General features: G+C 31.0%; 83 protein-coding genes, 3 riboswitches and 1 other annotated feature. Of the genes, 73 read left to right on the top strand and 10 right to left on the bottom strand.

Annotated features, from left to right (window positions below; all coding sequences use genetic code 11):
• Positions 1-162 precede the first annotated feature (162 nt).
• The 26 genes from CCE28_RS11140 to CCE28_RS11020 all read left to right on the top strand — a co-directional run bounded on the left by CCE28_RS11140 (position 163) and on the right by CCE28_RS11020 (position 32,533).
• On the top strand, positions 163-1,296 hold the full coding sequence (locus tag CCE28_RS11140) for a hypothetical protein (protein ID WP_095133782.1): 1,134 nt from the start codon (positions 163-165) through the stop codon (positions 1,294-1,296).
• Complete coding sequence (locus CCE28_RS11135; protein ID WP_095133781.1) at positions 1,297-2,151, top strand: DMT family transporter; 855 nt, start codon at positions 1,297-1,299, stop codon at positions 2,149-2,151. It abuts the gene before it with no gap.
• A gap of 190 nt (positions 2,152-2,341) precedes the next feature.
• On the top strand, positions 2,342-3,067 hold the full coding sequence (locus tag CCE28_RS11130) for a YveK family protein (protein WP_207652890.1): 726 nt from the start codon (positions 2,342-2,344) through the stop codon (positions 3,065-3,067).
• Positions 3,045-3,728, top strand: a complete 684-nt coding sequence (locus CCE28_RS11125; RefSeq protein WP_095133779.1) for a CpsD/CapB family tyrosine-protein kinase — start codon at positions 3,045-3,047, stop codon at positions 3,726-3,728. The genes CCE28_RS11130 and CCE28_RS11125 overlap by 23 nt, the downstream gene beginning before the upstream one ends.
• A gap of 14 nt (positions 3,729-3,742) precedes the next feature.
• The gene (locus CCE28_RS11120) at positions 3,743-4,534 is read left to right on the top strand and encodes a tyrosine-protein phosphatase (RefSeq protein ID WP_095133778.1); all 792 of its coding nucleotides are present in this window, start codon (positions 3,743-3,745) and stop codon (positions 4,532-4,534) included.
• 25 nt (positions 4,535-4,559) lie between these two features.
• Positions 4,560-5,618 carry an S-layer homology domain-containing protein gene (locus CCE28_RS11115; protein WP_095133777.1) on the top strand — a complete coding sequence of 353 codons (1,059 nt, stop codon included), beginning with the start codon at positions 4,560-4,562 and terminating at the stop codon, positions 5,616-5,618.
• 2 nt (positions 5,619-5,620) lie between these two features.
• A complete protein-coding gene (locus CCE28_RS11110; protein ID WP_095133776.1) occupies positions 5,621-8,665 on the top strand; it encodes an S-layer homology domain-containing protein in 3,045 nt (1,014 codons plus the stop codon).
• Positions 8,666-8,893: 228 nt separating this feature from the next.
• Positions 8,894-10,762, top strand: coding sequence for a polysaccharide biosynthesis protein (locus tag CCE28_RS11105; protein WP_330396848.1), 1,869 nt, complete (start codon positions 8,894-8,896; stop codon positions 10,760-10,762).
• A 204-nt stretch (positions 10,763-10,966) separates the two neighbouring features.
• A complete protein-coding gene (locus CCE28_RS11100) occupies positions 10,967-12,343 on the top strand; it encodes a nucleotide sugar dehydrogenase (RefSeq protein ID WP_095133775.1) in 1,377 nt (458 codons plus the stop codon).
• Positions 12,344-12,381: 38 nt separating this feature from the next.
• On the top strand, positions 12,382-12,987 hold the full coding sequence (locus CCE28_RS11095) for a sugar transferase (protein ID WP_207652889.1): 606 nt from the start codon (positions 12,382-12,384) through the stop codon (positions 12,985-12,987).
• Positions 12,988-13,002: 15 nt separating this feature from the next.
• Entirely contained in the window at positions 13,003-13,875 is an 873-nt protein-coding gene (locus tag CCE28_RS11090) for an NAD-dependent epimerase/dehydratase family protein (RefSeq protein ID WP_207652888.1), read from the top strand.
• A gap of 16 nt (positions 13,876-13,891) precedes the next feature.
• Positions 13,892-15,037 (top strand): glycosyltransferase family 4 protein, encoded by a 1,146-nt coding sequence (locus CCE28_RS11085; RefSeq protein ID WP_095133774.1) that lies wholly within the window; start codon positions 13,892-13,894, stop codon positions 15,035-15,037.
• Positions 15,038-15,529: 492 nt separating this feature from the next.
• Complete coding sequence (locus tag CCE28_RS11080) at positions 15,530-16,741, top strand: glycosyltransferase (protein ID WP_095133773.1); 1,212 nt, start codon at positions 15,530-15,532, stop codon at positions 16,739-16,741.
• A 32-nt stretch (positions 16,742-16,773) separates the two neighbouring features.
• Positions 16,774-18,231, top strand: coding sequence for an O-antigen polymerase (locus tag CCE28_RS11075; protein WP_095133772.1), 1,458 nt, complete (start codon positions 16,774-16,776; stop codon positions 18,229-18,231).
• Positions 18,232-18,261: 30 nt separating this feature from the next.
• Positions 18,262-18,801: an acyltransferase gene (locus CCE28_RS11070; RefSeq protein ID WP_095133771.1), complete on the top strand. Its 540-nt coding sequence runs from the start codon at positions 18,262-18,264 to the stop codon at positions 18,799-18,801.
• A 19-nt stretch (positions 18,802-18,820) separates the two neighbouring features.
• Complete coding sequence (locus CCE28_RS11065) at positions 18,821-20,074, top strand: oligosaccharide flippase family protein (RefSeq protein ID WP_176461777.1); 1,254 nt, start codon at positions 18,821-18,823, stop codon at positions 20,072-20,074.
• Between the two features lie 535 nt (positions 20,075-20,609).
• On the top strand, positions 20,610-21,596 hold the full coding sequence (galE, locus tag CCE28_RS11060; protein WP_095133769.1) for a UDP-glucose 4-epimerase GalE: 987 nt from the start codon (positions 20,610-20,612) through the stop codon (positions 21,594-21,596).
• 26 nt (positions 21,597-21,622) lie between these two features.
• Positions 21,623-22,537: a UTP--glucose-1-phosphate uridylyltransferase GalU gene (gene galU / locus CCE28_RS11055; RefSeq protein ID WP_095133768.1), complete on the top strand. Its 915-nt coding sequence runs from the start codon at positions 21,623-21,625 to the stop codon at positions 22,535-22,537.
• A 5-nt stretch (positions 22,538-22,542) separates the two neighbouring features.
• Positions 22,543-23,013: a VanZ family protein gene (locus CCE28_RS11050; protein WP_176461776.1), complete on the top strand. Its 471-nt coding sequence runs from the start codon at positions 22,543-22,545 to the stop codon at positions 23,011-23,013.
• Positions 23,010-23,756, top strand: a complete 747-nt coding sequence (locus tag CCE28_RS11045; RefSeq protein WP_095133766.1) for a hypothetical protein — start codon at positions 23,010-23,012, stop codon at positions 23,754-23,756. The genes CCE28_RS11050 and CCE28_RS11045 overlap by 4 nt, the downstream gene beginning before the upstream one ends.
• Positions 23,757-23,854: 98 nt before the next feature.
• Entirely contained in the window at positions 23,855-24,025 is a 171-nt protein-coding gene (locus CCE28_RS22245; RefSeq protein WP_176461775.1) for a hypothetical protein, read from the top strand.
• Between the two features lie 188 nt (positions 24,026-24,213).
• Entirely contained in the window at positions 24,214-26,208 is a 1,995-nt protein-coding gene (locus tag CCE28_RS11040; protein ID WP_095133765.1) for a methyl-accepting chemotaxis protein, read from the top strand.
• Positions 26,209-26,323: 115 nt separating this feature from the next.
• Entirely contained in the window at positions 26,324-26,788 is a 465-nt protein-coding gene (locus CCE28_RS11035; protein WP_095133764.1) for a VanZ family protein, read from the top strand.
• A gap of 141 nt (positions 26,789-26,929) precedes the next feature.
• Positions 26,930-27,376, top strand: a complete 447-nt coding sequence (locus CCE28_RS11030) for a hypothetical protein (protein ID WP_095133763.1) — start codon at positions 26,930-26,932, stop codon at positions 27,374-27,376.
• Positions 27,377-27,632: 256 nt separating this feature from the next.
• Complete coding sequence (locus CCE28_RS11025; protein WP_176461774.1) at positions 27,633-30,035, top strand: S-layer homology domain-containing protein; 2,403 nt, start codon at positions 27,633-27,635, stop codon at positions 30,033-30,035.
• A gap of 101 nt (positions 30,036-30,136) precedes the next feature.
• On the top strand, positions 30,137-32,533 hold the full coding sequence (locus CCE28_RS11020; protein WP_176461773.1) for an S-layer homology domain-containing protein: 2,397 nt from the start codon (positions 30,137-30,139) through the stop codon (positions 32,531-32,533).
• A gap of 24 nt (positions 32,534-32,557) precedes the next feature.
• On the opposite strand, the gene yyaC is transcribed toward CCE28_RS11020, so the two are convergent.
• Together yyaC and CCE28_RS11010 are read right to left on the bottom strand one after the other, a co-directional pair.
• Entirely contained in the window at positions 32,558-33,100 is a 543-nt protein-coding gene (yyaC, locus tag CCE28_RS11015; protein ID WP_242972965.1) for a spore protease YyaC, read from the bottom strand.
• Positions 33,101-33,149: 49 nt separating this feature from the next.
• Entirely contained in the window at positions 33,150-33,866 is a 717-nt protein-coding gene (locus CCE28_RS11010; protein ID WP_095133760.1) for a tRNA 2-thiocytidine biosynthesis TtcA family protein, read from the bottom strand.
• 244 nt (positions 33,867-34,110) lie between these two features.
• Here CCE28_RS11010 and CCE28_RS11005 point away from each other — a divergent pair, with 244 nt between their 5' ends.
• From CCE28_RS11005 to CCE28_RS10990, 4 genes are all read left to right on the top strand, one after another.
• On the top strand, positions 34,111-34,578 hold the full coding sequence (locus CCE28_RS11005; protein ID WP_095133759.1) for a COG2426 family protein: 468 nt from the start codon (positions 34,111-34,113) through the stop codon (positions 34,576-34,578).
• A 132-nt stretch (positions 34,579-34,710) separates the two neighbouring features.
• A riboswitch (SAM riboswitch) is annotated at positions 34,711-34,818 on the top strand.
• 200 nt (positions 34,819-35,018) lie between these two features.
• Positions 35,019-36,203 carry a methionine adenosyltransferase gene (metK, locus tag CCE28_RS11000; RefSeq protein ID WP_095133758.1) on the top strand — a complete coding sequence of 395 codons (1,185 nt, stop codon included), beginning with the start codon at positions 35,019-35,021 and terminating at the stop codon, positions 36,201-36,203.
• 225 nt (positions 36,204-36,428) lie between these two features.
• Positions 36,429-36,989 carry a sigma-70 family RNA polymerase sigma factor gene (locus tag CCE28_RS10995; RefSeq protein WP_095133757.1) on the top strand — a complete coding sequence of 187 codons (561 nt, stop codon included), beginning with the start codon at positions 36,429-36,431 and terminating at the stop codon, positions 36,987-36,989.
• Positions 36,990-37,087: 98 nt separating this feature from the next.
• A complete protein-coding gene (locus tag CCE28_RS10990) occupies positions 37,088-37,648 on the top strand; it encodes a competence protein ComK (RefSeq protein ID WP_095133756.1) in 561 nt (186 codons plus the stop codon).
• Positions 37,649-37,654: 6 nt separating this feature from the next.
• Here the strand turns inward: CCE28_RS10990 and CCE28_RS10985 are convergent, their stop codons facing one another.
• A complete protein-coding gene (locus CCE28_RS10985) occupies positions 37,655-38,932 on the bottom strand; it encodes a stalk domain-containing protein (RefSeq protein ID WP_095133755.1) in 1,278 nt (425 codons plus the stop codon).
• Positions 38,933-39,184: 252 nt separating this feature from the next.
• On the opposite strand from CCE28_RS10985, the gene recD2 reads away from it, so the two are divergent.
• From recD2 to CCE28_RS10930, 11 genes are all read left to right on the top strand, one after another.
• Positions 39,185-41,407 carry an SF1B family DNA helicase RecD2 gene (gene recD2, locus CCE28_RS10980; protein WP_095133754.1) on the top strand — a complete coding sequence of 741 codons (2,223 nt, stop codon included), beginning with the start codon at positions 39,185-39,187 and terminating at the stop codon, positions 41,405-41,407.
• Positions 41,404-42,129: a ComF family protein gene (locus CCE28_RS10975; protein ID WP_095133753.1), complete on the top strand. Its 726-nt coding sequence runs from the start codon at positions 41,404-41,406 to the stop codon at positions 42,127-42,129. The genes recD2 and CCE28_RS10975 overlap by 4 nt, the downstream gene beginning before the upstream one ends.
• Before the next feature lie 15 nt (positions 42,130-42,144).
• Positions 42,145-42,558, top strand: a complete 414-nt coding sequence (locus CCE28_RS10970; RefSeq protein ID WP_095133752.1) for a TIGR03826 family flagellar region protein — start codon at positions 42,145-42,147, stop codon at positions 42,556-42,558.
• A gap of 72 nt (positions 42,559-42,630) precedes the next feature.
• Positions 42,631-42,894, top strand: coding sequence for a flagellar biosynthesis anti-sigma factor FlgM (gene flgM / locus CCE28_RS10965; RefSeq protein ID WP_095133751.1), 264 nt, complete (start codon positions 42,631-42,633; stop codon positions 42,892-42,894).
• A 60-nt stretch (positions 42,895-42,954) separates the two neighbouring features.
• Complete coding sequence (locus CCE28_RS10960; RefSeq protein ID WP_095133750.1) at positions 42,955-43,446, top strand: flagellar protein FlgN; 492 nt, start codon at positions 42,955-42,957, stop codon at positions 43,444-43,446.
• Positions 43,447-43,452: 6 nt separating this feature from the next.
• Positions 43,453-44,880, top strand: coding sequence for a flagellar hook-associated protein FlgK (flgK, locus tag CCE28_RS10955; RefSeq protein WP_095133749.1), 1,428 nt, complete (start codon positions 43,453-43,455; stop codon positions 44,878-44,880).
• An 84-nt stretch (positions 44,881-44,964) separates the two neighbouring features.
• Positions 44,965-46,596, top strand: coding sequence for a flagellar hook-associated protein FlgL (flgL, locus tag CCE28_RS10950; protein ID WP_095133748.1), 1,632 nt, complete (start codon positions 44,965-44,967; stop codon positions 46,594-46,596).
• A 31-nt stretch (positions 46,597-46,627) separates the two neighbouring features.
• Positions 46,628-47,176, top strand: coding sequence for a DUF6470 family protein (locus CCE28_RS10945; RefSeq protein ID WP_095133747.1), 549 nt, complete (start codon positions 46,628-46,630; stop codon positions 47,174-47,176).
• A 35-nt stretch (positions 47,177-47,211) separates the two neighbouring features.
• Positions 47,212-47,667, top strand: a complete 456-nt coding sequence (fliW, locus tag CCE28_RS10940; protein ID WP_095133746.1) for a flagellar assembly protein FliW — start codon at positions 47,212-47,214, stop codon at positions 47,665-47,667.
• Positions 47,661-47,894, top strand: a complete 234-nt coding sequence (gene csrA / locus CCE28_RS10935; protein ID WP_095133745.1) for a carbon storage regulator CsrA — start codon at positions 47,661-47,663, stop codon at positions 47,892-47,894. Before fliW ends, csrA begins: the two co-directional genes overlap by 7 nt.
• A 171-nt stretch (positions 47,895-48,065) precedes the next feature.
• Positions 48,066-49,247, top strand: a complete 1,182-nt coding sequence (locus tag CCE28_RS10930) for a flagellin N-terminal helical domain-containing protein (protein WP_095133744.1) — start codon at positions 48,066-48,068, stop codon at positions 49,245-49,247.
• A 55-nt stretch (positions 49,248-49,302) separates the two neighbouring features.
• Here CCE28_RS10930 and CCE28_RS10925 read toward each other — a convergent pair whose 3' ends face one another.
• The 3 genes from CCE28_RS10925 to CCE28_RS10915 all read right to left on the bottom strand — a co-directional run bounded on the left by CCE28_RS10925 (position 49,303) and on the right by CCE28_RS10915 (position 50,856).
• The gene (locus CCE28_RS10925; protein ID WP_141228351.1) at positions 49,303-49,668 is read right to left on the bottom strand and encodes a hypothetical protein; all 366 of its coding nucleotides are present in this window, start codon (positions 49,666-49,668) and stop codon (positions 49,303-49,305) included.
• A 62-nt stretch (positions 49,669-49,730) separates the two neighbouring features.
• Complete coding sequence (locus CCE28_RS10920) at positions 49,731-50,105, bottom strand: hypothetical protein (RefSeq protein WP_242972966.1); 375 nt, start codon at positions 50,103-50,105, stop codon at positions 49,731-49,733.
• 286 nt (positions 50,106-50,391) lie between these two features.
• Positions 50,392-50,856 carry a YaaR family protein gene (locus CCE28_RS10915; RefSeq protein ID WP_242972964.1) on the bottom strand — a complete coding sequence of 155 codons (465 nt, stop codon included), beginning with the start codon at positions 50,854-50,856 and terminating at the stop codon, positions 50,392-50,394.
• A 133-nt stretch (positions 50,857-50,989) separates the two neighbouring features.
• Between CCE28_RS10915 and CCE28_RS10910 the strand changes: the two genes are divergently transcribed.
• From CCE28_RS10910 to CCE28_RS10795, 25 genes are all read left to right on the top strand, one after another.
• On the top strand, positions 50,990-53,152 hold the full coding sequence (locus tag CCE28_RS10910; protein WP_095133741.1) for a DUF6240 domain-containing protein: 2,163 nt from the start codon (positions 50,990-50,992) through the stop codon (positions 53,150-53,152).
• 10 nt (positions 53,153-53,162) lie between these two features.
• Positions 53,163-53,321: a hypothetical protein gene (locus CCE28_RS22240; RefSeq protein WP_176461772.1), complete on the top strand. Its 159-nt coding sequence runs from the start codon at positions 53,163-53,165 to the stop codon at positions 53,319-53,321.
• Positions 53,322-53,361: 40 nt separating this feature from the next.
• Entirely contained in the window at positions 53,362-54,162 is an 801-nt protein-coding gene (locus tag CCE28_RS10905; RefSeq protein WP_095133740.1) for a flagellin N-terminal helical domain-containing protein, read from the top strand.
• 13 nt (positions 54,163-54,175) lie between these two features.
• The gene (locus CCE28_RS10900) at positions 54,176-54,601 is read left to right on the top strand and encodes a flagellar protein FliS (protein ID WP_095133739.1); all 426 of its coding nucleotides are present in this window, start codon (positions 54,176-54,178) and stop codon (positions 54,599-54,601) included.
• 11 nt (positions 54,602-54,612) lie between these two features.
• Positions 54,613-54,969, top strand: a complete 357-nt coding sequence (locus tag CCE28_RS10895) for a flagellar protein FlaG (protein WP_095133738.1) — start codon at positions 54,613-54,615, stop codon at positions 54,967-54,969.
• 16 nt (positions 54,970-54,985) lie between these two features.
• Positions 54,986-56,623, top strand: a complete 1,638-nt coding sequence (fliD, locus tag CCE28_RS10890) for a flagellar filament capping protein FliD (protein ID WP_176461771.1) — start codon at positions 54,986-54,988, stop codon at positions 56,621-56,623.
• A gap of 72 nt (positions 56,624-56,695) precedes the next feature.
• Positions 56,696-57,082 (top strand): flagellar export chaperone FliS, encoded by a 387-nt coding sequence (gene fliS / locus CCE28_RS10885; RefSeq protein ID WP_095133736.1) that lies wholly within the window; start codon positions 56,696-56,698, stop codon positions 57,080-57,082.
• Positions 57,083-57,088: 6 nt separating this feature from the next.
• Positions 57,089-57,568 (top strand): flagellar protein FlgN, encoded by a 480-nt coding sequence (locus tag CCE28_RS10880; protein WP_095133735.1) that lies wholly within the window; start codon positions 57,089-57,091, stop codon positions 57,566-57,568.
• 751 nt (positions 57,569-58,319) lie between these two features.
• Entirely contained in the window at positions 58,320-58,847 is a 528-nt protein-coding gene (gene hpf / locus CCE28_RS10875) for a ribosome hibernation-promoting factor, HPF/YfiA family (protein ID WP_095133734.1), read from the top strand.
• 235 nt (positions 58,848-59,082) lie between these two features.
• Positions 59,083-59,691 carry a DUF5317 family protein gene (locus tag CCE28_RS10870; RefSeq protein WP_095133733.1) on the top strand — a complete coding sequence of 203 codons (609 nt, stop codon included), beginning with the start codon at positions 59,083-59,085 and terminating at the stop codon, positions 59,689-59,691.
• A 355-nt stretch (positions 59,692-60,046) separates the two neighbouring features.
• Entirely contained in the window at positions 60,047-62,737 is a 2,691-nt protein-coding gene (secA, locus tag CCE28_RS10865; RefSeq protein WP_095133732.1) for a preprotein translocase subunit SecA, read from the top strand.
• Positions 62,738-62,805: 68 nt separating this feature from the next.
• A protein-coding gene (gene prfB / locus CCE28_RS10860; RefSeq protein WP_141228350.1) for a peptide chain release factor 2 occupies positions 62,806-63,916 on the top strand; the annotation gives its coding sequence in 2 pieces (ribosomal slippage) (positions 62,806-62,880 and positions 62,882-63,916; 1,110 coding nt in all).
• Positions 63,917-63,928: 12 nt separating this feature from the next.
• Entirely contained in the window at positions 63,929-66,082 is a 2,154-nt protein-coding gene (locus tag CCE28_RS10855; protein WP_095133731.1) for a Tex family protein, read from the top strand.
• A gap of 170 nt (positions 66,083-66,252) precedes the next feature.
• Complete coding sequence (locus CCE28_RS10850) at positions 66,253-66,774, top strand: hypothetical protein (protein ID WP_095133730.1); 522 nt, start codon at positions 66,253-66,255, stop codon at positions 66,772-66,774.
• Between the two features lie 55 nt (positions 66,775-66,829).
• Positions 66,830-66,953: riboswitch (FMN riboswitch) on the top strand.
• Positions 66,954-67,053: 100 nt separating this feature from the next.
• Positions 67,054-67,665: an ECF transporter S component gene (locus CCE28_RS10845; protein WP_095133729.1), complete on the top strand. Its 612-nt coding sequence runs from the start codon at positions 67,054-67,056 to the stop codon at positions 67,663-67,665.
• A 130-nt stretch (positions 67,666-67,795) separates the two neighbouring features.
• The gene (gene tsaE / locus CCE28_RS10840; protein WP_095133728.1) at positions 67,796-68,254 is read left to right on the top strand and encodes a tRNA (adenosine(37)-N6)-threonylcarbamoyltransferase complex ATPase subunit type 1 TsaE; all 459 of its coding nucleotides are present in this window, start codon (positions 67,796-67,798) and stop codon (positions 68,252-68,254) included.
• Positions 68,251-68,970 carry a tRNA (adenosine(37)-N6)-threonylcarbamoyltransferase complex dimerization subunit type 1 TsaB gene (gene tsaB / locus CCE28_RS10835; RefSeq protein WP_095133727.1) on the top strand — a complete coding sequence of 240 codons (720 nt, stop codon included), beginning with the start codon at positions 68,251-68,253 and terminating at the stop codon, positions 68,968-68,970. The genes tsaE and tsaB overlap by 4 nt, the downstream gene beginning before the upstream one ends.
• Positions 68,963-69,397, top strand: a complete 435-nt coding sequence (gene rimI / locus CCE28_RS10830) for a ribosomal protein S18-alanine N-acetyltransferase (protein ID WP_242972963.1) — start codon at positions 68,963-68,965, stop codon at positions 69,395-69,397. Before tsaB ends, rimI begins: the two co-directional genes overlap by 8 nt.
• Positions 69,398-69,746: 349 nt before the next feature.
• A complete protein-coding gene (locus tag CCE28_RS10825) occupies positions 69,747-70,862 on the top strand; it encodes a bactofilin family protein (RefSeq protein WP_095133726.1) in 1,116 nt (371 codons plus the stop codon).
• Positions 70,863-70,945: 83 nt separating this feature from the next.
• A complete protein-coding gene (locus CCE28_RS10820; RefSeq protein WP_095133725.1) occupies positions 70,946-71,143 on the top strand; it encodes a hypothetical protein in 198 nt (65 codons plus the stop codon).
• A 271-nt stretch (positions 71,144-71,414) separates the two neighbouring features.
• A riboswitch (Fluoride riboswitch) is annotated at positions 71,415-71,481 on the top strand.
• Positions 71,482-71,750: 269 nt separating this feature from the next.
• Positions 71,751-72,917 (top strand): cation:proton antiporter, encoded by a 1,167-nt coding sequence (locus CCE28_RS10815; protein ID WP_330396846.1) that lies wholly within the window; start codon positions 71,751-71,753, stop codon positions 72,915-72,917.
• 129 nt (positions 72,918-73,046) lie between these two features.
• Positions 73,047-73,278, top strand: a binding site (T-box leader).
• Between the two features lie 339 nt (positions 73,279-73,617).
• Positions 73,618-74,190, top strand: a complete 573-nt coding sequence (locus CCE28_RS10810) for a 2-oxoacid:acceptor oxidoreductase family protein (RefSeq protein ID WP_095133723.1) — start codon at positions 73,618-73,620, stop codon at positions 74,188-74,190.
• The gene (locus CCE28_RS10805) at positions 74,191-74,481 is read left to right on the top strand and encodes a 4Fe-4S binding protein (RefSeq protein ID WP_095133722.1); all 291 of its coding nucleotides are present in this window, start codon (positions 74,191-74,193) and stop codon (positions 74,479-74,481) included. It abuts the gene before it with no gap.
• A 19-nt stretch (positions 74,482-74,500) separates the two neighbouring features.
• A complete protein-coding gene (locus tag CCE28_RS10800; RefSeq protein WP_095133721.1) occupies positions 74,501-75,682 on the top strand; it encodes a pyruvate ferredoxin oxidoreductase in 1,182 nt (393 codons plus the stop codon).
• Between the two features lie 12 nt (positions 75,683-75,694).
• A complete protein-coding gene (locus tag CCE28_RS10795; protein ID WP_095133720.1) occupies positions 75,695-76,639 on the top strand; it encodes a thiamine pyrophosphate-dependent enzyme in 945 nt (314 codons plus the stop codon).
• A gap of 38 nt (positions 76,640-76,677) precedes the next feature.
• Here CCE28_RS10795 and CCE28_RS10790 read toward each other — a convergent pair whose 3' ends face one another.
• Positions 76,678-76,884 carry a hypothetical protein gene (locus tag CCE28_RS10790; RefSeq protein ID WP_095133719.1) on the bottom strand — a complete coding sequence of 69 codons (207 nt, stop codon included), beginning with the start codon at positions 76,882-76,884 and terminating at the stop codon, positions 76,678-76,680.
• 199 nt (positions 76,885-77,083) lie between these two features.
• Between CCE28_RS10790 and tsaD the strand changes: the two genes are divergently transcribed.
• The gene (gene tsaD / locus CCE28_RS10785; protein ID WP_095133718.1) at positions 77,084-78,127 is read left to right on the top strand and encodes a tRNA (adenosine(37)-N6)-threonylcarbamoyltransferase complex transferase subunit TsaD; all 1,044 of its coding nucleotides are present in this window, start codon (positions 77,084-77,086) and stop codon (positions 78,125-78,127) included.
• A gap of 479 nt (positions 78,128-78,606) precedes the next feature.
• On the opposite strand, the gene acpP is transcribed toward tsaD, so the two are convergent.
• Positions 78,607-78,837 (bottom strand): acyl carrier protein, encoded by a 231-nt coding sequence (acpP, locus tag CCE28_RS10780; RefSeq protein WP_095133717.1) that lies wholly within the window; start codon positions 78,835-78,837, stop codon positions 78,607-78,609.
• 362 nt (positions 78,838-79,199) lie between these two features.
• A complete protein-coding gene (locus tag CCE28_RS10775) occupies positions 79,200-81,110 on the bottom strand; it encodes an ABC-F family ATP-binding cassette domain-containing protein (protein ID WP_095133716.1) in 1,911 nt (636 codons plus the stop codon).
• A 230-nt stretch (positions 81,111-81,340) separates the two neighbouring features.
• Between CCE28_RS10775 and CCE28_RS10770 the strand changes: the two genes are divergently transcribed.
• From CCE28_RS10770 to CCE28_RS10750, 5 genes are all read left to right on the top strand, one after another.
• The gene (locus CCE28_RS10770; protein ID WP_095133715.1) at positions 81,341-81,988 is read left to right on the top strand and encodes a redox-sensing transcriptional repressor Rex; all 648 of its coding nucleotides are present in this window, start codon (positions 81,341-81,343) and stop codon (positions 81,986-81,988) included.
• Between the two features lie 616 nt (positions 81,989-82,604).
• Positions 82,605-83,744, top strand: a complete 1,140-nt coding sequence (locus CCE28_RS10765; RefSeq protein WP_095133714.1) for an acyl-CoA dehydrogenase — start codon at positions 82,605-82,607, stop codon at positions 83,742-83,744.
• Between the two features lie 47 nt (positions 83,745-83,791).
• The gene (gene etfB / locus CCE28_RS10760) at positions 83,792-84,580 is read left to right on the top strand and encodes an electron transfer flavoprotein subunit beta (RefSeq protein ID WP_095133713.1); all 789 of its coding nucleotides are present in this window, start codon (positions 83,792-83,794) and stop codon (positions 84,578-84,580) included.
• A gap of 23 nt (positions 84,581-84,603) precedes the next feature.
• Positions 84,604-85,659 (top strand): electron transfer flavoprotein subunit alpha/FixB family protein, encoded by a 1,056-nt coding sequence (locus CCE28_RS10755; RefSeq protein ID WP_095133712.1) that lies wholly within the window; start codon positions 84,604-84,606, stop codon positions 85,657-85,659.
• Positions 85,660-85,819: 160 nt separating this feature from the next.
• Complete coding sequence (locus CCE28_RS10750) at positions 85,820-86,275, top strand: MarR family winged helix-turn-helix transcriptional regulator (protein WP_095133711.1); 456 nt, start codon at positions 85,820-85,822, stop codon at positions 86,273-86,275.
• 52 nt (positions 86,276-86,327) lie between these two features.
• Here the strand turns inward: CCE28_RS10750 and CCE28_RS10745 are convergent, their stop codons facing one another.
• A complete protein-coding gene (locus CCE28_RS10745; RefSeq protein WP_095133710.1) occupies positions 86,328-86,498 on the bottom strand; it encodes a 4Fe-4S binding protein in 171 nt (56 codons plus the stop codon).
• Between the two features lie 314 nt (positions 86,499-86,812).
• Here CCE28_RS10745 and CCE28_RS10740 point away from each other — a divergent pair, with 314 nt between their 5' ends.
• Positions 86,813-87,628, top strand: coding sequence for an Asp23/Gls24 family envelope stress response protein (locus CCE28_RS10740; protein ID WP_095133709.1), 816 nt, complete (start codon positions 86,813-86,815; stop codon positions 87,626-87,628).
• Positions 87,629-87,671: the final 43 nt, after the last annotated feature.

The following is an 87,671-nucleotide window of genomic DNA, read 5'->3' as shown; positions in this document are numbered from 1 at the left end:
TGTCTATTATAAGGGGAGCATATCAAATCAAGGAAGGCTTTTATTTTATGAATAAAATATAATTATATATTACATATGATTACGGAAAAAGGTAAATACTTGACAATAAAATATAAAAAAACTATACTCAAAACAGCTAGTACAATACAAAAGGAGAAATTAATGAGAAATAGATTAAAAGTAATAGAAGGATATAAAGATAAAGAAATAAAAAAGGAGTATAAATTTGTAAAGGCCATGGCCACTAATACCCGCCTTATGGGAGTTGTAGGAGTATATATACAATGGAAAGACTATGAACAAAATAATTTTCATCAATTATTTCACCTAGACTATGAAGAATTCGGAATAGATAATTATAAAGAAGTAATAGAAGATGATATATTAAAAACAGAAATATTAAAAATGATGGGAGGCCTAGGAGGAGAATTAGTAGAGATAACTCTTAAGGAAGCCAAGTTTTTAATAAAAAAGGCCATAGAAAAAAATCCCTTTGAAAGTGAAGAATGGATAGAGCAAATAGATAATTTTCATATGATAGATAGGGACAATGAATTAAATGAAGAGGAAGAAATCTTATTATTAAATAAAATATGTATAGGATTGTCTAATAGCAATGAACTAATAAACTATTATATTATGAGAAGTGTGGGATTAGATAAGGATGGAATAAAATATTTATCAAGTAATGAGAATGAAATCCACTTTGTTAAAACTCCATCCATATTATTAAAGAATACTGTGGAGAAGATAGAAGAAGATAAATATATAGTAGAAAGTATTATAGATTTAAATCAAAAGTATAAACTAGTTGTGTCTGAGATGAAATTAAAAAATAATAAAATATGTAACGTTGAAATTAAGAGTGAAATGAGAATAAGTCCTCAAGAAGCAGCCTTTTCCCTAAGGAAAAGAGAATATATTATGCTGTATTTAATAAAGGATAAAAGCAAGTTTCTAGAGCTAATAGAAAAGAATAAACCCCATAGTATGATCAATGATTATGAAGGGGGAACATTAATTACTGAATTTAACTCTAATAATAACCATGTGAAAAAAGATATATATTATTTAAGTGGAGACATATGGGGCATATATTATATAACAGATTCAAATCAGCTAGTAGTAGGGGCATATGATGAAAAAAAGGCAGCTAAAATTAATGAAGAATTAGAATCAGAATACAAAGATCTATTAATAAACATTAAAAATATACATTTAGAAAATAGTATAATATATCAATTTGTACATAGTGGTGAAACTAATATATTAGACTTCATATATGAGGACAAATAAATGAAAGCAAAATATATGATGATAGTAGCAATAATTGCCATATCCTTTTCATCCATATTCATAAAAATGTCTCAAGCACCACCTTTAATAATAGCATCATATAGATTGGGAATAGCCGTATTAATCATGTCACCTATGGTACTTTTAAAGCATAGGGAAGAGTTAAAAAAAGCAAATAAGGGTACTATAAAATGGTGTATAATAAGTGGAGTTGTTTTAGGTTTACACTTTTTAACCTGGGTATCATCTTTAAAATACACATCAATAGCAAGTGCTGTAGTATTAGTAAATACGGCACCAGTATTTTCTGTAGTAGGTGGGTACATATTCTTTAAAGAAAGATTACATAAAAAGGCTATAATAGGTATAATAATAGCATTTATAGGAGCAGCCTTAATATCTGGAGGAGATTATACATTAGGTAGCAACATAATATGGGGAGACTTTTTAGCCATAAGCGCTGCATTATTTTTTACTATATATTTAGCTATAGGAAATAGGGCTAGAAAGGAACTTAGTGTAAATAGTTATACATTTATAGTTTATTCAGTGGCATTTATAACTTTAATAACTATTGCTATCGTAACAAATGTTCCCTTATATCCATATACTTTAAGGGAATGGTATATATTCTTAGCATTAGCACTAGTTTGTACATTTTTAGGTCATAGTGTGTGTAATTGGGCACTAGAGTATCTATCTGCCACCTTTGTATCTACAGTAGTATTGGCAGAACCTATATTTTCTATAGTATGGGCATACTATATATTTAAAGAAATACCATACCTTTGGCAAATGATAGGTGGACTTATTATATTATGTGGAATATATTTATATGTAGATAATGAAAAATAAATATAAATTTTTAAAGTTCGCTTTTTAGTGAACTTTTTTTATACGAAAAATTAAAACAATATAGTAATCCTACTAAAATGTAAAAAAAAAAAAGTTAACATCCTAATATATAGAAAAAATGGGGAAAAAATGTTAATATAGTAAATATGATCAAAATACAGAAGGGGATGAAAAAGATAAAATGGAAGAAATGGAAGTAATTGATATAAGAGAATTATTCTTTGTTGTAAAAAAAAGAATGGGAATCATATTCTTAATAACTATCATATCCATAATAACTAGTGCCTTAGTGAGTGTATACGTCCTTGAACCCGTATATGAAACATACACTACTATGATGGTCGGAAAAACTAAAAGTCAAGAATCATTACTTGAGTATAGTGATGTTTTATTAAGTCAAAAACTAGTTAAAACCTATGGAGAAATTGCAAAGAGTAAATCCGTATTAAAGGTAGTTAAGGATGACTTAAAGTTAGAAATAGGATTAGATGAATTAAAGGAACAGATATCTGTAAACTCAGTGAAAGACACTGAAATTATTATGATAAAGGTACAAAATACCGATCCCAAAATGGCTAGAAATATAGCTAATCACACAGCTAGAATATTCAAGAGACAAGTTATTCAAATCATGAAAGTAGATAATGTTCAAATAATAGATAAGGCAGAAATTCCGGAGGAGCCTATAAAACCAAGAAAAACAATGAATGTAGCCATAGCTGGAGTATTAGGACTTATGGTATCCTTTGGTTTAGTATTTTTACTAGAATACTTAGATAATACCATAAAGAATCCAGAGGATGTGGAGAAACATTTAGGATTACCAGTAATAGGAACAATACCTCAAATGGATAATATGAATAAAAAAAAAATAAAGAAGGAGGTAGCGTTGAATGAAAGATTTAGTAACTCTTAATAACCCTAAATCTCCCATATCAGAATCCTTTAGAGTATTAAGAACCAATATACAATTTTCTAGCTTAGACAAGGACTTGAGAAGTATATTAGTAACTAGTTCTACCCAAGGTGAAGGTAAAACTACAACCATATGTAACTTAGCCATAACCATAGCCCAATCAGGTAAAAGTGTATTATTAGTGGATTGTGATTTAAGAAGACCTAGAATACATAATAATTTTGAGTTAAACAACTATAAGGGACTTACAAACATATTAGCAGAGCAAAATAATGAGGATGATTGCATAAAAGAAAGTACAATTGTAAATCTTTCTGTACTTAGTAGTGGGCCAAAACCTCCTAATCCATCGGAAGTATTAGGATCAAAGAGTATGAAAAACTTTATTGAAAGCATGAAAGAAAAATATGATTATGTATTACTAGATGCAGCACCAGTAGGTCTAGTTACAGATGGTGCCATACTATCTACTCTAGCTGATGGTGTCTTATTAGTGGCCGCATCAGGAGAGGTGGCTATAGAGGCAGCTAAAAGATCTAAGGAATTACTAGAAAATGTAAATGCTAATATATTAGGAGTAGTATTAAATAAAGTATCTGTTGAGAAGAGTAAATATTATAAGTACTACTATAACCAATATTATTATCAAGAAGCTAAGTAGATAAGGAGCATAATATGATAGATTGTCATTGTCATATACTTCCAAACATAGACGATGGATCTAATAGTATGGAAGAAAGTATCAAAATGGCTAAGATAGCTAAGGATAAAGGCACTAAAACCATAATAAGTACATCCCACTTTTATGATACGAATATGTTTGTCACAGGAAAAAAATTAGAAGAATCTTTAGAATTATTTAGAGAAAAGCTAGAGGAACATAATATTGATTTAGAAATACTATTGGGGAATGAAGCTTACATGTCCCCGGAGTTGCCTAAGTATATAGAAGAAAGAAAAGTTTATACTTTAAATAATTCAAAATATCTTTTAGTGGAACTACCCTTATTAGAAATGCCCATGTATACCTTTGAGGTATTATATGAACTAAAGCTAATGGGGATAATTCCCATAATGGCCCATCCAGAGAGATACACCTATGTGATGGACAACCCTAATCTAGTATACGACTTTATAGATAAGGGAGCCTTAATACAATTAAACGGTGGCAGTATAAGAGGCAGATTTGGTGATGAGACTCAAAGGATAGCAAATGATTTGTTAAATCATAATATGGTACATATCATAGGTAGTGATGGACATGGCTATAATAGCAGACGACCAGTACTTGATAAAAGTTATAGTTTAGTAAAAGAAAAATTGGGAAAAGATTATGCAGAGGAACTATTTTCAATTAATCCTAAAAGAGTATTGGAAAATAAAAATATAACCATAAAGGATCCAATTAAAATAGAAGAAAAAACTACGTTTATAAAGAAGATATCTAAATTATTAAAAATTGGATAAATGATAATAATAAGGGGGAAATATTATGAAAAAACTATTTATACTAACTATAATATGTACAAGTCTATTAGTAAATCCATTATCCATATATGCAGGAGATACTACAGATGTGAGTGCATCAGTTATAACTGATTTAATAGAAAAGGCAATTAATAGTAGTGATGACAAAGAAGACACTATAGAAAAGGTAAAAGACGTATATTTCAAAGATGATAGGGGAATAAGGGATTTAAAGACAAGTGTAAGTATTGAGTTAACCGAAGATAGGGTAGAAAAACTAAATGACATGGGTGTAGAAGTTAAAGATGTAATGGATGGAATTGATTCATTAAAAGACTGGTCTTATGAAGAACGAATTAAATTAGTAGATTATGTAGCAGATGGGAAACTAGATGATGCTGCTGATTTAATAGTCAATGGTGGAGAAAATGAAACTACTATAGAAACAGGACCTAGTGGCGGCGGTGTTACTCCTGAAGAAAAGGTTGCACAAGAATCTGTAGAAGAAGCTCAAAAAGAGGAGTTAAAGCATAAATTCAATGATATAGAAGGACATTGGGCAGAAGAAAGCATTGCTTTTATGACTAATATGGGTATAGTAAGTGGATTAGATGAAGAAACTTTCAATCCAAACGGACAAGTTACGAGAGCTGAAATGGCTACTCTTATGGTAAAAATACTAGATATAGATATAAATACTCTAGCTTATATACCTTTTGAAGATGTGCAAACTAATGATTGGTACTATAAATATGTGAGAAGTGCCTATAATAATAAAATAATAAGTGGAATGAATGAAAAATCATTTAATCCAGAGGGCAATATCACTAGAGAACAAATGATTACTATGGCCATAAACACATTAAAGGATAATGATATAGATATAAGTGAAGTAGTATTAGATGAATACAAAGACTCGAGTAATATATCATCATGGGCAGTAGAGTTTATTAAAAAGGGGAAAAAATTAGGGATAATAAGAGAAAATGAGAATCTTAATCCACAAGAAATAATCTCAAGAGCAGAGGCCGTGTGGATATTAGATAAAGTTTACAAAATCAAAAATCAAAATAAGGGGGAATAAAGATGAAAGGAAAAAGAATCATATCTATGTGCATATGCCTATTAATGGTATTTTCATGTTTACCTACAAGTTATGCTAATGCAGATAGACCAAGTATATCAGATATCGTAGACAAAACAGTAAATCTAATAGGCAGTATAGCTAATAGCGAAGATGAACGCGTACAAGGCTTATATGATATTGCTATGTATTCAGCTAAAGGAGAAGTTGATCCTGTTACAGGTGACCCATGGAACACAGATGAATTAATAGGGTATTTAAAGAGAACCATGGCTAATCAACCTGCTATGACTCAAGAATACTTAGATAAGTTAAATGATAAATTATCAGCTGAAGATGAAATAACCATAGATGAAGCCATTAAATTAGTAGATGTACTTAAAATTATGGACATATTTACAGTAGCTGAAAGAGTACAAATTCTAGAGGACATGAAAGATTATAAGGTTCCAGAAATTATTAAGGGAGATGAATGTGAAGATTTAGTAGCTAAAATAAGAGAAGACCTACCAGAGCTAGAGTCAAAGCTAGAGTCACAGTCAGATGAAAACAATAGTAATTTTGACTTAGAATTATATATATATGGGTTAACAGTGATTAAAGAAAAAATAGGAGAACCGGTAGTTATAGAAGATAAATCTGGAGATATATCTATATATATACCAGATAGCATTAATGGAATAGATGTGGAAGGCATTATGGATGAGGTATTAGAAGGATTTACATTATGGGGATACCAATATGATTCATTAGACCAACTTAGCAATGACTTTGTAAAGGTTATTAATGAGAGACTTACAGATGATGAAAAATATACATTAAAAGTTATATTAGCTGAGTTCGATTTATACGAAGGGGATATGGTAAAACCAGTGATCACCCTTGAGGGGGATGAAACAGTTAAAATAAATCAGGGTGAAACTTATACAGATGAAGGAGTAACAGCTGAAGATAATGTAGATGGAGATATTACAAGTAAAGTTGAAGATACTATAGTAAAAGATGGTAAGGTTGTAGATGTTGTAGATACTAATGTACCAGGTACATACACTATAAAATACAACGTAACTGATAAAGCAGGAAATGAAGCAGATGAAGTAATAAGAACAGTTATCGTTATAAAAGTAGTAGAAATAGATGAAGAAGATATTGAAGAAGAAGAGGTAGATGGCGTAACTGAGATAACAGTAACAGTTCCTGATGTAGAAGTTGATGAAGAAGGAACAACAGAACCAGTTGTTGCACAAATACCATTAAGTGATAATGTAAAAGAGGACTTAGGACTTACTGGAGACCAAGAGATTGAAATAAATTTACCAGCATTAGATATAGGTGTAGGTGAAGAACTTACAATCGCAATTAAAAAAGCACCAGAATCAATTAGTGCTGATAAGAAAGTATTAGCAGTAGAGATTGAGGTTAAAGGACTTGATCATAACACAACTGTTACATTAGTACTACCCATTCCACAAGGAGTTAATAACCCAACTGCATTCCATAGAACAGGTAGCCGTTGGGAAATTAGAGAAGGTAGTAAAGATGGAAATGAGTTTAAATTCGATACAAACCTAAGTTCAGTAGCTATTGCGGATAAAGTAGAGGTTCCAACATTAAAATCAACATCAAAATCATCAAGTAGTGTAACACTAGAATGGACTTCAACTCTAACAGGTGCAACTTATGAAGTATATAAAAATGGAAAAAGAGTTACAACAACAAGTAGTAAAACTTATACAGCAACAAAATTAGAAGCAAAAACACAATATGATTTTAAAGTAAGAGCGTTAGACAAAGATAACTTTGAATCTGAATTCTCAAGTGAAATATCTGTTACTACTGATAAAAAATATACTTCATCAGGTGGCGGTGGAGGCGGTGGCGGTGGCTCCGCGAAAATTAAAGTAGATGGTTGTAATATTGAATCTTCAAATGGAGACATAGATGCTAAAAGTATGAATGAGGCTTTAGATAGTGCTATTGAGGATAAAAAAGGTGCTGTAAACATTAAGGTTACAACTGATTCTACGGACATGGAAGTTAATCTACCTAAAGAAGGTATGAAAAAACTATTAGAAAATAAATTAGATCTTAATATTAAATCTGAGAAATTAGAGTACAATATCCCAGCTGGAGCTATAAGTGAAAAAATTATAGACAGCTTAGGTGAAGAAGGTCAGTTACAATTTAAATCTAAAGAGTTAAGCGTATCAAAGACTTTATATAAAATACCATTAGGTAGTGAGTATGATAGAGATAATGCCTTAGTTATAGACTTTGTGTTAAATGGATTAGATAAAGAAGATAAAGTTGTGGATAATGTATCTAAATTCAATAAGTCTATAGATATTAAGATAGACTTAAAAGAAGTTAAAGGTAGTGTGGAAAAATTAAACCTATACTATGTAAATGAAAAAACAAATAAATTAGAGTATGTACCATCTAAAATTGTAGATGGAAATCTAGTAGTCAAATTAAATCACTATAGTATGTATTCTATTATGGAATACAATGTAACTTATAGTGATATTCAAAACCACTGGTCTAAAGAATTTGTAGAAACTATGGCATCTAAGTATATTGTAAAAGGTTACGAAGATGGCACATTTAAACCTGATAACAAGGTAACTAGAGCAGAGTTTGCCACATTGTTAGTAAAGACTTTAGGTTTAGAAGAAGTTAAATACGACGGTGAATTTACTGATATATCTAAAGATGATTGGTATGCAAATATGGTAGCTACTGCTGCTAAGAACAATCTTGTAGGTGGATATGAAGATGATACATATAAGCCAAACAAGACTATCACTAGAGCAGAAATGGCTGTAATGATTGCCAATGCATTAGAAGGAGAAGTAGAGTCTAGTGTGGAAGCTAAGCTAGATAAAGTATTTAATGATACATTATCTATTCCTAAGTGGGCAAGACCATATGTACTTAAGGCATATGAAGCAGACATATTAGTTGGAGCTGATGGAAGCTTTAATGCAGATAATAATGCAACTAGAGGCGAGGCTACAACTGCTGTATACAAATTATTTAAAAAGTAAATAAAATAATAAATAATGCAAAAGCAATAAGGTGTTTTTACGTAAAAGTAAAAACACCTTATTTTTACATTTTGTGAAAATATTAAAAAATATGGGAAATGTCGTAAAATGTCGGAAAAAATAGGACGAAATCCCTATAAAATGGTAAATAAATGTACTATAATAAAAGGTGTTCTAATTGTTGAAAAATCAACAATGCTAGACTAATTTTATATTGGGGATGAGAGAATGGAAGTAAAAAATAATGCAAAAAGACTAGATATTACTGATTCTTTTTACAGAAAAATGATCCTAATGGTGTTCGACATAATATGCATAAACTTATCTATAGTAATAGCTTTAGCTCTTCGATTTGATTTTATTATTCCAAGTATCTACATACAAAACTATCTCAATCATATTATTCTAACTAACATTATAGTAATACTTTGTTACTACAAGATGGGCTTATATTGTAGTATATGGAGATATGCAAGCATAGAAGAATTAGGTAGGGTAATAATTTCAGCGTTGATAGGGACCATGAGCCTATTTTTTGTCTTTGGGTACTATCATACGAATATGATGACAGGATTCTACATAATATTCTATCTTGTTAATGTATTATCTATAGGAGGTATAAGATTTACTTATAGAATAGGGAGAAGAATAAAGTCTAAGTTATATCCTAAGGGTTTAAAGAGAAATAACGTATTAGTCATTGGGGCAGGAAAAGCTGGGTCCATAATGATTAAGGAAATAAAGAATAATCCAGACATTAGCAAAAGGGCAGTGGCAATAATAGATGATGATAAAAGTAAACACAACAGAAAAATACATGGTGTACCTGTAGTTGGAGGCAGAGAGTCCATAAAAGAAACTATAAGAAAAATGCATATAGATGAAATAGTAATAGCTATTCCTTCTGCTAGTAAGCAAGTTATAAAGGAGATATTTGATATATGCAGTAGTACAAAATGTAAATTAAAAACTCTCCCTGGAATATATGAGTTGATAAATGGAGAAGTGAATGTACAAAAAATTAGGGATGTAAGAATTGAAGATTTATTAGGAAGAGAACAAATAGAAGTAGACTTGAAAGAAATTTGTGAATATATAGAAGATGAAGTAATACTAGTAACTGGTGGAGGCGGCTCCATTGGTTCTGAACTATGTAGACAGATAAGTAAATTTAAACCAAAGAAGTTACTTATATTAGACATATATGAAAACAATGCTTATGACATACAAAATGAACTTATCAGAAATAACAAAGATTTAGACTTAGAAGTTATCATTGCATCTGTGAGAGATAGAAAAAGACTAGAGAACATATTTGATGAATATAGACCAAAGGTAGTATTCCATGCAGCAGCTCACAAACATGTGCCTCTTATGGAACATAACCCTACAGAGGCTATAAAAAATAATGTGTTTGGTACAAGAAATGTGGCTGAGTTATCTGACGAATATGGAGTAAAGAGATTTGTACTCATATCTACAGATAAAGCTGTGAACCCAACTAATATTATGGGAGCCACAAAGAGGTTGGCAGAAATGATAATACAAACATTAGACAAAGAAAGTGACACAGAGTTTGTGGCAGTGAGATTTGGAAATGTACTAGGTAGTAATGGTAGTGTTATTCCATTATTTAAGAGACAAATAGCAGAAGGTGGACCTATAACTGTTACTCATAAGGATGTTATTAGATACTTTATGACCATACCAGAGGCAGTTCAGCTTGTAATACAGGCGGGTTCTATGGCAAAGGGTGGAGAAATATTTGTTCTAGATATGGGAGAACCAGTTAAGATAGTTGATTTAGCCGAGAATCTCATACGATTATCTGGATTTGAACCCTATAGGGAAGTAGACATATCATTTACAGGTTTAAGGCCAGGAGAAAAATTATATGAAGAGCTTCTTATGGAGGAAGAAGGATTACAAGCTACTAAGCATAAGAAGATATTTATAGGACAACCACTTAATATTAATAGGAGTTATTTAGATAGAGAATTAAGTGTTTTGAGTAGGATACTAACTATGGAGACTACAGAGTTAGTTAGGCCTATTATGAAGAAGGTAGTTCCTACTTATAAAGAAAATACAGCATAGTCATATGACACAGCATATTGAAATCAAGTTTTAAAGCAGTTAGGTCAATGGTTGTAAGTGTTGACATAGGAATTTAAATTGTTAAAAAATATGTTTTTTAGCTGTGAAATCATTGATATGACTTTTGTTAAATAGTATAGATAGCAATTTTGTAGCAAGATTAAATAAATCATAATTTTAGAAAGTTGGTTAAGGAGGATACATATGAACTTATATGAACAAATCATAAATAACCAAGAAAAAATATCTGTAGTGGGCTTAGGATATGTTGGAATGCCTATAGCAGTAGCATTTGCAAAACATACCAATGTAGTGGGCTTTGACATTAATAAGAAGAAGGTAGAAAGCTACATAGATGGAATAGATGTTACTAAAGAAATAGGAGATGAAGCTATAAAAGAAACAACAGTATGCTTCACATCAGATGAAAGAGAACTTAGGAACTGTAAGTTCCATATCGTAGCTGTTCCTACACCAGTATCAATAGATAAAACGCCAGACTTGACTCCTGTTATTTGCGCAAGTAAGACCATAGGTAGAAATCTTGTAAAGGGTTCTATTGTTGTTTATGAATCTACAGTATATCCTGGAGTAACTGAAGATATATGTGTACCCATTTTGGAAGAAAAATCTGGTTTGAAATGTGGAGTAGACTTTAAGGTGGGATATTCACCAGAGCGTATCAATCCAGGTGATAAGGTGAATACTCTGGAAAAAATTGTAAAAGTTGTTTCGGGTATGGATGAAGAATCTCTAGATATTATTGCTAAAACTTATGAACTAGTTATCGAAGCTGGTGTGCATAGAGCTGAAAGCATTAAAGTAGCTGAGGCTTCTAAAGTAATAGAGAACTCTCAAAGAGATATTAATATCGCATTTATGAATGAGTTGTCTATTGTTTTTAATAAAATGGGTATTGACACAAAAGCTGTTCTGGAGGCAGCAGGAACTAAGTGGAATTTCTTAAAATTCACGCCTGGACTAGTAGGTGGACACTGTATAGGAGTTGATCCTTACTACTTTATATATAAGGCTGAGGAATTAGGATACCATTCACAGATTATCCTATCTGGAAGAAGGATAAATGATGGCATGGGGAAATTTGTAGCTGAAAATACTGTGAAAAAACTTATACAAGCAGATAAACAAATTAAAGGTGCAAAAGTTGTTATAATGGGAATTACATTTAAAGAAAACTGCCCGGATTCAAGAAATACAAAAGTAATTGATATTATTAAAGAGTTGGAAGATTATGGAATTGACATAAAAGTTGTTGACCCTGTTGCAAATGAAGAAGAAGTATGGCATGAGTATAGAATTCAACTTCATAGAATGGAAGATATACAAGGTATGGATGCAGTGATCTTTGCTGTACCACATGAAGTATTTTTAAATATAAAGCTACAAGAACTTAGAAAAATGTATAGAGAAAATGATACAAATAATCTAGATATTAGTGATGAAGTTGCAGCAACAACAGAAAAGGATAGTGAAGAAAACAGTTATGTTTTAATAGATGTAAAAGGATTATTTAGTAGAGAAGAAACAGAAGATATGGGTTATTTATACTGGAGATTATAAGAAAAACTTATATTAATAAAAAAGAAAGGCTGATTTTAATGAAAATGTACCATCAAATTAAGCGTATTATAGATTTTATTCTATCTTTCACTGCAATGTTGACTTTTTGGCCAGTCTTTCTAATTTTGGCAGTTATCATAAAGTTAGACTCTAAAGGACCTATATTTTTTATGCAAAAGAGAGTTGGGAAAGATAAGAAGTATTTTAATATATTGAAGTTTAGAACTATGAGAACTGAAACTCCAAGTGATATGCCTACGCATATGCTTGAGAATCCAGATGCATTTATTACTAAGAGTGGAAAGTTTTTAAGAAAGACAAGTTTAGATGAATTACCACAGATCATTAACATTTTAAAAGGTGAGATGAGCATAATTGGCCCTAGACCTGCCTTATGGAACCAACATGATTTGATATCTGAAAGAGATCAATATGGTGCGAATGATATATCCCCAGGACTTACTGGGTGGGCACAGATCAATGGTAGAGATGAGTTGCCTATAGATGTCAAAGCGAAACTTGATGGAGAGTACGTTGAAAAAATGGGTTTTGCTTTTGATGTGAAGATATTTTTTAAGACAGTTTTTAGTATTCTGAAAAGTGATGGAGTTAGAGAAGGGAAGAGTCAGGAATTAAGTAAATAATTAGAGGTGCTTTGAATGATTAATATATTAATAACAGGTAGCAATAGCTATGTTGGGAAAAGTTTTAAAGAGTGGCTAGCTAGATGGCCAAATAAATACTCTGTCAATATGATATCTGTTAGAAATGATGATTGGAAAAAAAGTGATTTTTCTCAGTATGATGTGATAGTTCATATGGCAGCTGTTGTTCATCAGAAAGAAAAGGTAGAAATGCAAGAACTTTATTTCAAAATAAACAGGGATCTAACTTTAGAAATTGCAAATAAAGCAAAAGCTGAAGGTGTAAAGCAATTCATATTTATGAGTACAATGTCAGTTTATGGTTTGACAGGCAAGATTAGTGAGAATGTAGTCATTACAAAGGATACAATTCCTAATCCAAATACATTTTATGGTATGAGTAAGCTTGAAGCAGAGAAAGAGTTGATTAAGTTAAAAGATAATAGTTTCAATATTGCAATATTAAGGCCACCTATGATATATGGTCCAAATTGTCCTGGAAACTATAAAAAACTAAGAAAGCTTGCAATAATGACTACTGTATTTCCCGAAATATATAATCAGAGAAGCATGATTTTTATTCAGAATTTATCAGAATTTATTAGGTTAATAATAGAAAATCGAGAAATGGGACTATTCTTTCCACAAAATAAGAAATATGTCAGTACTACTAAGTTAGTTAAGTTAATTACAAAAGAACACTCTAAGAATATCTACTTATCTAGGGGTTTATTTCGGGGGATAAAGCTATTTGGAAAGAGAATAAATGTATTGAACAAAGTATTTGGCAATTTAGTTTTTGACCTAAGCTTGTCAGGTTATAGGGAATTTCAGTATTGTATTATTGATTTAGAGAAATCTGTTGAGATTTGTGAAAATAAACTATAGAAGTAGGTGATAGATTATGAAAAAAGTTTTGTTTACGGCCACTGTAGACAGTCACATATTAAATTTTCATATACCGTATCTTAATTGGTTTAAAAAAGAAGGATATGAGGTGCATGTTGCAAGTAATGGTAATTCAGATATTCCTTGTGTGGATGTAAAACATAATATTACATTTGAGAGGTCACCATTTAAATTAACAAATTTACAGGCATATAAGAAACTTGGTAAGATCATAAATGACAACAAGTATGAATTAATTCACTGCAACACACCAGTGGCGAGTGTGCTAACAAGGTTAGCAGCAAAAAAAGCTCGTAAAAAAGGAACTAAAGTGATCTATACAGCACATGGATTTCATTTTTATAAGGGGTCACCATTTAAAAATTGGTTATTATATTATAACGTTGAGAAATTGATGGCTAAATATACGGATTGTATAATAACAATTAACCAAGAGGATTATTATACAGCAAAATTGAAATTTAATACTAAGTATATTGAACATGTGCATGGTGTTGGTGTTGATTTGATCAAGTTTACTGTAATTAGCGAAGAGGAGAAACAAAGGTTAAGAGTTGAAAAGGGGTATAGTAAAGAAGATTTTATCTTGATATATCCTGCGGAGTTAAGTACCCGAAAGAATCAATCAATGTTAATAGAAGTAGTTGAAATCTTAAAGGATACGATACCTAATCTTAAATTATTATTACCAGGTGAACAAACTTTAGGGGATTTATATAAAAGAATAGCGAATAAAAGAGGTGTTAGTGAACATATTGAATTCTTAGGTTTTAGGAATGATATAAAAGAATTAGTGGCAATGAGTGATGTAAGCGTTTCTTCAAGTTTACAAGAAGGTTTAGCTGTTAATATCATGGAAGCTATGGCCAGTGGTAAGCCTGTTGTTACAACCAATTGTCGAGGTGGGGCCGATCTTATTGAAGATGATGTCAATGGTTATGTTGTAGCCATTAATGATAGTAAAGCCATGGCTCGTAGAATAATCAAACTTTATGAAGACAGGAAGTTAAGTCTTGCAATGGGATTAAAAGGAAGAGCTATGATGAACAAGTTTTCACTTGAAAATGTTAAGACTGAAATGCAGAGAGTTTATAAAAAAGTAGAAGAGAGAAATTCTGAATTTAAGTTGAAAAATTGTTAGTAAAGAAGAAGACATTTCTTAATTAGGGCTAGATTATATGGCTGTATCTATCAATATACTTTTGCTAGAAATGATATATGTTATAACTTGATAATCATGAATCTAAACTATAGCTACTACTTTTAATAAAATTAGATTCAAATAACACTAAATCTGTTATTGTAGGTTCGGTACTCAGAAATGAAAAAACTTCTAATTTGTGTTTGGCAGAGATATAGAGTGTAATTTTGCAAAATTATCAAAAATCCAATTGTAGATATGAAGCTACTGTGGATAATTGAAGATGTTTATATTTTAATATAATAAACAGAAATTCCCCTGAAATAAGGGACAGATTTTTAATTGAATATTCAACTGGACGGATTAATGCCATGATAAAGTGAATACATTAGAAACTATTATTAAAATGTTGCTAGAATTAAATAGGAAAGAAATCTATCGGCGGGTATACAAGTATTGAATATTGTAATTATAATGTAAGGAAGTGAAAAAATGGAAAGAAAAAAATTTACTGTATCTTTTTTTCATGATACAGTTTTATTATGTGATAGTAATGGTAATCACTATTCTATTCATTTCCCTTATCATTTTTGGCAAAGATATTTATCATGCTTTAAAAAAGTAATTGTATCTACAAGATGTAACAACTATGAAACTTGTGGAGTGAAAAATAAAAAAGGATATGAACAGTCAAATGGTGAGGATGTAAGACATTTATCAATAGTGAGCTATAAAAAGTTATATGATCTGTTTTTTGATTACAAAAAAATAATTGAAGAAATTAGAAATGCATTAATTAATTCTGATTGTGCAATAATTAGAATGCCTAGTATTATAGGGATATTAGCTTGTCGAGAGTCATTGAAACTAAAGAAAACTTTTGGTGTAGAAGTAGTTGCAAATGCGTTTGAAGGGTACTGGAACTATGGAAACATTGCTGGAAAATTACTTGCACCAATTATACATTTTATTAATAAATATTATATTAAAAAAGCTCCTATAGTAGCATATATAACCAGTGAATATATGCAAAAGATATATCCAAGTAATGGTATAGCTTTTGCAGATGTAGCGAATATAAGTTTAGAAGTTCCTAGTCATGATGTTTTGGCTAACAGGATAGTTAAACTAGTTAATTATACTAATGATTCTATAGTTTTGATTGGGATGATAGGTGCTTTAAATGTAAAATTTAAGGGGCATGCTACTGCAATTAGAGCAGTAAAAGCATTGATTGATAAAGGAGTCAATTGTAAACTTCAAATAGTTGGTGAAGGAGATTCAAGTAATTTAGCCGATTTATGCTATAAACTTGGAATTTCTAAAAATGTTCAATTTTTAGGCACTATACCAAGTGGTAAATGTGTATTTGATTGGATGGATAAATTGGATTTTTATGTTCAACCAAGTATTACTGAAGCACATGGTAGAGCTGTTATAGAAGCTATGAGTAGAGGATTAGCGGTTGTAGCTTCTGATATTGGGGGATTGAAAGAATCTTTATGTAAAACAGAAAGATTTCAAGTAGGTGATTACGAAGAAATGAGCAACATTATTTACGATATTATTCAAAATCAAGATAGAAGAATTGAATTGGCGTATCGCAATTATGAATATTCAAAGAAATTTCATGAAGAAAATATAGAGGAACAAAGAAAATTATTTTTAAATGAGTTGGTAATGAATGTTGAAAAGAATGGATAATTTGTATAAACCATTTGATGGAGGGGCATAAAGTGATAAATAATAAAAAAATTTTAAAACTTATATCTTTCGTTCTTATTATTTTTAGTATTTGTACTTTTTTTTATTTAACACAGGTACTTTTAGAGAATGGATATAATCAATTATATATATTACCATTTTCGTTTTTAATTTGTTTTTTATTATTTTTGAAACCTGTTTTCTTGAATAGACAAAGCATTTTTGTTAACGTTTTTATTGCATCTATCTTTGCTAGATATGTGATACTTCCTTTTTTAATGACTTTAACAAATTACTACTACTATAGTAGATCAATAAACCCACCAAATAGTGAATCTATTAGAAAAGCAATTTTTTTAATGTCATATGAATTATTCATCGTTTCAATTGCACTACTTTTTATATTTTATTTCTTTAGTGATAATCATACTAAGAGAAAAGAAAGGTACAATTTGGTTACTGATAAGATTACATATAAAGAACATAATCCTAAATTTATATTTGCTACTAATAATATAGGATATTTTGGATTCTTTATGCTGACCACAATTTTAATCATACTTTTTCCTTCTACCTTATTAAATTTTAATTTTCTAAGTACTGATGAAAGCCTAGTTTCTAGCTTTTCAGAGGGAGGGCTATTGTATTCTATTGTTGTTTATTGCATAATGACTCTGAAAAATTTGCTATTTGTTTCGCTAATTTACATATTTGGTAAGATTTACAACAATAGAAGAAATTATTTTTGGGTTTTAATGTCACTTATTTTGGTGTTTCTAAACACTTCGATTTTTTATGGAATTAGTAGAATTGATATAATAATTACAGCCATAACTTCTATGATTATTTTTAATGGAGTATTCAAAATGAAAAAAAAATTTATACCTATTATAATTATGTCTTTGATAGTTATTGGTATTTTTCAGTCAGTAACAATAGCTAGAGGTATTGTTGGAGTAAAAGAAAGTACATCAGTATTCTGGGATATTACGGACAAGTTAAGTGTTTATTTAGGTGGACCATACAATGTAGCTATGGCCATCGAGACTGCGGAAATTTTTCCTGAATCTCGCCACCTGTCTGTTTTTCTATTTGATATATTTCGACCAATGATAGGTATTAATGTATTTGTTAAAGATTTACCACTTTTTTACTCAAATATTTATTTTAATGAAAGAATATTTTATGGTATTAGAGTTACTCAAATCATACCTATGATAGGACAGGGATATTTATTTTTTGGGTTTTTTGGAGCACCAATTATTAGTATTTTATTCATTTGGATTGCTAAAAAGTTTACAGAAATTACTTTAAAACTTGAAAATATTAGGATAGAAATTTTGTATATAATTACATTGAGCTGTATTAGATTAGGATTTATGCTTGGTCAAAATACGATGAACCAGGTGAATGATATGTCAATGAATTTATTTCTATTCTTGATAGTGTATTGGATAAATAATAATTTAGTATTTAAGAAATTAAAATAATATTGTTTTTTAGATTTAGGAGGTATATTTGTGAAAAAAAGTTTAAGAACTTATAATTTTTTAAGATATAATTTTCCGATATATTTGATTAATTTATGTACTTCCTTGTTACCTAACTGTGTAGAATCTAATATAATTAGAGGTTGGTTAATGAGACCATTTTTTAAAAGATGTGGTAAAAACTTCCAAATAGCTTCAGGTGTTACTATTAATGTGAGCAGAAATATGGAAATTGGAAATGATGTATACATTGCACATAATAGTTGGATTAATGCATCAGGTGGATTAAAAATTGGAGATGGAGTTGTAATTTCACCAATGGTGGTTGTTGCAACGACTAAGCATATATATATAAATGGTAAGATATCGCCCAAATCTCAGACGGCACCAATTGTAATTGGTGATTTTTCTTGGATAGCTAGTAATTCGGTCATTACTAGTGGAACTACAATAGGAAAAGGCTGTATTGTAGGAGCATGTTCATCTGTTACTCAAACTGTTGATAACTATTGGTTTGTAGGCGGAGTACCAGCGAAACCTATAAAAAAATTGCATAATAATGATGTTTAATTTTAAAGGGGGGATATTTGTGAGATTAAATAATATATATGCAATATCAGCCATTAAAAAACTATGGTCAATTATATTCGGTTTTGGTGCAACAGTTTTGATAACTAGATATTTGGGCCCGACATTAAAAGGTGAATATTCATATATACTAAATATTGTAAGCATTGTGTTTGTAATTTTAAATTTAGGAATTGCAAATATTTATCCCAATTATAGAAGAAAACATTCAGAATTATATTTATCAACTTTTTTATCTTTGATAATTACAATATTTTTGTTTTTAATATTTATTTACTTTATTTGTTTAGTTTTTGTAGAAGATTTCACAATTCGGTCGATTTTACTGCTTTCTATAATTTGTGTGTTATCGTTTCAACTTAATTATATAAATCTAGTGGAAAATATTAAAGTTAATGCTATATCTTATATAGTGTCATCAGCGTTTAATTTTATATTATCCTTAATTGTATTTTGGGTTTTCGACAAGCATTTAATTATAGCATTGTGTATATTTGGCATTAAAGAAATAATAATAATAGTATTTAATTTAATTAGCCTTAAAGATAAATTTGATTTTAAAAAAGTAGATATAAAATTATGGTTAACATTGATTTCAAAAGGATCTATCCCCATGCTAACTACTCTATTAGTTACTTTGAATTACAGAGCAGATATTGTAATATTAAATAAATTAAACGTTGAATATTTTCTTATTGGAATTTATGCTACTGGATTAGCTGTTGCGGAATATACTTGGATAGTTCCAGATATCTTTAAGGATGTACTAATAAACAAGACAGCAAAGTCAGACTCTATAGAAAGTCTTACTTTTTCAATTAGAGCATCTACAAGTATATTATGTGTGATTTACATTGGATTTTTATTTTTAGGGAAATTTTTTATTTCTACAGTTTTTGGTATGGAGTTTATATTGTCATATCCTATTACAATGATAATATACTTTGGAACTTTTAGTATGGTTTATACTAAATTACTAGGAACCATATATATTGCTAGTGGAAAATGGTTTTTTTACTTTGTGGTTTTGTTAACAAGTGTTATAGTTAATATATTTTGCAACTTTTTAACAATTCCTTTATTTGGCATATATGGTGCAGCTTTATCATCGATAATATCCTATTTTTTAGCAGGAGTTTCTTTTTTGATTAAATTTAAAAAAGACTATAATGTTAACGTAAATCAACTTCTACTTCTAAATAAAGAAGATTTTTTGAAAATTATAAAACTCTTAAAAAAAGGTTTAGTGATTTAATTAATTTGTAAAAATATTTTATTAGGCCTGAATATAAAGGCTTTTTTAAAATTATAAAGAAATGGAGAGCCATATTTATTTGAAACATATTTTGTAGTTGATTTTTTCTAGAAAAATTAATACTACGATTTTTTATAAAGGCAGGGTGGTAAATCGGATAGCAGTGGAATATAACTATTTTTATTTATAAGTTGATTTTGTATCACTTGCTATGGATTGGAATAGTACCCCTTTCCTTAATACTAATAATTAAATTGTTTACAGCATTTTTAAACCTTAAAATTTTGAAATTGTCAGGAAGTTTTCTGTTAATAAATAAGTCTAAAGCTTCTAAATACTGTAGGTTATTTCTACTTGTATAGATAAATTAGGTATATAATATTTTGAGGTTTTTAGTAAACCCTCAAAGATTGATAAAGCACGAGATGATATAAAAGTTTCTTGTGAAAAAAGTGGGAAAAAGTATAGTTATTGAATGTTATTTACTGGCAGTTAGATAGGGTAATTTTAATTAAATTCCAAAGGGGGAAGTTATATGTCAATTCTTATCACTGGTGGAGCAGGATATATTGGCTCGCATACAGTCAAATACTTTTTAGAACGAAATGAAGATGTGATTATAGTTGACAATTTACAAAATGGATATAAAAAATCTACTCAAATAAATAAGTTTTATGAAGTAGATATTAGAAATAAAGAAAAGTTAGATAGGATATTCAAGACTCATAAAATAGATGCGGTAATTCACTTTGCTGCTAATTCATTAGTAGGCGAAAGCATGGAGAAACCATATGAGTATTATAATAACAATGTATTTGGGATGATGTGTCTGCTAGATGTTATGAAAGAAAATAATGTGAATAAAATCGTATTTTCTTCTACAGCAGCTACATATGGTGAGCCTAAGAATATTCCTATACTTGAAGAAGATGAGACAAAACCAACAAATACATATGGCGAAACTAAAATAGCTATGGAAAAAATGATGAAATGGTTTGATCAAGCTTATGGGATTAAGTATGTTTCCCTACGATACTTTAATGCAGCAGGAGCCCATGAAAGTGGGATGATCGGAGAAGCTCATAATCCTGAAACTCATTTAATACCACTTATTCTTCAAGTGCCGTTGGGAAAAAGAGAAAAAATATTTATGTTTGGTGATGATTATCGTACTAATGATGGAACTTGTGTAAGAGATTATATTCACGTTATGGATTTAGCTTCTGCGCATTATCAGGCTTTAGAATATTTAAGAAAAGGCAAGCGTAGTGATATTTTTAACCTTGGTAATGGGAATGGTTATTCCGTTAAAGAAGTAATTGAGATGACGAGAAAAGTAACTGGCCATCCTATACCTTCTGAAGTAAAAGAAAGAAGAGCAGGCGACCCAGCTATTTTAATTGCTTCATCAGAGAAGGCAAAGAAAATTTTAGGCTGGAAGCCACAATTTGATTCATTAGAAAAGATCATAGAAGATGCTTGGAATTGGCATAGCAATAATCCAAACGGATATAAAGAATAGATTTTAAAAGTAAAGGGGGAAATACAATGAACGTACGTAAGGCAATAATACCAGCAGCAGGATTAGGGACTAGGTTTTTACCTGCAACAAAAGCACAGCCAAAGGAAATGTTACCTATAGTAGATAAACCTACATTACAATATATAATAGAAGAAGCAGTAGCTTCTGGAATAGAAGAGATTTTGATTATAACAGGTCGTAACAAAAAAAGCATAGAGGATCATTTTGATAAATCAGTAGAGCTTGAATTAGAACTGGAAAAGAAAAATAAAAAAGATATGCTAGAAGAAGTAAGAAATATATCCGATATGGTAAATATCCACTATATTCGCCAAAAGGAACCTAAAGGCCTTGGTCATGCTATACACTGTGCTAAATCCTTTATAGGAAATGAACCCTTTGCTGTACTTCTAGGAGATGATATAGTAGATGCAGAAGTTCCTTGCTTAAAGCAAATGATAGAAAAATATAATGAGTATAAAACTAGTGTATTAGGAGTTCAAGTAGTAAAGAAAGAAGATGTATCTAAGTATGGAATAGTAGATGGAAAATTCATTGAGGATGGAGTATATAAAGTAAAAGATTTAGTAGAAAAGCCAGATATGGATAAAGCACCTTCTAATGTGGCTATATTAGGCAGGTACATAATAAATCCTAGAATATTTGAAATATTAGAGAATACTAAGCCTGGAAAAGGTGGCGAGATTCAGCTTACAGATGCATTAAAGGAATTAGTAAGTGAAGAAGCCATGTATGCTTATGTATTTGAAGGTAAGAGATATGATGTGGGGAATAAATTAGGATTTTTAGAAGCAACTACAGAGTTTGCTTTAAAAAGACCTGATTTAAGAGAAGCATACTTATCTTATTTAGAGAATATAATAGCAGAGGAAAAGGGCTTAACGACAAATAAAGAGGTTGCAGCTAGCAAGGAGTTGTAGTGTCATTGTATTTAAACAAATTTTTTAATAATAAATTAATAGCATGGACACTAGTTATATTATGGTGTATATGTATATTTGCCTTCTCCAGTGACAACGCGGAGAAATCTTCTGCAAAAAGCAAAGCTGTAGCACAAAAGGTGGTAGAAGTGGCAAAGACAATTTCATCTAATAATAAATTAACTATAAAAGGGAATCTTGAGCATTATATAAGAAAATTAGCTCATATGTCAGAATATTTTATTCTGGCTTTTCTTGTATGCAATGCCTTAAAATATACAGGTCTAAGAGTTCAAGGCCAGATCATATATTCAATATTATTTGTGCTCATATATGCATCATTAGATGAATATCATCAAACCTTTGTACCTGGGAGAGATGGAAAACCCTTTGATGTTTTTATAGATTCCTTTGGGGGAATATTAGGAATTTGTGCATATAGGATAATTACACGGTTTAAGGAGAGAAGAACATGAAGAAAAGAAATATTATATTTACTTTAATATTGAGCATTTGTATAATTTTTACTGGATGCTCTAATAAGAAAGAAGGAAAAAAGGAAGTAGTACAAGAAACTAAAAAGATAGAAGAAAAAAATATAGAAAAAGTTAAAGAAGATGTGCCAGAGAAGAAAGAGATAAAAGAAGAAAATAAGGAAGAAGAAAAAATAGAAGAGCCTAAGGTTGAAAAGAAGGTAGAAAAGCCTATAAATAAAGAAGTAAAAAATACAGAACCACCAAAAACTGGAGAAGTGAAAGAAGAGCCTGTACAGGTAGTAGTAAATAAAGAAGAAAATAAACAAGAAAATGTATCAACTGAAATTGTAGAAGAAGTGAAAGAAGAGGTAAAAGAAGAAGTAGTAAAACCTTCTGAGGAAGAGATTATAACTAAATATACGTTAGCGATGGAAGGTTTAAGAATTGGATTTGAGGGAAAGTTAAAAGCCCTTATGGGAGAGGCTAGAGCAGAATATATGTCTTATCCAGAAGAAGAAAGAGGATCGAAAAAAATATCTCTAGGATTAAAATACTTGAGAAAAGCTAATGCATTAGAGGATGAGTGTGACAATGAAGTAGAGGTTGTTTTAAGTGATTTAAAAAATGAATTAATAGAAAATGAATATGATACGAAAATTGTTCAAGACATGAAGGTTGCATACGACACTGAAAAAAGTGAAAAAAGGTCCGCATTAATGAAAAAAGCATTAAAAAAGGAATAAAGGACTATTGACATGAAAATACATTTGTGGAAAAATATATGTAAGAATAACTCGAAATTTAATGTGCGAAAATTAATGTGTGGAGTGTTGGTGGTAGAATGAGTAATTACGTAAGAAATTTAAAATCTGCAATGCACAAGATGAAAAGAGATCAATCTTTAGCAGGGAATCAACTAATATTTAAAGAAAAAGAAGCCTTAGTATTAACAGGCGCAATATTATTTATACCTATTTGTGCATTAGTATTTAGTGTAATTGTGAAAAACTAGAGAGTTTGGTGTGGGAGATAAAGAACTTAAGAGGGAAACCTTTTAAGTACTTTATCTTTTTTTTATGCAGATTTTTATCTAGATAGAAAAATAACAAGAAATGTAGAAAAATATAGAAAAAATAAGAAAAAAATGGTATCATCTTACAGGAGATAAAAAGAAAATTATAAAGCGCGGAGGGAAATGACATGAAAAGTATAAAAAAGACATTGATGATTTATATTTTCTGCTTGGTAATGGTAAGTGTTAATATATTAGGTATAGCAGCTTATATGAATTCTTCTAATGCTCTTATAACAAATGAGAAGAAGAATCTATTAGCCATAGCAAAGGAATCATCTAAAGTATTTGAAAGTCGTATAACGGCAGAACTACATCAATTAGAGAAAATTGCTATTAGAGATGAAGTTGTAAATTCTCAAATATCTATGGAAGAAAAAATGACTTTTTTAAAGGAACAAGCATCTATACATGGATACAATATAATGGACATTATAGATCTTAATGGTCACGCTGTGGCTACCAATGGAAGCACTTATGAACTAAAGGAAAGAGAATACTTTAAAAGAGCAATAAAGGGAGAGAGTAATGTATCAAACCCTATAGTAAGCAAAGAAGATGGATCTACTGTAATAGTATTAGCAGTACCTATGAAAGAAAATGGAATAATAACAAGTGTTCTTGCAGTTATACAAAATGGAGATTTTTTAAGTAATATGATCAAAGATGTGAAAATTGGTGAAACTGGATATGCCTATATGGTAGATGAAAGGGGAGGCGTAGTAGCACATAAGGATAATGAATTAGTAGTAAGTAGATATAATGTAATAGATGAAGTTGCAAATGATCCAGGTTTAGAAGAACTTTCACGACTTACAAAGAGAATGATTAAAGATGAAATGGATGCAGGTGAATATACTTTTAGGGGAGAAGAAAAGTTCTTAGGATTTACTCCTATTAAGGGAACTAATTGGAAATTAGCCATAGTAGCTACTCAAGATGAAGTATTAGGAGAATTAGACTCTTTAGGAGAGAGTATGCTATTATGGAGTGGAATTGTACTAGTATTAGGACTAGCTATGGCATATTTATTAGGATCACACATAGGAAAACCTATAGGACTAGTTACAACTCACGCAAATAAATTAGCAAATGGTGATTTAAGTGACAATGTGGAAGAAAAACTATTAAAGAGAAAAGATGAAGTGGGTCAACTAGCTAGTGCATTTAATCTTATGAATGATAGTTTTAGAGACATGATTAATAGTATTAAGGATAGTTCAGAACAATTACATATATCAGCAGAAAACTTTATTAAGGTATCAGAGGAAATGTCCTATGCTTCAGAAGATGTATCTAAGACAGCAGAGGAAATAGCATCAGGAGCCACGAGTCAAGCTAGAGATACGGAGAGTGGCTCAGAAAAACTGAATCTACTAGGTGAAGATATAGAAAAAAATCAAGAATATATGAAAGAATTAAATGAAAGCATAAAAAGAGTAGAAAGTTTCGTTGAATCAGGATTAAATATAGTAAATGATTTAAATAAAAAGGCAGATGAAAGTGATAGAGCTGTAAAGGAAGTATATGATGGTATATTAGAAACTAATAGAAGTTCAGAAAAAATTGGTCAAGCAAGTGAAGTTATTAGTTCCATAGCAGAACAAACTAATTTACTTGCCCTAAATGCAGCTATTGAAGCGGCAAGAGCCGGGGAGGCAGGTAAAGGTTTTGCAGTTGTAGCAGAAGAAATAAGAAAATTGGCAGAACAATCATCCATGTCTACTAGTCAGATAGATGAGGCTGTAAGTGAACTCCAAAGAAATTCTAGTGCATCAGTTCACACTATAGAGAAGGTTCTAAATATAATAGAAGAACAACAAGTGAGTACTAAAAATACCGGTGAAAAATATAAGGAAATTGAAGTGGCTATAGATAGTACATCCCATAGCATTGAAAGATTAAATGAATCTTCTGGAGAAATGGAAAACAGGAAAAAAGCTCTCCTAGACGTAATGGGAAATCTATCAGCAGTAGCCCAACAAAATGCCGCATCAACAGAAGAAGTATCTGCATCTATGGAAGAACAAAGTGCTACCATGGAAGAAGTGGCTAATTCTAGTAGAAGCTTAAGGGATTTATCTAATAATCTAAAAGAGAATATTTCAAAATTTAAAATATAATCAGAGACTAAATACTAAAGACTAGGCTTAGCCTAGTCTTTTAATTATATATAGAATTAATTCTCCTTTATGTGGGGAAAATGTAATTAAATATTAGTAAAAAGAAGTGAAGTATATGACTAAAAATAAAAAGATAATAATATTTTCATGGACCCTTGTTATTCTCTGGATGGGTCTAATATTTAGTTTATCAAATCAAGTGACAAATGAGTCTAATGGTCTGAGTAAAAGGGTCACAGAGATAATTATTAAAACAGTAGGTCAGATTATTCCCATAGGGATTGAAAGCAGTACTACAACAGATTTAGTATCACAGTTTAATCATATAATACGAAAATTTGCCCATGGTGGAGTTTATTTTGTACTAGGCATATTAGTATTAAAAGCTCTTTACGTAAGTGGTGTTAAAGGATATAAGGCATTTATTTTTGCTTTTATAATCTGTATTTTATATGCCATCAGTGATGAAATACATCAATTTTATGTGCCTGGAAGGGGACCTCAGGTAAGAGATGTGTGTATAGATAGTTTTGGAGCTTTTCTGGGAATTGGATTAATACACAAAAAATGTTGGAGATAATGGTATTTCCAGCATTTTATTTTTGTAAAAAATCAATTTTGGATTACAATATTTTACAATGAATTGTCTATGATAAAATCTTATATGATGTAAGATTTGGAAACAATAGTCTTATATAGGAGATTATATGAGGAGGTTTTTATGAGGACGAAGATTCTGATTCTTGCCTTTTTAATTGGTATAGTACTAATATATGGGGGAATTTTTAATAAGGAGAAAGAAGAAATTGAAAAAGAGACTATAGAAGAAATAATAAATACCTACACAAATAAGATGGAAGACCTTAAAAGTTCTTTTGAAACAAAGCTGGTAAACCTCATAGAAGAAGCTAAAGCAGAATACTATTCTTATCCTGAGGAGGAAAGGGAAAGTAAAAAAATGTCTCTAGGCTTAAAATATTTAAGACGGGCAAATGAATTAGAGGGGATGTGTGATGTGGAAGTAGATCGTATATTGAGGGAATTTAAAAAGAAATTGAAAGATAATGATTATGATACTCACGTAGTTTTAGAAGTGAAAAATGCTTATGATAAAGAAAAAAGTGAAAAAAGAAAAGAACTTCTCCAAAAGGCCCTAAATATGGAATAAAAGATCATTCACATAGCCTTATACAAATAAGGACATTGTATAGAACAGCAGTAGTATATCAAATGCAGTATCAATAGATGAAGCATCTAACTCAAGTATAAGATTAAAATATGTATCTAATAATCTAAAAGAGAATATTTCAAAATTTAAAATATAATCTTTATAAGAACCTAGAGTGAAAATTTACTCTAGGTTTCAAAATGTGACAAATTATGATGTTCACAATATGTTATTCTACAGTTTGGGAGGGATGAATGTGAAAAGAACTTTTAAGACAATTTGTGTTAGCATGCTGATTTTATCCATGTTATTTTCAGTAACTTATGCTAGTTCAGATAATACTATAACTAAACGTGCTTACATTGGAATCAATCAAAAGTTAATAGGAGAAGAGGCTCCTGTACTCAAAATTGAAAATGATGGTGATGATTTTGATGACAGTGAAACTATTGTATTAAAACTAGATAATGCTAAATGGTTAGAGGATGGAGATTTTGAAAGTGGTACCTTTGAAGAGCATATGAATAAGGATTCTTATATAGACAAGTTCAGAGGAAATACAGTATCAAGTAGTGTATATATTGAAAAGATAGATGATATAACTGTTAGGGCAAAAGTATATAATGTGGAAGATGAGGAGGAAGTAAGAATTCCTCTATATACTAAGCCAACAAATGCAGGAGATATGATAGTACACATAGATAGTTTGAGTAACACAATTACTGAAGAAGATATAGTTTATGGTAGTGTGAAAGATAACGGTTTTTTTATAAAAATCAGTGGACCTGATTTCTTCTTTGAGGATGAGAAAATATATAATATAGGACATATTAAGATAGAAGAAGCTATTAAGCAAAGTTTTCCTAATGAAGAAGGAATTATAAAAATAGAATTACAAGAAGGTTTTAAATGGATTGAACCAGGGAATATTAATACAGATGATTTTATAGGCAAAAAGGAAGCAAAAATAATAGATGATAGCATTTTAAATGTCATAGTAGATTTTTCAAAGGAAGTTGATGATGATAAATATCATAGTATTAAGCTAAGCAATGCAAAAATACAAGCTGTAGATCAGATAAATAATTACGAAGAAGAGTTTGTTTATGCTCAAATATCTAGTGATATTATAGACATTATAGAAGCAAACCCACTTTTCCTAGGGATACATAATAAGGATAAAATGATATACTACTTAGAAAAGGATTTTTCAGTAGAACAAAAAGTAGGTCAAGTAATAGTAGACTTTAACAAACTACAATTAAAAAATAAGTATACAGTAAGAGATATAGTTTATGGAAAAGAAAATTATGATTGGATACTAGTAAATGAAAATGAATTTGAAGAGGCCTATGAATCACCGAATAATCAAAAAAAATATAAAATAACCAATGGAAAAATAATTATAGATGAATCGCTAAAAAAAGGAAAATACATATTGTTTTCACCAGAAATGATGAGTAAATTATACTTTTATAAAAAAGTAAGTAAAGATGATTTAAAATTAAAATTTGAGTTAATGGTAGATACGACAAGAAAAAGAACTTCTAGTGGATCATCTGGTGGTGGAAGATCCTCTAAGCCAAAGGCGACTATTTCAGAAAAGGGAAATAAAGCAAGCGTTAAAATAGACAAGAAGAATATGGACACCTTCATTAAAGAATCTAAAGGTGATAGTTATATTAATGTACCAATAACAACAGACAAAGAAGAAGTAGAATTGACTTTAAACTCAGATATATTGAAGGAAGTTGAGAAGGAAATCAGAATGGAAAATAAGGATTTAGTAATGATCCTTAAAAAAGATGTATTAGACAATCTAAAAAAAGATAACGAAGATGTAAGGATAGGACTAAATAAGAAACCTATGATAGAATCTATGAATACTCTAAAGAGTAGTAAATATTCTAAAATATATACTCAAGTATTTAAAGTGGATGCGAGTAATGACATAGGAAGAATACCAGTTATATATAATACTAAAATCCAAAACAGAAAAATGACTAATGTATTTGTAATAGGTAAAGATAGTAAACTACATTTTGTACCATCTACAGTAGAAGAAAATTCCATAAAATTTGAAGCAGATGAGGACAAGGAATATGTAATAATAGAAAAAAATATATCATTTAATGATTTAAATAGTCATTGGGCTAAGGACGCAGTAGAAGGTTTAGCTTCAAAGAATATTATATCTGGATTTGAAAATGGAGAGTTTAAACCAGATGATAATTTAGACAGAGCACAGATGGCAACTATCTTAGTAAAGGCTTTAGGACTTGATACATTTAATGAAGATAACAATAAAGTATTTGAAGATATGGACACTACTAATTGGGCAAGTGAGTATGTATATCTGGCTAAAGAAAATGGATTAATAAATGGAGTAGGAAATAACAAATTTAATCCAAATGGAAATATAACAGGGGAACAATTAATCCAAGTAGCCATAAATGCATATGAGAAGAATAATAAGAAAATAGAAGTGACGAAGGAAGAAATAGAAAAAATAAATGGTTCTAGTGATTGGGCAAAGATTGCCATAGCAAAAGCTAAAAAATTAGGACTTGAAGATAATATCCTAGAAGAATTGTCATATAAGGGCAATGCAAAAAGAAGCCAAGCGGCTGCAATTATAAGTGAATTGATTAAAGACTAGGCATATGCCTAGTCTTTTTATGTACTAATTTATAAATTTGATATAAAATGACAAATTATGACATTGGAAATGTGCTATTCTACAATTTGGGAGGGATGAATGTGAAAAGAACTTTTAGGATAATTTGTGCTAGTGTACTGATTTTATCCATGCTATTTTCAGTAACTTATGCTAGTTCAGATAATAGTGTCAACAGAATTATAGATATAGCAACTGATCAAAAGATAATAGGACCAAACGCACCTATACTAAAGATTGAAAATGATGAAAATGATTTTTATGAAATTGAAAAATTTAAATTAAAATTAGAAAATGCTACGTGGTTAGATGATGATGATTTTGAAAGTGGTACCTTTGAAGAAAACATGAATAAGGATTCTTACATATACGAGTTTGGAGAAGGTACTGTAGGTAGTAGTGTCTATATAGAAAAAAGAAGCGACAGAACTGTTAAGGTAGAAGTATATAATGTTGGACATGATAATCAAATAAGGATTCCTCTGTATACTAAACCAGTAGGGGAAGGATCTATGAATGTAGAAGTAGAGTCTTATAGTCATACTATTAGTGAGGTTATTTTAACATATGCCTTTTCAGCACATAAAGATATCATAATATACTTCAATTCGGAAAGCTCTTTTAAAGATAAAGAAATAGGTAACATACCAGGTCTTAAAATAGAGGAAACTGTCAGTGGAAGTTTTCCTAATAAGGAAGGAACTATACAGATAAAATTACAAGAAGGTTTTAAATGGGTGGAACCAGGATATATTCATACAGATGAATTTACAGGTAAAAAAGAAGTAAATATAGTAGATGATAATACTTTAAATATAATATTAGATTTTTCAAAAAAATCTAATAACTATATTTGTCGTTCAGTTGAATTGAGAAATGCTAAGATAGAGGCTATAGACCAAGTTAACAACTATGAAGAAAAAGTAGCTAAAATTACAATATCTAGTGATGATATAGATGCTATAGACACAACGAAAATTTGGGCTGCAAAACACACTAAAGACAAAATGATATACCATTTAGAAAAGGACTTTTCTGTGGAACAAAAAGTAGGTAAAGTAATATTAGACTTTAAAAAACTACAATTAAAAAATGAATATACAGTAACAGATATAGTTTATGAAAAAGAAGATTATGATTGGGTAGTAGTAAAAGAAAATGAATTTGAAGAGGTTTATGAATCATTAGATACACAAAAAAAATACAAAATAAATAACGGAAAAATAACTATAGATAAATCATTAAAAAGTGGAAAATATATATTATTTTCACCTGAGTTAATTTCAAAATTAAAATATAAAAAAATGGGTTTGGACGACATAAATCTTAAATTTGAGTTAACGGTAGATACGCAAAGAAAACGAAATTCTAGTGGATCATCTGGTGGTGGAGGCTCTTCTAAACCAAAGGCGACTATTTCAGAAAAGGGAAATAGAGCAAGTGCTAAAATAGATAAAAGAAATATGGACACCTTCATTAAAGAATCTAAAGGTGATAGTTATATTAATGTACCAATAACAACAGATAAAGAAGAAGTAGAATTGACTTTAAACTCAGATACATTGAAGAAAGTTGAAAAGGAAATAAGAATGGAAAATAAGGATTTAGTAATGATCCTTAAAAAAGATGTATTAGACAATCTAAAAAAAGATAATGAAGATGTAAGCATAGAACTAAATAAGAAACCTATGGCAGAATCTATGAGTACCTTAAAGAGTAGTAAATATTCTAAAATATATACTCAAGTATTCAAAGTAGATGCGAGTAAAGACATAGGAAGAATACCAGTTATATATAATACTAAAATTAAAGACAAGAAAATGACAAACGTATTTGTATTAGGTAAAGATAACAAACTACATTTTGTACCATCTAAAGTAGAAGAAAATTCTATAAAATTTGAAGCAGATAAAGATAAGGAATATGTAATAATAGAAAAGAATGTATCATTTAATGATTTAAATAGCCATTGGGCTAAGGATGCAGTAGAAAGTCTAGCTTCAAAAAATATTATATCTGGATTTGAAAATGGAGAGTTTAAACCAGATGATAATTTAGATAGAGCTCAAATGGCAACTATTTTAGTAAAGACTTTAGGACTTGATACATTTAATGAAGATAACAATAAGGTATTTGATGATATGGACACTACTAATTGGGCAAGTGAGTATGTATACTTGGCTAAGGAAAATGAATTAATAAATGGAGTAGGAAATAATAAATTTGATCCAAATGGAAACCTAACAGGAGAACAATTAATCCAATGTACCATAAATGCATATGAGAAAAATAATGAAAAAATAGAAGTAACAAAGGAAGAAATAGAAGAGATAAGTAGTTCTAGTGATTGGGCAAAGATTGCCATAGCTAAAGCTAAAAAACTAGGACTTGAAGATAATATCCTAGAAGAATTGTCATATAAGGGAAATGCAAAAAGAAGCCAAGCGGCTGCTATTATAAGTGAATTGATTAAAGACTAGGCATACGCCTAGTCTTTTTATGTATTAACTCAATAAACTTGCCTCTAGTATGGCATCGACTATGGTCATAGCCATATTTCGAACTAGGCTAAGTCGAACTGTGTGGATAGAAAAACAATCGTCATTATGGTATTTGTCCACTATGCCAATAATTGACGAATGACCCACACTTGGCAATTTTTTTCCTACACCCTTACCAGGGAAGATAGGCCCTTGTTTTACATGAATATTTCCTATTAGTTCAGTTTTTCCTAGACAAGCATCTATGGCAAGTTGTTTATAATCAGGATAATGTTCTTTTATATACTTCATATGCTTTTTCAAGTTTACTGCATGTATTGGATTATCTAGGGTTCCAAAAACAGGATAACGACAATTTCTTTCCTTTAAAAGAGTTCCAACTAGTGGACCTAAAGCATCTCCAATACACCTATCTGTTCCTATACATATTATAATTGTTGATTCACTTAATTTCTCTCTTATTGAATGAGTTAATTTAACTGAAGCTTCCTCACTAGTGTGATGAACACGAGTGATTAATTGGGATTTTAAATAGTCTAGTTTCAAAGAGTACACCCCCCCTATTATATATATATATAATGAAGGGGATATATGACTACTTTTTAAACCATAAATACATTTGATCTTTATTTTCCATGGCACGTAATATATTGGCCTTTACATTTGGAATATCTTTCTCTATATCATTAATTAATTCCTTAGCATATTCTCGCTGTGTCTTTTTATTAGCAGGACAAGGACTTTCTACTACTGGGATATTATGTCTGTCCACTGATGATATAATATCTTTCTCATAGGCATACATGAGGGGACGAATCATTATTAAATCTTTTCTATCTAAGTATGTTACAGGTTCAAAAGTGTTTAATCTTCCTTCATAAAACATACTTAAAAATAGGGTTTGGATTGCATCATCTGCATGATGGCCTAATGCCAATTTAGTTACTCCTAGCTCTTTACAAAGGTTATGAAGTCTACCACGTCTCATACGAGCACATAGGGAACAGGGATTTTTTTCTTTTCTTTCTTCGAATATGACCTTACCTATTTGTGTGGGTACTACTACATGCTCTATTCCTAACTCATTGCAGAATTTTGTAATGGGACTTATGTCGAATCCTTCAAATCCTAATGTTAAAGTTAATGCCTTTATTTGAAATTTTGCTTTAGAAAAGTTTTGATATAACCTTAAAGCATAAAGCAAAGCTGAGCTATCTTTTCCACCAGATACACCTACACCTACCACATCTCCATCTTCTATCATATTAAATTCTTCAACTGCTCTTTTAACGCATCCTACAATTTTTTTCATGAATTTCTTCCTTTCTGACAATGGTTATTCGTTCTTCGTGAGTAGTTAATCGTTGGAATTTAAATAATTATTAAGAATAGACTACTAACGATAGACCTTTAACGTCTAACTTTCAAATATATACTTATTATATGTTAATTTAATTTAGGTTAAAAGTAAATTAAAAGAGGCGAATTCTTCTTTAACTTTATATATATATATATTATAATTAAGCTTAGGGAAATCGTTCAAAGGGAGAAATGAAATGACTAGTTTACTAAATTATATGTCGAAAGAAATGGTAGTTCTTCTAGTGGCAGCCATGCCTGTTATGGAACTGAGGGGAGCCATACCACTGGGGATATCTATGGGAGTAGACCCTATAAAAGCACTAATAATAGGAATGATAGGAAGTATGATTCCTGTACCTTTTTTATTAGTATTATTGGAACCTGTTTTTGAAAAGCTTAGGGAAAATGATTATATGAAAAAGATAGTGGATAAAATAGTAAATAGGACTATTAAAAAGACTAGTACTATCCATAAGTACAAGGCAATAGGATTGTTATTATTTGTAGCCGTTCCTATACCTACAACTGGTGTGTGGACAGGGGCCATGGCAGCATCACTTCTTAAAATAAGATTTGTTCCAGCACTTATAAATATACTTATAGGAAATACTATAGCTGCACTTATTATTGCTTATTTGAGTAATGTGGTAGCAAACATATAAAACACGTTATTTGTTAGTCGTTAATGGTTAATCTTTTATGAAAAACGACTAACGAAAAACGAACGACAAAAAAACTGTTGACATAATTCTACATAAATGTTACTATAAATTGAAAAAATTAATAAAAGCAAATCCTTATTGCGAGTGGCTGAGGGAATAGGCCCTATGATGCCCAGCAACCGGTGTTTACACGGTGCTAAATCCTACGAGATTGTAAAAAACAATCTTGAAAGATGAGGACAATAATAATTTTTAATTATAATGCCTCTTCTTTGTGAAGAGGTTTTTTTAATTGAATTTAGGGTAAAACTATAAAAGAAAATGATACAGGTAGTTGGTGAGAGATTATATAAAAAATGTTAATCCATAACAACAAAGGAAAAACGATCATATAGTTTGTCACCAGTTACCTGAAAATAAAAAAACTAGGAGGCTTTAAAATGGCAAGAAGATTATTTACTTCAGAATCTGTTACAGAAGGACATCCAGATAAAATCTGTGACCAAATTTCAGATTCTATATTAGACGCAATTTTTGAAAAGGACCCAAATGCTCGTGTAGCGGCAGAAACTTCAGTTACTACAGGATTAGTATTAGTAGCAGGAGAAATTACTACTAATTGTTATGTGGATATTCCTAAGGTTGTAAGACAGACTATTAAAGAAATCGGATATGATAGAGCTAAATATGGATTTGACTGTGACACTTGTGCAGTACTTACTTCTATTGATGAGCAATCACCAGATATTGCTATGGGAGTAAATGAAGCACTAGAATCTAGAGAAGGACAAATGGAAGATGAGTTAAATACAGGAGCAGGAGATCAAGGATTAATGTTTGGTTTTGCTTGTAATGAAACACCAGAGCTTATGCCAATGCCTATTTCTCTATCTCACAGATTAGCTAAGAGATTATCTGATGTGAGAAAAGATGGTACATTAGACTACCTTCGTCCAGATGGAAAAACTCAAGTAACAGTTGAGTATGTGGATGGAAAGCCAGTAAGAGTAGATACTATAGTTATATCAACTCAACATGCTCCAGAAGTGGAACAACCAACTATTGAAAAGGACTTAATTGAGAATGTAGTTAAGCCTATTGTACCAGCTGAGTTATTAGATGCTGAGACTAAGTATTTTATAAACCCAACTGGAAGATTTGTTATAGGTGGACCTCAAGGTGATGCTGGTCTAACAGGAAGAAAGATCATAGTTGACACTTATGGTGGATATTCAAGACACGGTGGTGGAGCATTCTCTGGAAAAGATCCTACAAAAGTTGACCGTTCAGCTGCTTATGCTGCTAGATATGTGGCTAAGAACATCGTTGCTGCAGGACTTGCTGACAAGTGTGAAATTGAATTAGCATATGCTATAGGTGTGGCAAGACCAGTATCCGTATTAGTAGAAACTTTTGGAACTGGAAAGATTGCAGAAGAAAAAATTGAAGAGTTAGTTAACAAGCATTTTGATTTAAGACCAGCTGCAATTATTAGAGATTTAGATTTAAGAAGACCAATTTACAAGCAAACTGCTGCTTATGGTCACTTTGGAAGAACAGATGTAGATCTTCCATGGGAAAAGACAGACAAAGCTGAAATCTTAAGAAAAGAAGGTTTAGAGTAGAAATAAAAGGAGCGAAATTTTTTCGCTCCTTTTATTTTTTTGTATATATAAATAAGGTTCTAGAAAATGGTTAAGGGTTTAGGGACAAAATCTCTAAACCCTTAATCATTTTCTAGAAGTTAAGCCTCACTTTTCATAAGTGGTCATTTAACAAAAACTCTATTTGCCAATAGAATAAGGTTGCGCAAATAAAAGAGAAACCGGTTTTTCATTGGAGGATATTCTTTGGAATATAAAATGAAGGACCTTTTAGAATCGGCTAAAGTTGGAAATCAAGATTCAAAATTAAAGATAGTTGAAAATCTAAGACCATTAATTATCAGTTCCATAAAAAAATATAACTATAATAATGAATTATTTGAGGATCTATATGAGGATGGGAAAGTAGAAATACTAAAAAGTATTAATGAATTTAAGGAAAATAAAAACACTCCCTTTTTGGGATATGTGAAGATGAAACTTAAGTATATGTACTTAAATAAAAGCAATAAAAAAACACTAGATACAGTGCCAATAGAAAAAAGGCACGGAAAGGAATCTTTATTAGAGATTCTTGATTCTGGAGAGAACAGTGAAGATATTCTTATAAAAAAAGAAAATACGGATGAAATCCTAAAGGCTATAGAAAAATTAGATATGAATTCCAGAAAAATAATTTACCTTTATTATGTCAAAAATATGAAGTTAAAAGACATATGCGTGACCTTAGATTTAACTTATTATAGTGGAGCTAAAATGAAAGAGAGAGCCATAAAGAAAATAAGAGATTTTATTTCTAGATCTTAACAATTTCAAAAAATTACCACTTATAGCTAGATTTTTTTTCATATAATGGTATAATAAATATACGAACACATGTTCGAAAGAAAGAGCGAGGTGAAATTATGGAACGCATAGAAGATATATTAGAGGAATCCATAATAGCCATAATTCCCATATATGATAAAGGCAATGGAACTAACATAATAACCATGGAAAATAGTCATATAGAGTATAAAAGAGTAAGAACTGTTTTAAGGAGAATATGTAATGAATATGCACTGCATTTAAGTGCATTTAGAAGAAGATATGGAAAAGTTATAAATAAGAGATTAGGTATTCCCATTGTAATAAATGAAGAACTCATATTAGTTCCCTTTAAAACTAGGAAGCCTAAATTTCAAAACGATGGAGCCTATGGATATGTGAACTTTCATTTTGTAAAAGATATAGTAGAAGATGGAAGACACACTAAATTAATAATGGAAAATGGACATGAAATACAGGTACTACAGAGGATTCATAGTGTAAAAAGGGATTTTAACAATGTAAAACTCATATTAAATGAAAATACTAAAAAAAATCCCATGTCCTATGAATTTGGACAAGTAGCTACTGTGGACCATATAGGAAGATTATATATGGAGATAATGGAACTTAAGAGAATGATAAAGGAAATGAAGTAGATAAATCTACTTCATTTTCAAAATAGTTATTTTTTCTTCATCTTCATACCACTTAACTTCGCAGCCTAAGTTTTCAGATACGAATCTAAGGGGAATTAAAGTTCTTCCATTGATGATCATAGGAGCTTGAGATAATTCTATTTTTTCTCCATTTACTAAAGCATAGTTACTATCTAGAGTAAGAATTATGAAAGTATTATTACCATCCGTTATGGTTATCTGGCGAGTTTCACCATTCCACTTTACATTTGCATCTAGATTGTCTATGATGCCCGTAACAGGTATCATAGTAGTACCAGTTAAATTATATGGAGCCACATTTAATTGAATAGTATTTTTTCCATCAGGATTTTCAATAGACACATCTTTTTTATTCATAAAAAGATTTATTTCTATTTTAGGCTTCACTGGAGCGACCTTATCCATAAATGCATAGTAGTATGTGTTTTTAGTCATAGATGATTTCACAGGAATTATAGTTACCTTAGCATCACCCTTTTCTAAAACTGTGCTTATTATAGGAATATCTATAAAGGATACTTTATTAGAACTATCCTTTATAATATTAAACTCAAGGGTGTTTTCATCTATATTATCAATACTAATGACCTTTATATTATTGTCACTAGCTTTAATGTTTTTAATAACCTCTGAGTAGTTCCAAGTTCCATTATCTAATTTTAATCTAAACTTTTGATTTTTAGTAAACTCATTATTACTAGATTCACTAATTCTAATAAAGGTAGCATCATCCTTGCTAAATTCAAAACCCGGGTACACATGGGGCAGGTCCTTTTTCAAATTACTTTTAGTATCAATGGCCTTGGCGAAAGTATATTCTCCAGGGGATACTAAACTTGAAGATTGAATAGTAACAGTCACATTACCAGGATCAGTAATCTCCACAAATAAGGGAATAGTAAAAACAGCCTTTTTATCTGTATTATTAGAACTCCTAGTTATAGTAACCCTAGCAGATGTGGAACCCTTTTTGTCTATTTTTATTTTACTTCCAGATATATTGCAAGTGGCATATTTATTTATCATTTCAATGGATTCATCATACCACTTAGCATTATTTAATCTAATAGTAAATCTTTGTTCTTCACTTGTAAATTCATTACTAGTATCTTCTTCAATTTTTAACTTAGGAGCATTAGAATTTACAAACTTATAATCTACCTTTACAGGCGGAACCCTATCTATGTGATTACCACTAGATGCAAAGGCCACGTTAGAGAACAATAGACTAACTCCTAGAATCATAGAAAGTATTTTTTTCACTTTAAAATCACCTCATTTTATAATATATTTATATATGAATACAAAAAAATGTATCTATATATAAGTTGTTTTGTAATTTAGATATAGATTTATTCTAAAGATTTGGTTAGACGTTAGTCGTCTGTCGTTAGAGGTCAAATCTATAACTATTTATTAGACGTAAATAAAATATACAAAGTTCCTTATAATAAATGTAAGAATTTGTATATAATTATATTAACATATAAATCAATATCTCCATAGGAGGAAAAAATGTCGATAGAAATACAAGGTGTCTTAACAGAAACAATATTTAAAAATGAAGATAATGCCTATACGGTGGCTTTAATAGAAAATGAATTAGAACAAATAACTGTAGTAGGGTACATGCCTGTAATAAATGATGGGGGTACATACGCTTTTAGTGGAAAATGGATAAAGCACCCTACCTATGGTGAGCAATTTGAAGTTATAAGCTATAAAGAGATAACCCCTAATACTATTGAGGGAATAGAAAAATATTTATCATCGGGAATAATAAAAGGAGTAGGCCCGAAAATGGCTGAAAGAATAGTGAACAAATTTGGAAAAGATACACTAGATATAATGCAATCTAACCCTGAACGACTTATGGAGGTAAGTGGTGTAGGGAAATCTAAATATGAAAAAATTGTGGAGAGCTTTAAAGAACAGAGAAATCTAAGGGAACTTATGATGTTTTTACAACAATATGGAGTAACTCCTGCCTATGCCATAAAAATATATAAAAGATATGAAGATGAAGCTATAAAACTAATACAAGAAAATCCCTATAGGTTAGCAGATGAAATAGTAGGAATTGGATTTAAAATGTCAGATTCCATAGCAAAGAAAATGGGCATAGATCCCACATCCCCATACAGAATAAGATGTGGAATAAAGTACATATTAAACAGTTGTTCATTAGAAGGTCACACCTATGTTAAAAAGGATAATTTAATAAATGATGGAAGTAAAATACTATCTGTTCCTAAAGATTTAATAGATGATACTTTAGTAAAGCTTACTATAGATCATGAAATTCATATGGAAAATATAGATGGAGAAATATGTGTATTTGAAATGTCCCTATTTTATTCTGAAAGTTATGTGTGCAGAAAGATTATAGATATGGCCAGCGTGGAAGTTAAGCATATATCCGACAATATAGAAGAAGAAATAAAAAAAATAGAGGAATCGGAAAATATAAATTTAGCAAGTAAACAAAAATTAGCCATAAAGTCAGCAGCAGAAAATGGCATATTGATCATAACGGGAGGGCCTGGAACGGGTAAGACCACAACCATAAATACCATAATAAAAATATTAGAAGATAATAATCTATCCATAGCCCTAGCTGCTCCTACGGGGAGGGCAGCTAAGAGAATGAGTGAGGCCACAGGACGAGAAGCTAAGACTATCCATAGATTATTGGAGTATTCATATATGGAAGGAGATAATAGACTAGGCTTTGTTAAGGATGAAGATGAACCTTTAACAGAAGATGTAATTATAATAGATGAAATGTCCATGGTAGATATAAGGCTTATGCATGGCCTTATGAAATCTTTAACTTTAGGAACTAGGCTAATCCTTGTGGGAGATGTGGATCAATTGCCTTCTGTAGGACCTGGTAATGTCCTTAGGGATATTATAGAGAGTAAATTAATAAAGGTAGTTGAATTAAATGAAATATTTCGACAAGCTGAAGAAAGTATGATTGTAGTAAATGCTCATAAGATAAATAAGGGAGAATATCCTAAATTAAATAAAAAAGAAAAAGACTTTTTCTTCATGTCTAGAAAAAAGCAAGAGGATATAGTAAAAATCATAAAGGAACTTTGTAAAGAGAGATTACCAAACTTTGCAAAATGTGATCCAATAAAGGATATACAAGTGTTAACTCCCATGAAAAAGGGAACTGTAGGCATGTATAATTTAAATAATACACTGCAAAGTGTATTAAATCCTAAGGCACCCTATAAAATAGAAAAGGAAATGAAAGATAAAATCTTCCGTGTGGGAGATAAAATAATGCAAATGAAAAACAACTATAACTTAAAGTGGAAAAACAAGAATAGTGATGAAGAGGGAGTAGGCGTCTTTAATGGAGATTTTGGCTATATTGATTTCATAGATAATGAAGAAAAGGAAGTACATATAATATTTGATGAAGAAAAAATAGTAAAATATGATTTTTCCCAATTAGATGAAATCGAATTGGCCTATGCCATAACTATTCATAAGAGTCAAGGAAGTGAATTTCCCATAGTTATAATGCCCATATCCTTTGGTCCTCCCATGTTGCTTACTCGTAATTTACTTTATACGGGGGTGACCCGTGCTAAGGAATTAGTAGTAATGGTAGGCGTGGAAGCTGGACTAAAAAATATGGTGGACAACCATAGGATAAGAAAGAGAAATTCAGGACTCCTAAATAAATTAAGAAAATTCGTAGATGCAGGTGTTATTAAATGATTAAAAGTATTGTGGACTTTTTTCTAGATTTAATATATCCAAGAAATATATATTGTCTAATGTGCAAAGATCCCATCCATACTACAGAAAAGTATTCATTATGCAAAAATTGTCATAAAAAAGTGAATTGGGTAAATAATACCTGTGAAAAATGTGGTAAAATTATTAGTATAGATAATACTATTAATCGGTGTTTTGATTGTATTAACAGTAAGCATCTTTTTCAAAAGAATATAGCCTGTGTATTATATGATGATAATACGAAAAAATTAGTTCATAATTTAAAGTTTAATAAAAAAACCTATTTAGCATATCACATGGCGGAAATAATGAGTGATAAGCTACTAGAAAGTAATTTAGAAATAGATTATATGATACCTGTACCCTTACATAAAAACAAGAAAAGAAAAAGGGGATTTAATCAATCGGAGCTTTTATGTAAATACATGAGTGAAAAAACTAACATAATAGCAGACTATAAAACCCTAATTAAATGTAATGAAACTTTAGAACAAAATAAATTAAATAAAATGGAGAGACAAAAGAATTTAAAGGATGCCTTTCAGGTAAGGAACAATCCAAATATGATAAATAAAAATATACTACTTGTAGATGATGTGTTTACGACAGGAAATACAATAGATGCCTGTTGTGGCAGCTTAAATAGATTAAAACCAAAAAATATTTATTCTATAACCTTTTCCATAGGAAAAAATACATAAGATAGGTGGGAGAATATGGCGGAATTAATGAATTGCAAAAAGTGCGGAAGGGTATTTCAATATACGGGAATTACAAAGATTTGCCAAAGATGTAGAAAAAAAGATGACGAAAGCTTTAAGATTGTAAGGGAATATGTATATGATAATCCTGGAGCTACTTTAGTTGAAATATCAGAGGAAACAGGAGTTGAAGAGGACATTATTTTAAGATACATAAGACAAGGAAAACTTGAAATTATAAGTGAGAACTCATCTCTTTTAATAGAATGTGAACGTTGTGGAAAGGGAATTAAAACAGGTAGATTTTGTGATGTATGTATAGAAGAAATGAGAAGGGGATTATCACCAGATATAAAGAAAAGGGAAACGGCGAAGGAAAAAAATGAAAATAAACACAGAATGTTTACTGCAGACAGAAAAAAAAGATAAATTTATGTTAAGAGAACACTTCTCTTTACCGATACTATTAATAAGGTAATTGGTAGAGCGAGGTGTTTTTTTATGAAAATAAATAATATACGAAATATAAACAAAATAATGAAGGCATACGATAAACCTATTAAAACAGAAAGTAAAAAATTTAAACAAGAAGAAGATAAAATAGACATTTCTGAAAAAGCTAGGGATTATCAAGTGGCATATGGGGCGTATAAAAAGTTGCCACAAATAAGAGAAGAAAAGGTAGAGGAAATAAAAAAGAAAATAGAAACAGGTACATTTAATGTGTCTATGGAGCAGGTGGCAGATAAGATATTGAAGAAATAGGGTTTAGGGTTAAGAGAAAAAACTCTTAACCCTAAATACATAGAAACGTAGGAGGTCTAAATGAGTAAGTCTACTGAACAATTAATAGTCATACTTAAAAAAGAGTGTGAAGTATATGAAGAATATATGAAAATTGCAGATGAAAAAACTAAACTCATCATTGATAAAAAAATAAATCTCCTAGATAAGATGACTATTAGGGAAGAAAAAATAATAAGTGAAGTAAGGAAAATTGATACGGTCAGAAACTTAATAATAGGAAATCTATTAAAGGAAAGAAACGTTCATAAGATAGATAAACTAGAAGATATTATACATATGGTAGAGATGAAATACTCTAAAGTATTATTAGAGTTAAAAAATAGATTAGAAAAAGTACTAATGGAAATAAAAAGATTAAATGATTTAAATGAAAAATTAATTAATCAATCTCTAGATTATATAGAATTTAATGTGAATTTATATTCAAGTCTAAAAAGTACACAGGTAGTTTATAAGGAAAATAATAATGATGGACACTATTTAAATAGTTTCTTTGATGGGAAAGGATAAGATAATATGAGTTCAACTTTTTTTGGATTTAATGTGGCCGTAAGTGGACTTCACGCAAGTCAAAGGGCTTTATATGTAACAGGACATAATATATCTAATGCAAATACAGAAGGCTACTCTAGACAGCGTCTTGAGGTAAAACCAGGAAACCCCCTTCCCATTCCAAATTCAGAGGGAATGCTAGGAACGGGAGTAGATACGGATAAGGTAATTCAAATAAGAGATGGTTTTTTAGATTTTAAATATAGAACTGAAAATCAAAACTTAGGAGAATGGGAAGCCAGACAAGAAATACTAGAGAGTTTAGAACTTGTTATGAATGAACCATCTGATTCTGGTATGAGAGAGGTTATGGATGAATTCTTTGAAAGTTTACAAACGTTAAGTTCAAACCCTGAGGACCAAACGGTGAGAGCCTTAGTAAGGGAAAAGGCAATTGCATTTACTACTACTGTAAATAGAATGGGTAATCAACTTAGAGAAATGCAGGAAGATCTAGACTTTAATGTGAGGGCCACTGTAGATCAAATTAATGGATATGGAAAGAGTATAGCAGCTTTAAATGACCAAATATTTAGGGCTGAGTTAGATGGATCTAATGCTAATGATTTAAGGGATCAAAGGAATTTGTTATTGGATAAACTCTCAGAACTTACTGACATTCAAACTATAGAAGATGGTCAGGGTAAGATGCAAGTTTTAATAGGTGGAACTCAGCTTGTAAATCATGATAGATCTAAAGAATTAGTATGTGAAGATAGAAAAGTTTTAAATAATGATACAGATGTACCAAACTTAGGTGAAGTAGTTTGGGATGATGGGGCAAAGATTAATATAACTACAGGAAAGTTAAAGGCTTTAATGGATGGACGAGATAATATAGATGGAGATAAAAAGGGTGTTCCTTATTACATAGAAAGACTAAATGAGTTCACTAGTGTGTTAGCAGATGAAATTAACGAAGTCCATGAAAAGGGATATGGATTAAATGGAGATACGGGAATAAAGTTTTTTGAGTATGACCCTAATTATCCATCTAACACTATTAAGATAAGTGATGATATTGACGGTGATTTAAATAAAATAGCAGCCAGTTCAACTAAAGAAGGATTACCAGGAGACGGCAAGAACATCCTTGAAATGAATAAATTAAAAGATAAGGCTGACATGTTTAAGTGGGGAAAGCCTGGAGATTTTATGAACTCATTAATATCTAACTTAGGTGTTGATGCGGCACAAGCTAAGAATATGAGTATAAACCAAACTGTGCTAGTAGAAGAAACAAATAGGAAAAGACAATCTGTATCAGGTGTATCATTAGATGAAGAAATGAGTAATATGGTAAGATTCCAACAAAGTTATAATGCCAATGCTAGGATGATTACCACTATGAATGAAATGCTAGATACTATTATTAATAGGATGGGCGTATAATTCAGGTGACGGATAACAGGTGACCGGTGACAGGATAAAATTGGCTGTCACCCGTCACCTAAAATTTTAAAAGGAGCCATACATATGAGAATTACAAATAATATGATGATTAGTAATATGATGAGAAATTTAAATAATCACATGATAAATTTAGATAAGCTTGATAATCAAGCAAGTACTGGAAAACGCATATCTAAACCATCTGATGATCCAGTGGGTATGTCTACTATTTTAAGGCTTTCGTCAGATATATCTAGCCATGAACAATATAAAAAGAATATAGATGAATCCTTATCTTGGCTGGATGCTAGTGAAACTGCCATAACTCAATTAAAGGACGCCTTACAAAGGGTAAGGGAATTAACTGTAAGAGCATCAAATGACACTTTAACGGATGAAGACAGGGCCGCTACAAAAAAGGAAATATCTCAACTAAAAGATCAAATTGTATCTATTGGGAATACTAACTTTGCAGGAAAATTTCTATTTGCAGGATACAATACTTTAGATGAGCCTTTTGAGGAAGTAGAAGTTGACATTGATGGAAAAACGGTAAAACGATTAAAATATAACGGCAAGTTTTTGTCACCAGGAGGAGCAGTAGACCCAAGTATAGACGATACTGAGTTTAAAAACTTTCTTATTAATCCATTAAATAAGGAACTTACATCTACAGAGTTAGACCAAGATAAACTAATTGAAATAGGAACTAAGAATTATGTAGATGTGAACATAACTGGTGATGAACTGGTTCAAATAGGATTTTTAGGCACCTATGACACCTTAACTAGGTTAGAGATGGCTTTAGATAAACCAGATAATGAAGATTCTGCTTCCTATAAGAAAGGATTTATAGAGAGTGAATATAAAACTACTCCTATAAGTGGTCTTGATAATAGTGCGGATAGAAAATTAGTTATAACTGTTGGAGATGACAATGTGGAAATAGAAGTGCCAGCAGGAGAAAATATGCAAGATATAATAAATGAAAATGACTTTCTTAAAAATAAAGGAATAAAGGTTACACCTGATGGAACTGATATGATTTTCTCAGGAGATGTGGAATTTTCTGTAACTCCAGATGGTGGTACAGCAACAAATGCTACATATGTTAAACATCCTATAGTAGTGGGAGAGCGATTAGAAGGAACAATAGATAGTCCAGTAGGTGGTATGACCATAGATGTAGATGGAGTTACTATAACTATACCAGAAGGTAGTTATAATATGGATACATTAGCAGGCAGAAACAAGTTAACAGACATAATAGAAGATGAACTTAAAAATAATGGTTCTGATATAAAAGTAAAAATGACTGATGATAATAGATTAATGTTTGTTAATGAAAGTTCTTCAACTGTATTTACAGTAAAAGCTCAAAGTTTATTAGGTATTGATTCTGATACGACAGCAGAGGAATGTGTAATAAAAGAACAGGAGTTAAGTACTACAGATATAATAGGTGATATAGATAAAAATATGACTAATATACTATCCATAATATCAGATATTGGTGGAAAAACTAATAGACTTGAATTAGATCAAAAACGCATAGAAGATAATATACTTAATTTTAATAAACTATTATCTAAAACTCAAGATGTGGATATGGCAGAGACTATAATGAAGATGAAGATGGAAGAGAGCGTATATAAGGCAGCTTTATCTGTAGGTTCTAGAATAATTCAACCAAGTTTGTTAGATTTTCTTAAGTAAGGAAAGATGTTAGGGATTAGGAGGTTTTATAATGCCTTTTAAAATAAATACTACCCCTGCCTTAATAGGCATAGAAACTAAAAATGCCAGCTTAGAAATAAGACAACCTAAAGCAGAGGTAACCATGAAAACAGAACCACTGAAAATGAAAATAGAAAAAAAAGATAGTAAAGTTCAAATAGACCAGAGCGTATGTTTTAGTGAAGCTAATCTAAAATCCATATTTGAACTAATAAAACATTCGGCACAAATGGGAAAGCAAAAGAGTATGGAGGCCATAGGTAGAATTTCGTCAGAGGGAGATGAGATGACGAAAATAGAAAACGGTGGGAATGCCATAGCTAATATGGCTAAAAGAAATTCAATTAATGAGAAAAATTATGATGTAACATTTATACCTAAGAGTAGACCTAAAATAACAGCCACAGAACCTACTCTTAACATAGATTTTGAAGGTGGAAAAACTAACATAGATGTGAAAGCAAATAAAGTGGATATTAAATATAATCCAGGAAAAGTTGATGTTTATTTAAGACAAAAAAATAGTATAAATATAGAGTATGTAAATGAAGAAGTATAAAATTAGTTAATCCTTAACCAACAGGAGGTATTAGGATGTTTATAGAAACTAAACATTTTGGAAAAATAGAAATTATAGAAGAAAATATAATAAGTTTTAAAGATGGATTATTAGGTTTTGAAGAACTAAAAAAATATATATACATAGAAAATGAAGATACTGAAAATCCATTTAATTGGCTTCAATCTCTTGAAGAGCCAGAACTTGCCTTTGTAGTTACGAATCCATATGTATTTGTGAAGGACTATGAATTTGATATTCCAGAAAAAATAGTAGAAGATTTAGAAATAAAAGAAATAAAGGATGTAATGATTTGGGTTATAGCAGTAGTGCCAGAGAACGTAGAAAATATGACTATTAACCTTAAAGGTCCTGTTATTATGAATTTAAAAAATAAAAGGGCAAAACAAATGGTAGTAAATAGTGAAAAATATAGCTTGAAGCATAGGATTTTTGAGCAAACTCTACACGCAGGTGATGCCGTATGTTAGTTCTTACAAGAAAGAAAAATCAAAGTATCCTTATAGATGATCATATAGAGATTACAATTGTTGGAATAGAAGAAGGAAAAGTAAAAGTGGGAATATCTGCACCAAAGGATGTAACTATTCTTAGGAAAGAAGTATATTTAGAAATTCAAGAAGAAAATAAAAAAGCAGCCAGCGGAAGCGTAGACTTACAAAGCTTGAAAAATTTAATAAAAAATAAAAAAATATGAAGAAATGTGAAAAAATATGAAAAAATATCTAAAGTCATATAAAAATTTACCGATAACCATAATGTAAGGAAATTTGTTAGTAAAATCTTTGGGGGCCCACAAAGATTTTAAATAAAAAATAAGTCTTGTGACATGGATGTCAACAAGAAAAAATTCAGGGAGGAATTACATATGAGAATTAATAATAACTTAATGGCAATGAACACACATCGTCAAATGGGAGTAAACCAAGGAAATTCAGCAAAATCAATCGAAAAATTATCATCAGGGTTAAGAATTAACAGAGCTGGTGATGATGCAGCAGGTCTTTCAATATCTGAAAAAATGAGATCTCAAATCAGAGGTCTAAATCAAGCTTCAAGAAATGCTCAAGACGGTATCTCAATGGTACAAACTGCTGAAGGTGCATTACAGGAAACTCAAGCAATTCTACAAAGAATGAGAGAGTTATCAGTTCAAGCTTCTACTGATGCATTAGATACTGAAGACAGAACTGCTATTGGTGAAGAACTTGTAGCTTTAAGAGATGAGATAGATAGAATTGGTGAAACGGCAGAGTTCAATGGTAAAAAATTGTTAAAAGGTACATTAGCTACAACGTTTGATGGTACATCTGATGTTAAAGCTGGAACAGCAGTATCAGCTAAGGCAACTATTTCAGATGTAGATGTAACTGGTGGTGAAGCTAATACAACATATGCAATTGCTCAAGGTGCTTCTGGAGCAGGTTATGTTGCTTTATCAGCTAATGGAACTACTCAAGAGATACAATTAACAGATGCAATGTTTGATACTTTAGGAGAAGAAACTGTTTTAGATTTTGATAAATTAGGAGTTAAGATAACACTAACATCTAGTACTGCTGGTTCAGGTGGTGAAGCTAATACTGTTGAAACTGCTTTATCAGCACTAACATCAGTAAAAACTTTAGCTGGTAGTTCGACGGCAAATGTAGTTGTAGGTTCTAATGCTACAGCTGATGAAACTATTCAGATAGGTTTTGATGACATGAGAGCATCTGCTCTTCATACAGATTTAGGAACATTAACTAATACTGCAGTAGCTGATGTAACTACAGCAAAAGCACTAACAGGAAAGTTAGATACTGCATTAACAAAAGTTTCTAAGCAAAGAAGTGAATTAGGAGCTTTCCAAAACAGATTAGAGCATTCAATCAAAAACTTAGATGCATCATCTGAAAACTTAACAGCAGCAGAATCAAGAATCAGAGACGTAGACATGGCAAAAGAAATGATGAAATTCCAAAAGAACAATATTTTATCACAGGCAGCGCAATCAATGTTAGCTCAAGCAAACCAACAACCTCAAGGAGTACTTCAATTATTAAGATAATTGAATATCTAGTAATAATAATTGCAGGGTCAGAGAGTTTTTTCTCTGGCTCTTTTTATAATTTTCCTTCCTTTTTAAGTCGTCTAACTTTATCAACTAATCCCCAATAAGGTCTTTGTAGTATATGGGCAATTTTTTTATTTGTTATGTGCTTATTTTTTATCTTTATTATTGTATTTATATCTTCTTTAGAATAGTGATTATCTATAATATTTAATGGACATGTGATGATTCTTTTATTAGTGGTAGAACTAAGCTTATTTGGGGTATATTTTAAACGGTTTTTAACATCTACTTTATATTTCATACAGGGAATTTGATTAACATAAGGTTTTACTAAATCTATAAACTTCATCAGCTCATTCCTTTTGTTTAACTCCAACATGGATTTCTTCCCATCAGGCCTTTTCTTAAGCTTCAATTGTATATCAAAAGTTTCCTTTATATGATCTTTAAGTAATATATTCTCTTGTTCTGAAAAATTCAGAGAATATATTGAAATGCGTGGGAATAAAAAAATGCTATTTTTCGGTGAGAAGAATCTATTACCAAGCTACCATCATCCATGTACAAACACGCTAATCCAATAGCATGGTCTAATAATTTAATATTTTCATAATTTAATATTTTTACTTTATTTTTATAAAACATATTATACAATTCTGTAAGTAGTGGATAACTTGGAGATGATAATTTCCCATATTTACAATTTTCATTGAATTTAAAACCTAGATTAGATAACATCTTTGCTTTCCATTTTCTATAGGGCATTTGTGCATCACATCCATGATCTCTGTAATGTGCATTTTTACTTCTACCATAAAGGGCAAGGCTTCCATCTCCTAAGAGACTTCCAATTATGCTATTTCTCTCTATTTAAGATATGTTATAACTTTTAATGTGTTCTTCATTCTTCTTATTTTGGGACTCAATGAATCCATAATTATACAGTTTTTTGATAAGAATCATCTCCTTGCAAGAACTTATGTTCTGTAATTGTTTTATGTATTTTTAAAGAAATTATTTTAGATCAGTATTGGGTAATTAATGGGGGTTATGTATGAAAAGAGAATATTATTGAAAAAAGATCATCAATAGAAGAAATAAAGAACATAAAAAAATAGGGACGATTAATCGTCCCTATTTACATGAACATGTCCATAAGCATGCCCTTTATATCATCTAGTCTTTTAACTACATTTATCCTATCCACTTCTCCGCTTAAAAACTCATTTGTCAATTCACTAAGGGCCTTATCAACCTTCTTAACCTTAGTAAAGACCCTATGACGTCCTCTTCTATCTAAAAAATTATCCTTCTCAAACATATAAGAATTAGTAACTGCCACGTCCATAAATTCTTTTACTAATTTTTTATATTCAACCATATCTTGAATGTACAATTTATCAGATAATCTATCAGCCTTTTCCGTTATTTTAGAGTAAAGGTCCTCTAGTTTTTCTTTCACATCTTCAGATTTTATTTTATTAAATTGATCCTTAAATTTAATAGTTTTTTCTGAATCTAACTTCACAAGGGGTGGAGTCTTATGTATTTTATTCATTTGTAATTTAGGTATTTTATTTATCATATTAGTTATACTATTCAACTATAACACTCCTTACAAATCTCACAAGAGTTAACTATGCTGTTAAGTATATCGGCATAAAGGAAAAAAACTTTAACTTTAATGTAAGTATGCCGATATATTTTATAGAAAGTATATGAGGTGGGATATTAAATTGCTAAATATAAAGAATAATATATTAAATAAAATAAATTTATATGATAGTTTACCTAAAAACAATTTAAATATGGAAGGAATAGTATTGGAAAAGGATAATAAGGAACTAGTCCTTCAAACGAAGACTAATAAACTTAATATAACCCTAAAGGAAGATATGGATATAGGCGTGGGGGATAAAGTAAATTTAAAGAGAAACCAAATAGAAAAGATGGAAGTAGTAAAAGAAGACAATATAACTAAAGGAAGATATGAGACCATATTAGAATCTATGGGCCTTGAAGCTAATGAGAGAAATATAGAAGCAATAAAGGAACTTGAAGAAAATGGCATGAAGATAAACAGCGAAAATGTGGGAGCCATGGTAGCTTCTAAAGATTATTTAGACATAGTAAAGGAAAACTTAGATTATGATATGGCCCTTAAATTAGAAGAAAAGGACATAGATATATCAAAGGACTCCTTATATAAAATAGCAAAGGCAATAGAATCTATTAATAAGGAAGATATAAAAGTAGAAAGTAAGGTAGGAGAGCTAACCACAGAAGAAGCTGAAAAAATAGCTAAAAGCATATACGGTGCGGATGCAGGAAAAGATATAATAGATATTATAAAGTCACTTCATAAAGAGGGAATGGATATAAATAAAGACCAGATAGAAAAGATATATAAGTTATTTTATAAACTAGATAGTATAAAAGATATAGGGGATGAAATAATAGTCAATCTGTATAGAGGAGAAAAAAGCATTAGTATAGAAAGCTTGTATAGAAATAAAATGAATATTACCACTGGAGATATAGGTATAATAAGTGGCTCTAATATGGTGGCAAATATGTACGAAAGTACAACTATAAAAGATAATAATATTAGTTTGTATGAGGAAGAAAATGTTAAAGCTGTAAAAGTAAAAAAAATCATAGACAATCTTAATGAGAAATTAGATTATAAAATAGTTAACAAGTTATCTATGGATATAGACGGTGAAATAGAAGAGGAAGATATTGAAATATTAGAGAAAAAAGTGGATGAAATTAATGAGGAAATAGGACCAGTTGAAAATAAGGAGAAGGGCAAATCATTTTTAGTAAAAGGTTTAAAAAGAGTATTAGATGTTGATAAAATATTAAATAAAATCAAAACTCTAAAGCCAGAGCACATTACATATCATGAAGGAAGAAAACTTTCTTTTACATTAAAAAATATAGAAAAGACTTATGATGAAATGAATTATATTAATATGGATAAAAAAATAGATTTAAAAGAAATTGATAACATACAAATGGAATATGATAAACTGCAAAATACATTAACGCCAGAAAAAATAATAGAGATGACTAAGATGTCATATAATGTACTTACTATGCCTATGGAAGAAATAAATAGATTCAAGATTAAAAAATCTTATGATACTAAATTGAATATTATTAATAATATATCTAAATATGATAAAAAAATATTACCAGTAATATTAAAAAATAATATTAATTTAACATTAAACGAAATAGGTAAGGTGCAAAAAATACTAAAAGGAGAAGAAAGTTTTATGGAGACTATCCAAAAGGCATTAACGTCCTTAGAAACGTCTCCTATTATAGAAGAGCAGATAAAAGAAATAAAAAGATTATCAAAAGACATTTCCGATAATATGAAAGATGGAAAGAATATAGAAAAAGAATATGAAAAATTGTTAAACTTAATAGGAGATATGAACAACAACAGCCACTTCTCACAGCAGAATAAAAATGAAATGGAAGGCACTATAAACAATATACGTTTGTATAAAAAACTAAACAACAAAGATACATTCATAGATATTCCCATAGAGATAAATGGCAATATGAAAAATCTTCAAATATACATGAAGAATAAAGAAGTAACGTCTGATGGGTTAAATATGGCCTTATATTTAGACACTAATAGTTTAGGAAAATTAAATATAAATGTGAACATAAAGAATAATAATGTTAGCATGGATATAATATCAAAACCTTTAGATTCAGTGAATGAATTTCAAGGTTTAGAAAATTTCTTAAAGAAAAACTTAGAATCAGTAGGATATAATTTACATAGTTTAAATATAACCAAAGAAAATGAAGTAAATGAGGACGTGGAGTATGTAGAACACTCTAGTGCTTCCTTTGTAGATATGGTTGTATAGGGGGGGCATTATGAAAAAGAATATAAAAAAAGCTTATAATATATGTGAATATGAGGAAAAACAGGTTTCGGAAATGGTAATTCCTGAGAAAATATATAAGTTAGTGCCTAAAATATTAGAATATGTAGAAAAAGTAGATGAAAAAAAGACTAAAGGTATAAAGCCTTAGTCTTTTTTTTCCGATATAAAAGATGAACAGGAGGGACGTTATGAGAATAAGAACTAATTTATCTGCTATGAATGCCCATAGACTACTTAGTAGAACCTATGATGAAAACAGTAATGTACTTGAGAGGTTATCTTCTGGAAAGAGAATTAATAAAGCATCAGATGATGCATCAGGTATGGCAATGGCATCTAAAATGCATGACCAAATTAGAGGGCTTAGAATGGCATCGCAAAATGCACTAGATGGCATATCTTTAGTTCAAACGGCAGAGGGTGCGCTAACTGAAATGCAGAGCATGTCTCAAAGAATAAGAGAATTAGGTGTACAAGGTGCTAATGGAACCTTAAGCTCTGAAGATAAAGGGGCGATACAAAATGAAATTGATGAATTGGTAAAAGAAATGGATAGAGTCGCAAAGTCTACAGATTTTAATAAAAAGAAACTTTTAAATAAAGATGACAACAAATTAGATTTACAAGTTGGGGCTAATAAAAGACAATTATTTGAGTTAAATCTGGAAAATTTAGATGCTAATTCTTTGGGAATAGATTCTTTAGATATTAATAATGCTGGAGATGTAATAGGAAAAATGGATAATGCCATTAGTAAAATATCTAGTATAAGAAGCCAATTGGGAGCATACCAAAATGGACTTGAAAAAATAATTAGTAACATAGATAATAATGAATTAAATTTAACTGCTGCTTTATCTAAAATAGAAGACGCAGATATGGCCTATGAAATGTCAGAATTCACAAGGTTAAATATATTACAACAATCTGGTATGGCCATGTTATCACAAGCAAATCAAAAGCCACAGGCTGTACTTCAATTATTGTAGTAGGTGATTTAGATTGATAGATAATGAATATTATATTAATAAAATAAGTACATCAAATGAAGCAGGGCTCATAGCTGTAATGTACGAGCTTTTAATAAGACATATGGGAAATTGTATAAGTAAAATTGAGAATAAAGAAATAGATTATGTACATGTACAAAAATGTAAAGACATATTAAATGAGTTTTTTCTGATTACAAAGGGAAATAATGAAATTTCCAATAATATAAGAGGACTATTATTATATGTAAATAAATTAATAGATAAAGGATATCATCTTAAAGATGTGAACCAATATAAAGAAAGTATAAAAATTATACACCCATTATACGAGGCGTGGGATCAATTAAGTAAGTGCGAAAGTAATGATGTAAATAGATATAATGGTTATGGAATGGACAAAATGTATACTCACAATAATTTTAATGGGAAAGGATAAAGGTGAAGTATATGAGAGTTGATGCTATTAACAATAGTGGTGTGGAATATAAAAAGGTAGAAAATGTTGAGGTTATAAAAAGCACACAGCAAGTAAAGGCTCAGATTGACAATGAAAATAATAGAAAAAATGATGAATTCTCAGGTGAAAAACAATTAATAAAAGAAATTGAGAAGACAGATAAGGATATAGCAATTAAAAATACTTCTTTAAGATTTGCAATCCATGACAAAACAAAGGAAGTTATGGTTAAAGTTATAAATGATGATACTGACGAAGTAATAAGAGAAATACCATCAGAGAAAGTATTAGATATGGTGGCTGCTGTCCTTGAGAGAACGGGACTATTTTTAGATACTAAAGCGTAAGGAGTGAATGAGTAATATGAGAATAACTGGGATAGCCTCTGGAATGGATACGGAGACTATGGTTAACGATCTAATGAAAGCTGAGAGAGTAAGGTTAGATAAAATTGAACAGGAAAAACAGCTTTCACTATGGAGACAAGAACAGTACAATGATATTAATAAATCTATTTCACAGTTTATTTTAGATACTAGAAAAGATTTATTTGGTACTTCAAGCTATAGTAAATCTCCATCTTCCCTTACCTGGGTAAATAAGGCTACATCTTCAGATGAAAGTATCTTTACTGCAAGTTCAACTGCAAGTGCCCCTACAGGAACCCATACTATGAAGGTAACTCAAATTGCTAAAGGGGTTAGTGTTGCTAGTGCAAGCGCGGTAAGTGCTACTAATGACTCTAAGTTATCAGACTTAGGTATTGCTGATGGAAGTATAAGTTTTGATATTGATGGAACTAATACTGCTACCATACAATACAAGGCAACTGATACTGTTAAGGATTTAATTGATAAAATCAATAGTGCTATGGGTGATGAGCTTGTTCCTGATCTTAATACTCCTAAGGTACCTCTAGGAATTCAAGCTAGTTTTGATGATGCTAATGGAAGATTGTTTTTATCTACTAAAGGAACAGGGCTAAAAGCACAGATAAAAGTAACAGATGATGCTGGAAAATTATTTACAGGTGGTACTGATAAATTTAAATTGGGACTTACTGAGGATGTAGCAGTAAATGGACAGAATGCTAAAATAGACTTTGATGGAGCTATAGGTCTTGAATATGAATCTAACAATATATCTATAAATGGAATTAATATTACATTAAATTCTACGAGTGCTACAGATCAAACAATAAAAATAGACACGGATGTGGATGGTATATATGATAAAATAAAGGGATTTGTAGATAAATATAATGAATTAATAGGAAATCTAAACAAGGAAATATCGGAAAAAAGATATAGAGACTTCAATCCTCTTACAAAAGAGGAAAAAGAAGCCATGAATGATGACGATATAAAGCTCTGGGAAGATAAAGCAAAGAGTGGTCTTTTAAGAAATGACCAATACATTAATAAATTAATTCAAAATGTAAGAAGCGGATTATATGAATCTGTAATAACAGACGATAAAGGGACTAGTGATACTTCCGATGATATTGAATTATCCCCATATTCTCAATTATTTGAAATAGGCATTACTACAGGAGAATGGAAGGATAAAGGAAAATTAGTAATAGATGAAACGAAGTTTAAGGATGCAATTAAAGCAGATGCAAGTGGAGTGATGGACTTATTATTTACCCCATCAGATGAAGATAATAGTTCTAAATCAGGACTTGTAAATCGAATGTATGATCACATGATAGATGGTATGAAGGAAATTATAAATAAATCTGGAACAGGAGATAACTCAGAATTATACAGAAGTGTAAAGAGCAATATTTTAATAGATTTTGTTACAGGTGGAAATGGAAGAAAAGGTGCTATAAGTTTAATAGATGAAGAAGTATTGGCATTTGACACTAGAATTACAAGGGAACAAGATAGACTTAGTAGTGTAGAAGCAAGATATTGGAGTCAATTCTCTGCTATGGAAAAGGCCCTAAGTGAAATGCAATCTCAAAGTTCTTGGTTAACACAGCAGATGGGATAATAAATAAAATCAATTTAAAGGTTCTTAGTTGGCAAGATAGATGGTAAGTATATAGAAAGGAAGTAGATAAGTATGGCAATGAGAAATCCTTATGCAAGATTTAATCAATATAAACAAAATAATATTATGCAGGCATCACCAGAAGAACTTACGTTGATGCTTTATAATGGAGCAATTAAATTTATCAATCAAGGAATTCTTTTTATTGAGCAAAAAAATATAGAAAAAACCCATAATGCAATTATGCGTGCAAATGCTATAATCAATGAGCTTAACGCTACATTAGATATGAAATATGAGGTTGCTAAAGGATTTAGACCCTTATATGACTATATTTCAGATAGATTAGTAGATGGAAATATTAGTAAGAATGTGGATGCGTTAAAAGAAGCTTTAGAATTAGTTACAGAACTAAGGGATACTTGGAAGGAAGCTATGGTAATAGCTAAGAAAAAGTAGGTTATTATGGATAAAATTAATGAGTTAATAAATATATGTAATAATAAAATTGAACTTTTAAAAGAAATGCTACATATAACAAAAGGGCAAAAGGATATAGTGTCTGCAAATAATGTGGATAAATTATCACGCAATATAAAAGAAAAACAAAAAATAATAGATAAAATAAATCAGTTAGATATACAGTTTTTAGAAACACTTAACAAAGTTAAAGACATTTTAAATGTGCAATCTATGGATGAAATATCCTTAACTAAATATCCACAATTTGTAGAAGTAAAAAGCAGAGTAAAAAAAATTATGGAATATTTAGAGAACATAAAGAAAATAGATGATGAAAATAAATTATTAATAGAAACTGAATTTAATGAATTGAAGAAAAAAATGAAAAATGTAAAAGTTCAACAAAGCGGTAGAAAGATTGCATCAGCATATACTAAAAAATATGCTTCTGTAAGTGGTGTCTTTTTAGACAATAATAATTGATATTTTATCAAAAAGAGTGTATAATATATTGTGCATGATGTAGGTCTGTGGTTGAAAGTCCAAGCCAGTCGCAGGCAAAAGGACCCACGTAAGGTAATTTTAAAAAGTAAATTATTGATCATGGTGCGGCTTAGAAGTAAGACCTGCCAGTTAAATCTGAGAGAAGTAATAGTGAGGCAAACCCGGAGCAAACCTTCCAGCAGGCGAGTGTGGGGGCAAAGACCAGGTCAGCTATGATTATGCGAGTTAAAACTTCCATTTTGATATGGAGGTTTTTTTATTTGTAAAAAATGGAACAATTGGACATTATCAACTTGTCCACCTACAATTAACAATATATCCACAGAAAAAACAGGACTAATACTTTATTAACAGAGTTGTTAACATTATCCACAAAAAAGTTATTCTATATGTGCACAATGTGGAAAAACTGTGAATAAGTTACATGGGTTAAATAAGATAAAATAATAAAGTATCATAAGATAAATTTTCTACCATAATATAAATATATATAAACTATTTAATATATTACTGCTAAAATTATATAAAAAGTTTTACAGCTTCTTTTGGAAAAATTTTAAATTATATGTTTATCTTTTTGCTTAAAGGGTATGAATGTAATAAGAAAACTTGTCCAAACATAAAAAAGTGTAAATAATATTCGTATCATATGAATATTAATTATATAAAGAATAAAGGGTTAAGATTTAAGAACATCTTTTACCTACTATTTTGGAAGGGGCTGAAGTATATGAGAATTAAAGTCAATGGAAAGAATGTGGTAGTGACTCCAGCTTTAAAGGCAGCAGTAGAAATGAAATTAGAGAGATTCGAAAAATACTTCAAGGAGGATACAGAAGCGCAAGTAACATTGGGAGTTCAAAAGAATAGACAAATTATTGAAATAACAATTCCTATTAACGGTTCTATACTTAGAGTTGAAGAAGCTACTGATGATATGTATTCTGCTATAGATAAAGCAGTAGATAAATTAAATAGTCAAATTAGAAAACATAAAACTAGGTTAGAAAAAAAATACAGAGGACATAATCATATAAAGTTTGAACATATTCCAGCATATGAGGAAAAACATGTGGATGCGAAAGTTGTTAAAACTAAAAGATTCGCAATAAAACCTATGGGTGAAGAAGAAGCAATACTACAAATGGAATTGCTAGGACATAGCTTCTATGTGTTTACCAATTCTGAAACAGATGACGTAAATGTAATCTATAAGAGAAAAGATGGAAATTATGGCCTAATAGAACCTACTTTTTAAATAAAATTTAATATTATATAAATAAAGCCCTTTTATAAAATAAATATAAGAGGGCTTTTTTAAATATAGTAATTACAGGGAATAAAAAAATATTTTCTAAAGGATATATATGATTATACATAGAAATATTAATATAGATAGAAAGTAACAAAATATAATGTGAATTTGGAGAAAAGTCATATTTGTGATATTATTAAAAAAATCAGACTTTTATAATTAAGATGAGGTGAACCGCATGTTTTTAGAGGGAATCACATTAGGTATAATAATTGGAAAGTTACGAGGTGGAAGATTAGGGAATATAGGACGGACTAACATGAAAATGTGGCCATTAATAATATTTGCCCTATTCATTCAGTTTTTACCACTGTTTATAGGAAGTTATAGTTGGAGTGGATATATTGTTCCTTATGCATACATAGTATCCCTTGGACTAATCCTTGTATGTTTAATATTTAACTTGGATAAAAAATCACTCTGGATAGTATCTTTAGGAATGCTCCTTAACATGGTAGCTTTAATATTACACAAAAATGCCATGCCCATATCCATGGACTTAATAAAAAATACAAACTATATACAAAGTATTAGTGAAATTAATAATAATAATTTAATTAAATATATTGAATTTGAAAAAGTAGAAGGAATTAGTAAATATTTAGGACGATTTATTTTGATTAAAAGACCATATATATCTTCATCAATAATGAGTATAGGAGACATATTAGTATCAATTGGAGTTTTAGCGTTTACACAAGCTCAAATGCTAAACAATTATTATCATAATTATTCTTACTCAAGTAGAAGTAGAATGATAAAATTTAGATATAGTGGGAATAAATAAAGGAAGAACTAAAGTTCTTCCTTTTGTTTGAACTTTTTTAGTTACTAGAAAAATTTAAGTCTAGAAGACTGTGAATAACTAAAAAAAAGAAGGGGGTGTGGGGGAAGAATTCCCCTACCTCTTTAAAGGAGGGTGTTCAGATTGCGTTAGCAATCGTCGAAGGGAACCATAGGGTTCCATAACGAATCATACGAAGTATGATTTTTTATGGATAAAAAAGTCTAATAATATTATAAGTTAAAGAGCATTTTGTGATGAATTAGTGAATTAAGTATGAAGTTATATATATGTGTTCTAATTAATAGTTATATATGTTAAAATTAAGTTTAAAGCAAGAATCGAGAGGATGATACAAATGGGTTTTTTTGATAAAATATTAGGACGATTTAATGAGAAGGAAGTTAAAAAATTATATAAAACTGTAGATAAGATAGATAAATTAGAACCTGAAATGCAGAAGCTTTCAGATGAAGAATTGAGAAATAAAACAATTGAGTTTAAAGAGAGATTAAATAAGGGAGAAACCCTAGATGATATATTACCAGAAGCCTTTGCCGTAGTAAGGGAAGGGGCAGTAAGATCTTTAGGTATGCGTCATTATAGGGTTCAATTACTTGGGGGTATAGCCATACATCAAGGTCGTATATCTGAAATGAAAACTGGGGAAGGTAAGACCTTAGTGGCTACAGCACCAGTATATTTAAATGCCCTAACAGGTAAAGGGGTCCATGTAGTTACAGTAAATGATTATTTAGCTAAGCGTGATATGCAGTGGATGAGTAAGGTTTATAGTTTCCTAGGTTTAACTGTGGATTGTATAGTTCATGGAATGGATAATGAGGAAAGACGTGCTGCATATAATGCAGATATAACTTATGGTACAAATAATGAATTTGGTTTTGATTATTTAAGGGACAATATGGTTACCTATAAATCTGAAATGGTTCAAAGGGAACTTAACTTTGCTATAGTAGACGAGGTGGATTCCATCCTTGTGGATGAGGCTAGAACCCCACTTATCATATCTGGTGCAGGAGAAAAATCCACAAAGTTATATTTAGATGCAGATAGATTTGTTAGAACATTAAAAGCAGATATAGATTACACCGTAGATGAAAAGGAAGGTACTGTAGTATTAACAGATGATGAGGAAGAAGGAAGATCAGCTGTAAAGAAGGCTGAAGATTATTTTAAAATAGATAACTTAGCAGATCCTGAACACATTCAATTATCTCATCATATTAATCAAGCTCTAAAGGCCCATACTACTATGGAGAGAGATAAGGACTATGTAGTAAAGGATGGAGAAGTAGTAATTGTAGATGAGTTTACGGGAAGACTTATGTTTGGTAGAAGATTTAGTGAAGGTCTTCACCAAGCCATAGAAGCAAAGGAAGGCATGAGGGTACAAAGGGAATCTAAGACCTTAGCAACTATTACACTGCAAAACTACTTTAGAATGTACAATAAATTATCAGGTATGACAGGTACTGCTAAGACGGAAGAAGAAGAATTTAAACACATATACAACATGGACGTTGTAGTTGTGCCTACAAATAAACCTATAGCCCGTGAAGATTTATCTGATGTTATATATAAGTCTAAAATGGCTAAACTAAATGCTGTAATAAATACAATAGAGGAAAGAAATAAAATTGGTCAGCCTGTTTTGGTTGGTACCATATCCATATCAGATTCTGAGCTTATAAGTAAATTACTTAAAAAGCGTGGAATAAAGCATGAAGTATTAAATGCTAAACAACATGAAAGAGAAGCTGAAATCGTAGCTGAAGCAGGTCATTTTGGAGCAGTAACTATAGCTACTAATATGGCAGGTCGTGGAACGGATATTAAATTAGGTGGAAATCCAGAGTTTATGGCTAAAAATGAAATGGAGAAAATGGGGTATTCAGATTATCTAATATCCATGAGTACTAGTTTTGCTCCAACTGAAGATGAGGAGATTATAAAAGCTCGCGAAACATATAATAAATTACATGATAAATATAAAGAGCATACGGATAAGGAATATGAGAAGGTGTTTAATGCTGGTGGTCTTTATATAATAGGTACAGAAAGACACGAATCACGAAGAATAGATAATCAGCTAAGAGGACGTTCTGGACGTCAAGGAGATCCAGGTGCTTCTCAATTCTATATATCATTAGAAGATGATTTAATGAGACTATTTGGAAGTGAAAGAATTCAAGGAGTAGTAGATAAATTAGGAATGGAAGAGGATGAACCTTTAGAAGCTAGAATTCTTAGTAAATCTATAGAAGGTGCTCAAAAGAGAGTTGAAGGAAGAAACTTTAGTATTCGTAAACATGTACTACAATATGATGATGTCATGAACAAACAAAGGGATGTAATATATAAAGAAAGAAAAAGCGTGTTAGAAGGGGAAGACCTAAAAGGCGAAATAATGAACATGTTAAATTCTGTAGTAGAGAGTGCTGTTAATTCTTATACTGCTGGAGAACAATATCCAGAACAATGGAATTTAAAAGGACTTAAAGAAAACTTAAGAAATATATTCTTACCAAAGGATAGTCTTGAGTTTGATAATGTAGAAAAATTAACTATAGAAAGTCTTAACAATAAAATAATAGAAATCGGTAAGAACTTATATGAAGAGAAGGAAAATGAAGTTGGCTCTGAAAGAATGAGAGAACTTGAGCGAATGGTAATGCTTAGAGTAGTAGATACAAGATGGATGGATCACATAGATGCTATGGATCAGTTGAGACAAGGTATTGGTCTTAGAGCTTATGGACAAGAGGATCCAGTTCGTGCTTATCAAAATGAAGGTTTTAGCATGTTTGAAGAAATGATTGGAGCTATTCAAGAGGAAACTTTAAAATATCTATTTAATGTAACTACAGAGACAAATACGGAAAGAAAGCAAGTGGCCATAATCAGTGGAACTAACAGCCCAGATTCTAATACTATAGGAACCATAAGAAAGGGCCAAAGAACTGGTAGAAATGAACTTTGCCCATGTGGTAGTGGAAAGAAATATAAGAGATGCTGTGGTAGCAAATAATTTCATTAAAATATTTTAACGCTAAACGATTTGTTTAGCGTTAAATACATATATAGGGATGGTGAAATATGTTAAATATTCAAGAATATAAGCAAAAACTAAGAAACATGGATGAAAAAATACAGAATCTTGGGGTGTCTCTTTGACACGGATAGATTACAAAAGGAGTTAGAAGAATTAGAGAAAAAGACTATGCAAGAGGACTTTTGGAATGACTCTAGTAAGGCTCAAACCATACTCCAAAAAAGTAAGGCATTAAAGGATAAGATAGAAGCCTTTAATAATTTAGAGGAAAAGCATGAGGAAATAGAAATTTTACTAGATATGGCAGTGGAAGAAAATGATGAATCCTTAGACAAAGAGATAAAGTTAGAATTAAAGGATTTAAGTGAAAATATAGAGAAGCTTAGAATAGAGACCCTTTTATCAGGAGAATACGATAAAAATAATGCCATACTATCTATCCATGCAGGAGCAGGGGGATTAGATGCTCAAGACTGGGCAGAAATGCTTCTTAGAATGTATTTAAGATGGTGTGATAAAAGAGGGTTTAAAGTGAAAACGCTAGACTTAATAAGAGACACGGAGGCAGGAGTTAAAAGTGTTACTCTTCTTATAAAAGGAGAGAATGCCTACGGGTATTTAAAAGGTGAAAAGGGAGTACACAGACTAGTTAGAATCTCACCATTTGATTCTTCTGGAAAGAGGCATACCTCCTTTGCATCTATAGATATAATGCCAGAAATAGATGAAAATGTGAATGTGAATATTAATCCTGTGGATTTGAAGATAGATACTTATAGGGCAGGGGGAGCTGGAGGACAGCATGTTAATACAACAGATTCAGCAGTACGTATAACCCATATTCCTACAGGGGTTGTAGTTCAATGTCAAAATGAAAGATCCCAGCATATGAATAGAGATGTGGCCATGAAAATGTTAATGTCAAAGCTTATTGAATTAAAGGAAGCGGAGAACAAAGAGAAAATAGAAGATATAAAGGGAGATTATAGTCAGATTGCCTGGGGAAGCCAAATAAGGTCCTATGTATTTAATCCATATAATCTAGTTAAGGATCACAGAACTAATGCGGAAATAGGAAATGTGGGTTCTGTTATGGACGGAAATATAGACCTTTATATAAATGAATATCTAAAATGGAAAAAGGGTCAAAAATAGGGGGAGATACTAATGATAATAGATATTTTATCAAAGGAATTTAACATAAGTAGGAAACAAATAGAAAGTACTATAAACCTAATAGACGAAGGGTGCACAGTTCCATTTATAGCTAGATATAGAAAAGAAGTAACAGGGGGACTTAGTGACGTAATACTTCGTGAACTTAACGATAGATTAACCTATCTTAGAAACTTAGAAAAAAGAAAAGAAGAAGTAATAAGAATTATAGAAGAACAAGGAAAGCTTACGGAAGAATTAAAGGATAAAATATTAAAGGCTAAAGTATTGCAAAAGGTGGAAGATTTATATAGACCATATCAACAAAAGAGAAGAACTCGTGCTACCATAGCAAAAGAAAAGGGATTAGAACCCTTTGCCTTAGACATACTAAAGGGCATTATGGATGATTTAGAAAGTGAAGCTAAAAAATATATAGATGAAGAGAAGGAAGTAGGTACAGTAGAGGATGCCATAAAGGGTGCCATGGATATAATAGCAGAAACCATATCTGATACTGCAACTTACAGGGAAAAAATAAGAAATCTAAATGTACAAAAGGGGAGCATACAATCAACAGGACTAGAAACAGAAGAAGATAATGTATATGAAATGTATAAAGAGTATGTGGAAAAGGTAAAGACTATTCCAAATCATAGAATACTTGCCATAAATAGAGGTGAAAAGGAAAAGGCTCTAAAGGTAAAAATAATTAGCCCTGATGAAGAAATAATAGAGTTATTAGAAAAAAGTGTTGTAACCAATGCAAATAAAAAACATGAAAATATATTAAAGGAAGTAATTGGAGATGCATATAAAAGATTGATTTCTCCATCCATAGAAAGGGAAATTAGAAATATGCTTACGGAGAGGGCAGAAGATGAAGCCATAAAGGTATTTGCTAAGAATACTAAGCCCCTTCTTATGGTTCCTCCAGTAAAGAACGTTAGAGTTTTGGCCATAGACCCAAGTTATAGGACGGGATGTAAGATTTCAGTATTAGATGATACGGGTAAATTGTTAGAGTATACAACTATCTATCCTAATGCACCACAAAATGAAGTGGAAAAATCTAAAAAGGTATTAAAAGAATTAATAGATAAATATGATATAGATGTTATTCCTATAGGTAATGGTACTGCATCTCGTGAAACGGAAATGCTAGTGGCAGATATGTTATCAGAGATAGATAAAACTGTATATTACACTATAGTAAGTGAGGCAGGAGCTTCTGTATATTCAGCATCTAAGCTTGCAGCAGAAGAATATCCAGATGTGAATGTATCCATACGTGGAGCCATATCTATAGGACGTAGACTTCAAGACCCACTGGCTGAATTAGTTAAAATAGATCCAAAGAGTATAGGAGTAGGACAATATCAACATGACCTAAATCAAAGTAAGTTAGGGGATGCTTTAACAGGTGTAGTAGAAGATTGCGTAAATACAGTAGGTGTAGATTTAAATATTGCAACTCCAGCCTTACTTGAATATGTATCTGGTATAAACAAATCTATTGCTAAAAATATAGTGGCATACAGAGAGGAAAACGGAAAATTCACAGATAGAAAAGAGATTAAAAAGGTTAAGAGGCTTGGTAATAAAGCATTTGAACAATGTGCAGGTTTCTTAAGAATTTCAGATGGGAAAAATTCACTGGATAATACAGCAGTTCATCCAGAGTCCTACAAAGTAGTATTAAAATTACTTAGTGATTTATCCTATACAAATGAAGACATAAAAAATGGCCATATGTCTGATATAGAAGATAGAATAAAAGAAAAATATGGTGACATTAAAACTATAGCAGATGAGTTAGAAATAGGAGTACCTACCCTAGTAGATATAATAGGAGAACTAAAGAAGCCAGGCCGCGATATAAGAGAGGAAATGCCAAAGCCTGTATTCAGAAGTGATGTTCTTAAGATGGAAGATTTGAAGGTGGATATGGAGCTTACAGGTACGGTTAGAAACGTGGTAGACTTTGGTGCCTTTGTAGATATTGGAGTAAAGCAAGATGGTCTAGTTCATATATCTCAACTAAGTGACAAATTCGTAAAAAATCCTATGGATATAGTAGCTGTAGGAGATGCTGTTAAAGTAAAGATTATAGATATAGATTTAAAAAAGGGAAGAATTAGTTTAACCATGAAGGGAATAAAATAGAATAAGAAAGTACCAGCAATTGTTATATGCTGGTACTTTTTTTGATACATTTTAATTAACATATATACAAATCTTAAATTTATATTAAATAAGAATACTATAGGAAGGAATTATGTTAATAAAGAGGAATTATATAAAATTCAAGATGAAAGTGTTAAACAGGGGAACTTTTGAATATTATAAATAGTCTAAGTAGTTGGGGATGTTTAATTAAAGGGGGAGAAGAAGGATACATGGATATAATTTCATTAAAAACTATACTCTTTATCATAATTCCAGAAAACATATTAATACTTTTAAGTGGGTTATATTTGGTAAATGAAGGAAATCAAAAATGGAATAAGCTCGTATTTTTGGTCATAGCACAATCCATAAGCTTAATTATAATAAGAAAATATGTACCGTTTCCTACCCATATTCCTGTGGTTATAGGTGTATATATATGCTCAATATATTTTGTTTTAGGTATATCATATAAAAAAGCCATATGGGCAGTGTTAATACCTGTGATAGCCATATATATTATAGAGAGTTCTGTACTAATTTTTCTGAAAGTAAAAATAAATCACTTGTTTTATTCAGACTGGGAGAAGATAAAATATGCTCTACCCCATGAAATATTTCTTTTAGTTACATATTTAATTTGTAAGTATACTAAGCTATCTTTAGCAGAAGAATTAGATATATGTTGAATAATTAAATAAATTAATATATAATGTAATTAATTAAATATAATATTAAAAATTAGGTATTCTTCGGGGCAGGGTGAAATTCCCGACCGGCGGTAAAAGTCCGCGAACCATAATATTATTATGGTTGAACTGGTGTAATTCCAGTACCGACAGTAAAGTCTGGATGGTAGAAGAAGGTTTATTTGTGACTTTTTCATGCCCGAAGTGTATTATGCTTCGGGCATTTTTATTTTTAGAATGTGCCTGACTATGGAATTACCTATCTAAGGAGGAGTATATATGAATAAAACTAGTACTATTAATGGAGGTACTTTAGGAAAAACTCATGTAATGACTAAAATAGCAGTATTATCAGTTTTTTCTTATGTACTAATGTTATTAGAATTGCCACTGTTTTTCTTTCCAGAGTTTTTAAAAATTGATTTGAGCGATTTACCAGCTTTAATAGGAGCCTTATCACTAGGGCCTATGGCGGGAGTTTTAATTGAACTTATTAAGAACTTACTTAATTTAATTACAAAGTCATCTACTGGAGGCGTTGGAGAATTAGCAAACTTTTTAATTGGAATATCTTTAATAGTACCAGCTAGTATGGTTTACAAGAATAATAGAAATAGAAAGGGCGCATTAATGGGAATGGCTGCGGGAACTTTAACTATGGCAATTGTAGGAGCCTTAGCTAATTACTTTATATTAATTCCCTTTTACTCAAACTTCATGCCTATAAATGCCATAATAGACATGAGTAGGGCAGCTAATAAATATGTGGTAGATTTAAAATCCTTAATATTATATGCTGTAGTTCCATTCAATTTGATAAAAGGAACTTTAGTATCAGCTGTAACTTTAGTAATATATAAGAAAATATCACCTATTTTAAAGATAAAGTAAGCTAGTGACGGTTATTTACAAAATAACCGTCCTATTTTTTTTGTTTTTGTTGAATGATGGCATATGAAATTATATAATTGATTTTGGATAATAATAATAATGAGATAATAGACTAAATGAGGTGTAACATTTGAAAACTATAATAAGTAATAGTGAGGATAAAACTTTTAATATAGGATATAAACTTGGAGAATTACTTCAAGTGGGAGACATAGTATGTTTAACGGGAGATTTAGGTGCGGGAAAGACTACTATGACAAAGGCTATTGCTAAAGGTCTTAATATAGATGAATACATAACTAGTCCAACGTTTACTATTGTTCATGAATACGAAGGTCGCGAAAAGTTATATCATTTTGATGTATATAGGGTAGGATCTGTAGAAGAAATGGAAGATATAGGATATGAAGAATATTTTTATTCAGAAGGTGTCTGTGTAATAGAATGGGCTAACTTAATTGAGGAAATAATACCTGAAAAGCATCTTTGGATTAATATAAAATATGGTTTAAATAATGAGCGAATAATGGACATGGTACCTACTAGTGAACACTTTAAAAAAATAGTTGAGGAGTTGGAGAGAATATGAAAATATTAAGTATAGATACATCTTCCATAGTATCTACCGTGAGCATAATAGATGAACATAAGCTTATAGGTGAAGAAATTGTAAATAGTAAATTAACTCACTCTGAAAAGCTAATGCCAGCTATAGATAGGGTGTTAAAAAATTGTGAGTTCACCATAGATGACATAGATGTAATTTCAGTAGCATTGGGACCTGGGTCTTTTACTGGCATAAGAATTGGAATAGCTACGGCTAAGGCACTAGCCCATAGTAAAGGAAAAAACATAATAGGAGTGTCAACTCTAGATGGACTAGCCCTTAACATGCCCATGTGTCACATGTTAGTATGTCCCATACTAGATGCCAGAAGAAATCAAGTATATACGGCTGTTTACAAGTGGGATAAGGATAATTTAGAAATAATAAGAAAACATGAAGCTATAGAATTAGATGAAGTATTGGAATATTTAATGGCTAGACCTGAGAGTGTAGTATTTTTAGGTGATGGCGTAGAGAAATATAGAGAAATTATAGAGGAAAAGCTAAAGGATAAAGCATATTTTGCACCAAGGAGTGTGAATATGCCAAGGGCATCATCTATAGGAGAGATTGCCCTTAAGAGAGCTAACTCCAATGATTTTGATAATTTATATGGATTAAATCCCATATATTTAAGAAAGTCTGAAGCAGAAAGACAATATGAAGAAAAGATGAGAAAATGTGGTCAAAATGATTAGTACTAGACTTATGACCATAGATGATATTGAACATGTATTAGAGGTGGAGAATAGTTCCTTTCCTATTCCTTGGAGTGAAAATGCCTTTAGAAAGGAAATGGAAGAGAACAATTTAGCCCTATATGTTGTGGTAGAGGAAAAGGATAGGGTAGTTGGATATGCAGGTATGTGGATAATTGGAGATGAGGGACATATTACTAACGTGGCCGTACATCCTAATTGTAGAAAAAAGGGATATGGTGACCTGTTAATCGACAAACTCCTAAATGAAGGTGACAAGAAGGGAATAAATGCATATACTTTAGAAGTACGAGTTTCAAATATACCAGCCCAGAGGTTGTACGAAAAATACGGTTTTAAAAGTGTGGGCATAAGGCCTAAATACTATGAAGATAATAAGGAAGACGCCATGATAATGTGGAGATAAAACTATTGAAGGAATTAATTCTTTCAATAGTTTTTTTATTGTGTAAAAATATGTCTAATCTAAACTCGTGTGAACTTACTTCGGTCATATGAATAAAAAATATTTTATAAGGTAAGTCACTATCAGGCTAAATAGTGCAAATCTTATAATTAGGATAGAAGGTTCACAATTGTTTACAGCATAGGATGTTCTGATGTTCCACCTTCTAAAAATTTTTCATTCATATTCCCTTGTAAGTAGCTAAATTTTATTGAGCTGAAATAGGTTTATTAACCCTTATAAATAATAGAATTAATCGAAAGAAAAAAGAATAAATATAAGTAAAGTTAATATGAAAAGGAGACTTAAAATGAGAAAGATAGCCTGTATATTTATTGTTGTAATATTAGTTATTATGCCACTTAATGTGTTTGCCCAAGGGCAAGTCATAGAAAAGGATGAGAGGGTAAGTGAGGATTTATATTTATTTACAGATGATTTTAAAAACTATGGAATAATAGAGGGTGATATATTTATTGCCTGTAATACTATTTTAAATAGGGGAATTTTAAATGGAGATATGAGTGGTGTATTTAACAGGGCCCTATTAGGTGGAGAAATAAAGGGGGATGTGAGATTCACTGGCAACAAAATTGACATTAAAGGAGAGGTAAATGAGGATTTAATAGGCTTTGGTAATAAAATAAATTTAAGTAAAGAATCCATAATCGATGGAAATGTAAATATTACAGGAAATAAAGTTCAGCTATTAGGATTCATAGGTGGAGATGTATATGTAAAGGCAGATAAGGTGAATATTAAGGGTGAAATAAAGGGGGATGTAAATATATCTGCCAATGAAATCTATATTTCTCCTACTACTAAAATACATGGAGATTTAACTTATGAAGGAGAAATGTTACATAAAATACCTAGTAGTGTGGTAACTGGTGAAACTACTGGGAAAAATACGCATAACATTAATATTAATAAAAAGGCAGGCTTGTCATCCTTTGTAGGTTTACTATTTAAGGGTTCATCTTATGTTACATATTTTTTACTTAGTTTATTATTAATATATTTGTTTAAAAATATCTATCTGGAAATGATAATAGATGTAGAAGAAAGAACGTTTGAAGCTGGAATAAGTGGCTTAATAGGAATTTTTTCTGTTCCTATCATATGCATTATCTTGCTAATAAGCATATTAGGTATACCTATAGGAATGTTATTAGGAGTACTATATGGTTTATTGATTTATGTAAGTAAAATTCCCATATGCATATGGATTGGAACTAAAATCTTAAAGAGCAGAGAAAAAATATATTTAGGATTTACTATAGGATTGTTCATATTATTTTTTGTTGATTTTATACCATTTGTTAGATTTTTTGTTGGATTAGGAACAAAAGTATTTGGAGCAGGTCTATATTTATTGGTCATATATGAAAGCATACAGAGAAACAGAAAGAATAGCATTTTATAGTAGGTTGTTGAATAATTTCATATGTACTTTTGCAAAATATATATAGTATAGACTATTTCATGATTTTAAAAAGGAGGAAGATTATGAACAACAGAAGCAAAGAGCAATTAATTGCAATAGGTGAAACCTGTAATAAATATAGCAGTTTGTATGGAGAAGGGTTAAGTAACTCAGCTGACATGTGGACTAGTTGTGAGAACTGTTCTCATTTTACTGCAGAACATCAATGTGATTTAAACCTAATGGAGAAAAATGACGATACAGCAAGAGAAGAAGGCTAGAATTCACTATTAAAATATAACATATATAATATAATTAAGTTAAAAAATAGAATGTGACTAGGTATTATCATAGTCACATTCTTTATTATATTTGGTTTAGAGATTGGCGTTAAGAGTTAAGCTATTGAAAAAAACAAACCAAAAACCCTAAACCTTTTGTAAATTTCTTTCATAAAATACCATAGTTCCATATACCATCATTAATAAAACTATGATATAATGATTAAAGTTATAAGGGATGCTAAATAATCTCTGTTTATTTTTACATTTTTATAATATAGGTGATGGAGTTCGCCTTTAACCATTGTGTAAATACAATTAATGACTCCTGCTCAGATTTTAACATCTAAGTAGGGGTTTTTTGCGTTATAGGAAATTGTAACATTCTCAACACTATACATAAGCAAAAAAATAAGGGGGTGTGGGGGAAGAATTCCCCTGCCTCTTTAAAGGAGGATGCTCAGATTACGTTAGCAATCGTCGAAAGGAACCATAGGGTTCCTTGGCGAAGCAGACGTAGTATGCTTTTTTGCATTTTTGAAATAATTTTTTAAAATGTAAAAAATAATATTATTAACAGGAAGGAATGAAAATTATGGTTTTTAGTTTGGGGATAATAATTATCCTAGGTTTACTAGTGAATAAGCTTTTTAACAAATTGGGGTTACCGGGGCTTTTAGGAATGATATTATTAGGCATTATAATTGGCCCCTATGGAATGAATATTATTAGTGATAGTATGTTAAGTATTTCTTCAGATCTAAGAAGACTGGCTTTAATAATAATTCTATTAAGAGCAGGACTTGGAATAAAAAAAGAAACACTTCATAAAATTGGAGTTCCTGCAATAAAAATGAGTTGTTTACCGGGTGTTATGGAAGGTATTACGATTATGTTTTTAGCAAGTTATGTTTTAAAAATTTCTAAAATAGAATCAGGTATGCTGGCTTTTATTATAGCAGCTGTATCTCCCGCTGTTATAGTTCCTCAAATGCTTGATTTTATTCAAAGAAAAAAGGGTGCAACTAAAGGAATTCCTACTTTGATTTTAGCAGGAGCATCAATAGATGATGTATTTGCAATTACATTATTTACTACATTTTTAGGCTTATATGGAGGTAAGAATATAAGTATTCCTATTAAAATATTAGAGATTCCTCTGTCCATAATTTTAGGCATTTTATTAGGGTTAATATGTGGAATAATACTAATTAAAATTTTCAAAAAATATCATATTAGGGATACTAAGAAAGCTCTTATCTTGATAGCCATAGCAATTATGTTGACTACACTTGAAGAGAGTTTGAAAAATATAATACCTATTGCTAGTTTGCTTGGTGTAATGACAATTGGATTTATTCTTTTAGAGAAATATCCTAAAGTAGCAAATAGATTATCGAGTAAATTTAATAAAATATGGGTATTTGCCGAACTACTTCTATTTGTGTTAATCGGTGCTCAAGTAAATATTTATGTTGCCCTTAATTCTGGTATATTAGGATTATTTATTATTGCAATTGGGCTATTAGCCAGATCAATTGGGGTTTTAATTTCAGTTGCAGGAACAAATTTTAATTGGAGAGAAAAGTTATTTTGTGTAATCGCATATATTCCAAAAGCAACAGTCCAAGCTGCCATCGGTGCGGTTCCCTTAGCAGCAGGAGTAGAATCAGGAGAGTTAATTCTAGCAATTGCTGTATTATCTATTATTGTTACTGCACCTCTAGGAGCATTTGGAATAAAGATTACAGGTGAAAAATGGTTAGCTGAGTAATATACTTATGCAAGATAGGAAGAAATACTTAAATATAATTAGAAAATAATGTTGTTTTAAAATATTTTGAAAATTCATATTGACATATGAAAAAAATGTTGGTATACTTCTTTTAAAATTACAAAATATACTAATGCTACGAAGGAGACAGGTATTTTATTTGAAAGTGGTTACAGAGAGTCGACGTTGCTGGAAGTCGATACTACTTATGAAATGCAAATCACTCCCGAGCTTTATCCTTGAATTAATAGTAAAGGGTAACGTATAGCCCCGTTACAAGGCTTAGGTTTGATAGAACCGAAAAAGAGAGGTGATTTTTTATTACAACTAAGGTGGTACCGCGGATAACTCCGTCCTTATATTTAAGGACGGTTTTTTTATTGTCTAAAAATTGGTTTTGAGCTAAATCAAAGGTACATGAGCTTACTTCGGTCATATAAATAAAAAATATTTTATAAGGTAAGTCACTATGAGGCTAGATACTGTGAATAGTATACTCACGGTAGAAGGTTCACAATTGTTTGCAGCATAACGTATACTCATGTTCCATCTTATAAAAATTTTTCATTCATATTCCCTTGTAAGTAGCTAGAGTTTGGAAGTAGTATATCTGTAAAAAAATATAAAACCATTTTTTCTAAAAATACAAAGAAAATAAACAGAAGATTCATAATCTTCAGAAATAGAAAGGAGAGAATTTATGAGTAATATGGTGGAAATAAGGTGGCATGGAAGAGGTGGCCAGGGAGCTAAAACTGCTGCTTTATTGTTAGCTGATGTGGCATTTAAAACAGGAAAGTTTGTACAAGGATTTCCAGAGTATGGTCCAGAGAGGATGGGTGCACCTATTACGGCTTATAACAGAATAGATAATAAAAAGATTACTATTCACTCTAATATATATGAGCCAGATTTTGTAGTTGTTGTGGATGACACATTACTACAATCAGTAAATGTAACTAGTGGCCTTAAGGAAGATGGAGCCATAATAATTAATACAACTAAATCTAAAGAAGAAATTTCGAATCATTTAAATGGATATGAAGGATGTGTATATACTTTAGACGCTAAAAAGATTTCATTAGAATCCTTAGGAAAGAACTTCCCAAATACTCCTATGCTAGGAGCAGTCGTCAAGGTGAGTGAAATAGTGGATGAAGACACGTTTATAAAAGAGATGGAAAAATCCTTTCAACATAAATTTGCTTCAAAGCCAGAAGTTATAAAGGGTAATATGGAAGCTCTAAGTAGATCCCTAAAGGAGGTTAAGTAAATGAGTGTAAAAATAAATGAAAAAGTTACTTGGAGAGATATAACTCCAGGAGGAACCATATATGATGCAGGTAATTCATCAGAGTTTAAAACAGGAGATTGGAGAGTGTTAAAGCCTGTATTTGTAGAAGAAAAGTGTAAACAATGTTTACTTTGTGCTCCTGTATGTCCAGATAGTGCAGTACCTGTTGAAAATAAGGTGCGGGGTGAGTTTGATTATGACCATTGTAAAGGGTGTGGAATATGCATGAAAGTATGCCCTTTTGATGCAATCCAAATGGTAAGTGAATAGTATTGAGGAGGAGAAGAATATGCCTATAAGAGATAGATTATCAGGAAATGAAGCCATCAGTGTGGCAATGAGACAAATAAATCCAGATGTGGTTGCAGCCTTTCCTATAACTCCATCTACAGAAATACCACAATATTTTTCTAAGTATGTGGCAGATGGAGTAGTAGATACGGAATTTGTGCCAGTAGAATCAGAACATAGTGCCATGTCAGCCTGTATAGGAGCCCAAGGCGCAGGAGCTAGAAGTATGACAGCTACTTCATCTTGTGGATTAGCTTTAATGTGGGAAATGTTATATATTGCATCATCTTCAAGACTACCAATAACATTAGCCTGTGTAAATAGAGCTTTATCAGGGCCCATTAATATAAATGCAGATCATGGAGATTCTATGGGGGCTAGGGACTCTGGTTGGATTCAGATATATAGTGAAGATAATCAGGAAGCATATGATAACTTCATACAGGCTGTAAGAATTGGAGAAGACGAAAGGGTAATGTTACCTGTTATGGTGTGTCAAGATGGTTTTATTACAAGTCATGGTGTGGAAAATATGGACTTATTAGAAGATAAAGAAGTTAAGGAATTTGTAGGAGAATATACTCCTAAACACTACCTATTAAATCCTCAGGAACCTATAGCTATGGGACCTTATGCCACAGACAAATACTATATGGAACACAAAAGGCAACAGGTAGAGGGGATGAAAGAGGCTAAAGAAGTAGTTTTGAAGGTTGCTAAAGAATTTGAAAAGATAAGTGGAAGAAAATATGGATTCTTTGAGGAGTATATGCTAGAAGATGCCGAGGTGGCATTGGTGGCTATTAACTCTACGGCAGGGACGATTAAGGCTACTATAGATGAAATGAGAAATGAAGGAAAGAAGGTTGGATTATTAAAGATTCGTTTATTTAGACCTTTCCCAGGAGAAGAAATATCAAAGGCATTAAAGGATGTATCCGTAGTGGGAATAATGGATAGAAGTGAAACTTTTTCTACTCAAGGGGGGCCACTATTCTTTGAGACAAGATCTGCCCTTTATGATAATCCAAATAGACCTAAAGTGGTAAATTACATATATGGTCTTGGGGGAAGAGATATTAGTACAAAAGATATTCGTAAAGTCTATGAAGAATTGTATGAAATAAAAATGGGAAAAGAAGTAGAAGAAACTTGTACATATTTAGGTGTTAGAGAATAGGAGGTCCTTAACATGGCTTATAATTTTAAAGAAGTAATGAGTAAAAAAGAAAGATTAATGGGTGGCCATAGGATGTGTGCAGGATGTGGAGCTCCTGTGGCTGTAAGAAGTGTATTAAGAGCGTTAGATCCTGATCAAAAGGCGGCAGTAGGGTGTGCAACGGGTTGTTTAGAAGTATCTACCTTTATGTATCCATACACGGCTTGGAAGGATTCCTTTATCCACTCGGCCTTTGAAAATGCAGGAGCTACAGTAAGTGGAATGGAGGCTGCATATAAGGCTTTAAGAAGAAAGGGTAAATTAGATGAAGAATATAAGTTTATAACCTTTGGTGGAGATGGTGGAACATATGATATAGGTTTCCAATCCCTATCAGGAGCCATGGAGAGAGGCCATGATATGGTTTATGTATGCTATAACAATGGGGCCTATATGAATACGGGAATCCAGCGTTCATCTGCTACACCTAAATATGCTGATACCACTACTACTCCTGCTGGGGAAGTAATACCTGGTAAAGAGCAGTTTAAAAAGAACATGACTGAAATAATGGTAAATCATAATATTCCATATGTGGCTCAAACTACCTTCATGGGAAATTTTCATGATCTACACAATAAATCGGAAAAGGCAATAAACAAAAAGGGTCCAGCATTCATGAATGTATTAGCTCCGTGTCCAAGGGGATGGAGATACGATCCTGCTGATTTGATGAAAATCTGTAAACTTGCTGTAGATACGTGTTACTGGCCTATGTATGAAGTGGAGGATGGGATTTGGAAATTAAACTATGAACCTAAGGAAAAATTGCCAGTTGAGGAGTTTTTAAAGGTTCAGGGAAGATTTAAACATTTATTTAAGCCAGAGAATAGACATTTAATAGATGAGATTCAAAAGGAAGTGGATAAGCGTTGGGAATGTCTACTTAGAAAATGTAAAGGTCATATAGGATCATAAACTAAAGAATAGAACTGTTCATTTGAACAGTTCTATTTTTATAGATGTTTGTTATTTTTTACAGGATCTTGAGAATGAATATAAGGTTGAACAAAGGATTGCTCTGTTACAATCATATTAAGTATATCTGTTTCCATCACTTGAGTTAAGAGTGCATCGGATAAAATATTATCTTTCGAAGCCTTTTCAAAAAAACCTTCTTCATATTCTTCGTCATTTTTTCTTTGTTTTGGTTTTTTATGCATTTTATATCTCCTTTTTAATAAAATAAAGCTTTGTAGTTATAGTATGGCACATAGGTTGTTTAATAATTCTAAAATTAATTAACTTTAAATATTGAATAAACTATATATAAGAAAGATGAGAACTCTATTAAATCTTTTGCTAAATCACATGTAGTTGGATATAATATTAAAGAATACAAAAGACAAGAGGAGTGGGTTTATGAACAAAAATAATCCTAAAAATGGACAATACTACTTAACTCTTGCCATTGAAAGTAGTTGTGATGAAACATCAGCGGCAGTTTTAAAAGATGGAAGAGAAGTTTTATCTAATATAATATCTACTCAAGTGGAAGAACATAAAAAATTTGGTGGAGTAGTACCAGAAGTAGCTTCTAGAAAGCATGTGGAAAATATAAATATGGTAATAGATGAGGCTCTAGAAAAAGCAAATGTGACTTTAGACAATATAGACCACATAGGAGTAACCTATGGACCAGGCCTCGTGGGAGCTTTGTTGGTAGGTTTATCTACTGCTAAGGCCATGGCTTACGCACTAGACATGCCTTTGGTTGGAGTAAACCATATAGAAGGACATATATGTGCAAATTATATTGAGCATAAGGACTTAAAACCTCCATTCATGTGTCTGATAGTGTCAGGAGGACATACTCACTTAGCCCATGTAAAGGACTATGGTGTATATGAAATGCTAGGGCGAACTAGAGATGATGCAGTGGGAGAAGCCTTTGATAAAGTGGCAAGAGCCATGGGATTAGGATATCCTGGTGGTCCGATAATTGATAAATTAGCAAAGACGGGGAATTGTGAAGCCATAAAGTTTCCTAGAGTTTATTTGGAAAATGGCTCCTATGATTTTAGTTTAAGTGGATTAAAATCTGCTGTACTTAACTATTTAAATAGTCAAAGACAAAAGGGTATTGAAATAGTGGAAGAAGATGTGGCGGCATCTTTTCAAAGGGCAGTCCTGGATGTATTAGTTAAGAAGGCTATAGATGGAGCTGTGGAAAAGAAATTAGATACTATAGTAATAGCTGGTGGTGTTGCAGCTAATAGTGGACTTAGACATATGTTAAAGGAAGAGGGAAAAAAACATAATATAAAAGTCCTATATCCACCCCTTGAGTTGTGCACAGATAATGCTGCCATGATTGGTTGTGCAGCTTATTATAATTACAAAGCGGGTAAAATTTCAAATATGTACTTAAATGCAGTACCTGGATTAAAACTAGGATCTGTGTAAAAATAATAATGAAATGGGGCAGTTATAAACATAACTGTCCTTTTTTACTTACTAGGAGATTATAAATTTAAAAAACTGTGGATAAGTAAAAAAATAAGGGGGTGTGGGGGAAGAATTCCCCTGCCTCTTTAAAGGAGGGTGTTCTGGTTGCGTTAGCAATCGTCGAAGGGAACCATAGGGTTCCATAACGAAGCATACAAAGTATGCCTTTTGTTAGTGAATTTATGGATTATTCAGAAAATTTGTGGATAATGCTGTGGATAATGTGGAAAAGTTCTGAAAACTCTGCAAAATGGACAAAGTCATGTGGATAAGTTTTTAGAATATTGTGGAAAAAGTGTTAATATATATATTATATGCTATGAATAAATAAAATATGACTAAAAAATTTTAAATTTATTGAACTAAGATAGGTTCACACAAAATTAGATTAGAGATCATATATTAAAAAATAAAAAAAAGCAGTTTGGAAATCCAAACTACTTGTTTTCTTCTACGTATTTAACGATGTCTCCGATGTTCTTGAATCCTTCAGCTGCTTCATCAGGAACTTCCACATCAAACTCATCTTCAATAGCCATCATGATTTCAACAGCATCTAGAGAGTCTGCATCTAAGTCTCCCATTAAAGAAGTTTCTGCAGCGATTACTACATCATCGTCTAATCCTAATTGATCAATAATAATTTCTTTTACTTTTTCAAATACCATTTTTGTTACCTCCCTAAATTATGTAACTTTTTAAAATTCTAATTATAAACTTTTAAATTATTTTATCATATATGATACAAAAATACCATATATTCTAGGAATAATAAAGCTTTTATTGTTCATTAAAATTTTACCAAATAAATGGGCGAATAGCCACTATTATTTTTAATAAAAAAATTTAAGGTTAGGAGTTAATGGTTAGAACCAAAAACCTAGCTCATAACCCCTAACCAAAGATTTTACTTACTCATGTGTAGAGGAGAATTCATTCTTTGAAAAATCTTTTTAAATATACACAATTTCCATATAAGATACTATATATAATTGACAAAAAACTTTTACTTAATTCATGGTAGAAAAAACTAATTTAGAAAGTTTTCCCAAGTTTCGTATAGTGAATTTAACTCATCCTTTAGATTGTTCATTTCGTCGTGTATTTCTTTGCTTTTTTGGGCATCAGAGTATATTTCTTCCTTACACATTTGGCTTTCTAAGGATTGTATTTCTTCTTCTACCTGCTGAATTCTTAATTCTAAATTTTCTTGTGCCTTTTTTTCCTTACGTTCCTGTTGCTTTCTTTCCTTTTCTTTTTTACGATCTAATTTCATTTGGGTCTTAGTTATAGTAGGAGCTTCTTCCTTTTCGCCTTCAGATAGTAGGGCCTTTTTTTCTTGATAATAATCGTAATTCCCTAAATAGGTTTCCATTTTGTCCTTATTTAAAACTATTATTTTGTTAGTTACCTTATTTAAGAAGTATCTATCGTGAGAAATTACTAAGACAGTGCCATCATAATTTGATAAGGCATCTTCTAAAACTTCCTTAGATGAAATGTCCAAATGGTTAGTAGGTTCATCCATAAGTAGGAAATTGGCCTTAGATAACATTAATTTAAGTAATGCTAATCTACTTTTTTCTCCACCGCTTAAAGTAGAGATCTCTTTAAATACTTCTTCTCCTTTAAATAGGAAAGAACCAAGTAAACTTCTAACTTCCGTTTGACTTCTTTTGATATTCTCATACCAAATTTCATCAATTATAGTATTAGATGTATTTAAATCAGACTGCTCTTGATCATAATATCCAAGATTTACATTATGGCCTATGACCATTTTACCCTTATAGGGAATTTTACCTAATAACATCTTTAGTAATGTAGATTTTCCTACTCCATTAGGTCCTATTAGACCTACCTTTTCACCCTTATATATGTCAAAATCCACATTTTCAAATATGAGATTTTCATCATATTGTTTTTCTAAACCATTGGCTTTTAATACTTCAAAGCCACTTTTTACTTGAGTTTCAAAGGTTAATTTACTTCTATCATTAAAAGATAGGGGTTTATCTATTAACTCCATATGATCTAATCTTTTTTCACGACTTTTTGCTCGTTTTGCCAGCTTTTCTGTGCCGTGCTGTTTAAATCGTCTAATTATTTCTTCTTGTTTTTCTAATTCTCTTTGCTGCTTTTCGTATTCCTTTAATTGTTGTTCATATAGTATTTCCTTTTGTTTAGAATAGAAGGAATAGTTTCCATTATAGGTAGTAAGTTTTTTGTTTTCAATTTCATAGACTTTACTTACTACTTGATCTAAGAAGTATCTATCGTGGGAAATCAATAAAACTGTACCATCGTAGGATCTTAAAAAGGATTCTAACCACTCTACTGCTTCCATATCTAAATGATTGGTAGGCTCATCAAGAAGTAGTATATCAGGTCTTTTTAAAAGTAGTTTAGCCAGTTTTAAGCGAGTTTTTTGTCCTCCGCTTAAATGGCATATGGATTTATCGTAAAAGCTTTCATCAAATCCTAAACCTTTTAAAATACCTCGTATTTCACTTTTATAAGAATACCCATTGTTTTTCTCAAACTCTTCTGATTTTTGAGCATAAATATTCATTAAAGAGTTAATCCTATCATCATCAGGATTTTTGCTTATTTCTGCAATTTTTTGTTCTAAAAGTCTAATCTCATCTTCCATATTAATAAGATCTGTGAAGACTTCCAACATTTCTTCATATATGGAATTATTTGTGTCAATAAGGTCACTTTGCTTTAGATATCCTAAATTAATATTTTTAGACATATACATTTCTCCACTATCATAAGGAAGAAAGCCACATATGACTTTGAATAGGGTAGACTTTCCAGCCCCATTAGTTCCAACTAAGCCAATTTTCTCTCCTCTATTTATGGAAAAGGATATATCCTTTAAGATAGTATCTATACCAAAGGATTTAGTTATATTATTACATGATAAAACTATCATAAGTATCCTCCTTAATACTGGGTAAAAACAATCTATACAACATTATATTTTATCAAAAAATAGGGAAAATAAAAATAAGCTATGTGTTTTTTTATAAATTAAAGTAGATTTACAGAGGAAAGGGACAAAAAATAACCAGGAAATAGGAGGGGGAAAGTACCCAATAGTTTGACTATTTATTTATCAAATGTTATAATTCAAGAAAAATCATGTATGTGAGGAAGATGGTAATGCAAAAAGGGAATACAAGAATATCAATGGCGGTAATACGCAGACTGCCTAAATATAGAAGATATTTATCAGAACTTCTAGATAAAGATATTCATAGGATATCTTCTAAAGAGTTAAGTAAGATTATAGGCTTTACTGCATCTCAAATTCGTCAAGATTTAAATAACTTTGGAGGATTTGGACAACAAGGTTACGGATATAATGTAGAAGAGTTACATAGTGCCATAGGAAAGATATTAGGTCTTGACCACAGTTATAATACTGTAATAGTAGGAGCGGGAAATATAGGTCAAGCAATTGCTAATTATACTAATTTTGAAAAAGCAGGATTTAAGCCTACAGCCATGTTCGAGATAAATCCTAAGCTTATAGGTTTAAAAATAAGAGATATAGAAATTATGGATGCAGATTTATTAGGAACATATATAAAAGAAAAAAATATAAATATAGGAATTATATGTACTTCAAAAGAAAAAGCACAAGATGTGGCAAATGTAATGGTAGAAAGCGGTATTCAGGGAATCTGGAATTTTGCTCCTACAGATTTACAAGTTCCAGAGCATGTGGTTTTAGAGACGGTACACTTAAGTGAGAGTTTATATACTCTATCTTATTTATTAAAGCATAAGAGAGAAGAGGAAGACTAAAATAGTCTTCTTTTTGCTTATTAGGAAATTATAACATTTTCAAAGCTGTTGATAAGTAAAAAGATAAGGCGGTGTGGGGGAAGAATTCCCCTGCCTCTTTAAAGAAGGGTGTTCAGATTGCGAGAGCATACGCCTGCGGGAACCATAGGGTTCCATAAGGTCGCATACGGAGTATGACTTTTTGCTTATTCGGAAATTAGTACATACAAAAATGTGTTCAAAAAAAAGTACACTGTACGGAAAACAGTACACAAACACTAGAAATACATTTTAATACAGGAGAAAATGGGGAAAACCATTAGAAAAAGTGTACGGGTGACCGTACACTTTGTTAATTTTTTTGACAAGTATCTTGCATAAAAGATGTCGAAAGTGGTAGAATGGATGAGGAAAGACTTACTGGAACAAAAAACTTTTTTATTTTTATTTAATTGAAAATAGGAGAATAACTAGGATTAGTTGTTGAAATTTCAAAGTTTTATCAGATGAGTTTTTTTGTCCAAACATGTCAATTGAATTGAATACTTTTATACAATTGGCATGAAACGTGCAAATGTATATTTCGGCATGTGAAAAAAATATCAAATATTTTTAATATATAGAGGAGGGAATTACTGTGCAATTTAACTTAACCAAAGAACAAGAAATGGTTAGAAAGATGGTAAGAAGCTTCGCGGAAAACGAAGTAAAGCCGTTAGCAGCAGAGGTAGATGAAACTGAAAGATTTCCAATGGAAACTGTGGAAAAGATGGCAAGATATAATATGTTAGGAACTTTCGTTCCAAAACAATATGGTGGAGCAGGAGCAGACGAAGTTGCTTATGCAATCACTGTAGAAGAATTATCTAGAGCATGTGGTACAACAGGAGTAATTTGTTCAGCACACAGTTCGTTATGTGCATGGCCAATAATGAAGTATGGTAATGCAGAACAAAAGGAAAAGTACTTAACACCTCTTGCAAAGGGAGAAAAATTAGGAGCATTTGGTTTAACTGAGCCTAACGCTGGTACAGATGCAGCAGGACAACAAACTACTGCAGAATTAGATGGAGACGAGTGGATCATCAATGGTTCTAAAATATTCATAACAAATGGTGGAGTTGCTGAAATTTATGTAGTAATGGCAATGACTGATCAATCTAAAGGAACTAGAGGAATTTCTGCATTTATCGTAGAAAAAGGAACTCCAGGATTCAGCATCGGTAAGAAAGAAAAGAAATTGGGTATTAACGGATCTGCTACTACAGAATTAATTTTCGAAAACTGCAGAATCCCTAAAGAAAACCTTTTAGGAAAGGTAGGTCAAGGATTTAAAGTTGCTATGACTACTCTTGATGGTGGTAGAATTGGTATCGCTTCTCAAGCATTAGGAATTGCTCAAGGTGCATTAGATGAAACAATCAAATACACTAAAGAGAGACAACAATTCGGTAGAGCATTAGCTAAGTTCCAAGCATTACAATTCGAAATGGCTGATATGGAAACTAGAATTCAAGCAGCTAGACATTTAGTTTACAATGCAGCATGGAGAAAATCTCAAAAATTACCTTACAGCAAGGAAGCTGCTATGGCGAAATTATTTGCAGCTGAAACTGCTATGTATGTAACTACTAAAGCTGTTCAATTACATGGTGGATATGGATACACTAGAGAATATCCAGTAGAAAGAATGATGAGAGATGCTAAGATTACAGAAATCTATGAAGGTACTTCAGAAGTACAAAAGATGGTAATCGCAGCAAACATATTAAAATAGATTAAGTTCGGATAAATAACTCACATTAAGAAAGAGGAGGAGAAAAAATGAAGATTATAGTTTGTGTAAAGCAAGTTCCAGATACAAACGAAGTTAAAATAGATCCTGTAAAAGGAACGTTAATTCGTGACGGAGTTCCAAGTATATTAAATCCAGACGATGCAAATGCATTAGAAGGTGCGTTAGCATTAAAGGACAACAATGAAGATGTAACAGTAACAGTTCTTACAATGGGGCCTCCACAAGCGGATGCAATGTTAAGAGAATGTTTAGCTATGGGAGCTGACGAAGCAATTCATTTAAGTGGTAGAGAGTTCGCAGGTGGAGACACTTGGGCAACTTCTAACGCATTAGCTGCAGCTATAAGCAAAATGGGAGAGTATGACATTATCTTTGCTGGAAGACAAGCGATAGATGGAGATACTGCACAAGTAGGTCCTCAAATTGCAGAAAGATTAGGAATCTCTCAAGTAACTTACGTACAAGATCTTAAGATAAACGGAGAAGAACTTATTGTTGAAAGACAATTAGAAGATGGATATGAAGTAATAAAGGCACAAACACCTGTATTATTCACAGCAATTAAAGAATTAGGTGAGCCTAGATATATGTCTGTTACAGGAATATATGATGCATTTAGAGAAAAAGAAGTAAAAGTATGGGGATTTGCTGATTTAGGAATCGAGCAAGATCAAGTAGGATTAAAAGCATCTCCAACAAGAGTTAAGAAATCATTTGTACCAAAGCCAAAAGGAAAAGGTATGATGCTTGACGGTTCAGCGAAAGAAATGACTGAAAAATTAATATTAGCGCTTAAGGAAAAGCACGTTATATAGTATAGAAATAGGAGGGGAAAGATATGCCAATCGTAAAAGATCTTACTGCATACAAAAATGTATGGGTATTTGCAGAACAAAGACAAGGTAAAATCATGCCTGTAGCAATAGAACTTCTAGGAGAAGGTAGAAAATTAGCAGATGAAATCGGAACTGAGTTATGTGCTATAGTACTTGGAAACAAGGTTGAAGACTTAACAAAAGAGTTAGTAGCATATGGAGCAGATAAAGTGTATGCTGCTGATCATGAATTATTAGAAAAATTTACAACTGATGCATACACAAAAGTTATCTCAGATGCTATTGGAGAAATTAAGCCAGAAATCATTTTAATGGGTGCAACACACATCGGAAGAGACTTAGCTCCAAGAGTTGCGGCAAGAGTTGATACTGGACTTACAGCTGATTGTACTATACTTGAAATAGATGCAGAAGACAAGAAAATATTACAAACTCGTCCAGCATTTGGTGGAAACGTTATGGCTACTATCGTTTGTCCAGACCATAGACCTCAAATGTCTACAGTAAGACCTGGAGTTATGGATAAGGCTCAAAGAGACGACGCTAGAACTGGAGAAATTATCAAGTTAGACGTTAAATTAGAGAAAAAAGACGTTAGAACAGAAGTTTTAGAAATCGTTAAAACTGTAGGAGAACTAGTTTCATTAACAGATGCTAATGTTATTGTATCTGGTGGACGTGGACTAGGAAAAGCAGAAGGATTTGATTTAATAAAGCAATTAGCAGATAAGCTAGGTGGAGTAGTAGGATCATCTCGTGCTTGCGTTGATGCAGGATGGATTGATCATTCTCACCAAGTTGGTCAAACTGGTACAACAGTTAAGCCAAACTTATACATTGCATGTGGTATCTCAGGAGCTATCCAACATTTAGCTGGTATGCAAGAATCTGATATCATCGTTGCTATTAACAAGAACGCAAACGCTCCAATATTTGACGTTGCTGACTACGGAATTGCAGGAGACTTATATGATGTAGTTCCTATGTTAATTGATGCACTTGACAATGTTGATAACATTGTAGAAGCTTTAAAGCAAACTGCAGCTACTGCTGAATAATAAAAATAAAAGGTAATTGCATTTGCAATTACCTTTTTTTTGAAAATTAATAATCAATGATTAATAGTTAGCTTAAATGGGTAACTATTAATTATTGATTATTAATCATTATCAAGTATGATATAATATCAATACAATTAAAATAGTATGGGTGAGGTATATGGCAAATTATTATAATGAAATAAACAATATGATAAATAAATTAATACAGAAGATAATATACTATGATACTAAGGGCTTTAAAGTAGGTAAGGATAAGGAACTAGGCCTTATTGACGTATATATACTAAGATCTATAGGCCTTGAGAATAAGAAGATATATGAGGTTGTAAAGGAAATTGGTGTAGATAGGAGTTTAGTGGCCACATCATTAAAAAAGCTATCTACTTATGGTTATGTAATAAAAGAAAAGAGTGTGGAGGATAAGAGAGCCTATGTACTTAGGTTAACAGAGGAAGGGGTAGAGTTATACCATAAAACTTGGGAAATTCAATCTGATATATTAAATTTCATACTAGAGACTACTACCTTAAATGAAGAAAAGGCCATACTAAAGTTTTTAAGTAAAATAAACCAGACTACCTTTGAAAGTAAAAAAGAATTGGAAGATTATTAGTTTTTAAATTAAAAAAAGATACCTATTTAATAGGTATCTTTTATAGTTTGAATTATTCAGCAACTGGAGCGTCTACTGGACAAACATTAGCACATGCTCCACAATCGATACAGGCATTCTCATCGATTACATAAATGCTATCTCCTGCACTGATGCAGCTAACTGGACACTCTGGTTCACAAGCTCCACAACTGATACATGAATCATTAATTACGTAAGCCATAATAAAAATCCTCCTTATGTATTTAAAAAATATTATTTTTGATTTCTGTATACATTGTACCAACTACACATTATATAAACAATAAAAAAAAGAAGAAATATGCATTAAAATGCTAATTTATAATGATTATCATTGTATATTTAAAATTTGGTATTAAGGCGTAAAGATGAAAAATTCAATCATTAACTAATAGGGCTAAAAATGATAAAATTATAGGATGAGAGTTTAGTGAACCATTAATATGAAAATAACTTACACGTATAAAAAATTATATATTGGAGAAAAAATATAACCATATAACAGGAGTTGATTAAATGAAAGTGTATGCACTAGTGGGAAAGAGTGGTACAGGAAAAAGTTATAGGGCCCTAACCCTATCTCATGAAAAGAATATAGAGTCCATAATAGATGATGGATTATTAATAAAGGGAAATAGAATATTAGGGGGAAAATCAGCTAAAAGGCAAGCCACAAGTGTGACTGCTGTTAAAACCGCATTATTTCTAGATGAGGATCATAGAAATGAAGTTGCCAATAAAATTAAAGAATCAAATCTAAAATCCATATTAGTTTTGGGAACTTCTGACAGAATGGTACAAAAGATTAGTAAGGCTATCGGTCTAGATGAAATTGATGAATATATATATATAGATGAGATAGCTACTAAGGAAGAACAAGAAGTGGCTAAAAAACAAAGACATATCCATGGGAAACATGTAATACCTGTACCTACCTTTGAAATTAAAAGGGATTTTTCAGGTTACTTCATAGACAAATTAAAAATTTTCAAAAAACGCAAGGACAATACTATGGAGATTTCAGAAAAATCTATTGTTAGGCCAACTTTTAGTTATAGGGGGAAATATACTATTGCCAAAAAAGTAATTATAGATTTAGTTAGCCATGTTATAAGTGATAAAAAAGAAATAGAGAAAGTTTATAAGATAAATACAGAAACTACTAAAAGTGGCATTATAATTGACATTGACTTAAGTGTATATTTTGGTAATTCCATAAAAATACTAATGAAAAATTTGCAAAGACATATAATAAATGAAGTGGAGACCATGACGGCTTTAAATATAACAGCTGTAAATATTAATGTGAAAGGCATAAAAATCAAGAAATGAATGCAGAACTTTCATATTTTGCAATATTTCGTACAGTATACAA

This window comes from Anaeromicrobium sediminis (assembly GCF_002270055.1).
GTDB classification, from domain to species: domain Bacteria; phylum Bacillota; class Clostridia; order Peptostreptococcales; family Thermotaleaceae; genus Anaeromicrobium; species Anaeromicrobium sediminis.
The sequence above is the reverse complement of the archived record's forward strand: the minus strand, read 5'-3'. Positions and strand labels throughout refer to the sequence as shown.

Coding starts and splice junctions, on each gene's coding strand:
- CCE28_RS11140 (WP_095133782.1), top strand. CDS start 163: ATGAGAAATAGATTAAAAGTAATAGAAGGATATAAAGATAAAGAAATA.
- CCE28_RS11135 (WP_095133781.1), top strand. CDS start 1,297: ATGAAAGCAAAATATATGATGATAGTAGCAATAATTGCCATATCCTTT.
- CCE28_RS11130 (WP_207652890.1), top strand. CDS start 2,342: ATGGAAGTAATTGATATAAGAGAATTATTCTTTGTTGTAAAAAAAAGA.
- CCE28_RS11125 (WP_095133779.1), top strand. CDS start 3,045: ATGAAAGATTTAGTAACTCTTAATAACCCTAAATCTCCCATATCAGAA.
- CCE28_RS11120 (WP_095133778.1), top strand. CDS start 3,743: ATGATAGATTGTCATTGTCATATACTTCCAAACATAGACGATGGATCT.
- CCE28_RS11115 (WP_095133777.1), top strand. CDS start 4,560: ATGAAAAAACTATTTATACTAACTATAATATGTACAAGTCTATTAGTA.
- CCE28_RS11110 (WP_095133776.1), top strand. CDS start 5,621: ATGAAAGGAAAAAGAATCATATCTATGTGCATATGCCTATTAATGGTA.
- CCE28_RS11105 (WP_330396848.1), top strand. CDS start 8,894: ATGGAAGTAAAAAATAATGCAAAAAGACTAGATATTACTGATTCTTTT.
- CCE28_RS11100 (WP_095133775.1), top strand. CDS start 10,967: ATGAACTTATATGAACAAATCATAAATAACCAAGAAAAAATATCTGTA.
- CCE28_RS11095 (WP_207652889.1), top strand. CDS start 12,382: ATGAAAATGTACCATCAAATTAAGCGTATTATAGATTTTATTCTATCT.
- CCE28_RS11090 (WP_207652888.1), top strand. CDS start 13,003: ATGATTAATATATTAATAACAGGTAGCAATAGCTATGTTGGGAAAAGT.
- CCE28_RS11085 (WP_095133774.1), top strand. CDS start 13,892: ATGAAAAAAGTTTTGTTTACGGCCACTGTAGACAGTCACATATTAAAT.
- CCE28_RS11080 (WP_095133773.1), top strand. CDS start 15,530: ATGGAAAGAAAAAAATTTACTGTATCTTTTTTTCATGATACAGTTTTA.
- galE (WP_095133769.1), top strand. CDS start 20,610: ATGTCAATTCTTATCACTGGTGGAGCAGGATATATTGGCTCGCATACA.
- galU (WP_095133768.1), top strand. CDS start 21,623: ATGAACGTACGTAAGGCAATAATACCAGCAGCAGGATTAGGGACTAGG.
- CCE28_RS11045 (WP_095133766.1), top strand. CDS start 23,010: ATGAAGAAAAGAAATATTATATTTACTTTAATATTGAGCATTTGTATA.
- CCE28_RS22245 (WP_176461775.1), top strand. CDS start 23,855: ATGAGTAATTACGTAAGAAATTTAAAATCTGCAATGCACAAGATGAAA.
- CCE28_RS11040 (WP_095133765.1), top strand. CDS start 24,214: ATGAAAAGTATAAAAAAGACATTGATGATTTATATTTTCTGCTTGGTA.
- CCE28_RS11035 (WP_095133764.1), top strand. CDS start 26,324: ATGACTAAAAATAAAAAGATAATAATATTTTCATGGACCCTTGTTATT.
- CCE28_RS11030 (WP_095133763.1), top strand. CDS start 26,930: ATGAGGACGAAGATTCTGATTCTTGCCTTTTTAATTGGTATAGTACTA.
- CCE28_RS11010 (WP_095133760.1), bottom strand. CDS start 33,866: ATGAAAAAAATTGTAGGATGCGTTAAAAGAGCAGTTGAAGAATTTAAT.
- CCE28_RS11005 (WP_095133759.1), top strand. CDS start 34,111: ATGACTAGTTTACTAAATTATATGTCGAAAGAAATGGTAGTTCTTCTA.
- metK (WP_095133758.1), top strand. CDS start 35,019: ATGGCAAGAAGATTATTTACTTCAGAATCTGTTACAGAAGGACATCCA.
- CCE28_RS10990 (WP_095133756.1), top strand. CDS start 37,088: ATGGAACGCATAGAAGATATATTAGAGGAATCCATAATAGCCATAATT.
- recD2 (WP_095133754.1), top strand. CDS start 39,185: ATGTCGATAGAAATACAAGGTGTCTTAACAGAAACAATATTTAAAAAT.
- CCE28_RS10975 (WP_095133753.1), top strand. CDS start 41,404: ATGATTAAAAGTATTGTGGACTTTTTTCTAGATTTAATATATCCAAGA.
- CCE28_RS10970 (WP_095133752.1), top strand. CDS start 42,145: ATGGCGGAATTAATGAATTGCAAAAAGTGCGGAAGGGTATTTCAATAT.
- flgM (WP_095133751.1), top strand. CDS start 42,631: ATGAAAATAAATAATATACGAAATATAAACAAAATAATGAAGGCATAC.
- CCE28_RS10960 (WP_095133750.1), top strand. CDS start 42,955: ATGAGTAAGTCTACTGAACAATTAATAGTCATACTTAAAAAAGAGTGT.
- flgK (WP_095133749.1), top strand. CDS start 43,453: ATGAGTTCAACTTTTTTTGGATTTAATGTGGCCGTAAGTGGACTTCAC.
- flgL (WP_095133748.1), top strand. CDS start 44,965: ATGAGAATTACAAATAATATGATGATTAGTAATATGATGAGAAATTTA.
- CCE28_RS10945 (WP_095133747.1), top strand. CDS start 46,628: ATGCCTTTTAAAATAAATACTACCCCTGCCTTAATAGGCATAGAAACT.
- fliW (WP_095133746.1), top strand. CDS start 47,212: ATGTTTATAGAAACTAAACATTTTGGAAAAATAGAAATTATAGAAGAA.
- csrA (WP_095133745.1), top strand. CDS start 47,661: ATGTTAGTTCTTACAAGAAAGAAAAATCAAAGTATCCTTATAGATGAT.
- CCE28_RS10930 (WP_095133744.1), top strand. CDS start 48,066: ATGAGAATTAATAATAACTTAATGGCAATGAACACACATCGTCAAATG.
- CCE28_RS22240 (WP_176461772.1), top strand. CDS start 53,163: ATGAAAAAGAATATAAAAAAAGCTTATAATATATGTGAATATGAGGAA.
- CCE28_RS10905 (WP_095133740.1), top strand. CDS start 53,362: ATGAGAATAAGAACTAATTTATCTGCTATGAATGCCCATAGACTACTT.
- CCE28_RS10895 (WP_095133738.1), top strand. CDS start 54,613: ATGAGAGTTGATGCTATTAACAATAGTGGTGTGGAATATAAAAAGGTA.
- fliD (WP_176461771.1), top strand. CDS start 54,986: ATGAGAATAACTGGGATAGCCTCTGGAATGGATACGGAGACTATGGTT.
- fliS (WP_095133736.1), top strand. CDS start 56,696: ATGGCAATGAGAAATCCTTATGCAAGATTTAATCAATATAAACAAAAT.
- CCE28_RS10880 (WP_095133735.1), top strand. CDS start 57,089: ATGGATAAAATTAATGAGTTAATAAATATATGTAATAATAAAATTGAA.
- hpf (WP_095133734.1), top strand. CDS start 58,320: ATGAGAATTAAAGTCAATGGAAAGAATGTGGTAGTGACTCCAGCTTTA.
- CCE28_RS10870 (WP_095133733.1), top strand. CDS start 59,083: ATGTTTTTAGAGGGAATCACATTAGGTATAATAATTGGAAAGTTACGA.
- secA (WP_095133732.1), top strand. CDS start 60,047: ATGGGTTTTTTTGATAAAATATTAGGACGATTTAATGAGAAGGAAGTT.
- CCE28_RS10855 (WP_095133731.1), top strand. CDS start 63,929: ATGATAATAGATATTTTATCAAAGGAATTTAACATAAGTAGGAAACAA.
- CCE28_RS10845 (WP_095133729.1), top strand. CDS start 67,054: ATGAATAAAACTAGTACTATTAATGGAGGTACTTTAGGAAAAACTCAT.
- tsaB (WP_095133727.1), top strand. CDS start 68,251: ATGAAAATATTAAGTATAGATACATCTTCCATAGTATCTACCGTGAGC.
- rimI (WP_242972963.1), top strand. CDS start 68,963: ATGATTAGTACTAGACTTATGACCATAGATGATATTGAACATGTATTA.
- CCE28_RS10825 (WP_095133726.1), top strand. CDS start 69,747: ATGAGAAAGATAGCCTGTATATTTATTGTTGTAATATTAGTTATTATG.
- CCE28_RS10820 (WP_095133725.1), top strand. CDS start 70,946: ATGAACAACAGAAGCAAAGAGCAATTAATTGCAATAGGTGAAACCTGT.
- CCE28_RS10810 (WP_095133723.1), top strand. CDS start 73,618: ATGAGTAATATGGTGGAAATAAGGTGGCATGGAAGAGGTGGCCAGGGA.
- CCE28_RS10805 (WP_095133722.1), top strand. CDS start 74,191: ATGAGTGTAAAAATAAATGAAAAAGTTACTTGGAGAGATATAACTCCA.
- CCE28_RS10800 (WP_095133721.1), top strand. CDS start 74,501: ATGCCTATAAGAGATAGATTATCAGGAAATGAAGCCATCAGTGTGGCA.
- CCE28_RS10795 (WP_095133720.1), top strand. CDS start 75,695: ATGGCTTATAATTTTAAAGAAGTAATGAGTAAAAAAGAAAGATTAATG.
- CCE28_RS10790 (WP_095133719.1), bottom strand. CDS start 76,884: ATGCATAAAAAACCAAAACAAAGAAAAAATGACGAAGAATATGAAGAA.
- tsaD (WP_095133718.1), top strand. CDS start 77,084: ATGAACAAAAATAATCCTAAAAATGGACAATACTACTTAACTCTTGCC.
- acpP (WP_095133717.1), bottom strand. CDS start 78,837: ATGGTATTTGAAAAAGTAAAAGAAATTATTATTGATCAATTAGGATTA.
- CCE28_RS10775 (WP_095133716.1), bottom strand. CDS start 81,110: ATGATAGTTTTATCATGTAATAATATAACTAAATCCTTTGGTATAGAT.
- CCE28_RS10770 (WP_095133715.1), top strand. CDS start 81,341: ATGCAAAAAGGGAATACAAGAATATCAATGGCGGTAATACGCAGACTG.
- etfB (WP_095133713.1), top strand. CDS start 83,792: ATGAAGATTATAGTTTGTGTAAAGCAAGTTCCAGATACAAACGAAGTT.
- CCE28_RS10755 (WP_095133712.1), top strand. CDS start 84,604: ATGCCAATCGTAAAAGATCTTACTGCATACAAAAATGTATGGGTATTT.
- CCE28_RS10750 (WP_095133711.1), top strand. CDS start 85,820: ATGGCAAATTATTATAATGAAATAAACAATATGATAAATAAATTAATA.
- CCE28_RS10745 (WP_095133710.1), bottom strand. CDS start 86,498: ATGGCTTACGTAATTAATGATTCATGTATCAGTTGTGGAGCTTGTGAA.
- CCE28_RS10740 (WP_095133709.1), top strand. CDS start 86,813: ATGAAAGTGTATGCACTAGTGGGAAAGAGTGGTACAGGAAAAAGTTAT.